The organism is Parafrigoribacterium mesophilum (assembly GCF_039652555.1).
Classification (GTDB): Bacteria; Actinomycetota; Actinomycetes; order Actinomycetales; family Microbacteriaceae; genus Parafrigoribacterium; species Parafrigoribacterium mesophilum.
Map to the genome: position 1 here is coordinate 1,977,306 of NZ_JBDJAF010000001.1, position 115,343 is coordinate 2,092,648.

At 66.7% G+C, this 115,343-nt stretch carries 97 protein-coding genes and 4 tRNA genes (1 of these 101 only partly in view); 53 read left to right on the top strand and 48 right to left on the bottom strand.

The window, feature by feature from the left end; translation table 11 throughout:
• Together ABFX56_RS09460 and ABFX56_RS09465 are read left to right on the top strand one after the other, a co-directional pair.
• Positions 1-146, top strand: a 146-nt coding sequence (locus ABFX56_RS09460) for an aldehyde dehydrogenase family protein (protein ID WP_428834428.1), incomplete at its 5' end; no start/stop codon positions are given.
• Positions 147-153: 7 nt separating this feature from the next.
• The gene (locus tag ABFX56_RS09465) at positions 154-1,800 is read left to right on the top strand and encodes an amidohydrolase (protein ID WP_346232995.1); all 1,647 of its coding nucleotides are present in this window, start codon (positions 154-156) and stop codon (positions 1,798-1,800) included.
• A 115-nt stretch (positions 1,801-1,915) separates the two neighbouring features.
• Here the strand turns inward: ABFX56_RS09465 and ABFX56_RS09470 are convergent, their stop codons facing one another.
• Positions 1,916-2,596 carry a GntR family transcriptional regulator gene (locus ABFX56_RS09470; RefSeq protein WP_346232996.1) on the bottom strand — a complete coding sequence of 227 codons (681 nt, stop codon included), beginning with the start codon at positions 2,594-2,596 and terminating at the stop codon, positions 1,916-1,918.
• 38 nt (positions 2,597-2,634) lie between these two features.
• Positions 2,635-3,174, bottom strand: a complete 540-nt coding sequence (locus ABFX56_RS09475; protein ID WP_346232997.1) for a VOC family protein — start codon at positions 3,172-3,174, stop codon at positions 2,635-2,637.
• Positions 3,175-3,305: 131 nt separating this feature from the next.
• Between ABFX56_RS09475 and ABFX56_RS09480 the strand changes: the two genes are divergently transcribed.
• The gene (locus ABFX56_RS09480) at positions 3,306-5,492 is read left to right on the top strand and encodes an alpha-ketoacid dehydrogenase subunit alpha/beta (RefSeq protein ID WP_346232998.1); all 2,187 of its coding nucleotides are present in this window, start codon (positions 3,306-3,308) and stop codon (positions 5,490-5,492) included.
• Positions 5,492-6,787 (top strand): dihydrolipoamide acetyltransferase family protein, encoded by a 1,296-nt coding sequence (locus ABFX56_RS09485; protein ID WP_346232999.1) that lies wholly within the window; start codon positions 5,492-5,494, stop codon positions 6,785-6,787. Before ABFX56_RS09480 ends, ABFX56_RS09485 begins: the two co-directional genes overlap by 1 nt.
• Positions 6,788-6,825: 38 nt before the next feature.
• On the opposite strand, the gene ABFX56_RS09490 is transcribed toward ABFX56_RS09485, so the two are convergent.
• A complete protein-coding gene (locus tag ABFX56_RS09490; protein WP_346233000.1) occupies positions 6,826-7,809 on the bottom strand; it encodes an alpha/beta hydrolase fold domain-containing protein in 984 nt (327 codons plus the stop codon).
• 255 nt (positions 7,810-8,064) lie between these two features.
• Here ABFX56_RS09490 and ABFX56_RS09495 point away from each other — a divergent pair, with 255 nt between their 5' ends.
• From ABFX56_RS09495 to ABFX56_RS09520, 6 genes are all read left to right on the top strand, one after another.
• Entirely contained in the window at positions 8,065-10,392 is a 2,328-nt protein-coding gene (locus ABFX56_RS09495) for a DEAD/DEAH box helicase (RefSeq protein WP_346233001.1), read from the top strand.
• A gap of 283 nt (positions 10,393-10,675) precedes the next feature.
• Positions 10,676-11,995: a UDP-glucose dehydrogenase family protein gene (locus tag ABFX56_RS09500; RefSeq protein ID WP_346233002.1), complete on the top strand. Its 1,320-nt coding sequence runs from the start codon at positions 10,676-10,678 to the stop codon at positions 11,993-11,995.
• Between the two features lie 198 nt (positions 11,996-12,193).
• Positions 12,194-13,048, top strand: coding sequence for a tryptophan 2,3-dioxygenase (kynA, locus tag ABFX56_RS09505; protein ID WP_346233003.1), 855 nt, complete (start codon positions 12,194-12,196; stop codon positions 13,046-13,048).
• Entirely contained in the window at positions 13,045-14,067 is a 1,023-nt protein-coding gene (locus ABFX56_RS09510; RefSeq protein WP_346233004.1) for an amidohydrolase family protein, read from the top strand. The genes kynA and ABFX56_RS09510 overlap by 4 nt, the downstream gene beginning before the upstream one ends.
• Complete coding sequence (kynU, locus tag ABFX56_RS09515) at positions 14,064-15,278, top strand: kynureninase (protein WP_346233005.1); 1,215 nt, start codon at positions 14,064-14,066, stop codon at positions 15,276-15,278. Before ABFX56_RS09510 ends, kynU begins: the two co-directional genes overlap by 4 nt.
• A gap of 64 nt (positions 15,279-15,342) precedes the next feature.
• Entirely contained in the window at positions 15,343-16,332 is a 990-nt protein-coding gene (locus tag ABFX56_RS09520) for a PaaX family transcriptional regulator (protein ID WP_346233006.1), read from the top strand.
• 79 nt (positions 16,333-16,411) lie between these two features.
• Here ABFX56_RS09520 and ABFX56_RS09525 read toward each other — a convergent pair whose 3' ends face one another.
• From ABFX56_RS09525 to ABFX56_RS09550, 6 genes are all read right to left on the bottom strand, one after another.
• Entirely contained in the window at positions 16,412-16,765 is a 354-nt protein-coding gene (locus ABFX56_RS09525; protein ID WP_346233007.1) for a hypothetical protein, read from the bottom strand.
• Between the two features lie 218 nt (positions 16,766-16,983).
• Positions 16,984-17,976, bottom strand: coding sequence for an EamA family transporter (locus ABFX56_RS09530; RefSeq protein ID WP_346233008.1), 993 nt, complete (start codon positions 17,974-17,976; stop codon positions 16,984-16,986).
• A gap of 119 nt (positions 17,977-18,095) precedes the next feature.
• Complete coding sequence (locus tag ABFX56_RS09535; protein WP_346233009.1) at positions 18,096-19,355, bottom strand: sugar ABC transporter permease; 1,260 nt, start codon at positions 19,353-19,355, stop codon at positions 18,096-18,098.
• On the bottom strand, positions 19,352-20,173 hold the full coding sequence (locus tag ABFX56_RS09540) for an ATP-binding cassette domain-containing protein (RefSeq protein WP_346233010.1): 822 nt from the start codon (positions 20,171-20,173) through the stop codon (positions 19,352-19,354). Before ABFX56_RS09540 ends, ABFX56_RS09535 begins: the two co-directional genes overlap by 4 nt.
• A gap of 121 nt (positions 20,174-20,294) precedes the next feature.
• Positions 20,295-21,404, bottom strand: coding sequence for a sugar ABC transporter substrate-binding protein (locus ABFX56_RS09545; protein WP_346233011.1), 1,110 nt, complete (start codon positions 21,402-21,404; stop codon positions 20,295-20,297).
• 100 nt (positions 21,405-21,504) lie between these two features.
• Positions 21,505-22,683, bottom strand: coding sequence for an ROK family transcriptional regulator (locus ABFX56_RS09550; RefSeq protein ID WP_346233012.1), 1,179 nt, complete (start codon positions 22,681-22,683; stop codon positions 21,505-21,507).
• Between the two features lie 254 nt (positions 22,684-22,937).
• Here ABFX56_RS09550 and ABFX56_RS09555 point away from each other — a divergent pair, with 254 nt between their 5' ends.
• Together ABFX56_RS09555 and ABFX56_RS09560 are read left to right on the top strand one after the other, a co-directional pair.
• A complete protein-coding gene (locus ABFX56_RS09555) occupies positions 22,938-25,010 on the top strand; it encodes an acyl-CoA dehydrogenase family protein (RefSeq protein ID WP_346233013.1) in 2,073 nt (690 codons plus the stop codon).
• 236 nt (positions 25,011-25,246) lie between these two features.
• On the top strand, positions 25,247-25,852 hold the full coding sequence (locus ABFX56_RS09560; protein ID WP_346233014.1) for an acyltransferase: 606 nt from the start codon (positions 25,247-25,249) through the stop codon (positions 25,850-25,852).
• A 23-nt stretch (positions 25,853-25,875) separates the two neighbouring features.
• Here the strand turns inward: ABFX56_RS09560 and lhgO are convergent, their stop codons facing one another.
• Positions 25,876-27,129: an L-2-hydroxyglutarate oxidase gene (gene lhgO, locus ABFX56_RS09565; protein ID WP_346233015.1), complete on the bottom strand. Its 1,254-nt coding sequence runs from the start codon at positions 27,127-27,129 to the stop codon at positions 25,876-25,878.
• 68 nt (positions 27,130-27,197) lie between these two features.
• On the opposite strand from lhgO, the gene recQ reads away from it, so the two are divergent.
• From recQ to ABFX56_RS09605, 8 genes are all read left to right on the top strand, one after another.
• Positions 27,198-29,027 (top strand): DNA helicase RecQ, encoded by a 1,830-nt coding sequence (recQ, locus tag ABFX56_RS09570; protein WP_346233016.1) that lies wholly within the window; start codon positions 27,198-27,200, stop codon positions 29,025-29,027.
• Between the two features lie 176 nt (positions 29,028-29,203).
• Positions 29,204-30,190 (top strand): prolyl aminopeptidase, encoded by a 987-nt coding sequence (pip, locus tag ABFX56_RS09575; RefSeq protein ID WP_346233017.1) that lies wholly within the window; start codon positions 29,204-29,206, stop codon positions 30,188-30,190.
• A 163-nt stretch (positions 30,191-30,353) separates the two neighbouring features.
• Positions 30,354-30,947, top strand: a complete 594-nt coding sequence (locus tag ABFX56_RS09580) for a hypothetical protein (protein ID WP_346233018.1) — start codon at positions 30,354-30,356, stop codon at positions 30,945-30,947.
• Between the two features lie 12 nt (positions 30,948-30,959).
• The gene (locus tag ABFX56_RS09585) at positions 30,960-32,213 is read left to right on the top strand and encodes an MFS transporter (protein ID WP_346233019.1); all 1,254 of its coding nucleotides are present in this window, start codon (positions 30,960-30,962) and stop codon (positions 32,211-32,213) included.
• Entirely contained in the window at positions 32,210-33,226 is a 1,017-nt protein-coding gene (locus ABFX56_RS09590; protein WP_346233020.1) for a hypothetical protein, read from the top strand. Before ABFX56_RS09585 ends, ABFX56_RS09590 begins: the two co-directional genes overlap by 4 nt.
• A gap of 578 nt (positions 33,227-33,804) precedes the next feature.
• Positions 33,805-34,995, top strand: a complete 1,191-nt coding sequence (locus ABFX56_RS09595) for a right-handed parallel beta-helix repeat-containing protein (RefSeq protein WP_346233021.1) — start codon at positions 33,805-33,807, stop codon at positions 34,993-34,995.
• 104 nt (positions 34,996-35,099) lie between these two features.
• Positions 35,100-35,999 carry a glycosyltransferase family 2 protein gene (locus tag ABFX56_RS09600; protein ID WP_346233022.1) on the top strand — a complete coding sequence of 300 codons (900 nt, stop codon included), beginning with the start codon at positions 35,100-35,102 and terminating at the stop codon, positions 35,997-35,999.
• Positions 35,996-36,877 carry a glycosyltransferase gene (locus ABFX56_RS09605; RefSeq protein WP_346233023.1) on the top strand — a complete coding sequence of 294 codons (882 nt, stop codon included), beginning with the start codon at positions 35,996-35,998 and terminating at the stop codon, positions 36,875-36,877. Before ABFX56_RS09600 ends, ABFX56_RS09605 begins: the two co-directional genes overlap by 4 nt.
• A gap of 1 nt (position 36,878) precedes the next feature.
• On the opposite strand, the gene asnB is transcribed toward ABFX56_RS09605, so the two are convergent.
• Positions 36,879-38,753, bottom strand: a complete 1,875-nt coding sequence (asnB, locus tag ABFX56_RS09610) for an asparagine synthase (glutamine-hydrolyzing) (protein WP_346233024.1) — start codon at positions 38,751-38,753, stop codon at positions 36,879-36,881.
• A gap of 95 nt (positions 38,754-38,848) precedes the next feature.
• Between asnB and ABFX56_RS09615 the strand changes: the two genes are divergently transcribed.
• Complete coding sequence (locus tag ABFX56_RS09615; protein ID WP_346233025.1) at positions 38,849-40,216, top strand: glycosyltransferase family 4 protein; 1,368 nt, start codon at positions 38,849-38,851, stop codon at positions 40,214-40,216.
• A 1-nt stretch (position 40,217) separates the two neighbouring features.
• Positions 40,218-41,417, top strand: coding sequence for a glycosyltransferase family 4 protein (locus ABFX56_RS09620; RefSeq protein ID WP_346233026.1), 1,200 nt, complete (start codon positions 40,218-40,220; stop codon positions 41,415-41,417).
• Positions 41,418-41,439: 22 nt separating this feature from the next.
• Here ABFX56_RS09620 and ABFX56_RS09625 read toward each other — a convergent pair whose 3' ends face one another.
• The 15 genes from ABFX56_RS09625 to ABFX56_RS09695 form a co-directional block, all read right to left on the bottom strand.
• Entirely contained in the window at positions 41,440-42,339 is a 900-nt protein-coding gene (locus tag ABFX56_RS09625; RefSeq protein ID WP_346233027.1) for a right-handed parallel beta-helix repeat-containing protein, read from the bottom strand.
• Positions 42,336-44,279: an O-antigen ligase family protein gene (locus ABFX56_RS09630; RefSeq protein WP_346233028.1), complete on the bottom strand. Its 1,944-nt coding sequence runs from the start codon at positions 44,277-44,279 to the stop codon at positions 42,336-42,338. The genes ABFX56_RS09625 and ABFX56_RS09630 overlap by 4 nt, the downstream gene beginning before the upstream one ends.
• Before the next feature lie 67 nt (positions 44,280-44,346).
• Entirely contained in the window at positions 44,347-45,096 is a 750-nt protein-coding gene (locus ABFX56_RS09635) for a YveK family protein (RefSeq protein WP_346233029.1), read from the bottom strand.
• 48 nt (positions 45,097-45,144) lie between these two features.
• A complete protein-coding gene (locus ABFX56_RS09640; RefSeq protein WP_346233030.1) occupies positions 45,145-46,347 on the bottom strand; it encodes a rhamnosyltransferase WsaF family glycosyltransferase in 1,203 nt (400 codons plus the stop codon).
• Between the two features lie 8 nt (positions 46,348-46,355).
• Entirely contained in the window at positions 46,356-47,474 is a 1,119-nt protein-coding gene (locus ABFX56_RS09645) for a glycosyltransferase family 2 protein (RefSeq protein ID WP_346233031.1), read from the bottom strand.
• Entirely contained in the window at positions 47,468-48,580 is a 1,113-nt protein-coding gene (locus ABFX56_RS09650; RefSeq protein WP_346233188.1) for a DegT/DnrJ/EryC1/StrS family aminotransferase, read from the bottom strand. Before ABFX56_RS09650 ends, ABFX56_RS09645 begins: the two co-directional genes overlap by 7 nt.
• Positions 48,581-48,585: 5 nt before the next feature.
• Positions 48,586-50,127 carry a lipopolysaccharide biosynthesis protein gene (locus ABFX56_RS09655; protein ID WP_346233032.1) on the bottom strand — a complete coding sequence of 514 codons (1,542 nt, stop codon included), beginning with the start codon at positions 50,125-50,127 and terminating at the stop codon, positions 48,586-48,588.
• Positions 50,124-51,176: a glycosyltransferase family 2 protein gene (locus ABFX56_RS09660; RefSeq protein WP_346233033.1), complete on the bottom strand. Its 1,053-nt coding sequence runs from the start codon at positions 51,174-51,176 to the stop codon at positions 50,124-50,126. Before ABFX56_RS09660 ends, ABFX56_RS09655 begins: the two co-directional genes overlap by 4 nt.
• The gene (locus ABFX56_RS09665; RefSeq protein ID WP_346233034.1) at positions 51,173-51,817 is read right to left on the bottom strand and encodes a NeuD/PglB/VioB family sugar acetyltransferase; all 645 of its coding nucleotides are present in this window, start codon (positions 51,815-51,817) and stop codon (positions 51,173-51,175) included. The genes ABFX56_RS09660 and ABFX56_RS09665 overlap by 4 nt, the downstream gene beginning before the upstream one ends.
• A complete protein-coding gene (locus ABFX56_RS09670) occupies positions 51,814-52,965 on the bottom strand; it encodes a DegT/DnrJ/EryC1/StrS family aminotransferase (RefSeq protein WP_346233035.1) in 1,152 nt (383 codons plus the stop codon). The genes ABFX56_RS09665 and ABFX56_RS09670 overlap by 4 nt, the downstream gene beginning before the upstream one ends.
• Positions 52,962-53,957, bottom strand: a complete 996-nt coding sequence (locus ABFX56_RS09675; RefSeq protein ID WP_346233036.1) for an NAD-dependent epimerase/dehydratase family protein — start codon at positions 53,955-53,957, stop codon at positions 52,962-52,964. The genes ABFX56_RS09670 and ABFX56_RS09675 overlap by 4 nt, the downstream gene beginning before the upstream one ends.
• Positions 53,954-55,015: a Gfo/Idh/MocA family protein gene (locus tag ABFX56_RS09680; protein ID WP_346233037.1), complete on the bottom strand. Its 1,062-nt coding sequence runs from the start codon at positions 55,013-55,015 to the stop codon at positions 53,954-53,956. The genes ABFX56_RS09675 and ABFX56_RS09680 overlap by 4 nt, the downstream gene beginning before the upstream one ends.
• A gap of 27 nt (positions 55,016-55,042) precedes the next feature.
• Positions 55,043-57,475: a N,N-dimethylformamidase beta subunit family domain-containing protein gene (locus ABFX56_RS09685; protein WP_346233038.1), complete on the bottom strand. Its 2,433-nt coding sequence runs from the start codon at positions 57,473-57,475 to the stop codon at positions 55,043-55,045.
• A 30-nt stretch (positions 57,476-57,505) separates the two neighbouring features.
• Positions 57,506-62,584 (bottom strand): DUF4082 domain-containing protein, encoded by a 5,079-nt coding sequence (locus ABFX56_RS09690; protein WP_346233039.1) that lies wholly within the window; start codon positions 62,582-62,584, stop codon positions 57,506-57,508.
• A gap of 259 nt (positions 62,585-62,843) precedes the next feature.
• The gene (locus ABFX56_RS09695) at positions 62,844-64,373 is read right to left on the bottom strand and encodes a sugar transferase (RefSeq protein WP_346233040.1); all 1,530 of its coding nucleotides are present in this window, start codon (positions 64,371-64,373) and stop codon (positions 62,844-62,846) included.
• A gap of 417 nt (positions 64,374-64,790) precedes the next feature.
• Here ABFX56_RS09695 and ypfJ point away from each other — a divergent pair, with 417 nt between their 5' ends.
• Both ypfJ and ABFX56_RS09705 read left to right on the top strand, forming a co-directional pair.
• Positions 64,791-65,660 carry a KPN_02809 family neutral zinc metallopeptidase gene (gene ypfJ / locus ABFX56_RS09700; RefSeq protein ID WP_346233041.1) on the top strand — a complete coding sequence of 290 codons (870 nt, stop codon included), beginning with the start codon at positions 64,791-64,793 and terminating at the stop codon, positions 65,658-65,660.
• A gap of 32 nt (positions 65,661-65,692) precedes the next feature.
• Positions 65,693-66,034, top strand: coding sequence for a cupredoxin domain-containing protein (locus ABFX56_RS09705; protein WP_346233042.1), 342 nt, complete (start codon positions 65,693-65,695; stop codon positions 66,032-66,034).
• Positions 66,035-66,091: 57 nt separating this feature from the next.
• On the opposite strand, the gene ABFX56_RS09710 is transcribed toward ABFX56_RS09705, so the two are convergent.
• The 3 genes from ABFX56_RS09710 to ABFX56_RS09720 all read right to left on the bottom strand — a co-directional run bounded on the left by ABFX56_RS09710 (position 66,092) and on the right by ABFX56_RS09720 (position 66,384).
• Positions 66,092-66,164 (bottom strand) — tRNA-Phe (locus ABFX56_RS09710).
• Positions 66,165-66,203: 39 nt separating this feature from the next.
• Positions 66,204-66,277, bottom strand: a tRNA-Asp gene (locus ABFX56_RS09715).
• 31 nt (positions 66,278-66,308) lie between these two features.
• Positions 66,309-66,384, bottom strand: a tRNA-Glu gene (locus ABFX56_RS09720).
• A 279-nt stretch (positions 66,385-66,663) separates the two neighbouring features.
• Between ABFX56_RS09720 and ABFX56_RS09725 the strand changes: the two genes are divergently transcribed.
• A complete protein-coding gene (locus ABFX56_RS09725; RefSeq protein WP_346233043.1) occupies positions 66,664-67,947 on the top strand; it encodes a peptidoglycan DD-metalloendopeptidase family protein in 1,284 nt (427 codons plus the stop codon).
• Positions 67,948-68,058: 111 nt separating this feature from the next.
• Here the strand turns inward: ABFX56_RS09725 and ppa are convergent, their stop codons facing one another.
• On the bottom strand, positions 68,059-68,550 hold the full coding sequence (gene ppa, locus ABFX56_RS09730; RefSeq protein WP_346233044.1) for an inorganic diphosphatase: 492 nt from the start codon (positions 68,548-68,550) through the stop codon (positions 68,059-68,061).
• A gap of 48 nt (positions 68,551-68,598) precedes the next feature.
• Between ppa and tilS the strand changes: the two genes are divergently transcribed.
• From tilS to ABFX56_RS09805, 15 genes are all read left to right on the top strand, one after another.
• Entirely contained in the window at positions 68,599-69,672 is a 1,074-nt protein-coding gene (gene tilS, locus ABFX56_RS09735; protein WP_346233045.1) for a tRNA lysidine(34) synthetase TilS, read from the top strand.
• Complete coding sequence (hpt, locus tag ABFX56_RS09740) at positions 69,669-70,226, top strand: hypoxanthine phosphoribosyltransferase (protein WP_346233046.1); 558 nt, start codon at positions 69,669-69,671, stop codon at positions 70,224-70,226. The genes tilS and hpt overlap by 4 nt, the downstream gene beginning before the upstream one ends.
• A gap of 102 nt (positions 70,227-70,328) precedes the next feature.
• Entirely contained in the window at positions 70,329-72,323 is a 1,995-nt protein-coding gene (gene ftsH / locus ABFX56_RS09745) for an ATP-dependent zinc metalloprotease FtsH (RefSeq protein ID WP_346233047.1), read from the top strand.
• A 40-nt stretch (positions 72,324-72,363) separates the two neighbouring features.
• Positions 72,364-72,993, top strand: coding sequence for a GTP cyclohydrolase I FolE (gene folE / locus ABFX56_RS09750; protein WP_346233189.1), 630 nt, complete (start codon positions 72,364-72,366; stop codon positions 72,991-72,993).
• Positions 72,994-73,045: 52 nt separating this feature from the next.
• Positions 73,046-73,945, top strand: a complete 900-nt coding sequence (gene folP, locus ABFX56_RS09755) for a dihydropteroate synthase (RefSeq protein ID WP_346233048.1) — start codon at positions 73,046-73,048, stop codon at positions 73,943-73,945.
• A complete protein-coding gene (gene folB, locus ABFX56_RS09760; protein ID WP_346233049.1) occupies positions 73,942-74,325 on the top strand; it encodes a dihydroneopterin aldolase in 384 nt (127 codons plus the stop codon). Before folP ends, folB begins: the two co-directional genes overlap by 4 nt.
• The gene (folK, locus tag ABFX56_RS09765) at positions 74,322-74,858 is read left to right on the top strand and encodes a 2-amino-4-hydroxy-6-hydroxymethyldihydropteridine diphosphokinase (RefSeq protein ID WP_346233050.1); all 537 of its coding nucleotides are present in this window, start codon (positions 74,322-74,324) and stop codon (positions 74,856-74,858) included. Before folB ends, folK begins: the two co-directional genes overlap by 4 nt.
• Complete coding sequence (locus tag ABFX56_RS09770; protein ID WP_346233051.1) at positions 74,855-75,343, top strand: DUF3180 domain-containing protein; 489 nt, start codon at positions 74,855-74,857, stop codon at positions 75,341-75,343. Before folK ends, ABFX56_RS09770 begins: the two co-directional genes overlap by 4 nt.
• Positions 75,344-75,366: 23 nt before the next feature.
• Complete coding sequence (locus ABFX56_RS09775) at positions 75,367-75,849, top strand: PH domain-containing protein (protein WP_346233052.1); 483 nt, start codon at positions 75,367-75,369, stop codon at positions 75,847-75,849.
• On the top strand, positions 75,846-77,423 hold the full coding sequence (locus ABFX56_RS09780) for a PH domain-containing protein (protein ID WP_346233053.1): 1,578 nt from the start codon (positions 75,846-75,848) through the stop codon (positions 77,421-77,423). The genes ABFX56_RS09775 and ABFX56_RS09780 overlap by 4 nt, the downstream gene beginning before the upstream one ends.
• Positions 77,420-78,151, top strand: a complete 732-nt coding sequence (locus ABFX56_RS09785; RefSeq protein WP_346233054.1) for a Rossmann-like and DUF2520 domain-containing protein — start codon at positions 77,420-77,422, stop codon at positions 78,149-78,151. The genes ABFX56_RS09780 and ABFX56_RS09785 overlap by 4 nt, the downstream gene beginning before the upstream one ends.
• The gene (gene panC / locus ABFX56_RS09790) at positions 78,148-79,059 is read left to right on the top strand and encodes a pantoate--beta-alanine ligase (RefSeq protein WP_346233055.1); all 912 of its coding nucleotides are present in this window, start codon (positions 78,148-78,150) and stop codon (positions 79,057-79,059) included. Before ABFX56_RS09785 ends, panC begins: the two co-directional genes overlap by 4 nt.
• Positions 79,060-79,250: 191 nt before the next feature.
• Entirely contained in the window at positions 79,251-80,768 is a 1,518-nt protein-coding gene (gene lysS / locus ABFX56_RS09795) for a lysine--tRNA ligase (protein WP_346233056.1), read from the top strand.
• A gap of 7 nt (positions 80,769-80,775) precedes the next feature.
• Entirely contained in the window at positions 80,776-80,901 is a 126-nt protein-coding gene (locus tag ABFX56_RS09800) for a hypothetical protein (protein WP_346233057.1), read from the top strand.
• 33 nt (positions 80,902-80,934) lie between these two features.
• Complete coding sequence (locus ABFX56_RS09805; protein ID WP_346233058.1) at positions 80,935-81,105, top strand: hypothetical protein; 171 nt, start codon at positions 80,935-80,937, stop codon at positions 81,103-81,105.
• Positions 81,106-81,160: 55 nt separating this feature from the next.
• Here ABFX56_RS09805 and ABFX56_RS09810 read toward each other — a convergent pair whose 3' ends face one another.
• A complete protein-coding gene (locus tag ABFX56_RS09810; protein WP_346233059.1) occupies positions 81,161-82,150 on the bottom strand; it encodes a pirin family protein in 990 nt (329 codons plus the stop codon).
• A gap of 189 nt (positions 82,151-82,339) precedes the next feature.
• On the opposite strand from ABFX56_RS09810, the gene ABFX56_RS09815 reads away from it, so the two are divergent.
• From ABFX56_RS09815 to ABFX56_RS09830, 4 genes are all read left to right on the top strand, one after another.
• The gene (locus tag ABFX56_RS09815; protein ID WP_346233060.1) at positions 82,340-82,957 is read left to right on the top strand and encodes a HutD/Ves family protein; all 618 of its coding nucleotides are present in this window, start codon (positions 82,340-82,342) and stop codon (positions 82,955-82,957) included.
• 232 nt (positions 82,958-83,189) lie between these two features.
• Positions 83,190-85,682 carry an ATP-dependent Clp protease ATP-binding subunit gene (locus ABFX56_RS09820; protein WP_346233061.1) on the top strand — a complete coding sequence of 831 codons (2,493 nt, stop codon included), beginning with the start codon at positions 83,190-83,192 and terminating at the stop codon, positions 85,680-85,682.
• A gap of 196 nt (positions 85,683-85,878) precedes the next feature.
• A complete protein-coding gene (locus ABFX56_RS09825) occupies positions 85,879-86,388 on the top strand; it encodes an amino-acid N-acetyltransferase (protein ID WP_346233062.1) in 510 nt (169 codons plus the stop codon).
• Positions 86,389-86,460: 72 nt separating this feature from the next.
• The gene (locus tag ABFX56_RS09830; protein WP_346233063.1) at positions 86,461-87,072 is read left to right on the top strand and encodes a hypothetical protein; all 612 of its coding nucleotides are present in this window, start codon (positions 86,461-86,463) and stop codon (positions 87,070-87,072) included.
• On the opposite strand, the gene radA is transcribed toward ABFX56_RS09830, so the two are convergent.
• Positions 87,069-88,451, bottom strand: coding sequence for a DNA repair protein RadA (gene radA, locus ABFX56_RS09835; protein ID WP_346233064.1), 1,383 nt, complete (start codon positions 88,449-88,451; stop codon positions 87,069-87,071). The genes ABFX56_RS09830 and radA overlap by 4 nt on opposite strands.
• A 49-nt stretch (positions 88,452-88,500) precedes the next feature.
• The gene (locus ABFX56_RS09840) at positions 88,501-89,259 is read right to left on the bottom strand and encodes an SGNH/GDSL hydrolase family protein (RefSeq protein WP_346233065.1); all 759 of its coding nucleotides are present in this window, start codon (positions 89,257-89,259) and stop codon (positions 88,501-88,503) included.
• A 99-nt stretch (positions 89,260-89,358) separates the two neighbouring features.
• On the opposite strand from ABFX56_RS09840, the gene ABFX56_RS09845 reads away from it, so the two are divergent.
• Together ABFX56_RS09845 and ABFX56_RS09850 are read left to right on the top strand one after the other, a co-directional pair.
• Positions 89,359-89,448: transfer RNA gene (locus ABFX56_RS09845), tRNA-Ser, on the top strand.
• A gap of 50 nt (positions 89,449-89,498) precedes the next feature.
• On the top strand, positions 89,499-90,521 hold the full coding sequence (locus tag ABFX56_RS09850) for a nitronate monooxygenase (RefSeq protein WP_346233066.1): 1,023 nt from the start codon (positions 89,499-89,501) through the stop codon (positions 90,519-90,521).
• A gap of 103 nt (positions 90,522-90,624) precedes the next feature.
• Here the strand turns inward: ABFX56_RS09850 and ABFX56_RS09855 are convergent, their stop codons facing one another.
• The 10 genes from ABFX56_RS09855 to ABFX56_RS09900 form a co-directional block, all read right to left on the bottom strand.
• Positions 90,625-91,272 carry a 4-carboxy-4-hydroxy-2-oxoadipate aldolase/oxaloacetate decarboxylase gene (locus ABFX56_RS09855; RefSeq protein ID WP_346233067.1) on the bottom strand — a complete coding sequence of 216 codons (648 nt, stop codon included), beginning with the start codon at positions 91,270-91,272 and terminating at the stop codon, positions 90,625-90,627.
• The gene (locus tag ABFX56_RS09860; RefSeq protein WP_346233068.1) at positions 91,269-91,985 is read right to left on the bottom strand and encodes a PIG-L deacetylase family protein; all 717 of its coding nucleotides are present in this window, start codon (positions 91,983-91,985) and stop codon (positions 91,269-91,271) included. The genes ABFX56_RS09855 and ABFX56_RS09860 overlap by 4 nt, the downstream gene beginning before the upstream one ends.
• Positions 91,982-92,923, bottom strand: a complete 942-nt coding sequence (locus tag ABFX56_RS09865; protein WP_346233069.1) for a DUF6282 family protein — start codon at positions 92,921-92,923, stop codon at positions 91,982-91,984. Before ABFX56_RS09865 ends, ABFX56_RS09860 begins: the two co-directional genes overlap by 4 nt.
• A 52-nt stretch (positions 92,924-92,975) precedes the next feature.
• Entirely contained in the window at positions 92,976-93,716 is a 741-nt protein-coding gene (locus tag ABFX56_RS09870; RefSeq protein WP_346233070.1) for a GntR family transcriptional regulator, read from the bottom strand.
• Positions 93,713-94,486, bottom strand: a complete 774-nt coding sequence (locus ABFX56_RS09875; protein ID WP_346233071.1) for a DUF1932 domain-containing protein — start codon at positions 94,484-94,486, stop codon at positions 93,713-93,715. Before ABFX56_RS09875 ends, ABFX56_RS09870 begins: the two co-directional genes overlap by 4 nt.
• A 211-nt stretch (positions 94,487-94,697) precedes the next feature.
• Positions 94,698-95,327: a DedA family protein gene (locus tag ABFX56_RS09880; RefSeq protein ID WP_346233072.1), complete on the bottom strand. Its 630-nt coding sequence runs from the start codon at positions 95,325-95,327 to the stop codon at positions 94,698-94,700.
• 67 nt (positions 95,328-95,394) lie between these two features.
• On the bottom strand, positions 95,395-96,171 hold the full coding sequence (locus ABFX56_RS09885; RefSeq protein WP_346233073.1) for a hypothetical protein: 777 nt from the start codon (positions 96,169-96,171) through the stop codon (positions 95,395-95,397).
• A gap of 87 nt (positions 96,172-96,258) precedes the next feature.
• The gene (locus ABFX56_RS09890) at positions 96,259-97,026 is read right to left on the bottom strand and encodes an Fpg/Nei family DNA glycosylase (protein WP_346233074.1); all 768 of its coding nucleotides are present in this window, start codon (positions 97,024-97,026) and stop codon (positions 96,259-96,261) included.
• A gap of 9 nt (positions 97,027-97,035) precedes the next feature.
• Positions 97,036-101,934 carry an Lhr family ATP-dependent helicase gene (locus ABFX56_RS09895; protein WP_346233075.1) on the bottom strand — a complete coding sequence of 1,633 codons (4,899 nt, stop codon included), beginning with the start codon at positions 101,932-101,934 and terminating at the stop codon, positions 97,036-97,038.
• 63 nt (positions 101,935-101,997) lie between these two features.
• Complete coding sequence (locus tag ABFX56_RS09900; RefSeq protein ID WP_346233076.1) at positions 101,998-102,624, bottom strand: alpha/beta hydrolase; 627 nt, start codon at positions 102,622-102,624, stop codon at positions 101,998-102,000.
• Between the two features lie 155 nt (positions 102,625-102,779).
• On the opposite strand from ABFX56_RS09900, the gene ABFX56_RS09905 reads away from it, so the two are divergent.
• Entirely contained in the window at positions 102,780-103,322 is a 543-nt protein-coding gene (locus ABFX56_RS09905) for an NUDIX hydrolase family protein (protein ID WP_346233077.1), read from the top strand.
• A gap of 90 nt (positions 103,323-103,412) precedes the next feature.
• Here ABFX56_RS09905 and ABFX56_RS09910 read toward each other — a convergent pair whose 3' ends face one another.
• Positions 103,413-104,900, bottom strand: coding sequence for an SDR family NAD(P)-dependent oxidoreductase (locus tag ABFX56_RS09910; RefSeq protein WP_346233078.1), 1,488 nt, complete (start codon positions 104,898-104,900; stop codon positions 103,413-103,415).
• An 88-nt stretch (positions 104,901-104,988) separates the two neighbouring features.
• On the opposite strand from ABFX56_RS09910, the gene ABFX56_RS09915 reads away from it, so the two are divergent.
• On the top strand, positions 104,989-105,606 hold the full coding sequence (locus tag ABFX56_RS09915) for a GyrI-like domain-containing protein (RefSeq protein ID WP_346233079.1): 618 nt from the start codon (positions 104,989-104,991) through the stop codon (positions 105,604-105,606).
• A gap of 93 nt (positions 105,607-105,699) precedes the next feature.
• On the opposite strand, the gene ABFX56_RS09920 is transcribed toward ABFX56_RS09915, so the two are convergent.
• Positions 105,700-107,178 carry a DEAD/DEAH box helicase gene (locus tag ABFX56_RS09920; protein WP_346233080.1) on the bottom strand — a complete coding sequence of 493 codons (1,479 nt, stop codon included), beginning with the start codon at positions 107,176-107,178 and terminating at the stop codon, positions 105,700-105,702.
• Positions 107,179-107,544: 366 nt separating this feature from the next.
• On the opposite strand from ABFX56_RS09920, the gene ABFX56_RS09925 reads away from it, so the two are divergent.
• The 3 genes from ABFX56_RS09925 (at position 107,545) to ABFX56_RS09935 (ending at position 109,826) form a co-directional block, all read left to right on the top strand.
• Positions 107,545-108,189 carry a 2-phosphosulfolactate phosphatase gene (locus ABFX56_RS09925; protein ID WP_346233081.1) on the top strand — a complete coding sequence of 215 codons (645 nt, stop codon included), beginning with the start codon at positions 107,545-107,547 and terminating at the stop codon, positions 108,187-108,189.
• Positions 108,190-108,371: 182 nt separating this feature from the next.
• Complete coding sequence (locus tag ABFX56_RS09930) at positions 108,372-108,686, top strand: DUF427 domain-containing protein (RefSeq protein WP_346233082.1); 315 nt, start codon at positions 108,372-108,374, stop codon at positions 108,684-108,686.
• Between the two features lie 159 nt (positions 108,687-108,845).
• A complete protein-coding gene (locus ABFX56_RS09935; protein WP_346233083.1) occupies positions 108,846-109,826 on the top strand; it encodes an ABC transporter substrate-binding protein in 981 nt (326 codons plus the stop codon).
• A 157-nt stretch (positions 109,827-109,983) separates the two neighbouring features.
• On the opposite strand, the gene ABFX56_RS09940 is transcribed toward ABFX56_RS09935, so the two are convergent.
• From ABFX56_RS09940 to ABFX56_RS09950, 3 genes are all read right to left on the bottom strand, one after another.
• Positions 109,984-111,132, bottom strand: a complete 1,149-nt coding sequence (locus ABFX56_RS09940) for an FAD-dependent oxidoreductase (protein WP_346233084.1) — start codon at positions 111,130-111,132, stop codon at positions 109,984-109,986.
• 37 nt (positions 111,133-111,169) lie between these two features.
• Entirely contained in the window at positions 111,170-112,261 is a 1,092-nt protein-coding gene (locus tag ABFX56_RS09945) for an amidohydrolase family protein (RefSeq protein ID WP_346233085.1), read from the bottom strand.
• Between the two features lie 109 nt (positions 112,262-112,370).
• Positions 112,371-113,153 (bottom strand): IclR family transcriptional regulator, encoded by a 783-nt coding sequence (locus tag ABFX56_RS09950; protein ID WP_346233086.1) that lies wholly within the window; start codon positions 113,151-113,153, stop codon positions 112,371-112,373.
• Positions 113,154-113,514: 361 nt separating this feature from the next.
• On the opposite strand from ABFX56_RS09950, the gene ABFX56_RS09955 reads away from it, so the two are divergent.
• Together ABFX56_RS09955 and ABFX56_RS09960 are read left to right on the top strand one after the other, a co-directional pair.
• On the top strand, positions 113,515-114,504 hold the full coding sequence (locus tag ABFX56_RS09955) for an ABC transporter substrate-binding protein (protein ID WP_346233087.1): 990 nt from the start codon (positions 113,515-113,517) through the stop codon (positions 114,502-114,504).
• 133 nt (positions 114,505-114,637) lie between these two features.
• Positions 114,638-115,343, top strand: the 5' portion of a protein-coding gene (locus ABFX56_RS09960; protein ID WP_346233088.1) for an ABC transporter permease. The gene runs 98 nt beyond the window's last position; 706 of the gene's 804 nt are visible here — the first part of the coding sequence; its start codon is at positions 114,638-114,640; its stop codon lies off the right edge, out of view.

Sequence of the window (115,343 nt, forward strand, 5' to 3'; positions counted from 1 at the left end):
CCGGCATGGTCGGACTCAACCGCGGCGTGGTGTCGGACCCGAGTGCACCGTTCGGCGGGGTCAAGCAGAGCGGGTTGGGCCGCGAGGGCGGCCACGAGGGCGTGCTCGAGTTCACCGAGTCGCAGTACATCGCACTGAGCTGGTGAGCTCCGTATGACAGACGACGCGGTGGCGGGCGATGAGGTCACTCTGCTGGTGAACGGCCGCATATGGCAGGGTCTGGATCTAGACCACGACGAGCGGCAGGAGGCCATCGCCGTCGGCGGCGGCCGGGTGCTCGCGGTCGGTGCCACCCGGGAGCTCACCGACCGGTACCCGCACGAGCGCACCATCGACCTGGCCGGCCGCACCGTCATCCCCGGCCTGATCGACGCGCACAACCACGCGGCCCGCGGCGGCGCCACCTGGGACGCCGAACTGCACTGGGCCGGGCTGAACTCCCGAGACCAGGCGCTCGAGAGCATCCGCAAGGCCGCCGCGGCGACCTCACCGGGGGAGTGGATCACCGCGATCGGCGGCTGGCACCAGACCCAGTTCGCCGGCACCTGGCTGCCCAGCCGGTCAGAGCTCGACCGCGCCGCCCCGAACAACCCGGTGTACGTGCAGTCGCTGTACGAGGTGGGAATCGCCAACACCGCGGCGATGGCCTCCGTCGGGCTGGACGCAGCGGTGCAGACCCTGCCGCAGGGCACCGTCGAGGTCGACGCCGGTGGCGCCCCCACCGGAGTGGTCTGGGGTCTGCCCGCCTACAACCTGTTCCTTGCCGCGGTCGGCACCCCCGACCTTCAGCAGGAGATCTCGGGAACGCGCGCGATGGTGCGCGACTATGCGGCGCTCGGCCTGACCGGCGTGTGCGACCCCGGCGGATTCGGTATGAGCCAAGACCGGTACGCGGCCGTGCGCGAACTCGCGCGCAGCGGTCGCCTCGACCTGCGGATGCGGCTGTATGCCTCGGCCACCACGCCCGGCAGCGAAATCAGCCAGGTGAACGACTGGCTCGACGTGGTGGCCGCCGACACCGGCGATGACTGGCTCTCGATGGTCGGCATCGGCGAGGTCGTGCACTTCGGCTGCCACGACTTCGAGGGCCTGGACGACTTCGCGATCTCCGCGCCGGCTCGCGAGAACCTGTTCCAGATCAGTTCCGCCGTCGCCGCGCGTGGCTTGCCGATGCACATCCATGCCGTCATGGACGACAGCATCAGCGCGATCCTGGATTGCTGGGAACGGGTCGACGCGATCACTCCGATCGGGGCGCTGCGGTTCTCGTTCGCGCACGCTGACCGCATCGGTGCGCGCAACCTTCGCCGAGCGAAGGCCCTCGGGATCGGGATCGTCACGGATGCGCGCCTGGCCTTCCGCTCTGCCGCCTCCCAGCAGGTGTGGGGGACCGACGTGCTGTGCACCGTGCCGCCGGTGTGCGATGACGTGGCCGCCGGCATCACGCTCGGGGTCGGCTCGGATGCGACGCGGGCGTCCTCGCACAATCCGTGGCTGACGCTGTGGTGGCTTGTGGCCGGACGCTCCATGGACGGCACCTCCCAGCGCGACGATGCCCAACTGCTCAGCCGGGCCCGTGCACTGTCGGCGCACACCGAGGGCAGCGCCTGGTTCTCGTTCGAGGAGAAGGAACGCGGCCGCCTGCAGCCGGGGTGGGCATCCGACCTCACCGTGCTCAGCGACGACTACTTCACGGTGCCTGTCGACGACATCCTGGGCCTGCACTCCGAGCTGACCATGGTGGGCGATCGCATCTCGTACTCGTCGGGACTACTGGCCGACCCCACACCCGCCCGCTGACCCGTTTCAAGGAGTTTCTGTCTTCGGCACCCAGATTTACTGCCGAAACGGGTCTGGGTAACAGTTTTTCCGTGAAACGGGTTCATCGGGGTCGGGTGGTCTGGCTGTAGGAGGGCTAGAGCGGAGCGCCGTCGCCTTGGAAGATCTCCGGATGCCGGACCAGCTCGAGCCGGGTGCGGCGGATGTGGCCGAATTGCACCCGCTCCGCCTCGTCCAGGTCACCGCGCGCGATCGCATCCACCAGCAGATGGTGTTCGTGATGGATGGCATGGTTCGCCCGGACGTCGACGAGCTGGGCGAAGGCGCGCCGGTAGTGCTGGGTGGTGTTCCACAGCCGGCGAACGATGTCACCGAGCAGTGCGGTATTCGCGGCGGAGAACGAGAGCAGGTGGAACTCACGGTCCAGCCGCAGGAACGTCTCAATGTCGGGGGTGTGCTCCATGCTGGTGGCGAGCTCCTCGAGCCGGTCCACGGCGCCGCCCGGGAGGCCGGGAATGCTTTCGGCCAGCAGCAGCGGTTCGAGCCGCTCACGGATGCGGTACAGCTCGGAGCATTCGGCAAGGCTCAGTTTTGCGACCCACGCCCCGGTGTTGGCGACCAGCGTGACCAGGCCGTCGGATTCGAGGATGCGCAGCGCCTCCCGCACCGGAAGCCGGCTCGCGCCGAACCGCTCGGCGATGTCCTCCTGACGCAGGCGCTCGCCGGGACGCAGCGCACCGTGCAGGATCTCCTCGCGCAGACTTCCGGCGATGCGGTGGCTGGCAACGCTGTGTTCGGCCGGTGGTACAGCGCTCATGGGTGTCCTCGCGTTCGGTACGTTGTCGGCCTGGGTGGTCAGTCGAGCGGGGCGGCAGGATGCCACAGCTTCACCGCGGCATCCTTCTCGTAGGCCTTGCCATTCGGATAGCTGACCAGCTCGAACTGCATCCCCCACGGACTGAGGAAATACAGCCAGCGCTGTCCTTCGCTCGCAGCACTACTGTAAGTGGGTTCGCCCAGCATCCGGATGCCGTGCTGCCTCAGGTGCTCGATCGCCGCGTCCATGTCATCGACGTAAAAGGCCAGGTGGTGGCCGCCGAGGTCGCTGTTCTTGGGCTGCGGGGCCTGACCGTCGGCCGCCTCGTACTCGAACACCTCGAAGTTCGGGCCGTGGCCGCAGCGGAAGAAGGTGAGCCGGCGCATCACCGTGCGGGGGTGCACGTTCAGGTGCTCCCGCATCCAGTCGTCGCCGTCGTCGTGGTGCTCGAACGGGCCAAGCGAATAGACGATCTCGCAGCCGATCACGTCGACGAAGAACCGCTCGGCCGCAGCCAAGTCGGGCACCGTGAAGCCGATGTGCTCCGTTCCCGCTAGTCCGGGTAGACCTTTACGCACGATTCAGCCTCCAATGGATCCACACTGACGTCAACAATTGGCCGTATCGCCATTATATCGGGCGGGCTATGATTGTAATGGATCCATTACTGGCGGTTTTGGGTCCGCATAATTTTGCGGGAGAAGGATCAATGACGAACCAGAAAGCACTCGCTCCGGCCGTTCCCTGGGTGCAGTTGACCACCACGCCGGCGGACTGGAAGCGGGCGGACCCCGCTCTACTCGCCACGATGCTCGGGCAGCTGCATCTGATCCGAGCGTTCGAGGAGTCGGTGCTGGAGCTCGCCGGCGAGGGCCTCGTGCACGGTCCGGCGCACTCCAGCATCGGCCAGGAGGGCGGAGCGGTCGGCTCCATCGTCGGCCTGTCCTCACGCGACGGCGTCAACGGCTCGCACCGCGGCCACCACCAGTTTCTGGCGAAGGCAATCACGCACGTCTCCGGCGGCCGGCTCGACCTCACCGCGCTGGTCAGCAATGACCTGCAGGCCGTGCTGCAGCGCACCCTCGCTGAAATCCTCGGCCTCGACCAGGGTTTCTCGCACGGCCGCGGCGGCTCCATGCACCTGCAGTGGCTGGAAGCCGGAGCGCTCGGAACCAACGCGATCGTCGGCGGCGGCGTGCCGCTGGCGGCGGGCAACGCCTGGGCTCAAAAGCACGCCGGCACTGCGGATGTGACGGTGACCTACTTCGGTGACGGTGCCACGAACATCGGTTCCGTGCTGGAGACCATGAATCTTGCGTCCGCCTGGAAGCTGCCGCTGGTCTTCTTCATCGAGAACAACCTGTACGCGGTGTCCACTCACGTCGATGAGGCCACCGGGGAGCATCGACTCTCCGGGCGCGGCATCGGTTTCGGCATCCCGTCCTGGCGGGTCGACGGGATGGACCCGCTGGCCGTGCACCTGGCCATGCAGCAGGCCGAGAAGTCGGCCCGCGCCGGCGGCGGTCCCGCCGTCGTCGAAGCGGAGGTTTACCGGTTCTTCCACCAGAACGGCTCCTACCCGGGCAGCGCGTTCGGCTACCGCAGCAAGGACGAGGAAGCCGCCTGGATCGCGCGGGATCCGGTGACCAGGGTGGCGCGGGAGATGATCGCGCTGGGGCTGATCGATGACGCCGGCGTGGCCGCCGTGCGCGAGCAGGCCCAGGCGGCGATGACGGCCGCGGTGAGCCAGCTGCTGGAGGCCGATCCCCAGGCGGCGGGCAAGCGGCGCATCCGCCCTGAGCTCTGGCCGGATCCCGGCTTCGTCAACGTGGGTGTACGCGGCGACGCCAGCGAGCTGACCGGTGCCAGAACGCTGGATCCGATGAGCTATACGGGGCAGTGGGAGAGCAAGAAGTTCGTGGAGTCGATCGCGGCGGTGTTGGATCGCCGGATGGGGCAGGACGAGCGGATCGTGGTCCTCGGCGAGGACGTGCACAAGCTCAACGGCGGCACGAACGGCGCCACCAAGGGGCTGGCGAAGAAGTTCCCCGGCCGTATCCTGGGCACCCCGATCAGCGAGAACGCGTTCGCCGGACTCGGCGGCGGCATGGCGCTGGATGGCCGGTTCCGCCCGGTGGTCGAGTTCATGTATCCGGATTTCTTGTGGGTGGCCGCCGACCAGGTGTTCAACCAGATCGGCAAGGCCCGGCACATGTACGGCGGCGGCAACGCGGTGCCGCTGGTGTTGCGCACCAAGGTGGCGATGGGCTCAGGATACGGCTCGCAGCACCTGATGGACCCGGCGGGGATTTTCGCCACCAGCCCTGGCTGGCGCATCGTCGCACCCTCCACCGCCGCCGACTACATCGGCCTGATGAACACGGCGCTGGCGTTGAACGATCCGGTGCTGGTGATCGAGCACGTCGACCTCTACAACGAGCCGGGACAGGTGCCGGCCGGGGACCTGGACTACCAGCTCCCCTTCGGCACGGCGGCGCTGCGCCGCAAGGGCGCGGATGTCACAGTGATCAGCTATCTGTCGTTGGTCGTGAAGTGCCTGGATGCGGTCGAACAGGCCGGCGCGGACGCCGACGTGATCGACCTGCGCTGGCTGGATCGGGCATCCATCGACTGGGAGACGATCGGGGCGAGCATCCGCAAGACCAACGCGGTGCTGCTGGTCGAGCAGGGTGCGCTCGGCACCTCGTACGGCACCTGGTTGGCCGATGAGATACAGCGCCGGTTCTTCGACTGGCTCGACCAGCCGGTGCAGCGGGTCACCGGTGGGGAGGCGTCCCCCAGCATCTCGAAGGTACTAGAGCACGCCGCGATCGCGGGTACGGATGACATCGTTGCCGCGCTTCGGGAGCTTGAGCGCGGGATGGGAGGCCGCTGATGACCACCGTCGTGCGGATGCCGGAGGTGATGGCCAACGCCACCGAGGCCGCCCTGCAGGGCTGGCTGGTCGGGGTGGGCGACGCGGTGAGCGTCGGGCAGCCGCTGGCCGAGGTGGAGACCGAGAAGGCCATGGTGGAGTACAACGCCGAGGTCGACGGTACCCTGCTGCGCGTGCTCATCGAGCCGGGCAGCACCGTGGACGTAGGCACCCCGATCGCGGTGATCGGCGCTGCGGGAACGGCCGACGCCGAGGTCGACCGGGTGCTCGCCGCCAGCGGGGTTGACGCGGGCACTTCGGGCGCGGCCTCTGCCGCGAGCGCCGCTCCCGATACTGCAGCCACGGCCACTGCGGCATCCGCGCAATCGGCAGAGCCGGCTGCCCCCGCATCGGCGCCCCAGCCGACGGCATCCGGCAGGGAGCAAGGGCGACTGTTCGCCAGTCCGCTGGTACGGCGGCTGGCAAGGGAACGCGGACTGGACCTCTCGACAATGGTAGGCACCGGGCCCGGTGGGCGCATCGTGCGGCGCGACCTCGAGATGCTGCCGGCCGCGCGGCCGACATCGGCACCCGAAGCGTTTTCGTCCGGGGCGTCCGCAACGTCGGATGTCGCGAGTGGATACGTGGAGATCCCTCACTCCGGCATGCGGCGAGCCATCGCGCGACGCCTGGTGGAGAGCAAGTCGACCATTCCCCATTTTTACCTGGTGGCCGAGTGCCGCGTCGACGAGTTGTTGGCGCTACGGCGGCGCATCAACGAGTCCTCACCGGTGAAGATCTCGGTGAACGATTTCGTTGTGAAGGCGGTCGCCGCGGCCATGGTCGATGTCCCTGACGCGAACGTCACCTGGACCGACGCGGCCCTGCGTCGCTGGTCGAGTGTGGACATTGCGATCGCCGTGGCAACGGATGGCGGACTGCTCACGCCGGTTCTGCGCGGTGTCGAGCGGCGCACGCTGTCCGACATCAGCACGGCGATCGCGGAACTGGCGGCTCGTGCCCGGGCGGGCCGGTTGCGCCAGGACGAGTTGGAGGGCGGCAGCTTCTCGGTCACGAACCTCGGTATGTACGGAACCGGCGAGTTCTCGGCGATCATCAATCCGCCGCAGTCCGGCATCCTCGCCATCGGAGCGGCGAAGCAGCAGCCGGTCGTGCAGGATGGCGAACTGGCGGTCGCCACGGTGATGACGTGCACCCTGTCGGCGGACCACCGGGCTATCGACGGTGCCCTGGCCGCGCGTTGGCTCGCGGCCTTCACCGCTCGGATCGAGAATCCGCTGGGCATGCTGGTTTAGCTGGGGGTGCTGGTTAACCGCATGCTGGTCTGGTGCCGTCAGCCGGTGGCGAGGGCCCCGGAGGCGTTCGAGACCTGCTGGTCGGCGTCGTCCAGCGTGGCGTGGAAGAACGCCGCGATCTCGGCGCGCAGGGAATCGTCCAGCATGGCTACCGCGTGCAGTGTGCCCGGTTTGGTGACGAACGTGGTGTGCACACCGTGTTGGCGCAGTGCCGTCACCAGTTCTTCGCTCTGTTGCAGTGGGATGTACTCGTGCAGGGAGTGTGCGATGAAGAAGGGCGGATCCGTCGCATCCACCTGGTACACCGGCGACGCCGCCCGGGCCGCGGGGCAGGATGCGTAGCTCGCGCAGCCAAGGTACGCCAGCTGAACAGCCTGGAAGTCGGTGGTCGCCACTCCGGCGGCGGTGAGGTCGACCGGTCCGCTGAGGTCGGCCACCGCGGCGACGCGCGAGCCGACGTCCCAGGGGCCGGATCCCTCGGTGCCGAGCAGCGCCACGAGATTTCCGCCGGCGGATCCGCCGATCGCTCCGATCCGGCTCGGATCGATCCCGAAACGCGCCACCTGCGCCGGCTCGCGCAGCCACCGCACGGCAGCCCGCACATCCACGATCTGCGCCGGGAAGCGGGCCGCCGGCACCAGGCGATAGTTCACCGACACCGTGACAAAGCCCTCGGATGCCAGCCAACGGCAGATGCCGACCCAGCTCTGGTTCGCCTTGTCGCCGCCCTTCCAACTGCCCCCGTGCACCCCGATGATGGCCGGACGGTGCGTGCCGGCGGCATCCGAGGGGAGGCACACGTCGAGCAGCAGGTCCTGTCCTCCGGCCGTTCCGTAACTGAGGTTGCTCACCGTTTTGACATCCGGATACACCAGCGCGTGCTGCTGCGCCGGGGCGGCGGCGGCCTTGACCGGTGCGGGCGGCGGGCCGGATGCGCACGCGCCGAGTACCAGGACGACACCGGCCGCGAGCATGCAGACGAGAGCGCGGACGCGCATGGTCTCTCGGGCCGGCCACAGCATGATTGCCTCACTTTAGTGTGAAACGGCGCCCGATAGGGTAACGTTGTTCAGTCGGCTCTAGACATCGCGCACGATCGCGAATGGGTTTGTAAGTCTTTCGGGCCGGTTCCTCGAGGTGCATCCACATGCACCGGCGTTGCTGAGGAAAATCACGTATGTGAAACGGTCCTGGCCAGAGACTGCCCGGGTTCCTTACAGCGGTGCGGCCACGTTGGTCGTGCGCTGCCATGCACTAAGAACAACCCGGAAAGATCCATGCCCTCCTTCAATAAGCCTGTCACCGGCCGCACCCATAAAAAGAGCGACCCGCGCGACTCACGCACCACTGCCGCGGGCAGCCGCAGTCCGGGACACCGCGGCTACCGTCCGGAGTCCGGCACCCCGGTCAAGAAGCGCTGGAGTGCGGATGACCGTGCCAAGCGCGCCGAAACCTCCCGCTCCGCGGGAAACGACTCCCGGCCCGACTGGCGCCCTTACGGCGACCGGCCGCAGCGCAGTGAGCGTCCCGCCTATGGCGACCGTTCGCACGGCGACCGCCCGTCGCACGGTGAGCGCGCCGGACGCACCGAGCGTCCGTCCTATGGTGACCGTGCGAACCGCACCGAGCGCCCTTCTTACGGTGACCGTGCGAACCGCAGCGAGCGTCCGAGCTATCACGACCGCGCCCCGCGGACCGACCGCCCATCCTACGGCGACCGTGGCACCCGCACCGAGCGTCCCAGCTATGGCGATCGTGCTAGTCGTCCCGAGCGTCCCTCGTATAACGATCGTGCTCCGCGGACCGACCGGCCAAGCTACGGTGACCGCACGGCGCGCACCGAGCGACCGAGCTACAACTCCGGCGCTGCGCGCACCGAGCGCCCCTCGTACGGCGACCGGGCAGGCCGGAGTGACCGCCCGAGCTACAGCGACCATGCAGGCCGTGCGGAACGTCCGTCCTACGGCGATCGGACGAATCGCAGCGAGCGTCCCGCTACCGGCGACCGTGCCGCGCGCACGGAACGCTCCTCGTACAGCGCCCGACCGCCGCGGACCGACCGCCCGAGCTATGGCGACCGCCCGGCACGGTCGTTCAACGACCGGGCCCCGCGCACGGACCGGCCGTCGTACGGTGACCGTCCAGCCCGCACGGATCGCGCCAGTTACGGCGAGCGCACCGAGCATCCGTCCTACGGCGATCGTGCCGCGCGCACGGCACGCCCGACACGCGACAGCCGTCCGGCCCGCTCGTACGGCGACCGCCCGGACCGCAGCGACCGTCCGGCCCGCTCGTACGACCGCCCGGATCACGCCGACCGCGCCCCGCGCCGCGAATCCGACTTCTACCCGAACCGCGACCACAAGGCGGCTTTCGCGCCGCACGAGGACGTTGTGCTCGAGCGCCTCGAAGCCCAAGTGCTCACCGCGATCGAGGCCGACGGTCGCACCTTTCCCGAGCTCGGCATCGGCGACAACATCACCCGCCAACTCGCTGCCATGGGCGCGGCCCTGCCGTTCCCGATCCAGGCTGCGACCATCCCCGACGTGCTCGCCGGCAAGGATGTCCTCGGCCGTGGCAAGACCGGATCCGGCAAGACCATCGCGTTCGGCGCACCGCTCGTCGAGCGGCTCATGGAGAACAACGGTGCCAAGGATCGCAAGCAGGGCCGCAAGCCCCGCGCGCTGATCCTCGCCCCCACCCGTGAGCTCGCCATGCAGATCGACCGCACCGTTCAGCCCATCGCCCGCAGCGTCGGACTGTTCACCGTCACGATCGTCGGCGGCGTGCCGCAGTACCGTCAGGTGTCGGCGCTGCAGCGCGGCGTGGACATCGTGATCGCCACCCCGGGCCGGGTCGAGGACCTCATCGAGCAGGGCAGACTGGACCTCAGCGAGGTCTTCGTCACCGTCATCGACGAGGCCGACCACATGTGCGACCTCGGCTTCCTCGAGCCGGTCGAGCGCATCCTCAGTGCAACGAAGACCGGCGGCCAGAAGCTGCTGTTCTCCGCCACCCTGGACCGCGCCGTCGCCAAGCTCGTCAAGGACTACCTGGTCGACCCGGCAGTGCACGAGGTGGCCGGCGAGGACCAGGAGCACTCCACGATCGACCACCGCGTGCTGCTGATCGAGCAGCGCGACAAGGGCCAGATCATCGAGAAACTCGCCTCCGGCGAGCATCGCACGCTCATCTTCGCCCGCACCCGCGCGTTCGCCGAGCAACTGGCGGATCGCCTCGAGGATGCCGGCATTCCCGCGACCAGCCTGCACGGCGACCTCAACCAGTCCCGCCGCACCCGCAACCTCGCGCTGCTCACCAGCGGACGCGTCAACGTGCTGGTGGCCACGGATGTCGCCGCCCGCGGCATCCACGTCGACGACATCACCCTCGTGATTCAGGCGGATGCGCCGGACGAGTACAAGTCCTACCTGCACCGCTCCGGCCGCACCGGCCGCGCCGGCAAGAAGGGCACCGTCGTCACGCTGGTTCCGAAGTCGCGTCGCCGCCGGATGGACGAGCTGCTCGTGCGCGCCGAGATCACGGCCCGCATCGAGCCGGCCCGTCCCGGCGACGCCCTGTTGGACGAGCTGGCCGCCCTCTAGCTCCACCCTTCATCCCGTTTCGCCATCCCGTTTCAAGGAGTTTCTGTCCCCAGCCGGCCTCTGCATCGGCAACCAGCGGTCCCCGGCACAGAAACTCCGTGAAACGGGATTAAGGATGCGCGGAAACCGCGAGTTCGGGGCCGCGGCAGGCACTGCCGTCGTCGAGCCGGACTGGCCAAGAAAGTCGTCGAGCCGGACTGGCCAAGAAAAAACCGCAGCACCCTCCTGCGGTTGAACATGACGCCGTATCATGTCACCACCGACTTCTCGGGAAGGCGACATCATGCGAATCTCTGTCATAGGGTGCGGCTATCTCGGCGCAGTGCACGCAGCATCCATGGCGGAATTAGGGCACGACGTCGTCGGCATTGACGTCGACCGGCGGAAGGTGGATGCGCTCTCGGCCGGCCGGGCTCCGGTGTTCGAGCCCGGGCTGCCCGAGATCCTGAGTTCCGCGATCGCGTCCGGACACCTGCGGTTCAGCACCGAACTTTCGGATGCGGCGGGCGCTCGCGTGCACTTCATTGCGGTCGGCACTCCGCAAAAGAAGGGCGAGGGCGCGGCCGATCTGAGCTTCGTCGACGCGGCGATCGCGGGACTTCTGCCCTCCCTCTCGGTCGGCGACCTCGTGGTGGGCAAGTCCACGGTGCCCGTCGGAACCGCGGCACGGTTGGCGGCCGCGGTGGAGAGCACCGGCGCGATGCTCGCCTGGAACCCGGAATTCCTGAGGGAAGGCTTCGCCGTGAAAGACACGATCGCGCCGGACCGCCTGGTGTACGGAGTCGACGCGTCCCTCGCCCCCGGTCCCGGCAGACCGCATCCGGCGGTTGAGCTGTTGAACGAGGTGTATGCGCAGGCGCTGGAGGCCGGCACCCCGCTTGTGGTCACCGACTACGCGACGGCGGAGCTGGTAAAGGCCGCCGCCAACGCGTTCCTGGCGACCAAAATCTCCTTCATCAACGCCATGGCCGAGATCGCCGAGGTCACCGGTGCCGACGTCACCCAGCTTGCGGATGCTGTCGGGTTCGACCCGCGGATCGGCCGGCGTTTTCTCAACGCCGGGATCGGCTTCGGCGGCGGCTGCCTGCCCAAAGACATCCGGGGATTTGTTGCGCGTGCCGAGGAGCTCGGGCGAGGCGAGTCCGTCGCGTTTCTCAAGGAAGTGGATGCCATCAATTTGCGTCGGCGGCAGCGAGTCGTCGACCTCGTGGTGGAGTGCCTGGCGGACGAGCCGCACGAAAAGAAGGTTGCCGTGCTCGGCCTTGCGTTCAAGCCGGACTCGGACGACATCCGCGATTCTCCCGCGCTGGATGTCGCCGTGCAGCTCAATGGGCTCGGCGCCGACGTCTTCGCCACCGACCCACAGGCCATCGAGAACTCGCGCCGACTGCATCCGCAACTGCACTTCGTCAGCGACGTCACCGATGCGTTGCGCGGCGCAGACGCCGTGGTGCTGGTGACCGAGTGGAGCCAGTACAAGAACCTCGACCCGGTCGAACTGCGCAGCCTGGTCAACACCCCCGTCATCATCGACGGGCGCAACTGTCTGGATCCGGTCGCCTGGCGTGCGGCCGGCTGGACCTATGTCGGCCTCGGCCGCTAGCCACAGTCCTCGCCGCATCCCCCAGCCGCATCTCCTGCCCTCGCCGCACCGCAACCCGTTTCACGGAGTTTCTGTTCCGGAAACCCCTGGGCACCGGCAACCAGGGGCACCCAAGTCAAAAACTCCGTGAAACGGGTTTAGGAACCGGACTATTACGAGATGTTGGCGACCGTCGCAAAAGTGTAATAGGGTGTCGGCATGCCAGATACCTCCACGGGTGAACGTGCCATTGAAGCGGACATCGTCACCGACTTCAGCAAGCGGATGAGCTACGGCTCGTACCTGCACCTGGACACGCTGCTCAGCGCCCAGGTTCCGGTGAGCACGCCCGAGCACCACGACGAGCTGCTGTTCATCATCCAGCACCAGACCAGCGAACTCTGGCTCAAGCTCGTGCTGCACGAGCTGCTCGCCGCCCGCGACATGCTCGCCCGCGACCAGTTGCAGCCCGCGCTGAAAGCGCTCGCCAGGGTCAAGCACATCCAGCGCAGCCTCACCGAGCAGTGGTCCGTGCTCGCGACGCTGACGCCCACCGAGTACGCCCAGTTTCGCGGCTACCTGGGCAACGCCTCCGGCTTCCAGTCCTGGCAGTACCGCGCCGTCGAGTTCTTGCTCGGCAACAAGAACGCCGGGATGCTCAAGGTCTTCGAATCGAACCCGGATGCCTATGAGCTGATCTCCTCGGTGCTCAACACCCCAAGCATCTACGATGAATTCCTGCGTTTTCTCAGCCGCGCCGGGTTCGCCGTGCCGACCTCGGTACTGGAACGGGACGTCACGAAGGGATACGAATTCCGTCCCGAGCTGGTAGACACCTTCCGCGAAATCTATGAGAACCCGACCCAGCACTGGCAGGCCTACGAGACGTGCGAGGAACTCGTCGACCTGGAGGACAACTTCCAACTCTGGCGGTTCCGGCACATGAAGACGGTGGCGCGCATCATCGGCATGAAACGGGGTACCGGCGGATCCACCGGCGTCGGGTTCCTGCAGAAAGCCCTCGACCTCACGTTCTTCCCGGAGTTGTACGCGGTGCGGACCGAGATCCGGTGACCCCAGGCGCCGGCCCGACGTTCGTGGTCACCGTCGACGAGTGCTGGGCCGGGCTTTGGCTCGGCGCCACCAGACTCGCCGTCGACGCCGATGGCATCCGGCGCGCCGCGGATGCTGACCCCGCCCCAAGCGGGCACCTCGCCGGGACGGTGCTCCCCGGCTTCACCGACGCACACGTGCACATGGGACTCATCGATGGATCCGCCTTGCTCCGAGCCGGCATCGCCACCGTGGACGATCTGGGCTGGGATCCCGCCGTCGCGCAACGCTGGACAGCCGACCCGGCACTGCCCACGGTGCGCTTCGCCGGCGCCTTCCTCACCGCTCCTGGCGGTTATCCGGCCGGCCGGGCCTGGGCTCCGCCGCAGTCAGTCGTTGAGGTGCACTCGCCGCAGGCGGCCGCCACCGCGGTGGACACCCAGTTGGCCGCCGGTGCCAGCTTCATCAAGGTAGCCCTGAACTCCGAGTCGGGCCCCGTGCTCGACGACCCGACGCTGGCCGCCCTGGTGGCGCAGGCCCACGCGGCCGGCACCACGGTGGTCGCGCACGCCGAGGGCGTCGGGCAGGCCGAACGTGCCTTCGCCGCCGGGGTGGACCGGCTCGCACACACACCCTGGTCCGAGCGTCTCTCCGACGAGTTGCTGAAGCGGATGGCGGGCGCCATGGCCTGGATCAGCACCCTCGACATCCACGGCTGGGGACATTACGGCGAGCACTTTGCCACCGCCCAAGACAACCTTCGCCGGTTCCACCGGTTCGGCGGCAGGGTTGTCTATGGCACCGACCTTGGCAACGGCGCCTTGCCGCTCGGCGTCAATCTGCGCGAACTGCGGGCGCTGCGCGGTGCCGGCCTCGCCGGCGACGCGCTCGTGCGCAGCCTCGCAGGGAGCGGCACCATCTCCGGCGCCCGCGTCAGCTTCATCCCCGGACGGCGGCAGGCGGACGTCCCGGCGTGGCTGTCTGAGGCAACCGTACTGACCGCCGCCGACCTTTCCCTCTCGACCCAAGGAGCACAATGACCGATTCGACGCTGGAGGCGGCGCGCGCCCTGGATGCGACCGACCCGCTGCGCGACCACCGCGACCGGTTCGTCTCGCAGGCGGATGTCGTCGCCTACCTCGACGGCAACTCGCTCGGCCGGCCGCTGGCCGCCAGCGCCGACCGGCTGGCCCGGTTCGCCACCGACGCCTGGGGTGCCCGGCTCATCCGCGGCTGGGACGAGGAGTGGTACCAGCTTCCGCTCTCCCTGGGCGACACGCTCGGCGAGGTGGTGCTCGGCGCGGCGCCCGGGCAGACGTTCGTCGGCGACTCGACCACCGTCATCTTGTACAAGCTGATGCGCGCCGCCCTGGATGCCCGGCCAGGCCGCGACGAGATCGTGGTGGACACCGGCAACTTCCCCACTGACCGGTTCCTGCTGCAGGGCATCGCCGAAGAGCGCGGCGTGACCCTCACCTGGATCACCCCCGATCCGGATGCCGGCGTCACCGCCGCGAAGGTCGCCGCCGCTGTCGGACCGCGCACCGCCCTCGTGGTGCTCAGTCACGTGGACTACCGGTCCGGCTACCTCGCCGACGCCCCGGCGATCACCCGCGCCGGGCACGACGCCGGCGCCCTCGTGCTGTTCGACCTGTGCCACTCGGTCGGCGTCGTCCCGCTCGAGCTGGATGCCTGGGGCGTCGACCTCGCCGCCGGCTGTACCTACAAATACCTGAACGGCGGCCCCGGCGCCCCCGCGTTCGGCTACGTGCGCGCCGAGCACCAGGACTCCTTCCAGCAGCCGATCTGGGGCTGGATGGGCAGCAGCGACCCGTTCGCGATGGGTCCGGAGTACGAGCCGCACCCGGGCATCCGCCGCTTCATCAGCGGCACCCCGCCGGTGATCGGCATGCTGCCCATGCGGGACATGCTCGCGCTCATCGAGAAGGTGGGCCTCGCCGCCGTGCGCGAGAAGTCGGTGCGGATCACCGAGTACGCGATCGGGCTGACCGATGCGGTGCTCGCCCCGCTCGGCGTCGTCCTCGCCTCCCCGCGGGACGCCGCCCGCCGCGGGAGCCACGTCACCATCACTCACGAGAAATTCCGCGAGGTGAACACGGCACTGTGGAAACGTGGCATCATCCCGGACTTCCGCTCCCCAAACGGCATCCGGCTCGGCCTCTCCCCGCTGTCGACCAGCTTCGAGGAGCTGTGGCACGGGGTGGACGCGATCCGCGAGGAGCTCGGGTGACACGTCGGTCCCTGAGGAGGTCGCTCTGCGACCGTCTCGAAGGGCTCGAAGGGAGCACTGAACATTGATCCTCGACGACTTCGACGCCCGTCCCGGCAGCGCGACCTCGCTGCTGCGCACGATCATCGGCGTCTGCCTGCGCCGGGTCGGCGGCTGGATCTCGATCGCCGACCTGATCCGCCTGATGGACGCCGTCGGCGTGACCGCGGCACACACTCGCACGGCGGTGTCCCGCGTAAAGTCCAAGGGGATTCTCGTCTCCAGCACGATCGACGGCCGGCCCGGTTACGCCCTGAATCCGGATGCCGTCCCGATGCTCGAGCGGGGAGATCGCCGCATCTTCACGTTCCGGCAGATGGCCGACGGCGACCCGTGGTGCCTGCTCTCGTTCTCCATCCCCGAAGCGCAGCGCGACGTGCGCCACCAACTCCGCAAACGCCTCGGTTGGATCGGATGCGGCGTTGTCGCGACCGGCCTGTGGATCTGCCCGGCCTTCCTCGCCGACGAGGTCGAGGAGATCGTGGCCGACCTCGGCTTGAGCGAGCGGGCCACCCTCTTCATCGCCGACATCCCCCGCATGACCGGGACAATGGCGGATGCCGCCGGCCGCTGGTGGGATCTCGACAGCCTGGCAGCCCTGCACCGGGCCTTCCTGGAGTCGCAGTCGGAGCCCGGGGAGTCGGTCCCTGAGGAGCGAGCTCTGCGACTGTCTCGAAGGGTGGTCCCTGAGGAGCGAGCTCTGCGAGTGTCTCGAAGGGTGGTCCCTGAGGAGCGAGCTCTGCGAGTGTCTCGAAGGGTGGTCCCTGAGGAGCGAGCTCTGCGAGTGTCTCGAAGGGCCGGTGCGTCAACCAGCGAGGATCCCCGCGCCTCCTTCTCCCGCTTCATCCGCGCTCTCGACCAGTGGCGCATCCTGCCCTACCTCGATCCCGGCCTACCCCCGGGCGCGCTTCCGGATGACTGGCCCGGCTTCGACAGCCTCGCCCTCTTCGAGCGCATCAACGCGGAGCACGCGGAGGGTGCCCACGAGTTCCTCGGAGCGCTCCACGAGAGCTGACTGTTCGTCACTTGCGTCTTGTTGTCCTTCCTGAGGGCCGGGAACGACAACAACTGGCAACTCACCGTCGGCTGACTGGCTACAACTCGAACGGCCCCGGTGCGGCGACGACTTCGTTGATGTTGTCGACTTCCTGGTTCCGGAACGGGCGGGCCCGAACCGTGCGCTGGTCGGCCGTCTGGCGCACCAGGGCGTCCACCGCATCCTGATCCACGAGTTCCGGACGCTTCGAGGACGTCGTCACGCTCATGAGCTCGATGCCGGAGCCGACCAGAATCTGCGCGTGGCCGTACTCGCCGTGGTCGTTGACTACGGGGATGTCGACGACGTCGAGCATCTGTCGGTTGCCGAGTGTTCGCGCGTAGTCGAGCACGGCATCCGCCAGCGCATTCCCGGTGAGAACGGAGCCTCCGGCGTGGTGCAGTCGTTTCACGCCGCTCGCCCCCGAGTCCGGGTACCGGTTGGGTGCAGTCGATTCGCCATGATGGAGCCCCTCTGTACATGCCTTCGGTGATCGCTCACGCCGGGGTCTGGGGCGACGGCGCCTACGATACGCCTCGTGCGTCGATGTCGCCTGAAAATCACCGGGTGTGATGCAGCGAGGTCAGGCGGGGCCCAGCGAACCACGGCGGATCGGAAACGGCGGCCACGCTATTGCGCGAGAGCGAGCATGCTGGCCGCCCCGATCGCCAGGACCAGACCGGCGAGCTGCACCGGAGCGATGCGCTCCCTCAGGACGATTGCCGCGAGCAGGATGGTGCCTGCCGGATACAGCGCCGTGAGCACTGACATCACGGTGAGTTCGCCCATGCGCAGCCCGATCAGCAACAGGATGTTGGCGAACGCGTCGAGCCCGCCGCACAGGAGTGCGATAACCAGTCCGTTGCGCCACGGGTTCGCCCGCCGGGTGGCTCCCGTGGCCGTACCGCTGACTGGGCCGGCCTGCCGAAGCGTCGAGACCGTCCGCACGGTGCCACCGTCACCCTGCGCGCCGGCCAACCGCGGGCCCACTTCGACCAGATCGACCGTTCTCGCCGCCGTCCGTCGCCTCGCCACCAGATAGAGGACACCGATGACCAGCAGCATGATGGCGGCGTTGACGGCGCGGTTGGCGATCAGGGGAACAAGGCCGGAGTCATCCGGAGTCAAGTCGATGAGGATCAGGAAGATGCCGATCATCGTCCCTGAACCCACCGCCATGGACAGCGCCTTCGCGGACGGCCGCACCGCACCCTTCTCGGGAATGAACCCGACCAGCACGATGGCGATCAGCGCCAACCCGATCGCGACATACCCGAGCAGCGGAAGGCGCTCGCCGCGCAGCAACCCCGCCGCCATCGGGACGATTGCAGACACCACGGCCGTCGTGGGCGACAGGATGCTCATGGGGCCGATCGCAAGGCATCCGTACAGCAGCGAGATGGCCAACGCGCCGGTGACGCCCGAGAGCCCGCCGAGCAGCAGTGCACTCCACGACCAGGTCTGGGTAAACAGCGGTAGCGCGGCAAGAAGCACAACCAAGCCGGATGCCGCCACGATGGCGGTTACCCGCAGCGCGCTGATGCGCTTCGAGGCCAAGCCACCGAGGAAGTCGGCCGCTCCGAACATGAGCGCGCCCACCAACCCGATGGCGACGATGAGCACGGTGGATCCTTCTAGGTGGGGGCGGTCCTATCCATCCTGTCATGCAGCTGTTTGTCGTTGGCTGGCGAGCTGTTGTTCCCGGGAAGGTGCACGAGGCGCCAGTGAGCCCAGCAGCGGCCCTACGCCTGCCCATGGCTGGCGCGGGAACGCCGCGACAGCGAGTCGATGATGACGGCGACCAGGAGCACGGCTCCGGTGACCATGTAGCGGACCGGTGACCCCAGGTTCAAGAGGGTCAGGCCGTTGGAGATGGACTGGATGACCAGGATGCCCAGCAGGGCGGAATACGCACTGCCGCGTCCGCCGAACAGGCTGGTCCCGCCGATGACGGCGGCCGCGATAGCGAGCAGGTTGACATCGCCGCCCCCGCTGGACAGGCTCGCCGAGGTAAGGCGTGCCGAGGCGAACAGGCCGCCGACCGCCGCGAACGTCGTGCCCAACACGAGCACCGAGATGAAGATGTTGTTGACCTTGATGCCGGCCCGGCGGGCCGCTTCGACGTTGCCGCCCACCGCGTAGACCGCGCGACCCCAGCGGGTGCGCACCAAAAAGAAGTTGGTGACGACGACGAGCACGACGAACATCAGGAACATGACTCCGACGCCGCGGTCAGTGGCGAGGTAGGCTACCGAGCCAAGCAGCAGCAGCACCAGCAGCACGGCCTTGAGCAACATCACGGACACCGATCCCGAGGACAAGCCGGCTTTCGCGCGACGGCGGGCGCGGAACCAGTCCGAACCGAACAGCCCGATGGCCGCGAGGGCAGCCAAGGTATAACCCACCCACGGCGGTAGGAACCACGATTGCGCGAATTGCACGATCCAGGAGTCGTACGGCAGGTTGATCGAGCCGTTCGGCCCGAGCACCTGCAATTGCAGGCCGAGGAACGCGAGTAGGCCAGCCAGCGTGATCACGAAGGTCGGCACCCCGAACCTGGTGAACAGCAGCCCGTAGATGAGACCGATCAGTGCACCGGCGGCGATGGCCACCACGATGGCGAGCCAGATCGGCCAGCCGAGTTGCGTCATCCCGACGCCGAGAATGGCGGCAGCCAGGCCGCTGATCGAGCCGATGGAAAGGTCGATCTGGGCGACAAGCAGCACGAGCACGACGCCGATGGCGATCGTGCCGGTGGCCGCGCACTGCAAGGTGAGATTGACCAGGTTGTTCGCTGACAGGAAGTTGGGATTGAGGAACTGGAAAATCGCCCAGATGAGGACCAGGCCGATGACCACCGGGAGCGAACCCAGGTCACCGCCGCGCACTCGGGTGCGGAAGTCCAGGATGGCTCCGCTGATTCCCTCGCGATGGGTGACCCGCTCATCGAGGGTGTCGGCCAGGCCTTTGAACGAAGTCTCGGGGGTGGGCGTTGTGGTCATGAGTTCTGGTCCTCTGAAACCGTGTGGGCGCTTGCTCGGCGGGTAACCGCGTTGTCGGTCGCGCCGGTGATGGCAGAAATGATCTCTTCGTAGCTGACCTCCGGCACGCGGAAGTCGCCGTTGTTGCGTCCGAGCCGGAGCACCACGACGCGGTCGGCGACGGCCTGCACGTCCGCCATGTTGTGGCTGATCAGGATGACGCCGAGGCCACGTTCGCGAAGCCGCTCGATGAGGTTGAGCACTTCCGCGGTCTGTGCCACCCCGAGGGCGGCCGTGGGCTCGTCGAGAATAACGATCGCCGGTTCGCCGATCAGCGAGCGGGCAATGGCGACGGTCTGCCGCTGCCCGCCGGAGAGGGATGCGACGGCGATGCGTACCGAGGGGATCTTCGCCGACAATTGGCGCAACAATGCCCAGGAGTGTTTCTCCATCTCCTCCTCGTCGAGGGTGAAGTCGCCAACCTCGTGGCCGAGGAAGAGGTTCGACACCACATCGAGGTTGTCGCACAGGGACAGGTCCTGGAACACCGTCGCGATGCCCAGGTCGCGGGCAGCGGAGGGACTCGGAATCGAAACGCGCTTGCCCTCGAAGGTGATGTCCCCGGAGTCTGCGCCGTGCACGCCGGCAAGGATCTTGACCAGGGTGGATTTTCCTGCGCCGTTGTCGCCGACGATGGCGACCACCTCGCCAGGGTAGACATCGAGGTCGACGTCCGTGAGTGCCTGAACGGCGCCGAAGCGCTTCGATATTCTTCGCAGCGACAGGACCGGTTCCCTGGCGGGTGGCTTTTGTCGCGTCGAGGTGTCTTCGAGCGTCACGATTTCTCCTTTGAATCGGCGGATATGCGAGTCGGCTGACATCCGCGTTCGCATGTGAGCGAAAGTACACCCGGCCGGGACGCTCCTGCGAGCGGCTCCGGCCGGGTGTGTGTGGGGTTCGTTACTTGATGCCGGCCTTCTCGCAGGCGGCCGCGTAGTCTCCGGTGCAGACCTCGGAGGCCTTGTAGAAGCCATCCGCGATTACCGTGTCTTGGATGTTGTCCGCGGTCACCGCAACGGGGGTCAGCAGGAAGGACTGGATGTCGGCGCCGCCCTTGGTCTTCACCGTGGTGTCGCCATCGGCCTTGTCACCCTTGGTCAGGTTGACCGCCAGTTCTGCGGCCTTCTCGGCTTCCGGCTTGAGCGCCTTGTAGACGGTCATGAACTGGTCGCCGGCGAGGATCCGCTGGATGCCCGCCAGTTCGGCGTCCTGTCCGGTCACGGGAGGAAGCGGGCTGACGTTCGCGGCCTTGAGCGATGCGATCGCGCCGGCACCGGTACCGTCATTGGCCGCGTACACGCCCTTGATCTGGTCCTTGAATTGGGTGATCTGGCCGGCGACCCAATCCTGGGCCTTGGCGCCGTCCCATCCGGGTGTGTCGTACTCTGCGAGGATCTTGTATCCGCTCGCGTCGATGATCTTGTGCGCACCAGCTTTGAACTGAGAGGCGTTGTTGTCGGTGGGCGATCCGTTCACCATGAGGATGCCGCCGTCGCCCGGTGCGACGCCCAACTTCTTCAACTGGTCCACCAGCGCGGTGCCCTGGAGTTCGCCGACCTTTTCGTTGTCGAATGAGATGTAGTAGTCGAGGTCAGCGCTGTTGATGAGGCGGTCATAGGAGATGACCGGGATCTTCTTGCTGTTCGCGTTGGCGACGATGGCCGCCGCCGCCTCACCGTCGAACGGGTCGAGCACCAGTACGTCGACACCCTGGGTGATCATGGACTCGGCCTGCTGCTGCTGCTTGGCCGCGTCGCCGTCGGCGTTGGAATAGAGCACCTTGCAGTCGGCGCAGAGTTCCTTGACCTTTGCCTCAAAGTACGGCTTGTCAGCACTTTCGTACCGCGCCGTGACCGAGTCCGGCAAGAGCAGGCCGATCGTGGCGTGCGACGCATCGGCGGTATTGGCGCTGCTGGCGTTGTCGGCGCCATTGGCACATCCGGCGAGGGTGGCGGCTGTGAGCAGGAGTGCGGCTGAAGTGGCTACCGCTCTCATGGTGGCGATCTTCATTGAAAAACCTCCGATTGATTCCGCCTTAGATGGCGGCTGGAATGAGCATGACATTCCAGAACCTTGGCGTCAAGTCTTGAACGCAAGGATTTGCGACGGGTTAGGCGGCGGTTTCGGTGCCGATCGCGACTTGGTCGATTGCGTACGCGACGGCACCGAGGGTCGCCGCGCGCGGTCCGAGCTGGGCCTGCACGATGTCCGGCATCGATTGCTCGTCCACGATGATGGCGCGTTCGGTCGCGTGCCGGAGGGGACCGAGCAGCAATTCGCCTGCCCTCGCCAACTCTCCACCGATCACCAGGCGCTCCGGATCCAGCAGGTTGCACAGGTTCGCTGCCGCCACGCCGATGTGTTTGCCGACATCGCCGATCGCCCGGATGCACGTGTCGTCGCCGCCCATCGCTCGCAGCACGACGTCGTTCAGTTTGAGGGCGCCGAGGGTGGGTTTGAGCGACTCCAAGAGGGCGCTCCCTCCGGCGATCGCCTCCAGGCATCCGCGGTTCCCGCAACGGCACAGGGTGCCGTTCTCACGCACCGTAGTGTGGCCGAACTCGCCGGCCACGCCGTTGTGCCCGCGGAACACCTGTCCGTTGATGACGATGCCCGCGCCGATGCCGTCGCCGACGTCGATGTAGATGGCGTTGCGTTTGCCGCGCGCGGCGCCGAGCCGTAGTTCGCCGAGGGCGGCGAGGTTGGCGGCGTTGTCCACGTAGACCGGGCGCTTCAGGCGGCGTTGCATCACCTCGGCTACCGGAATGCCGTCCCAACCGCGCAGGATGCCGCTGCGGGCCGTGGTGCCGGTGGCCCGGTTCAGCGGCGCCGGCAGCGCAATGGCCACGGCGAGCACTTCGCTCATGTTCGCCTGCACCGAATCGAGCATGTCAGCGATGAGCAGCATGGTGCGGTCCAGCTCGTTGTCGGCCCGGTGGTCGTGCGCGAGTGGCATGTGGTGCTCCGCGACGACCGTGTGGGCGACGTCCGCCAGGGCGACCCGCATGTGGCGCAGCGAGAAGTGCACGCCGACGACCAGACCGAGGGCGTGCGCCAGGGTGACGTTCTGAGCCCGCCTGCCGCTCTGGGTGGTGGGGGAGGTGTGCAGCACCCCGGTGCCGGACAGCTCCTTGACGATGTTGGACACCGTCGCCGCCGAAAGGCCGGTGATGCCGGCGAGCTCAACCTGGGTCAACCCACCGTGACGTTTGATGGCGTCGACGATTCTCGCTCGGTTGGCTTCACGAAGTGAAGTCTGAGAGCCCGGAGTCCGCCGTTGGGTTGCCACGACAACACGATACAGGGCGCGACCTGATTGGCGAAGAAGGGCAGGCTATCGCCCGACGCGGCTCGGACGCCGCGTGCCGCTGGGGCGGGGCGGTTGTGCAGTGCGCACGGACATTGCCAAGAGGAGTTGTAGGAACCCTCAGCAACCGAGGCGGAAGTCGGAGGTGGTTTGGTGGCCGGGCACTGATGATTTCACCGCTGTCGTACGCCTGCCTAACGTGGAATCACGAGCAGTTGTCGCCAGATTGGAGTGCCATGTTTGACAGTGCAGCACCTGTGAAAACCGCCGATCCGGCCGAAGGTGTCGCGACCGACGCGGCCGCATCCGTCGACGTCGCAAGCCTGGGCAGGCAGCTCATGGGCACCTGGGCCGACATCCGTGCCGCGGCGCGCGAATTCGCCGGAAACCCACAGTTGCACCGCAAGGACGGGCTCTCCCTCACCGAGCAGCGCGAACGCACGATGCGTCAGCTGGCTCTGCTCGCGGAGCACGGAGCGGTCAAACGCGCCTTCCCCAAAGCCTTCGGCGGCCAGGGCGACAACGGCGGCAACATCACCTCGTTCGAAGAACTCGTCTCGGCCGATCCGTCGCTGCAAATCAAGGCGGGCGTGCATTGGGGTCTCTTCGGCTCGGCGGTGCTGCAGCTGGGTACTTCGTACCATCACGAGAAGTTCCTGCCCGGCATCATCGACCTCACCGTGCCCGGCGCGTTCGCGATGACCGAGGTGGGGCACGGCTCGGATGTCGCGAGCATCGCCACGACGGCCACCTACGACCCGCAGGCGCACGAGTTCGTTATCCACACCCCGTTCCGCGGCGCGTGGAAGGAGTTCATCGGCAACGCGGCTCTGCACGGCAAGGCCGCCGTGGTGTTCGCCCAGCTCATCTCGCAGGGCGTGAACCACGGCGTGCACGCGCTGTATGTGCCGATCCGCGACGACGACGGCGAGTTTCTGCCCGGCATCGGCGGTACCGACGACGGTCTCAAAGGCGGACTCAACGGGGTCGACAACGGCCGGCTGCACTTCGACAACGTGCGGGTGCCACGCACGAACCTGCTCAACAAGTACGGCGACGTGGCCGAGGACGGCAGCTACAGTTCGCCGATCGCGAGCCCCGGCCGCCGGTTCTTCACCATGCTCGGCACGCTGGTGCAGGGACGGGTGTCGCTGGACGGTGCTGCCACCGCGGCATCCGCCATCGGGCTGACCATCGCGATTACCTACGCCAATCAGCGTCGCCAGTTCACGGCCGGTAGCGACACCGACGAGGAGGTGCTGCTGGACTATCAGCGACACCAGCGTCGGCTGATCCCGTTGCTGGCGACCACCTATGCGCAGACCTTCGCGCACGACGAGCTGCTGGTGAAATTCGACGGCGTGTTCAGCGGTGCGGCCGACACCGACGACGACCGGCAAGACCTGGAAACGCTCGCCGCGGCGCTGAAGCCGCTGTCCACCTGGCACGCCCTTGACGCGCTGCAGGAGTCCCGGGAGGCCTGCGGCGGCGCAGGGTTCATGGCCGAGAACAGGCTGGTCGGGCTGCGCGCGGACCTCGACGTGTACGTCACATTCGAGGGCGACAACAACGTGCTGCTGCAGCTGGTCGCCAAACGCCTGCTCACCGACTACAGCTCGAAATTCAAGAAGGCGGATGCCGGCGCGCTCGCCCGCTACGTCGTGGTGCAGGCCGCCGACCGCGCTTACCACGGCACCGGGCTGCGCACCCTGGCGCAGACGGTGCGCGACTTCGGCTCCACCGCCCGCTCCGTGCACGAGCTGCGGGACACCGATGTGCAGCGCGAGCTGCTCACCGACCGCGTCGAGACGATGATCGCCGGCATCGGGCAGCGGCTGCGCCCGGCGTCGAAACTTGCCAAGGCGGATGCCGCGGCGCTGTTCAACTCGCAGCAGAACGAACTGATCGAGGCGGCCCGTGCGCACGCCGAGCTGCTGCAGTGGGAGGCGTTCACCCGCGCACTGGAGCGGGTCGAGGACCCGGGCACCAAGACGGTGCTGTCCTGGCTGCACGACGTGTTCGGGCTGGGCCTCATCGAGAAGCACCTGGCCTGGTACCTCATGCACGGGCGGATTTCGCCGCAGCGCGCGCAGGCCGTCGGCGCCTATCTCGACCGCCTGATTGCCCGGGTACGTCCGCACGCGCAGGACCTGGTGGATGCCTTCGGCTACGGCCCCGAGCACCTGCGGGCGACCATCGCCTCCGGGATCGAGGCTGACCGGCAGGAGGAGGCGCGCGAGTATTACCAGGCGCTGCGCGCATCCGGCACCATGCCCGTCGTGGAGAAGTCGCCCAAAAAGAAGAAGTAGCACCCCACCCCACCCCACCCACACCCCCGCCCACCCCGCCCACACGCACCCACCCGTGAGACCCGTTTCAAGGAAGATCTGTCATCAAGTGGCCCTGGTACTGGCATCCGGGCGGGCGTTCGACAGGAACTCCGTGAGACGGGCTGCGCGAGCCGAGTCCACGCTGGAGCCTTGCCGGGGAAGAGCCGAATCGCGTTCCCCGGCAACACCCCTGTCCGGCTCAGTAGATTGGCTTCATGACTGACGCAAACATCCATCCCACCGCTGATGTCGCCGGCTCCGCCTCTATCGGTGCCGGGTCGAAGGTCTGGCAGTACTCCCACGTGCGCGAGGATGCCCGGATCGGCCAGAACTGCGTCATCGGACGTGGCGTCTATGTCGGTCCGGCCGTGCAGCTTGGCGACAACTGCAAGGTCCAGAACTATGCGCTGCTATACGAACCGGCGCAGCTCGGCGACGGAGTGTTCGTGGGACCCGCGGTTGTGTTCACGAACGACCAGTTCCCGCGCGCGGTCAATCCGGACGGCACCCTGAAGTCCGGTGAGGACTGGGATGCGGTGGGGGTGACGGTGCTGGAGGGTGCGGCAATCGGCGCCGGTAGCGTGTGCATTGCACCCGTGACAATCGGTCGCTGGTCGCTGGTGGGCGCCGGTTCAACGGTGGTAAAGAACGTGCCGGACTTCGCTCTCGTGGTCGGCTCACCGGCGCGGCGAATCGGCTGGGTCGGCAGAAGCGGGCGCCGGCTCGCGGAAGAATCCCCGGGCGTCTGGGTCTGCCCGGTCACCGGTCAGCATTATCGCCAGCTCGGTATCGACGAGCTGCAGGAACTCACGGGCGAGTAGGAGCCCAGGCGACACCGGAGCCGTTATGACAGGTGCTTCTCCAGCCTGTCGACCACCTCGCGCGCCAGCGCCAACGAGGACGTCGCGGCGGGAGATGGTGCGTTTCGCAGATGCGTGGCTCCTGGCGTCTCGGAGATGACAAAGTCGTCGACCAGCGTTCCGTCGCGGCCCACCGCCTGGGCACGCACCCCGGCCTGCCCGACCGATTCGAGTTTCATCCGCCGTAGCGCCGGAACATACACACTGCACGCTCGCACGAAGTCCCTTCGACTGACCGCCATATGGATCTCGTTGACTGCCGTCCTCCAGAAGCGACCGCCCACTCGCCAGGTGCCGGGCCACAGGAAGGTGGATGCCAGATCCCGCAACCGCACGGTCCGGACGTTGTAGGCGTCCTTGGCGCCGACCACCATTGCGGTGGGTCCGAGCAAGACATCGCCGTTGACCTGCTTGGTGATGTGGACTCCCAGAAATGGGAGCGCGGGATCCGGGACCGGATAGACCAGGCCGCGCACAACCGGCGGGTGATCGCGCTGCAGCCGCAGATAAGCGCCTCGGAACGGGACGATTCGTGGATCGGCCGGCGCGCCGGCATCCTCGGCAAGACGATCGGACCACAGGCCGGCGCACGCGATAGCCCAGCGTGCGCCCGTGGAGCCGCCATCGTGGGTGAGCACCGTGGTGTGGCCATACCTGTGCAGGGAGGACACGCGGCAGCCCAGTTTGAACTCCGCTCCCAGTGACCGAAGTTCCGCCTCAAGACTCCTCGCCACGTCCCGGTAGTCGACGATTCCCGTGTTGGGCGAGTACAGGGCTGAAACACCGCGGCACTCCGGTTCGATCTGGACGATTTCGTCGGCGGACACCCGACGCAATCCTGGTACTCCGTTGGCGCGCCCGCGCGCTTCGAGAACGTCGAGTTGCGGCAGTTCAGACTCGGTCGTGGCGACGATGAGCTTGCCGCAGCGCTCGTGCGCAATCCCCTGTTGGGCACAGTAGGCGTACATGAGCCGAGCCCCCTCGACGCAGAGCCGTGCCTTCAGCGAGCCGGGTGTGTAGTAGATCCCGCTGTGGATGACTCCGGAGTTGTGGCCCGTCTGGTGTGCGGCGACGAATTTTTCCCGGTCGAAGATGACCACTCGGAAGTCCGGGCGGCGCAGCAGAATCTCCCGGGCAACGGCAAGACCGACGATTCCGGCGCCGACCACGGCAATGTCATAGAGCTGCCCCGTCAGCGGCGCGTCGGCGCTGCCGCCAACGGAAGGAACTTTCGACATTTGTAGGAGCATCCTATGCACATCGCGGGATCAGGCATAGGGTCGGCGGCAGCTCATACAGTAGAGGCATGACCCGCGCCCTCGACGTGCTCCACCGCGTCTTCGGCTACGACAGCTTCCGCGGCCGCCAGGCCGAGATCATCGAGCAGATAGTCGCAGGCGGCGACGCCCTGGTGCTGATGCCCACCGGCGGCGGCAAATCACTGTGCTACCAAATCCCCTCGCTCGTGCGCCCGGGCACCGGCGTCGTCATCTCCCCGCTCATCGCCCTCATGCAGGATCAGGTGGATGCGCTGAACCTCCTGGGCGTGCGCGCCGCGTTCCTCAATTCGACGCAGGACGCCGCCGAGCGCCGCCGGTTGGAATCCGCCTTTCTTGCCGGCGAACTCGACCTGTTGTACCTCGCGCCAGAGCGCCTGCGCGTCGAGGCGACGACGGCGCTGTTGGACCGCGGCACCATCGCACTGTTCGCCATCGATGAAGCCCACTGTGTGTCGCAGTGGGGTCACGACTTCCGACCCGACTACCTGCAACTGTCGATGCTGCACGAGCGCTGGCCGGCCGTGCCGCGCATCGCGCTCACCGCCACCGCGACCGCCGCCACCCACGCCGAGATCGCACTGCGGCTCAAGCTCGAGAACGCGAAGCACTTCGTGGCGAGTTTCGACCGGCCGAACATCCAGTACCGCATCGTCCCTAAGAACGACCCCAAGGCCCAGCTGCTGCAGTTGTTGCGTGCAGAACATCCGGGTGACTCCGGCATCGTCTACTGCCTGTCGCGGGCGTCAGTGGAGAAGACGGCAGAGTACCTGGTCGACCACGGCGTCCCGGCGCTGCCGTACCACGCCGGCCTCGACTCGCGCACCCGGGCGGCCAACCAATCCCGGTTCCTGCGCGAGGACGGCGTGGTCATGGTCGCCACGATCGCGTTCGGGATGGGCATCGACAAACCGGATGTGCGCTTCGTCGCCCACCTCGACCTGCCCAAGTCCGTCGAAGGCTACTACCAGGAGACCGGCCGCGCCGGCCGCGATGGCCTACCCGCCACGGCGTGGCTTGCGTACGGATTGCAGGATGTCGTGCAGCAGCGCCGCATGATCGACCAGTCCGAGGGCGACGCCGCGCATCGGCGCCAGTTGAGCGCCCACCTGGATGCGATGCTCGCGTTGTGCGAGACACTGCAGTGCCGACGCGTCCAGCTGCTCCGCTACTTCGGCGAGGAGTCGGCGCCGTGCGGCAATTGCGACACCTGCCTGAACCCACCGGAGGGCTGGGACGGCACCATCGCCGCCCAGAAACTGTTGTCCACCGTGGTTCGACTGCAACGCCAGTTCGGGCAGAAGTTCGGCGCAGGGCAGATCATCGACATCCTGCTGGGTAGACAGACCGCCCGCGTCGAGCAGTTCGGACACGACGCGCTCAGCACGTTCGGGCTCGGCACGGAGCTGCGCGACACCGAGTGGCGGGGGGTCGTGCGGCAGCTGCTCGCTCAGGGACTGCTTGCCGTTCACGCGTCAGGCCAAGGCTCATATCCCACGCTGGTGATCACCGAGGGCAGCGCCGGGGTGCTGAACGGATCGCATCCGGTGCGGTTGCGCCGTGAGCCCGAACGCAGCAAGGCGTCTCGGCCGAAGTCCACCAAATCCAGCGCGGCTGCCGACCTGCCCGCCGGTGCGCGCGAACTCTTCGAGGTGCTCCGTGCCTGGCGTGCCGGTCAGGCGAAGGAGCAGGGCCTGCCGGCGTACGTGATCTTCCACGACGCGACGCTGCGCGAGGTCGCCGTGCGGCGTCCCGTCTCGCTCGAAGACCTGGGCCGGATCACCGGCGTCGGCGACAGCAAACTCGCGAAATACGGCGAGCAAGTGCTGGCGGCGCTCGCCACCCACGCCGCAGTCTGACCGCATCCGGCAAGCCCTGACCGCATCCGGGCAGTCCTGACCGCATCCGGCCCTGCCTGCCTTAATCCCGTCTCACGGAGTTCTTGTCTTCAACAGCCCCGGATGCCGGTAAACCCGGCTGGTGAGGACAGAAACTCCTTGAAACGGGCGGCACAGGCGGCGCGTACGCTCGGAGCATGCGCGCACTGTATCCCGAGATCGAGCCGTTCGAGTCCGGGATGCTTAACGTGGGCGACGGCCAGCGGCTCTACTGGGAGGTGTGCGGCAACCCGGACGGCAAACCCGCCGTGTTCCTGCACGGCGGTCCCGGCGCCGCCTGCACCGCGGACCACCGGCGGCTGTTCGACCCAGCCCGATACCGCATCATCCTGTTCGACCAACGCGGATGCGGCCGGAGCCTCCCGCACGCCAGCACACCGGGCGCAGACCTGAGCACCAACACGACCTGGCACCTGGTCGGCGACCTGGAGCGGCTCCGAGAGCACCTCGCGATCGACCGCTGGCAGGTATTCGGCGGTTCCTGGGGCAGTACGCTCGCGCTCGCCTATGCCGAGACGTATCCAGAGCGCGTAAGCGAGCTCGTGCTGCGCGGCATCTTCACCCTGCGCAGAAGTGAGCTCGACTGGTTCTACGAAGGCGGTGCCAGCGCCCTGTTCCCCGACACCTGGGAAGGCTTCCTCGCTCCGGTCCCCCGGGACGAGCGCGGCGCACTCATCGCCGCGTACTCGAGGCTGCTTGCCGACCCCGACCCGGCGGTGCACGGCCCGGCCGCCGTGGCCTGGGCGACCTGGGAGGCCTCCGGCATCACCCTGTTACCCCATCCAGCCGTGGTCAGCCGCTTCGCAGAACCCACCTTCGCGCTGGCGTTCGCGCGCATCGAGAACCACTACTTCATGAACGCCGGCTGGCTCGAGGAAGGCCAGTTGATCCGCGACGCGGTCAGGCTGAAGGGCATCCCCGGCGCCATCGTCCAGGGCCGTTACGACGTGTGCACCCCCGCGACCACCGCCTGGGATTTGCACCGGGCTTGGCCGGACGCCGAGTTCGACCTGGTGCCGGATGCCGGACACGCCTACAACGAGCCCGGCATCCTTGAGGCACTGCTGAGCGCCACCGACCGATTCGCCACCGACCGATTCGCCACCGACCGATTCGCCGGATAGTACCCGACCTCGGCGCGCCTGAGTAACCGCAGGCGGGGGGCTTGATGGACACCACCGAGCGGATTAGTGTGACGGCAGCCGTCTACCGAGCGCTCTACCCGACACGCGAGGTCACCGAACTCGTCCGTTGGGGGCGCCACCCGACCAGGTGAGAGGTGTCCCCATGAGAGTGAGAGCTGCCGTACTCGCCGCCTTCGCGCTCGCTCTGGTCATTGTCGTCGCAGCCCTGATCGCCGGTCGGATGCCTGGGCAGGGCCGCGACGCCGCAAGCGAAATCACCGCTTCGCAGCCAGAACCGTCGCGGTCGCCGAACGCGGCTGGACAGGGCTTAGAGCAGAACCCATCGCCGACGGCGCCGACGCCGTTTCGTCTGCCAGCTGTTCGGCAACCGGCACCGCTGGTGACTGCACCCTTGCCGAAGGCCGCGACCGCCCGCGGGTCGATCGTGCAAGGTTTCCCGACGGCGGTGATTCCGCTGGCGCCAGGATCCAGCGTCACCTTCAGTTCGGTGTCTCCCGACCGGACTCGGCTGACGGCCGGCTTGGATGCGACCTGCAACCTTTCCCCGGACGAGGTGCTGGGCTACTATCGCACCGCGCTGGCGCCGCTCGGACTGGTGACTACCTCTGTGCCCGCCCTCGCGGGGTCCGTTGCGGAGGCTTTCGTGCGCGGGTCAAGCACCGTGACGGTGAGTGTCACCGCCGTCAGCGGCGGTTCGCGCTACTCCGTGCACGGTGTGCTGGTCGCTGGAAGCTAATGCGGCGGCCGCATGTACATCTCCCTTTCCGATCGCCCCAAGGACGACGAGCAGCCTGTCGGGGCATCGCGAACGGGCCGCCGGGTTTCTTCGGTCGTTGTGACGCTCGGCGTGGTGAGCATGCTGACGGACATTTCTTCCGAGTCGGTAGCTGCTGTGCTTCCGCTCTACATCACGGGTGTGATCGGCCTGTCCACCATCGCCTACGGATTCATCGACGGCCTCTACCAGGGTGTCAGTGCCATCGTGCGGATCGCCGCCGGCTGGGCATCCGATCGTATCGACCGACCGAAGCGGATCGCGTTCCTGGGGTATGCGGTGTCGGCCATCGCTAGGGTCGGGCTGTTGGTGGCCAGCAGTTTCGCCGCGATCACCACGGTCCTCGCGATCGATCGGCTCGGCAAGGGCGTGCGCACGGCGCCGCGAGATGCGCTGGTGGCCGCTTCGTCCCACCCGGCGAACCTGGGCCGGTCGTTCGGCGTCCACCGGATGCTCGACACGATTGGCGCGGCGGTGGGCCCGCTGCTGGCCTTTGTCATTCTGCTCATGATTCCCGAGGGATACTCCACCGTCTTTGTCGTTTCTCTGGCATTCGCGGTGTCGGGCGTTGCGGTGCTGGGACTTTTGGTGCCGAACAAACGTCCACGTGCGGAACGCGCGGCCGCCGGCGCTCCACGCGAGCCGTTCCGGTGGCGGCAACTGAACGAACCTCGGCTGCGCAAGCTACTCGCCGCGGCGTCGCTGCTGGGCCTGCTCACCATCGGTGACGGATTCATATATCTCGTGTTGCAGAGCCGCGGGGCCTTCGCCGCGGAATGGTTCCCGCTGCTGTACGTCGGCACGAACGTCGCCTTTCTCAGCCTCGCCATCCCGCTGGGACGGATGGCGGATCGAGTCGGCCGGCCGCGGATGTTCGTGGCTGGGTATTTGGCTCTTCTGGCCGCATACCTGACCGCCGCAATTCCGGTGACCAGCGTCATCGTTGTTTTGCTGTGCCTTCTGCTGCTTGGCGTGTTCTATGCGGCAACCGATGGCGTCCTCGCGGCGCTCGCAGTACAGTTCGGACCGCCGTCCGGCACGGCAAGTGCCATCGCAGCGGCCCAGACCGTGGTCGCCGGGAGCCGGTTGCTCGCCTCCACCGGCTTCGGCTTTCTCTGGTTCTTCGCCGGACGCCAAGCGTCCGTGCTGATCGTCGCCGGGTCGCTGGCCATCGTTCTGCCGCTCTCCGCGATGCTGTTGCGGACCGGAAAGCGCGTGGCAGCGTGACGCCCCGAGGCCGCTGGCTGGTCCTGGGGGTCATCGCGGCAATGGTGCTGAGCGGGGCTGTCGCGTTCGGCGTGACTGCCTTCCTCGGCTATCAACAGCGGAATGCGGCGTCCAGTTCGGTGGACATCGTGCACGCTTCACCAATGTCCAGCGGACCCCGGGTGGTCTTCCGCAACACTGGTACCGGACAGGGTTACGGCATGGTGGCGTCGGTGCCGCTGGCTGATCCCGGTGGCGCGCGCACCCTCGGCAATCTCGACTGCAACAGGGTCTACGCCACCGATGAGAACTTGTCATGCCTGAGGATCCAGCGTGGTATCGCCACCACGTTTCACGCCGTGCTCTATGACCGGGCGGGGGCCGAGCGGGATTCCTGGGCGCTTCCGGGAATCCCGAGCCGCACCAGGATCTCCGCGGACTCCCATCTGGTGGCCAGCACCGCCTTTGTCACGGGCATGTCATATGCCTCGGTGGGGTTCTCCACCCAAACCGTCATCCGCCGCACCGACGGAAGGAACTACGGAAACCTCGAGGACTTCAAGACCATCATTGATGGTCGCCAGCTCACCGCCGCGGACCGCAATTTCTGGGGCGTCACGTTCGGCGCCGACGACAATACGTTCTACGCCACGGCGGCGTCTGGAGGGCACACCTGGCTGGTGCGCGGTGACCTCGCCGCGCGCACCCTGACATCGGTGCATCCGGATGCCGAATGCCCTTCGCTGTCTCCGGACGGCCTTGACGTGGCTTACAAGAAGAATGTGGCGACCGGCGCCGTTTCGCACTGGGCCATCGCGGTGTTGGATCTGCGAAGCGGACAGGAGCGGGTCCTTGGTGAGTCGCGCAGCGTGGACGATCAGGTGGAGTGGCTGGATGACAGCACCCTCCTCTACGGACTGCCCAGATCCGGAGAGGCTGGTGACAGCGACATCTGGTCGATAGCGGTTGACGCTGGTACCTCGCCCACGCTCTTTATTGAGCATGCCTGGTCGCCGTCGGTGATTCGCAAATGAGCGAACGTTCAGCAACCAACGTTGCCAATCGAAGTACGGCCACCGATATGCAGGACATTCACAGGAAAAACTTTCCTCAGGGGGTGCCGCCGGGGATTTCTGCCGCGTATCCTGCCTCCTGCCGAGTGCGGATTCGAAACTTTGTCAAGTAGATTTCGCCCCGGGCGGCAGGGAATCGCCGTGCGTTTCACCGCTTCTGAGCGTCGGAAGGCTCACTTTTTAAAGCCCTGATCCGAACCGGATAGCCCGTGAGCGGGTCTGGCGGCGGGGACCCGCAGTCCGCCGCGTCGTGCACTGTCCAGGCGGCGGATCTTGGACCGCCCGGGGAGCGAAATCGCTGGCTGTGGGAGCGCTGTCACACGCGTCGTCGAAAACGCGAGCATGGCGCGACATCCGTCGAGATCAAACCGTTATGCAGTCGTAATCTTCGCGTAACAAAGTCTCATCGTTGTTCCGGCCGAACGACCTCCGCTACAGTCGTCAACGTTTGCCGGGCGTGCTGACCGCCGAGTAGCCAGCGCATTGTCGGGCAAACGCGTTGACGGTTGCACGAACCGCAACGGTGAAAGGTTATCATTTTGACGAGAATTTTCTCCTGGCTCATGCATCGCGCCAGACACCGCAGGTCCACCCCCACCACTGCCTTGGTGGCGGCGACCGCCTTGGCGGTTCTGGGCGGCTGTTTTGTCACCGCTCAGGTTCCGACGAACGTGGACGGATCCACAAAGGCCGAACAACAGGCCACGACGAATGCCTCGGCGGCGGATCGTTCGTTCACCGAGGGGGTCCGCGCGGCGTACAAGGCTGATAAGTACAAGCAAAACAGTTCCTGGCGCAACAAAAAGGATTTGACGGCGACTCCGACTCCCGAACCGACTCCGACGCCCGAACCGGCGCCGGCGCCTGAGCCGACTCCGACGCCCACTCCGGCACCGACGCCGGCGCCCAGTCCGACGCCGACTCCGACCCCTGAGCCGGCTCCAACGAACAGCGACTGGCCGACGGCAGCGAATACCGGTGTCCCAGCCGGCGTTGTGCTGAAGCCGTATTCCGGTCCGTTCAACATCACGACTCCCGGCACGGTGATCGATGGATACGACATCAAGGGCGCGTTGACCATCAGCGCGTCGGATGTCACGATCAAGAACTCACGAGTCACCGGTCGGATTGACACGGGCGACCAGAACAAGAATCCCCGCACGCTGATCCAGCGGGTGGAGATCGTCGGTCCGTACGACAGCGCGAGGGACGGCGGCTTTGCTGCGGTGGGCTACACCGGCTTCACCTGCGACGGATGCAACGTGCGCGGTTGGGGCAAGGGGTTCGCTCTGGTCCGCGACGCAGTTGTGAAGAACTCGTGGGTGCACGACATCGTGGTTCACGGCGACCCCGCCAATGGCGGAAGCCACAATGAGACGATCATCAGTCTCGGCGGAAGCAACTTCACCATCACCAACAACCGGTTGGACGCTGGGGACGCTCCGAACGTGTCAGCCTCGCTCGCGTTGTACAGCCAGATGGAAGCGTTCAACAACGTGATGGTCTCCGGCAACCTGTTCGACGGCGGCGGCTACTGCGTCTACGCCGGACTGGCCGGCTCCTATGGGGCGAGTAACACGAAGTTCGTCGAGAACACCTTCGGTACCAAGTACAGCTCGAAGTGTGGAAGCTACGGACCGGCCATCGCGTACTCCGGTGGCAACGGTAACGAGTGGACGGGCAACACCATGCTGGACGGCACGCTGGTGGGAACTCCGGGACGCGGATAACCCACCGTCCGGCTACCAACAAGCCGAAGCGGTGTCAGAGGACGTGCTCCTCTGGCACCGCTTCGTGCATTGTCAGGATGGTGCAGCCTTTGTAGTGTGAACGCATGATCGACTGTGCGGTGATCGTTGTGGCGTATCGAAGCGCGGACGATCTGCCCGCGCTACTGGCGTCGATGCCCGCCGCGGCGGGACCCCTCAGTTGGTGTGTAGTGATCGTCGACAACTACGGTCAGGATCATCTCGACCGGGTCATCGAGCGTGACCCGAGGGTGAGCGTTATTTCGGCTGGCGACAATCTGGGTTATTCCGGTGGCATCAACCTGGGCGTGCGGCACGCACCGGAATCTCGGTTCACGGTGTTTCTCAATCCGGATCTCATTCTGGATCCCGGCGCCTTGGCCGCGCTCGCCGACGCCTGCTCCGACGACACGGTCGGCGCATCCGTGCCGCTCGTGGTGGACGACAAGGGCACCCGCCAGCGTTCCCTGCGCAACGAGCCGACGCTTTTCCGCGCGCTGGGCGAGGCGATGTTGGGTGACCACTGGCCGGGCAGGCCGCACTGGTTATCGGAGATGGTGCGGATGCCGTTGCGGTACTCCGCCCAGGCGACGACCGACTGGGCAACCGGGGCAGCGATGATGGTGCGCTCGGAGGTTTTGGCGCAGGTCGGAGCGTGGGATGCGGGCCGTTTCTTCCTGTATTCCGAGGAGACGGACTATTCCCGCCGCCTTCGCGAAGCCGGCTACGCGATTGTCTTTGTCCCGGATGCGGTCGTGCGTCACAGGGGAGCGGGCTCCGGCAGTTCCGCGCAACTCGAAGCGCTCTTGGCGGTGAACAAGCTGAGATACTACCGCAAGTGGCACCCCGCGCTCCCCGTCGCAGCGTTCTTCGTCGTCTCGGTTGTTCATCACCTGTTACGGGTGCGGCGCCCCGGTGCCAGGGCGGCGCTCAGGGCACTGTTGTCGCGGCGTGCCAGGGTCGCATTACCCGGTGGCGGACAGTGACCGCGCCGCTCGGCGCCGTGGTCATTCCCGCGCACAATGAATCGGCTGTCATCGGCAGGTGCCTCGACGCGCTGCAGCCGGCCATCGACGAGGGGCTTATTCAGGTCATTGTCGCGTGTAACGGCTGCATGGATGACACCGCGTCCGCTGCGCGTGCTCGGCCGGGGGTCGTTGTGGTCGAGCTGGCGACGGCGTCGAAGGCCGCTGCGTTGCGCGCCGGTGACCGGATGGCGGTGCCGGGACCACGGATCTATCTCGACGCCGATGTCGTGATGACCGCCGCCGCGGCGCTCGCGGTGATGGATGCGCTCGGCCGCGGTGATGCGCTGGCAGCCCGACCGCCGATTCACTTCGACACGTCGGGAGCGCGCTGGCTGGTCCGTTCCTGGTACAGCGTGCGGGTCCGACTCCCGTCGATACGCTCGGCACTCTGGGGTGCGGGAACCTACGCCTTGTCGGTGGAAGGTCGGGCCCGATTCGGGGAATTTCCCGACATCGTCTCGGACGACCTGTTCATCGATTCGCTCTTCTCCGAGCGGGAAACGGTGATCGTGGACACCGACCCAGTGGTCGTGCACACCCCTAGGCAGGCAGCCCATCTGCTCGGAATCCTCACCCGCACTTATCGGACCCAAGACGATGTTGAGCGGCAGGGCACCGGCGGCCCGGTCTCCCAAGGACAGCGCGGTCAACTGCGCGATCTCGTCGACCTGGTTGCGCGTCGCCCCCGATTTACCCCCGCCGCCGTGGCTTATGTTGCACTCATCGTTCTCGCGAGGGCCCGCGCCAAGTTGGGCGGCAAATCGAGGCAGTGGGAGCGGGACGAGAGTTCCCGAAAAGTCGCGAACTCCGGCGGCAACGCACCAGAACTCCGCTGAGTCAGGGCGTGGACGGCACACTGCGATGCGCGCCGAAAAACGTTTCGTGCCACACCTCAAGGGACATCAGCGTGAAAATGCGGTTCTCCTCGTTGAATTTGCCGCTTTCGTGCCGCTCAAGTAGTTTGCGAATCTCGGCGCGGTCGAGGGTAGCTCCGACGAAGGAGCCCGATCCGGTAAGCCGGTCCCACATCGAATCCCGAAGGTCACCCCGGAACCAGGAGTCCAGTGGGACGCGGAAGCCGACCTTGCGGCGGTCCACGATCTCGTCTGGCAGATAGCGGCGTGCAACCTCCTTGAGCACCCACTTCGTCGTGCCGCCTCGAACCTTGAGTTCCGAAGGGAGTCGAAAGGCGAGTTCGACAAGCCGATGGTCGAGGAACGGTGGTCGCAACTCCAGCGAGGCGGCCATGGACATCCGGTCGCCGCGCTCGAGCAGATTGTCTGGGAGCCAACTCCAGAGGTCGGTGAGCAGCATCCCGCGGATCGCGTCCTCGCGCCGCACATCGGGTCCGCGCGTTTCCCTTGTCGGCACGCCGGCGAGCAACGACCCGCGCTCGCGGCCGGTGAACGGCGCGAACCAACTGCGGTACTGCTCCTGACGGTCACGTTCACCGGCGGCACGAAGCGCTATCCTGAGCCGGCCCAGGCGCCCAGGCAGGTGGTCCTCCACGGCATTCACGGCGCCAGAACGCAGTCGCCACGGCAGATGAGAGGCTAACTGCACCGCTCGTGCCGCGCGGTACTTGGGGTACCCGGCGAACAGTTCATCGCCGCCCTCTCCCGACAAGACAACTCGTACGTGCGCTCGTGCTGCCTGTGCCAGGCGGAACACCGCGATGTCGGCAGGTTCCGACATCGGGGCATCCCGGTGCCAGGTGAGCGTCGTCCACAGGGATTCGAAGTCGTCGGCGTTCACCGCGACCTCGTGGTGGTCGGTGCCGACGTGCTCGCTCACCCTGCGGGCCCAGTGCAGTTCATCGTTTCGTGGGTCGCCGAATCCGGCCGCGAAGGTCTGAACGGGATGGTCCTGCTTCAGCGCCGCAATCTTTGCCACAATCAAACTGCTGTCGATGCCGCCGCTGAGGTATGCGCCTACCGGCACGTCGGCGACGAGCGCAGCGTCCACCGCCTCGGTGACCATACTGTCCACTGCGTCGATGGCCTCTCCGGCGCTCCAACGGCCGGCTGGGTCGGCCGGTGGCGGCTCCCAGTAGCGCAGAATGCGCACGGCGCCGTCGGTGCTCACTTCGGCCCGATGTCCGGCCGGCAGCTTCATGACGCCCTCGAAGAGCGTGTGCGGTGCCGGCACCGACCGGGCGTAAAGGTACCCATCCAGGCTGGCCAGGTCAACCTGCGGCCTGCGGGCCGAGCCGGCGATGACGGCCTTGGCTTCCGAGGCGAACACCAATTCACTCGCCGTCAGCGAGTAGTACAGCGGCAGCACGCCGACCCGATCACGCACCAGATGTACCGTGCCGGTGATTCGGTCAACGAGTGCGAACGCGAACTGGCCCACCAGCCGGTCGATGAAGGCCATGCCGTGCACCGCGATCCCCGCAAGGATCACCTCGGTATCGCCGTTCGTGCGGAACGGATAATCCAACTCCGCACGCAATTGCCGATAGTTGAAAATTTCGCCGTTGAAGACGATCGTCCATCGCTGGCCCACGGAGTGCATCGGCTGGTGAGACCCGGCGAGGTCGATGATGGACAGTCTGGCGTGGCCGAGCCCGATCCCGGGGCCCTGCCAGAACCCGCTGTCGTCGGGGCCTCGATGGCTCACGCACGTTGCCATCGATTCCAGGATTTCACGCGGCACGGACTCGCCGGAGAAGCGGCGGATCCCAACGATCCCACACACGAGATTCAGCATACGTCGACACGAGCAACTATCGACTGGGAACTACCTGAGGCGTATGTTGTGCAAGGCAAGCACCCACCGCTACCCGAAGCGCGAGGAGCAACACCATGGAACATAAGAAACACCGCGGCATTCGCGTGCTCATCATCGTGCAGAACCTTCCGGTGCCGCTGGATCGTCGGGTCTGGCTGGAGTGTCAGGCCCTCACCGCGCAGGGGTACTCCGTCAGCGTGATCTGTCCGAAGGGACCGGGCGATCCGCCGTACCGGCAACTGGACGGAGTCGGGATCTATCAGTACACGCCGGCTCCCGAAGCAAAGGGACTGCTCGGGTTCGTCGTTGAATTCGCCTATTCCTGGATACGTACCGCTGTGCTGTCGATACGGGTGCGCAGGCAACGCGGTTTTGACGTCATCCAGGCGTGCAATCCGCCGGATACCTATTGGTTGCTGGCGTTGTTATGGCGCGCGTGCGGTGTGCGCTTCGTGTTCGATCACCACGACCTGAATCCGGAACTGTTCATCTCCCGCTTCGGCCAGCCTCGCACGCTGGGGGCACGCATCCAGTACCGGGGTCTGCTGTGGCTGGAGCGCAGGACGTATCAGGTGGCCGACCGGGCGATCGCCACGAACGGTTCGTACAAGCACATCGCGGTGACCAGGGGCAATCTCGCCCCCGAGCTGGTCACGGTGGTGCGAAGCGGACCGGATACCAGGGCGATGCGGCCCATCTATCCGCCGACCGGGATCAGGGAAGGTGCCGAATTTCTGCTCGCTTATCTGGGGATCATGGGACCGCAAGACGGCGTCGACAAGGTTTTGGAAGTCGTCGACGAACTCGTGCATCGACGCGGCCGCACCGGAGTGAAGGCAGTCCTGATGGGGTTCGGGGACTGTCTAGAGGACCTTCGCGCCCAATCGAGCGAACTCAGTCTCGACGATCACGTGATCTTCACCGGTCGAGTCGGTGCGGCGAAAATCGCCGAATACCTGAGCGCGGCAGACCTGGGTGTGTGCCCGGATCTGAAGACACCACTCAATGACCTGTCCACGATGAACAAGACCATGGAGTACATGGCCTACGCCTTGCCGTCCGTGGCCTTCGACCTCACCGAAACGAGGGTCTCCGGTGGTGACACCGCGGTGTACGTCCCGTCAGGAGACATCGGCGCGTTCGCGGATGCGGTGGAAGCGCTGATGGACGATCCGGCCCGCCGGGTCGCGCTGGGGCGTGCCGCGCGCGAGCGGGTGTCCACCGAACTGGACTGGCAACCGCAGGCTCAGGCGTATGTCGGGGTGTACGACGACCTTTTCCAGATCACTCCGGACGAGGGCAGACGTAGTCGATGGCCTGCCGTTTCCCGCCCCGCCGAGGACTACCAGCGCGAGGGCGTGCGCTACGTCGACCTGGAGGATGCCGATGCGTTCGATGCGTTCATCGCGCAGCGGTCGCCGACATCCGGTGCGGGTGGCTAGCGTGCCGGATCAGCTCGCACTGCCGAGGGTGCTGTACAGCTTCCCGCATCCGCTGGATCGGCCAGGAATAGCGCAGACTGCCCTGCAGCAAGTACTCGGACTTGAGCGCCTCGGTCTGGACATCACGGTGATCTGCACCTCGGTGGGAAGCGCTACTCTGCCGGCGCGCCTGGCGGTGCATCAGACCATGGTCGTTGCTGGGCGCCGTGTCCCACACCGGGCGATCGGTGTGCAGCGGGCATACGACTATCACGATTTCCGGGTGGCACGCTGGCTGAGCAGACATCCCCGGCAGGTGGATCTGTTGCACGCATGGCCCAGGGGATGTCTTCGGAGCCTCGGCGCCGCCCGGACGGCGGGAATTGCCGCGGTGCGTGAATCCCCCAACCCGCACACGGGTAGCGTGATGCGCGCCTCGGCGGCCGCCGCGGCCGATGCCGGCGTGCCGTTGCCACCGAACCATTCACATGCCGCGAATCCCGCGGTCCTCGCGAAGGAGGAAGCCGAGTACAGTGCGGCGACCGCGGTGCTCGTGCCGTCCGACTATGCGCAGAGGGAATTCCTTGCCGAGGGCTTCCCCGCCGATCGCCTCTTGCAACACCGCTACGGCTGCGATCTTCGCCGATTCCCGGCGCGCACCGCCGTGCGACAACACCGGCCGTTCCGGGCGGTGTTCCTGGGCCGAGGGGATCCCACGAAGGGATTGCACGTCGCACTGCGGGCATGGGCCTTGGCCGATCTACCCGAGGCGGAATTCCTGATCGCCGGGGAAGTTCTTCCTGATTATGCCCGGGCTATCTCGGGGCAGCTCGCGCTTCCGGGGGTGCGCACGGTCGGCTTCATCGATGACGTTTCGCGCTTTCTCTTAGAAGCTGACGTGCTGATCCTGCCTAGTTGGACGGAGGGTAGCGCTCTGGTCACCATCGAAGCTCAGGCAAGTGGATGCGTGCCGCTGGTCAGCGAAGCGAGTGGCGCGCTAGGACACGCTGGCGTCGACTTCCTCGTTCATCCGGTGGGAGCGGCAGACGTAATCGCCGCACAGTTGCGTCAACTGGCCGGCGATCCGGCGGGTCTTGCTGCATTGTCAGCCCGTGCCACGTCGCGCCGCGACTTCCTGTCCTGGGATGCCGCGGCACAGTCATTGCTGGGCTGCTACCGAACTGCCATCGCCATGGTCGCACGGCCCACGGCGACGGCGTAGCCAACGGCCCGTACTTCAGCGATTATGGTGCTGCCACGGCAGAACCGTCCTGGAAGACGTTGCCTTTCCAAAGATTGCCGTGACCGGGCTCGAACGCGGTCGCCGGTCCATATCCACCGCAGTGGGGGCCGTACCGCGAGCCGAACACGTTGTCAACGAATCTCGTGTTGCTGGCCCGATGAGAGGTCGAATCGCCGGCGTAGACGCAGTAGCCACCGCCGTTGAACAGGTTCCCTTGCACCAGAACGTTACTGATGGGCGCCAGTTGGCCGTACAGGGCGAGGCTGGCCGAAACGTTGGGAGCGTCCCCGGCGTCCAGGCGGTTGTTCACGATCGTGAAATTGTTGCCCCCGAGGCTGATGATCGCCTCGTTGTGACTGCCACCGTCGGCGGGATCACCGTGGACGATGATGTCGTGTACCCAGGAGTTCTTGATGACGACATCCGCGACGAGGGCGAAGCCCTTGCCCCACCCGCGAACACGGCACCCATCGCAGGTGAACCCGGTATAGCCAACGGCCGCATATCCACCGTCGTCGATCTTGTCGTAAGGCCCGACGATGTCCACTCGTTGAATCATCGTGCCGGGGTATGCGTTCTGGTCACCGGTGTCGATGCGTCCGTTGATCCGAGAGTTCCGGATGGTGACGTGGGGTGCTCGCACGTGAAGCACGCCGTCGATCGCGTAGCCATCGAGCACCGTTCCGGACCGTGTGATCGTCATTGGCCCGGTGTAACGCTTCAACGTCACCGATTTCGGAACGCCGGTCGTGGCGGCAGTGGGCAACTCGCCGGTTGTCGTTACCGGGGCGGGGGAGCTGGGTGGATGCGGAGCCGGTCCACCGCCGGTGCATCCGGTCACGAGAACAATAGTTGCGGCAGCCGTGAGTACCGTGGCGGCGGCGCGGACCCATCCGTTCATGGTGATCGATCCGGTTTTCGAGACACCGGCAGGGGGTCCAGTCGCATGGCGGTGATGCTGCGCAGCCCGATGCTCAGCAGCAACGCGCCTAGGCCGGCCAAGGCGGCCACTCCCAGCAAAGCGGCCGGCTTGTGAACGGGGGTCTCGAAAACCTCGATGTCGGCGAAAGTGTATGGCCGCACCGTCAACCCGCTCGGTATCTCTTGATTCGACTGCAGCTCGCCAACCTCAGAGGTCAGCTTCGATCGGACGAGGTCGGCGTTCTGCCGGGCGGCGTCCGGGGTACCTGCCCTGGCAGCGAACCACATGAGGTCGCCGTAGCCCATTACGTCTGTCACGGGAGCCAGGCTGCCGGTGCCGACGGCCACGGAGTAGTCGTTGACCGCCGCGGACGCCAGGGCGGCCCGCGTCTGGCGGCTGTCCATGACATAACGCACGACGTCGGACAGCCCTGGCGCTTCGAGCTTCTGGTCGTACACGTTGGCGTCACCCGATTGCAGCACGCGGAGTACCACCGACCCCTTGGCTTCGAACTCGCCGCGTGCCGACAGCGTGGCGGCGCCGCCGATGGCGACGATGGCAAGTGCCCAGATCGCCACGATCGTCCTTGCCTTGCGGTTCAGAAGCACGGTGGGGCCGGTCGGCGACGCCTGCTGCGGGATCGCAACGGCCCGGGAGATTCGCCACACGCCCGCGGCGGCGCCCAGTAACAGACACATCATGCCGAAGGCCATTTGGAAGCCGAACTCGTCAAAGGTGAAGGCCAGCAGGAGCGCTGTCGTGATCCCGGCCGCTATGCTCAGCGCTTGCGACCGAAGGTAACGTGTCCGGACCGTCAGAGCCGCCCGCACGGAGAGAACGATCGGAGCCAAAAAGAACAGCAATAGAGCAGCGAGCCCGATCAGCCCGGACTCCACAATGGTGGCCAGGAACTGGTTGTCCAAGGTCCGATAGATGCCCGGGATGAACGTGCTGAGTCCCCGACCGATCCACGGCGACTGAGAAAAGAACTGCGCAACCGCCTCGTAATCGCCGACCCGTCCCGTGATGGAGATGTCTTGGGAGGCTGAGGTGAACAGGCTTCGAATAGTGCCCAACATCCCCGGCACCAACAATCGAAAGGCAAGGCCGGCGAACGGCAGCAGAATCAGGAACAGCAGCCGCTGTCGTTTCCGGGCGATGCCGAACGCGAAGAGCGCCCCGACGATCAGCGCGACAGCGCCCGACCTGGACACTGTCAAGGGCAGGGCGATGAGGCAGACGAGGAATTGGGTCCACCACCACCAGCGACGCCGTGTCGCATTCACCGCGAGGTGAGCGGCGACAGGCAATGCCATTCCCACGACTGCGGCGAACTCGATGGAGTGGGTTGCGGTGGCGGCGACGCGGGTGAATCCCGATCGTTCATACAAACCAACAAGGTCGTCATTGGCGACAAGACCGGGGATGTGAAACAGGTCCACGAAGTTCACACCGCTGATGAACTGGATCACCCCCATGGTCGCCAGGAGGAATGCCGCAAGCACAACGAATCGGAGCAAGGCATCCAGTCGTGCTCTGGTGCGCATGCTGTCGGCGGCGAACAAAATAACCCCGGCGCCCGACATGAGGCTGAGTAGTCCGCGCAGGGAGGAGGCCAATTCCGGGGCACTGAGCGGCCGCAACATCGCCGCGCAGAAACTGAGCAACATGGCGAACGAGAAAAGTCCCACGACCCAGTGCATCGGTGTGTGTCCGAGATCGCCTCGCGGATTGGCCGTGCGACCAATGGCCCACAGGATGAAGATGACACAGCCGAAGATGGTGGCGGGCGTTCCTGCTGCGCCCAGGCCGGGCACGATATAGATCGACGGCGAGAACACGAGCAGTGCCAGGTAGATCTGGAAGACGATCAACGGATCGCGTGCGTGATCCCGCCGCCAACTGGTGTACGCGGTCATTCCAGCGCCCGGCGCGCGAGTGCTTCCAGGCGCAACTCTGGCAGGCGCAAAAGGCGCGTTCGGCACGTTACACTCGAGTTTCGCTCGCGCGGTCGTGCATCACGGGCGTGGCGGATGTCGCTGCCGGGTCGCCGAATTTTCCCACGAGCTGTTCCACCTGCCGCTCGGCGTCCGCCTCACTGCTCGATTCCGCCCGCTCGCGCTCTTTCAGGCTCCGAGAGGAACGGCGGCGCTCTCTCAGCCCGATGCCGCCGAAGAGCACTAGCCCGGCTACCAGGAACGCCAGGACCGCATTTCTCACCGGTTCGACGAACCCCAATTCCGGTTCCGGGTCGCGGGTGATCTCTTTCATAGTCACCCATTGCGAACGCGGTGCACCGGCCTGCTGCTGCAGCTTTGCCAGCCTCTGGCCCAACTCCGTTTCCAGCGAGCCGAGCGTCGACTCGGCCGTGCTCAGTTGGCTGTCCGTCACGGTGACCACCATCAGCGGAGCGGCGACGGAGGTGTCCCGCCCGGCGGTGTACTCCAGGTTCGGGTGGCCGGCGGTGTACTTGCGCACAGTCTCACCGTTCATCACCGATACTGCGAGCACATCCACCGTGCCCGACACTCCGTTTCCGAGCTGCAACAGCGGGTTGCCGGCCGCTCCCGTTTCCGCGTCGCGCACCGGAGACAGAAACAAGTAGCTGGAGGAGACCGTGTAGCTGATCGGCGTGAAGAAGAACGCGGCGCCTGCACACAGCAGGGACACCACCAGACCAGGAATCAGTACCCACCGCCAGCGCGACAGAAACCCCCAGATGGTGTGCAATGTCATTGTCTCTCCTCCGGGTCGGGAAATTCCTCGGAAACTATGAGAATCGGGTCAGCGTGCACATTCGTCCTGTATCGCGCGCAGGACGCTCGCTTGCGCGGGTGCCCACGATAACCCGTTGACGCTGCCTCGCAAGGTGTCGGGTCCCACCGCCCGCTGATGATCCACCGCGCGGCTCAGCGCATCGGCCAAGGCGTGAGGGGTGGCTCGAGACCAGGCCACGTTCGGGTTGTTCAAGTCTGCTCTGGTTCCCTCGTAATCGTTGACCACCGGCACGACCCCAGCGGCCAGCAACTCCGTCGCTATGAGGGAGATGTTCGTGAATGAGAGAGCCAAGCCGGCTGCACACTCGTTGTAAAGCGAATTCAGCGCCGAGGGTGCCAAGTGGGCATGCACTGTTGCCGGGAAAGGAAGCTTCCGCGCCTCGATACCGAAGGTGTGAATGCGGATGTCCGGTCTTTCCCGGTGGAAAAGCTCCAGGGCGAACACCCCCATCTCATAGCCCCGTCTGGACACGCCCGGCTTCGCGTAGAAGACAACACCGTCGCGAGGAGCCCGATTGGTGACCTGGTACTTCTGAGTGTCGCACCCGAACGGCGCCACCGTGCACCGCGTGCCGAATCGATCGCGCAGTTCCTGGGCCACCATGTTCCCTACCGTGATGGTGGGAAACCCGAATCGGTAGGTGTCTTCGGCGAGTTCGTAGGCTGAGCCGCGTGGGTAAAAATACGGCTCGAAGTCCTGCACCAGGTAGAACCTCTTCCCGGGTACCGTGTCGTGCTTCGCCAGCACGTGCGCGGTCACCCACGCGGTGGCGACGTAAGCGTCCATGCCGGACAGGCCGTCGCGCACCGCGCGCACCTCGGCTCGTATGGCCGGCCACCAGGTGCGGATGATCTTCTCGTACTGTGCTGCCCCTCCACCCTGACCGTCATAGACATACAGAACGCAACGATGGCCGGCTGATTCGAGCGCCTGGACGAAGCGGAAAATCGTTGTGTGTCCGCCGGACGCCGGCCCGGGCGCCGTGATCACCCAGCCGACGGACAACGGCTGACCCGACGGTGTGGCGGTCGCAGGTGGGGCCGAAGTGATGGTCGCGGAGTCGACAATATCCTCGGAGCGGAGGTACAGCGGTTCTATGTTGCCGCCCCAGTGTGCGGATGCCCGCCGTGTCACTCGTTCTGCGACGCCGGGTAATCCTTCGGCCCGGAGCACGCGGAGCAATTTGCCAGCATCGGTCATGATGGTCATCGGCAATCTCACATTCCCTTCGAACGCCATCGCGGCCGGCCCAACTCGCGCGAGAGCCGATAGGCCGCGGCCTGCGCGATGAGGTATGGAGACAGTCGCGATCGTGCGGGCCCCAGTCGCAGCGCTTCGCGAACCACGCCGGTGAAGCGCAGGCCGGCAAGGTCGATCCCCAGGTTGTCAGCGAACTCGAGGTACCGGTCTGTTTCCGGTGTGCCGCCGCGGCCCTTGGCGTACGCCGAACTGGCCCGGGCCATTGCCTCGTTGGCCAACGCACCAAGGGCCAGGCCGAGCAGTCGCGCGTTGTCGTCAGGGTCGCCTCTGCCATCGGTGAAGAGCATTTCGAACGCCGCCGCCCGCTCATGCAAGTCGGTCATCACATCGACCTGTCGTGCCGAGCGGCTGTCGGCGTGTTCGCGATGCCAGGCTTGATCGCTGCCGCCGACCCAGCCGACGTCGGCCTCCCGAGCGAGTCGGAACCACATTTCCATGTCGTGGGTATGAGCCAGCGACCGTTGACCGCCGACGAGATCGACGATGTTCTTGCGCATCACGACCTCGGGTGATGTGATGCAGTTCACCCCGAGGCGGCAGCGCAGCTCGAGCCACTCGGCGCCGGAATACACGTCCCATCGTGTCGCGCGATCCCGGTGGCGCGGAAGCCTTCGGGAGGCGAAATGCAGTGGATGGCCGTAGACCAGGCCAACGGCGGGGTAACGCTCGGCCAGGGCGGTCGCCCGGGCGACCGAGCCTGGGGTCAGCAGGTCGTCTGCGTCGAGCCGGATCAGGTATTCGCCATCAGCGGCTGCCAGGCCATCATTGAAGCTGGCGACCGGTCCTCCGTTTCTGGGGCGGGCAATCAGGCGCACCCGGCCATCTCGCGCGGCCAGACGCGTCGCCACTTCGGCGGATCCGTCGGTGGATGCGTCATCGACGATGAGAACCTCGACTTGAACGCCGTCCTGCGCGAGCGCGCTGTCCACCGCCGCGGGCAGGAAGCGCGCGTAGTTGTAGCACGGAACGATGACCGTGACGGCAGGCGGCCGTGCCGGATGTTGGGACACCGCCGATCCGGTGACGACGTCCAACGTCTGGGGAATGGTCGACTCCGCTGGGTTGAGAGTCAGCATGCGGCCAACGCCTCCGAAAGCGATTCCACTACCCGGTCCTGATGTGCCCTGGATATTCCGGGATAGATCGGCAGCGACAGGATCTCGGCGGACAGCCGTTCCGCCATCGGAAAGGTGCCGGCGCCGATACCGAGGTGCGTGAACGCGGGAAGCCGGTGAAGCGGTGCTGGGTAATGCACCGCTGCGCCGATGCCCGCATCACGCAGCATCGCCATCACTCGGTCCCGCTGGGGTACCCGGACCACATACAGGTGGAAGACGTGCTCGTTTCCTTCCGCTGTGCGCGGAGCGATGACGTCCGGCACTTCTTCCAGCAACTGCGTGTAGTACGCCGCGGCGTCGCGCCTGGCCTGATTCCACCGGTCCAGGCGGCTCAGTTTCGCCGACAACACGACCGCTTGCAGGGTGTCAAGGCGAGAATTGGTGCCGAGTTCCAGGTGCTCGTAACGCCGGGTGCCGCCGTGGTTACGCAGCCGGCGGAGGCGGTCGGCGATCGTGCTCGAGTTAGTCAGCACTGCACCGCCGTCGCCGTAGGCGCCGAGATTCTTCCCCGGGTAGAAGCTGGTTCCGGCGACGTCGCCGAGGCCTCCAGCCCGCTGACCCTGCTGCCGGGCACCCTGTGATTGGGCGGCATCCTCCACCAGCAGAATGTCCGGCCCGGCAACCTCTCGAAGCGATTGGGCAGGGGCGACTTGTCCGTACAGATCGACTCCGATGATCGCTTTCGTGCGCGGACTCAGCGCTTCGCTCACACCGGCAGGGTCGATGAGGTAGTTCTCGTCGCAGTCTACGAGCCGGATGATGCCGCCAGCTCGCACGACCGCTTCGGCCGTGGCGACGAAGGTGTTAGTGGGGGCGATCACCTCGTCACCGCTCCGGATGCCGCCTGCTCGAAGTGCCAGTTCCAGTGCGTCGGTTCCGCTGCCGACGCCGACCACGTGTTCGACACCGCAGAACTGGGCGAACTGTGCTTCGAAGGAATCGACTTCCTGCCCCAGGATGAAGTTGCCCGCGGCGAGGACGCGCTCGAAACCGGCGCGCACTTCCTCGGCGATCTCCTCGTGCTGGATGCTCAAATCCACCAATGGAATGTCCTGTGTTGTCATCGTGCTCACGACTGCTCCTCCTTAACCGAACTTTGTTCCCGATGCGAACCTGTCGTCTGAACCGAATTTGCCGCGCGGATCCGCCTGGTTGCCCACCGATAAATGAGTGCCAGATACACGGCACCGCCGCTGAGCCCGCCGAGTAAGAATTGCCACAGGGCAGCATCCGATTGTGTCGAGACGAGCAGTACTGCCGCAGACGCTGGAATCATCGCGGCAATGGGTGGCCAGCACGCCCTGGCGAGGCCGGCCAGCTCGATTCCAGTGCGGTGGAGGGCGATGAGGTAGGCGGGCAGTACGAAGACCACGGCTACCGCCAGGTGCACCCATCCGGCTCCGACGATGCCCAGCCATCCGGTGGCGGCGATGAGCGCTGGCACCAGTGCGGCTACCCAGATCACCTGTGTCCACAACACCGATCGGGATGCACCGCGCGCCAGCAGATACGCCGCGAAGAGGTCGAAAAGGGCCCGCAGTGCGCCGAACATGCCCAGGGCGGCGAGCACCTGCGCAGCCGGCAGCCACTTCGGCCCGTACACGACAACGATGATCGGAGCGCTCAGCAGGGCGAGGAACGCCCCGGCAGGCAGAGTCGCAGCCCAGGCCAGGGCCGTGGTATCGGCCAGAACGGTGTGCTTGTTCTTGCCGACCGATCGCGCGAACAGAGGAAGTGAAATGGACCGGACGACCTGCCCGATGGCGCTCATCGGCCAGCTGGAGATGTTGAACGCGAGAACGTAGAACCCGAGCGCCGTGGGCCCGGCAATACGGGAGATCACGACGTTGTCGACGTTGAGAAGTGCCCACGAGATCAAGTTCGCGCCGGCAATGGGTAGACCGAACGCGAGCACCTGTCTCACCAGAGACCGGTCGAAGCCGAACTTCGGGCGCACCCTGGCAAAGACGAACTGGAGCAGCAGTGTCAGGGACTGCGCCACGACGCGACCGATCGCCAACCCGATCACACCCCAGCCGAGCAGAACCAAGCCGATGGTGATCGAAGTGCCGACCACGAAATCCGCCACCGAAATGGCAAAAAGCTGCTTTTGCGCGAAGCGACGTTGCAGCATGGCGTACGGCACAACGCCGGCTCCGCCCAACACCAGTGTGATGGCGAGCACCGCGATGGTCCCTGCCGCATCCGGGCTACCGAGAGAGTCCGCCAATGCCTGACAGGTGACCATCATCCCTGCCGTGAGCAGGACCCCGACGGTGATTCCGAGTGTCGCCACCGTTGGTGCCTTGCGCTCGGGATTCTCCGACCGGATCAGGTCGGCACTGAGCCCCAGATCCGCGATCGTCATCAGAATGGTCTGCACAGTCAGAGCGACGGCGTAGATTCCGAATTCCTCGGGGCTGAGTAGCCGAGCGAGGACGATACCGACGGCCAGCGAACTCACCCGCAAAACGAGGTTGCTCAGGCTACTCCAGGCGATGGCGCGCCGCACGTCGCGCGCGAGCGTGCCGACGATCGGCTGCCGCTGATCGCGCGCTGGGGTTCCTGGTGAGCTCGCCGGTCTATCGGAGTGCAGCGCGTTTCTTTTCATGTGCCGAACCGCCGCCAGCGCCGCCACCGCAATGCGCCCCTCACCGAGGTCAACTCCCCCTCCACGTACCGTCTGGCGCGGCCGACCGGACGGTTCTGCCGACGCCGGTATTGGCGGTAGAGCGAGGTTTTCAAGATCCGCGGCCACGTCTCCACAGCCAGCTCGGCGAAGTCTCCTGCGTGCTCAACGGCCGCCCGCCCCGGCTGGGACAGGACGGCCCGCGCCTCGCGCATCGCCTCGAACGCGATTGCCCGCAGCGCCCGCTCGCGCAACTTCTCCGGCGCAGACAGTTCGGCCCCCTCCCTGGAGAAGAACTCTCGGAAGGTATCCCGACGGGCGCGCGTTTCGGTGAGCAGTCCCTGAAAGTCGTTCAGATGCATGTTGGCGTCGTGGACACGGTAAAAGCCCTGCGGCGGTCCGTTCACCCGGCCGACGCTGCCCAGGGTCGCTGCGCGCATCCACAGCTCCATGTCTGCCGTCTGCGGCAGGTTCGCCCGGTAACCGACGAGATCATCCATGACCGAACGCCGCAGCACCGCTTCCGGATTGACGATGATGTTGGCGCCGCGCCGGCACATTTGTCCGATCCAGGTTTCACCGTCCCACACCGACCAGTAGCTGAAGTTACCGTGTACCTCGGGCGGCTCGTCGCTGAAGTCGGGGGCGAAGCCATAGACGAGCCCGACGTCGCTACGGTGCTCCATGAGCGCACAGGCCCGCCCCAGACTCCCCGGCGCCAGTAGGTCGTCGGCGGACAGCAGCACCACGTAGTCACCCGATACGCGGCGCAGACCGTCGTTGTACGTGGCGATGTGTCCGAGGTTTCCCGGGTGCTGGATCAGCGTGATACGAGGGTCCGCAGCGGCGAGCGATTGGGCGACGGCAGCACTGGTGTCCGTCGAGGCGTCGTCCACGATGATGATCTGAAGGTCAACATCGTCTTGATCCAGGACGCTACGCACGGCACCGGGCAGGTACCGTCCGTAGTTGTAGCAGGGAATCACCACGGAGACGGTAGGTCTGGTCGTCAGGGGCTTGGCCGGCATCATGGCGACCCTCCTGGCCGGGCGACGGCGAGGGCGTCGGCGGGCACGCCGGCCCAGGTTTCGTCGTTCGGAACGTCGTGCAGCACGACAGAGCCCATCCCGATGACCGCGCCGGCGCCGACGCGCACCGACTGACGCACGGAGGCATTCATGCCCAGGTAGCTCGCTTCGCCGAGCACCACACCACCCCCCAGGCAGACGCCGGAAGCCACCGTGGCGAAGTCCTTCAGGACGTTGTCATGGGTCAGGGTCACGTTGGGCATGACCACCGCGTGTTTGCCCACTGTCACATCGGTGGTCAGGACGGTGCCGGCCAGGAGAATGCTCCCCACGCCCACCGAGCAGGACCCGGGAATGTGCACCGATGCATCCACGAGCGTTCCGAACCGCTGCTCGCCCACACCCAGCGCGAGCAATCGCCGTACGACCGAGCGTCTGGCGGATCCGGACCCGACACACACCAGCAGATCCGCGTCGAGTTCCGCTGCGAGTCGGGTGCCGCCGAGGACATCGACACCGGCGACCCGGCTGCCGTGAAGGTGTGCGTCGTCGTCGAGAACGCCGATGACGCGGTAAGCGTGCTGCACCGCATCGGCCACCTCCCTGGCCAGACCGCTGGCGCCCAGTAGGAGCAGTTCTCTCATGCCGCACCTCGTCGGGTTGCGCTGGTGCGCAGTGCACCGGTCACCCGCGATTGTTCTGCGGCGGTCATCTGGTGGTACAGCGGAAGAATGAGCGTGTTCTCACTGAGCCGCTCGGTGACCGGCAGCGCGGCGGCGGCCTTGTCCCGGCCGCGGTAGGCCGGCTCGAGGTGCGCGGCCATGATGCCCCGCCGCGCCGAGATGTCGGCCTCGGCGAGGGCTGCGAGTACGCCGTCACGGCTGCGTGCGCACGCCGGAAGCACCTCCACCCAATAGGACTGGAAGTTGCTGGTACCCCAGGCCGGGTCGGTCACCGGGCGTAGGCCATCGATCGTTTTCAGCTCCTCCGCGTAGCGCGCGGCGAGCTCCCGGCGGCGTTCGACCAGCGCGGGAAGTTTGCTCAGTTGCACGAGCCCGATGGCTGCCTGCAGGTCGGTCATCCTGTAGTTGAATCCCACTTCCAGGTACTGCTCGGCCGGGGCCAGCACCTCCACCTGTCGTGCGGCGGCCGACACGCTCATCGAATGCTCGCGCAGTCGACGCGCCCGAGCCGCCCATTCCTGGTTGGGGGTGGTGAGCATCCCACCTTCACCGGTCGTCAGCAGTTTTCGGGGATGAAAGGACCATGCGGTAATGTCCGCGCCTCGCCCCACCGGATGCCCGCGATAGGTGGAGCCTGCACCACAAGCGGCGTCCTCGATCACGACGATGCCGCGCGGGTCGCAGAGCTTCCGGATCGGCTCCAGGTTCACCGGCTCGCCACCTTGGTCCACCACGATCACCGCCCGGGTTCGATCGGTGATGGCCCGCTCCACCGTCTCCGCCGTCACGTTGCCGGTGACGAGGTCGACGTCGGCGAACACCGGGCGGGCGCCGACATAGGTGGGGGCGTTGGCCGTGGCGATGAACGAGAACGACGGCACGATCACTTCATCGCCCGGTTCGATGCCGCAGACGATGACGGCAAGGTGCAGCGCCGTCGTGCAACTGGAGGTCGCCACCGCGTAGTCGGAGTGCATGGCGCGCGCGAACGCGTCCTCGAAGCGAGCAACTCGGGGCCCCTGGGCCACCCACCCCGATTCGATCACCTCGGTGACGGCCTGGATTTCTTCTTCGCCAAGCCACGGTTTCATGACGTTGATGCGGTTCATGGGATCGTCACACTCCTCCCGGCCGCGATTTCCTCGCGCAGGGGACGCCACCACTCGACAAGGTCCCGCAGGCCGTCCTCGAGAGACACCTGCGCCTCGAAGCCGAGATCTCGGCGTGCTGCCGAAGTGTCGGCGAGCCGGCGGACCACCCCGTTGACCGGCCGCTCGGGCCCGTGCTCGACGGTGAGGTCTGAACCCATTACTCTGAGCAGACATTCCGCGAGCTCCAGCAGGCTGGTCTCTTGCCCGCGCGCGATGTTGTAAACGCCGTCCCGGATGCCGCTGTCGGCCGCGAGCAGGTTGGCCCTGGCGATGTCGCTGGTGAACACGAAATCCATCGTTTGTCGCCCGTCGCCGAAGATGATCGGTGGCAGCCCGTCGGCAATCCGCTCCATCCACCGCACGAGAACCTCCGTGTACGCTCCGTGCACATCCATCCGTGGTCCGTAGACGTTGAAGTACCGCAGGATCACATAGTCGATGCCGTTCATGGCGCGGAAGCTGCGCAACATCCCCTCGTTGAAGGACTTCGCTGCGCCGTAGAACGTGTCGTTGTTGAAGTGATGGTGCCGTTCCGGAGTGGGAAAGGACTCGGCAGTGCCGTAGACCGAAGCGCTGGAGGCCGTAATCAGCTTGTCCACGTGAGCGTCAGCTGCCGCTTCGAACACATTGAACGTGCCATCGACCAGCACCTCGAGGGCGAGCCGGGGATCCTCGGCGCACTGCGTGATCCGGATCGCCGCTTCGTGGAAGACGAGGTCTTTTCCGCGTGTGCTGTCCTGCACGAGCGCACGGTCGCGGATATCGCCATCGATGAACGTCACCCGGCCCGAAGCCAGCGCGGCGTCCAGATTGGCGGCGCGGCCGCGCACGAGGTTGTCCAGCACGTCGATGTGGGTCGCACCGGCGTCCAGCAGTTGGTCGACGATGGTGGATCCGATGGTCCCGGCCCCTCCGGTGACCAGTACGTCGGCTCCCGTCAGTTCGCTCATCGGTGCATCTCCAGTTCCACGGGGTTTTCCAGCTGAGCCGGCGTTCCTGCCGCCTCGAGGCTGCGTGATGCGGCCTCCAGCACGGACAGCACCCGCATTCCGGAAATGCCGTCGGTGCGTGAGGGAAGTCCCTGCCGGATGCTCGACGCGAATTCACTCGCCATGGCGGACAGCGCTTCGTGTTCCGGCAGTGCGGGTGACCAGGTGTCACCAAGTCGATAGGAAATCGTTGAGGCTGCGCGATCGGCACCGGTCAGCGACTGGCTGTGCAGGTCCACCCCCCGGTCGTACACGCTGACCCGCTGCTGCGGATTCAGATCGTCCCAGACCAGAGTCTGTTTCGTCCCGCCGATGACCAGCTGCCGGATCTTGATCGGGCTCAGCCAATTCACGTGCACGTGGGCGATCGCGCCGTGCTCCAACGGGATGGTGAGGTAGCCGACGCAGGCTTTGCCCGCACCGAGTGGGTCTGCCCCCTGGGCGGAGACGCTCAGGGGCCGCAATCCGCCGGGGAGAACGAAGTCGATGATGGACAGGTCGTGCGGGGCCAAGTCCCAGAACACGTCGACATCTGGCTGAACCAGGCCGAGATTGATCCGCACCGAGTCGAAGAACAAGATCTCGCCGAGTGCTCCGTCCTGGATCAGTTCGCGGATCCTGAGAGCAGCCGGTGTGTAGCAGTAGGTGTGGTCAGCCATGAGGACGAGGTCGTTGGCCTGCGCCTCCTGGAGCATTTCCAGTCCGGAGGTGGTGCTGTCGGCTAGGGGCTTCTCCACCACCACGTGCTTGCCCGCCCGAAGCGCTGCCAGCGCAATGCCGTGGTGGGTGCGAGCGGGAGTGGCGATGGCAACGGCGTCCAAGGAATCATCGGCGAGCAGCGCGTCAAGGTCAGTGATCACCGGAACTCCGCCGATCTGCGCGGACAGCCGGTCGGCGCGCTGACGGTCAAGGTCGCAGATCGCGCTCAACTCGAAGTCGGAACTGCCCCGAAAATTTCTCGCCAGGTTCGGACCCCAATAACCGGCACCGACCACTGCGATCTTCAACTTGTCCGTCATCTGTTTTGTCTCCGTTCTCGATCGGGCTCAGTCGGCGCGGAAAACCGCGTCCACAAAGTAGTTGCTCTGCTGATAGGTGGATCGGGGGAAGGAGCCTGGGGTGAAGCTGAACACCCCGGCCGGCGCCGCGCCATAACCGCCCGCGACGCGGAGTGGGCCGGCGTCGCGGCCGCGGTACATCCAATACAAGTCCGTGGCGGCGTAATGGCCCTGCGGTGCGGAATATGAGACGACGTAGGTCGTGTCAGCGGCCACGCTGACCGGGGATGGGAATCTCGCGCTCTGCCAGCCAGTGTCGGATTCACCCGAAAAGTCCACCTGTGCCAACAGCTTTCCCGAGGCACTCCAGAGCGAGCCGGTGTGTACTCCGTCGTTTCCTGGGCCCTTGAAGAACCGCACCCCGGTGACGACGCCGCGCTGAGTCGGACTGAAACGCAGTCCGAGTTCCACCGGAGTCGGGTCGGAGACGGCGGGGGTGGGCGCGGGTTGGGCGCCGAAGACGCTGAACGGACCGGTGACGTTCAGCGTCAGCGATTCAGGGTTGGCCGAGAAGTTGCCGCTGTCGTCGATGGCCCGGGCCTGAACGCTTCGCGCACCGATGCCTTCCTGGAAGTACTTGTATTCCCAATCGGCGGTTCCGGCGGCCGCGTGCCAGGTCGTCCCACCATCCGTGGACAGCTCCACTCCGGCGACCTGTCCTTCGGCATCGGAAGCCGTGCCTGTGACGGTGACCTCGGACCCGTTCGTGACGGTGGTGCCGGTCGTGGGCGTATTGATGGTTGTGGTGGGCGCAGTATCGTCAGTGCTGGCGCCGGAGCGGGTCAGCGAATCGGTCAGTGACGCGGGCTGTGCTCCCATGTCGGCCAGCAGGTTGACCTGAGCCTGCTGCATGTTGGGATCGGCTGGCGCGCCGTCCCCGTCGTGTTCCGAGTCAAGTCCCCAGGTCCACTGCACGCTGCCTGCCGAGAAGACGAGCGCACCGCTGGCGGCCCGATAGAGCGTCAGGTGATGGGTCGTGACCCCGGGAACTACGTCCTTGCTGCTTTCGTATCCCGGTACCGTCGCATCCGCCTGCCCGGTGGTCGTGGACAGGTGAATCAGGCCGTTCGGCCTGAATCCGTTGTCCAGATCTTCGTCTGACTCGTATCCGATGGTGTGCTCGGCCAGCTTTCGACTGGTTCCCGGGGCGAGGCTGGCCAGCGGGGTGTTGCGCCACACCCGAAGCTTTCCCTCCTCGGCCGAGACGGTCACGGGGAGGTCGCCCTGGTCGACCATGTAAATGGTTCCGGTGAGTGCGTTTTCGGGCAGCCCCGCGCCTTGGGATTGCGGAGCGTAGCGCCCGTCGCGCCAACTTCCGGTCCATTCCGGGGACGGATCGATCTTCGCGTCGTTCCAGCTCTCCTTGTAACACACCAGAGTGCGGTATGGGGTGGCGCTGGAATCCGCAGACGGTTCATATCGGGTATGCCAGTACATTTCGTTGCCGGAAAGAAACTGCAGGTTCACTCCGGCATCCCTGGCGGCGGTGACGTTCTTGCGTTGTTGCGCGGACCAGTACTCGTCGTGGCCCACCGACAGGAAGACTCGGTGGTTGAGGAGGTTGGCGCCGAATCGGTCGGTGTCCACGGCGCTGAAATAGGAAACGTCGTACCCGTTCTTCTCCAAGAACCGCACCAGCGGGTACTGGTTGTCGAAGTAAAAGCTGCGTTCGTTCACCCCGTTGCGTGTGGCAAGGGGCCGGTTGTAGCTGATCTTGTACGCCCGATCGTGGGCGGCGCCCTGGTAGAAGTCCGACCCGCCGTAGCTGTTGTAGGCCTGCCAGGTGGTGTCCGAGGTTTGGAAGAGGATGTCGGCATGGCTGGACATGTCCCTGACCACGAACATGATGTGGCTTTGGCCACCGGTGTCCGTGCGGGTGAGCAGGGCGAAATAGACTCCGGACACCGCGTCGGGTGGCACGTCCCAGGACGCCGACACCGACCAGTTGCCGCAGTCATAGATCTCGGTGGTGGTGTTCGTGATGCACGGAGGTTGCGTTTGCGGGAGGGTGGCCGACGGTGTGACTCGCGCCACCTTGCGCGCCCCGAGTCCCTGGTACCAGCCGGATCGGTACACATCGATGGTGTATTTCGTGGCCGTCGTGTCGATCTTGAAATCGATGCGACTGCCGATGTCGGCGCTGATGTCTGTGGCGAAACCTTGGATCGACGGATCTCCGGCGCCGTTGATGTCCCACACCGATGCCGGTTGTCCCGGTTTGCTGTTCTCGCAGGTGATCGCGTTGCCGGAGGGGCCGCAGGCATCGGAACTCGGCGAGGCGGATGTGGCGGCCCATCGGCTGGAATTGACCGCGTCCCGGGCACTGTTGATGGTGGTGATGATCCCCACCAAAGCCAGAGCGAGCAGGATCGGAAGCGCGAAGGCTATCGCGATCTTGGACGATCTACCGCGCCAATCCACTGCCGGTCCCCCTTCCCCATGGCGAGTTGGTCATTTAGCCGGCACAAAGAAAACATCGACCCAGTAATTGTGGGAAACCACGTTGCTCGGGTACGCGGTTCCGTACAGGTACACGCCGCCGTTGGCTGGCGTGGACAGGGCGCCGTTCACCACGGGACTCGCCAGTCCGCCCGCGGTGACCGCATACCAGCCGACCGAGCTGTGATAGCTGGCCCGGTATTCCACACCGGGTTGAATCTGGACCGGGGTGCTGAACGTCGCGGACTGCCAGCCCGATGCGGTTTCGCCGGTGAAGGTCACTGTGGCGAGGAGCGACCCGGTGCTCGACCAGAGGTAGCCCTGATGGGTGCCCGTGTTCTGGGTGCCCTTGTAGAAGCGGATTCCGGTGATCGTTCCCGCACTGGAACTGGAGAAACGAACGCCGACCTGAACCGCGTTGGGATCGTCCCAGGCCGGGTTGGCCGGAACGGCGCCGGCTGAGAAGATCGTCTGAGCGCTGACGGTTGGCGGTTCCGCGGCGGTCGTGAACGACCAGGAGCCTCCGGACAGTGTTGTGCCTGCGATCGACACCGTCGCGGTGTACTGGGTTGACCAGCCCAGTGGCTGTGCCGGTGTGAAGCGCACCACCCGGGCGCTGGAGTCGTACGCCACGGTGCCGGCGACCTGGCCGGATGCGCTTCTCAGCACCAACGTCGGTGTGCCTGATGAGCTGTCTCCCGACAGTTGGGCGCTGATGGACAGCGTTGGGTCAACAGCCGTTGCGCCTGCGGCAGGAGTCGTCGACGTGACGGTTACTGGTGCCGGGGCCGTGGCCGCCGTCGTGAATGTCCAGGTGCCGCCGCTCAACGCGGTTCCCGAAACCGAAACGGTCGCCGAGTATTGGGTGGATGCTGCAAGTGCCGCCGCCGGCGCGAACGTGACGACTCGAGAGGTGCTGTTGTAGCTGGATGTGCCAGACACGACTGTGCCGGCCGAGGACACCGCCAGGGTGGGCGTCGCGCTGGGCGTTCCGGAAAGCTGAGCCGAGATGCCCGTGGTGGGGGACACCCCGGTGGCTCCTGCGGCCGGAGTCGTTGATGTAACAGTCACGGCGGGCGGTGGTGTGGTTCCCGAGGCGGTGCTGACTACCACGTCGACGAAATAGTTGGACGCCTGCCAGGTGGACGTTGGGAACCCGCCGGAGGAGGCGTAGGTGTACCGCCCGTTCGCCGAGCTGCCCGCGGTCAGTGGCCCGCTTGAGCGCGCAGTGGCGAAAAAGTTCGTGGTGTACGAGTAGTGCCCGGCGGGAGCGAAGTACGACACGATGTAGGTTTGGCCGGGGGTCAGGGCGACCGGCGTGGCGAACGTGGCGCTCTGCCAGCCGCTGGCCGTCTCCTGGGTGAAGGTCGCGGTCGCCAGCCGCTGACCGGCCGAGGACCACAGCGAGCCGGTGTGCGTGCCGGTGTTCCCGGAACCCTTGAAGAACTTGACGCCGGTGGCCGAGCCGGATACCGACGTGCTGAACGACATGCCGAGCTCTACCGGGTTGGGATCATCGCCAGCGGACGTCACCTCCGGGGTGAGTCCGGTCAGCAGGCTGTACTCGGTGACCGCCGGTGCGCTGGCCGCCGTCGTGAAAGACCACGTCTGCGTGGGCAGAGCGGTGCCCGAGCTGGAGGTTACGTTGCTCACCGTCATATCGATCTTCGTGCTGGTCGGGAACGGCTGCGTCGGGACGAAGGTGATCGTCGAGCGGTCGGTGGAAAGGCTCGTGGACCCGGCGATCGCGGTGCCTGCTGCGCTGGCGGTCATCCGGTATCCGTCGGCCACCGCCGTCGACAGGGTAATGCTCACCGGGGCGGAAGGGCTCACGCCGGTTGCGCCTGCGGACGGAGTCCGGCTCACCACCGTGATCGCGGTCGTCGATGGCTGGAAGACCAGGTCGACGGAGTAGTTCGTGGCCACTTGGGTGTTCGGGTAGCCGTTGGCGTAGCTGTATGACCCGCCGTTCGCTGGGACGGAGAGCGGTCCCCTGGTGTAGGGGCCAGAGAAAGTCCCGAGTGTCGCCGAGTATTTGCCAACCGTGGTCCGGTACGACGCCGTGTATTCCACTCCGGCCGAGATGGCGACGGGAGTCGCGAAGTTGACCGTCTGCCACCCGGAGGCGCTCTCAGCGGCAAAGGTCGCTGAGGCGAGCAAGGCTCCCGACCCGCTCCACAGCGATCCGACATGCGTTCCTGTGTTGTTCGGGCCCTTGTAGAACTTCACCGCGGTGACAGTGCCAGCGGTTTGGGCCGTGAAACGTACCCCCAGAGTGACCGCTGAGCTGTCGCTGTCCTCCAAGATGCTGGGGGTCGCGCTGGCATCGAACAAGCTGCATGGGCACACTCCCTCGGGGTTTGAGGCTGGCGCCGTCGTGAACGACCAGGATTGGCCGGCCGTGATCTGGCCCCCCGAGGTGTCCGTAGCCGATATCGTCACGGTGTACGTGGTCGCGGTGCGCAGTGCGGCCGATGGGGTGAAGGTCGCGGTGCGGGTGTTGCTGTCGTATGCCGTGGTCCCTGATACCGCAGTGCCCTGTGCATCTTTGACGGCGAACGCCAGGGAGGACGCGGTGATCGCCTTCGACATCACCGCACTGATCACCGTGGTGGTCGCCGCGCTCGAGGAGCCAGGCTGTGGCGACTGGTTTATCGCGGTGAGCGGTGCGTTGTCGGAGTCGGTGAACACGGCATCGACGTAGTAGTTGCCCTGGTGGTAACTCTGGGTCGGGAAGACGCCGACATTGCCATAGACGCCGGCTGGCTGCGTTCCGAAGCCTCCTGCCACCTTCAGCGGCCCAGCGTCCCTACCGCGGTACGACCAGTAATAGTCCGCCGCTGAATAGTGTCCGCCAGGGGTCGAGTAGGACACGACATAGGTTTGTCCGGCCGTCACAGCCACGGCCGAGGTGAAGCTTGCGGTTTGCCAGCCGCTGGCCGATTCGCCGCTGAAAGTCACGGTGGCCAGACGAGTCCCCGCGCTGTCCCAGAGCGAACCGGTGTGTGTTCCGGTGTTGGCTGTGCTCTTGAAGAAACGCACACCGCCCACAAATCCATTCGTCGTTGGCGTGAAACGCAGACCGAGTTCGAGAGCGGTCGGGTCGCCGGCGTCCGCTGTGGTGGGTTGTTCTACGCCGAACACACTGTACGGACCGGCCACCGTGACGCTTCGCGACACCGGCGTGGGAGCGTAGTTCCCGCTGTCGTCAATGGCACGAACCTGCACCGATGCTGTGCCGTAGCCCTGCTGCACGTAGCGGTAGGACCAAGTCGTCGTACCGGTCGCGGCGTGCCACGTCGCTCCAGAGTCGGTGGAGACTTCCACACCGGCAACCTGTCCGCCGGCGTCGGTGGCCGTGCCGCTCACCGTCACGCTGGATCCGTTGGGGACCGTGGCGCCGGCGGCAGGCGTGCTGATGCTGGCCACCGGGGCTGTATGGTCTGTGCTGGGCGAGGCGAGCACCAGGGGCGATGCCAGCGAAACCGGTTGCGCGCCCATGTCCGCCAGTAGATTGACCTGGGCCTGTTGCATCCGCGGGTCTGCGGCTGCTCCATTGCCGTCGTGGTCCTGATCCAGTCCCCAACTCCACTGGATGCTGCCAGCAGAGAACACCAGTGCTCCACTGGCAGCGCGATAGAGGGTCACATGGTGTGTGGTCGTCCCCGGCTGGACGACGTTTCCGAAGTCCTGCAAATACTGCGGCACAGCGCCCGTCGTTGTGGAGAGGCGGATCAGCCCGTCTGGGCGGAATCCGTTGTCAACGTCCTCGTCGGATTCATAGCCAACCGTGTGCGGCGCCAGCACCGCACTCGACCCGGTGGCCAGCGACGCGAGCGACGTATTGCGCCACAGGCGCATCTTCCCCTCTGTCGCGGAAACGGTGACAGCAAGGTCGCTGAAGTTGGACATGTATTGCGTTCCGGTGAGCCCGTTCTCCGGATTTCCTGCGCCGTTGGCGGGAGAAGCAAAGCGGGGGTCCCGCCACGTTCCCGTCCACTCGGCGCTCGGGTCGATCTTGGAATTGCTCCAGGTCTCCTTGTAGCAAACGAGCGTGCGGTACGGGGTGGCGCTGGGATCGACGGAGTTCTCGTAGCGAGTGTGCCAATACACCTCGTTACCGGAGAGGAACTGCAGATTCACCCCGGCGTCCCTGGCCGCCTCGACGTTGGATCGTTGCCCAGCCGACCAGTATTCATCGTGGCCGACGGAGAGAAAGACCTTGTGGTTGACCAGCGTGGACCCGAAGCGGTCGGTGTCGACACCGCTGAAATAGCTGACGTCATACCCGTTCTTCTCCAGGAACCGTACGGCCGGGTACTCGTTGCTGAAGTAGAAGTCGTGGTTGGTCGATCCACCGCGCGTTGCGAACGGGCGGTTGTAGCTGATCTTGTACGCTCGGCCGTTCGCGGCACCTTGATAGAAATCCGAACCGCCGTAGCTGTTGTAGGCCTCCCAGGTCGGGTCGGACGTTTGGAAGAGAACCTGGGAGTGGCTGGTCACATCTCGCACGATGAAGGTGATGTGGCTTCGTCCGCCCGTGTCCGTGCGCGTGAGCAGCGCGAAGTAGACGCCAGACACCGCGGTGGCCGGCACGTTCCACGACGCCGAGACCGCCCAGGTGCCACAGTCGTACAACTCCGTTGTGGCATCCGAGATGCATTGCGGCTGGGACTGGGGAAGTGTTGCAGACGGAGCGACGCTGGCGACTTTGCGGGCGCCGAGGCCTTGGTACCAGCCGGTGCGGTAGATGTCGATCGTGTAGTTGCGGGCATCGGTGTCTACTTTGAAATCGATGCGATTGCCCACGTTGACGCTGATGTCGGTCGCGAAACCTTGAATCGAGGGGTCTCCCGCGCCTGAAATGTCCCATACCGAATCTGGTGTGCCTGGCTGGCTGTTTTCGCAGGTGATCTGGTTGCCGCCTGAGCCACACGGCTCGGCGGCGCTGGCCGGCGTCGTGGTAACGGCTACCAGGACGCTGGATACCAGCACGAGGGAAAGGCCGAAGGACGCCAACCGCCTGGCGCGCCGCCGCAGGGGCGTCGCAGGATTCTGGGATCGCCCCACTGCGAGATCGGCTAGAGACATCTACTTCTCCGTTCACTCGCCCGTCGCTGATGGCGCAGTCCAACTTCTTTGGACAGGAAGGCGGGGCGTGTCACTTCGCCGGACGTTCGCCGGGGGGTGTGCGGGGAGCCGAAGTCTCCTCCGTGCCCGACGATTTCCCGAATTTGTCTGACGTTGTGGGGCAGCGCGGAAGTTCCGCCTCCCATCGCACACATCAGCGACGGGTCCGTGGCCCCCACGCACCGCGTGGGGGAGTGCAGTTCCGGTAACGAGCGCGGCATCAGTACGCTCCCACCGGGTGAGTGAGCACCTTGAGGGTGCGCCAGAGGATGACGAGGTCGCCGATGAGGGACCAGTTCTCCACGTAGTAGAGGTCCAGTCGCACGCTTTCCTGCCAACTGAGGTCCGAGCGTCCGTTGACCTGCCACATGCCGGTCAGTCCCGGCTTGATGTAGAGCCGCCGGCCCATCGGCTCTTCATAGTCGTCGACCTCGCTCGGCAGCGGAGGGCGCGGACCGACGAGGCTCATGTCGCCCTTGAGGATGTTCCAGAGTTGCGGCAGTTCGTCCAGGGAGTATTTGCGCAGGGTGCGTCCGACCCGGGTCACCCGGGGATCGTCTTTGATCTTGAACAACACTCCGGCGCCCTCGTTGCGCTCACGCAGTGCCGCCAGGTCCTGCGTCGCGGTCTGGCACATGGACCGGAACTTCAGCATGGTGAAGGTGCGACCATCCCGGCCGACGCGCTCCTGGCGAAAGAACACTCCACCCGGGCTGTCGCAGGCGATGAGGATCGAAAGTACGGCGCAGAGCGGCAACACGATGGCAATGCCGATGGCTGACACGATGACGTCGAGCACTCTCTTGAGCACGTGCTTGCCGCCATCGAAGGCCGGGATTTCCACGTGGATCAGCGGCAGCCCCTCGACTGGCCGGAAGTGGATGCGCGGGCCGGCGACATCCACTAGTCGTGACGCGAGAATGAGCTCCGTGGCGGTTCCTTCGAGTTGCCAGGCCAACGAGCGGATGAAATTACCCTCCTCGCTCGGATGGCTGGCGACGATCACCGCGTCGGCGCCGAGCGCCGCGGTGACTTCCGCCACGTTGCGCAGCCCGTAGCACGTCGGAATACCTGGCAGGTTGTCGCTGGCGTCCCCGGTGCGGTGTTCGTCCAGCACGGTGCCGACGACCTTGTAGGCGGCTCCGGAGTTCTTCTCGATGGCTCGCACCACATAGCCGACGTCGCGCCGCTTGCCGGCGACGACCACCTGGGACAGGAAGTGCCCAAAGCGGCGCTGCCGGATCAGCCATTTGCGCCACAGCAGACGGCTCCCCACCAGCGCAGCGGCGCCTAGAGGGAAGGAAACGACGAGGTAGTGCCGTGCCGTATCGATCTCAAGGATCATGAACGCCATCGCGAGCAGGCCGAATGTGACGAAGCTGGCACTGACCACTTGCTTGTATTCGTTCAGGCCCACGCCGACCACACGGAGGTCCCTGGTGTGGAAGGCTGCCAGTGCCGCATTCCAGGTGAGCAGCACGCACGCGCAGACCATCCAGAACGGCGGGTTCATTTGTGCGCTGGACGGTGTCATTCCAGCCAGGCGGCCGAGGAGTGCGATGAGCAATGCCGCGAAGATGATGGCCGTGTCGGTGATGAGCAGGCCGGACCGGTACCGTTTCGCCCAGGCCAGACCGCACTCCGGACGCGTATCGGACACGAGTGCTCGCTCGTCCGTTTCTACGATGCGCAGTCGAGGTCGAAGGCTGAACCCTGCGACGCGCCCAGCCTCGGTTTCAAGTTCACTCATGTCGACACCCAAGCGCGCGATGAAGCCCCGTGCGGCAGCAAGGATGCGGTCTGTCTGCTCGGGTCGCACGGGGCTCGTTCATCGGCACATTCCTGTATTTCGGGGGGTTACAGGGACGGCTCTTCTCCAGAACGGTGATCGTTGAAGAAGATCCAGGTCCGGGAAGATCAGTGATGACAGATCTACCTGGTAATCACGCCGGGGGGGCCGACGTAGTTCGGGTTCCCCTCGGGAGGAGGGGTTTAACGGGGTCGAGGCTACACGCCGCTTTTTTTAATGCGATGCCCCCAGTTCGGGGGGTATGCCGGAGTGTCGGGTTGTGCTTTTAAGGGGGAACCACTAAAGGCATATTCCCAGGTCGTGCACAAGTTGTTCACAGATTGATCGTGCAACGCGCGGCGGGGTTACCGTGGCGGCATGACGTTCAATCCCAACGCCAAGATCAACGGCAGCAAGGTGAGCAGGCGTGGTCGCAACACCGGCTTGGCGGTCGGCGGCGGTGGCGTCGGCGTGCTGCTTCTGGTTTTGCTCGGTCCGCTGCTCGGTGTTGACCTCAGTGGGCTGTTGGGTGGTGCGGGGGTGAGCGATTCATCGGTACCGGGTGCAGCCGAAAGCCTGCAGCAGTGCCACACCGGAGCGGACGCCAACGAGAATCTCGACTGCCGGATGGCGGGAGCTGCGTCGTCGATCGACGCATACTGGGCACAATCAGCCGTCCCGGGCTATCACTCACCCCAGTTCCGGTTGTTCACACAGTCCACGACGACAGGGTGCGGAGTGGCCACCAGTGCGACCGGGCCGTTCTACTGCCCCGGTGACCAGTCGATCTACCTCGACACCGGGTTCTTCGACGAGTTGCGCACCCGGTTTGGTGCCTCCGGTGGTCCGCTTGCGCAAATGTACGTGGTCGCTCACGAATGGGGGCACCACATCCAGAACATTTCGGGCATCATGGACGGCTTGGATCTACGCGACACCGGGCCGGCATCCGACTCGGTCAGGCTCGAGTTGCAGGCGGATTGCTTTGCCGGAGCGTGGGCCGGCTCCGCCTCGACCGTTCCCGATGAGAGCGGCACGCCATTCTTGGAACCGATCACGCGGCGGCAGGTTGCCGATGCGTTGGATGCCGCCTCCGCGATCGGTGATGACCGCATCCAGCAGAAATCGAACGGCCAGGTCAACTCGGAGTCGTGGACTCATGGCTCCAGCGCGCAGCGTCAGCAGTGGTTCGAGACCGGCTTCACCGACGGCTCCGATGCCTGCACCACGTTCGACGGTCGTCCGTGAAGACGATGAGGAGGAAGGCATAACATGGGGTGGTGACGCGCTCTGGCCTCGTCCTCGCCATGGCGGGATGCCTCATCCTGTCTGGCTGTAGCGGGACATCATCCGGCCCAGACGGCACCCCCGACCCCGCCGTCACCGTATATATAACCGATTTTGCATATACCGTACCTGGTGCCGTGGCGCCGGGGGCGACACTCACCGTCGTCAATTCGGATGCCGATGCTCACACGGTGACGTCGGACGCAGTCGGAGACTTCGACGTCACCGTCGCGGGAAAGAGCCAGGCCACGTTCACCGCCCCGATGAAGCCGGGAAGCTACCCGTTCTACTGTGCGTTCCACCGATATATGAGAGCGACTCTGGTCGTACGTTGATGCTGGTCGTTAACGAGAAGAAGCCACCCTCATGTAGAAGCTAGAGGGCGGCTCCAGTGGCTCCGACCGGCATCGATCCGGTGACCTTTCGATCTTCAATCGAACGCTCTACCAACTGAGCTACAGAGCCAATAAGGCACGCGCACTGGCGAGAGTAACGCGTGCCTTGCGACCCTGACCGGACTTGAACCGGCGACCTCCGCCGTGACAGGGCGGCGCGCTAACCAACTGCGCTACAGGGCCTAGCTATTAAAACTGCTTCGTACAGACTATCTGGTGACCCCAACGGGATTCGAACCCGTGCTGCCGCCGTGAAAGGGCGGTGTCCTAGGCCACTAAACGATGGGGCCGTGAAGTACAACAACCTTCATAGCTACCAGCGTACAAGCATACGGGTGGGAATGCCTTTTGCCAAACGGAACGGCTATCGCTGAAAAACCGGCCACACTCCGAGCAAATGAACACGGGAACCGGGCTCGTGCCGATAGGTTCAAGTGGTCGTTGAGACTTTCCATGCTGGGCATTTCGTCCAACTCTTGTTAGTGTGACTGATGTTGTCAGTGTTACTGGCGTGAAGTTGGGGGAGCCTCCTTTATCGGAGCTGGGGATTAATGCGCCTTACAAGAACAATGCGGCCACGAACAGCGCGGCTGCGCGCAAGCAGGCTGCTCGCCGTGCTCGCCATCATCGGCATGGTGGCCACGGTCTCCGTTGTGGCCTCGAACGACTCCGCGTGGGCCAAGGACTATCCGAGCTGGGCCGACGTGCTCGCAGCTCGCAACAACGAGGCCGCCAAGCAGGTTGAGATCGGCCGCGTGAAGGCGCTCATCAAGCAGAACGAAGAAGCCGTCGCCAGCACGCAGGCCATTGCCCAGCAGAAGGGCGAAGAGTTCCAGAAGGCGCAGCAGGCGTACGACGAGGCCGCGTACAAGGCAGAACAACTGCAGCAGCAAGCGGATGCGGCCAAGGCGACGGCGGCAGAATCTCAAAAACGTGCCGGGCAGATGGCGGCGCGACTCGCGCGTGTCGGCGGCAACGACGTGTCCACGACGCTCTTTTTCAACGGTGACAAGGCATCCGACCTGTTGTCCACGTTGGGCATGGCGAGCAAGATCACCGACCAGTCGGAGGGCGTCTACGCCAAGGCGGTGCAGGACCAGAACAACGCCCAGTCACGCACCGACCAGGCCAACGTCGCCAAGGAAGCCCTCAAGGCTCTGGCCGCGGCCGCCGAGCAGGCGATGGTGGAGGCGCAAGCCGCGGTGGATGCCGCTGCAGCGGCTCTGAAGGAACAACAGGACAAAGACGCGACCTTGCAGGCGCAGCTGGCGACGTTGACATCCAACAAGATCCACACCGAAGCCGAGTACGGCGAGGGCGTTCGAGTGCGCGAGGCCGCTGCCGCGGCGTTGCGGAAGAAGCAGGCGGAAGAGGCGGCTGCGGCGGCTGCAGCGGCCGCGGCAGCCGGAGGCGGTGGCGGCGGTGTCGGTGGCCAAATCAACGGCGCCTGGGCGCGCCCGGCCGGCGGGTACATCAGCAGCAACTACGGTAGCCGCGTCTCCCCCTGCGCGGGATGCTCGTCCTTCCACGAAGGCGTCGACCTTGCAGCCGGATGCGGTGCTCCGATTTATGCTGCCCACGCCGGCACTGTCGCCTATGCCGGCGGCTATGGCGGCTACGGCAACTACATCCGCATCGACCACGGCGGCGGCATCGCCACCGCCTACGGCCACATCGTCAATGGTGGCACCCTGGTGCGTTCCGGCCAGCACGTCGGGGTCGGCCAGCTCATCGCGCGAGTGGGTAGCACTGGCAACTCCACTGGCTGTCACCTGCACTTTGAGGTGCGGATCAACGGCACCGCCACGAACCCGGTCACCTTCATGAGCGCGCGCGGCATCACGCTCGGTTAGAGGCGTTGACCGATACCTTTCCGGTCGAGATGAGCCGCCGCGGCGGCCGATGTCGACCGGAAGGCTATCGCTCGGTACGACGAGGGTGCAGACGACGGTGCAAGGGTGCGGCTAGTGGCCCTCGGCGCTGAGCTTGTCGAAACCCGCCTGAACGATCGTCTCCGCGTCGGCGGCGGATCCCCAGCCCTCGGTCTTGACCCACTTGCCCGGCTCGAGGTCTTTGTAGTGCTCGAAAAAGTGCTCGATTTCTTTGCGGGTCTGCTCCGGAACATCCTCGACCTGCTGGATGTGCGCCCACCGCGGGTCCTTCGCGGGCACGGCGATGATCTTCGAGTCGATGCCGGCTTCGTCGCGCATGTTGAACACGCCTACGGGACGCACGGACACGCCGACGCCGGGGAACAGCGGGAATTCGAGGAGTACCAGCACGTCGACCGGATCGCCGTCCAGACCCAGGGTGTTTTCGATGTACCCGTAGTCCGCGGGATAGACGAAGCTCGTGAACAACACCCGGTCCAGGTAGACGCGACCGGTTTCGTGATCCACCTCGTACTTGTTGCGACTGCCCCGGGGGATCTCGATGACGACGTCATAGCTGGCCATGGACAGTTGCTCCTTAGTCTTTCGCGTGTGCGGTAATAACGTTACTGGATGAGCACACGCCCCCGATTGACGCCCGCGATCGCCGACGTTCGCCGCGCGGTGCGGGTCAGCTTGACCGAGACGCTCGCCGGGCACGGCTCCCACGATGATCCCCTCGTGCTGGTGGCACTGAGCGGCGGGCCGGACTCCCTTGCGCTCGCCGCCGCCACCGCGTTCGAGGCGCCCCGGGCAGGGATGCGGGCCGGAGCGGTGATCGTAGACCACGGCCTGCAGGCCGGTTCCGCCGCGGTAGCTGCCGCCGTGGCCGCGCGGGCGAGTGAGCTGGGCCTGGTTCCGGTGCTCGTGCGCCGGGTCGCCGTCGGCCGGGAGGGCGGCCTCGAGGCGGCCGCGCGCGTGGCGCGCTATGCGGCGTTGGCCGAGGCTGCGCAGCACACCGGCGCGGTCAGCGTGCTGCTAGGACATACACTGGACGACCAGGCCGAGACCGTGCTGCTCGGGCTTGCCAGGGGAAGCGGCGCGACTAGCCTCCACGGAATGAGCCCGGTGTCGCCGTTCCCGGGTGCCCACGACGCGGATGCCGTTCTGGGCGAGTACCGTCGGCCGCTCCTTCGCATCCGCAGGGCCACGACCGCGCAGTTTTGCGCTGACTCGGGCCTCCAGCCCTGGCACGACCCCCAGAACGACGACGCCGAGTTCGCCAGAGTGCGCGTGCGCCAGCGGCTGCTGCCGACACTGGAACGCGACATCGGCCCCGGCGTCGCCGAGGCGCTCGCGCGCACGGCGGAACAATTGCGTGAAGACGCCTGCGCCCTGGACGACCTGGCCAAGGAACTGATCGACGATCTCGTGGACCACGCGGAGGCGGGGCTCTCGCTCAGCGTGCGGGGCCTCGCCGCGAACCCGGCGGCACTCCGGCAGCGCATCATCCGCCTGGCCGCCTCGGCAGAGTTCGGGGTGTCACTCAGCCGCACGCAGACCCTTGAGGTGGCGCGGTTGGTCACCCACTGGCACGGGCAGGGCCCGGTGCATCTGCCTGGCATTAGAGTAGGACGGCGGGGCGGCCTGCTGATTTTCACTTCCGCGCCGGCCGACCCTACGAGAAAGAACTCCCCGCGGAAATGAAGCTCAGCGAAATCGCCGAAGATCTGACCGAAGTACTGATCACCGAGGACGAGATCGTGGCGAAGATCGCCGAGCTCGCCCGCAGGGTCGAGGCAGACTACGCCGGAGAGCCGCTGCTGCTGGTGGGCGTGCTCAAGGGCGCCGTCATGGTCATGGCCGACCTTGCCCGCGAACTCACCCTTCCCATCACGATGGACTGGATGGCGGTGTCGTCCTACGGCTCGGGTACCCAGTCCTCCGGCGTGGTGCGCATCTTGAAAGACCTGGATGCCGACATCACTGGGCGTCGGGTGCTGATCGTCGAGGACATCATCGACTCCGGCCTGACGCTGTCGTGGCTGCTGGCCAACCTGCAGAGCCGCGGGGCGAAGTCGGTGGAGATCCTGGCTCTGCTGCGCAAACCGAACGCCGCCAAGGTGGACGTCACGGTCAAATATGTGGGCTTTGAGATCCCGAACAAGTTCGTGGTCGGCTATGGCCTCGACTACGCCGAGCACTACCGCAACCTGCGCGGCATCGGCGTGCTGGCGCCGCACGTGTACGAGAACCGCTAGGCACATTAAGCCCTCGGCAAACATACAGAAGCCGTTCGGCGCGGCTCGGGTAGCCTTACACCAAAGTTTTTCACCAGAAAGGTGTCGGGTCAGGCCCCCACTATGGACTTCAAGCGTTTTCTCCGCGGCCCGCTGATCTACATCGCGCTCGCCGTCATCGTCGTGTCGGTGGGCTTCAGCCTGCTGAGCACGTCGGGATTCAAGCAGATCACCACCCAAGAGGGGTTCCAGGCGCTGTCCAGCGGCGAGGTCGCCTCGGCGAAGATCGTCGACGGAGAGAAGCGCGTCGACCTCACCCTGAAATCAGCCGGCAAAGACGGCAAGCAGGTGCAGTTCTACTACGCCACCCCGCGCGGAGCCGACGTCGTCGCCGCGATCGACAAGTCCGACGCCAAGTACAACGACGAGGTGGACAACGGCAACTGGCTGACCTCCATGCTCGGTCTGATCATCCCGTTCATCTTCATCGGTCTCATCTTCTGGTTCCTGCTGTCCAGCATGCAGGGTGGCGGCAACAAGGTGATGCAGTTCGGCAAGTCCAAGGCCAAGCTGGTCTCCAAGGAAAGCCCGAAAGTCACGTTCGCGGATGTCGCCGGGGCTGACGAGGCGATCGAAGAACTCGAAGAGATCAAGGACTTCCTCAAGGAACCGGCGAAGTTCCAGGCCGTCGGCGCCCGCATCCCGAAGGGCGTGCTGCTCTACGGCCCTCCCGGAACCGGTAAGACGCTGCTCGCGCGTGCCGTGGCCGGCGAGGCGAACGTGCCGTTCTACTCGATCTCCGGCTCGGACTTCGTGGAGATGTTCGTCGGCGTGGGCGCGAGTCGGGTGCGGGACCTCTTCCAGCAGGCCAAGGAGAATTCCCCGGCCATCATCTTCGTCGATGAGATCGATGCGGTGGGCCGACACCGCGGGTCCGGCATGGGCGGCGGGCACGACGAGCGCGAACAGACCCTCAACCAGCTGCTCGTGGAGATGGACGGCTTCGACGTCAAGACCAACGTCATCCTCATTGCCGCGACCAACCGTCCTGACATTCTCGACCCGGCGTTGCTGCGCCCCGGCCGCTTCGACCGCCAGATCGGCGTCGACGCTCCGGACCTCAACGGTCGCAAGATGATCCTCGAGGTGCACGGCAAGGGCAAACCGCTCGCTGCCGGGGTGGACCTTGAGGTGGTCGCCCGCAAGACCCCGGGATTCACCGGTGCCGACCTGGCGAACGTGCTCAACGAGGCGGCGCTGCTCACGGCGCGTTCCAACGCCCAGCTGATCGATAACCGCGCTCTCGACGAGGCCATCGACCGGGTGATGGCCGGACCGCAACGCCGCAGCCGTGTGATGCGCGACAAGGAGAAGCTGATCACGGCGTACCACGAGGGTGGTCATGCGCTCGTGGCCACGGCGATGCGCAACACCGACCCGGTGACCAAGATCACGATCCTCCCGCGCGGACGGGCACTCGGCTACACCATGGTGTTGCCGCTCGAGGATCGGTATTCCGTCAGCCGTAACGAGTTGCTCGACCAGATGGCCTACGCGATGGGCGGCCGGGTGGCGGAGGAGATCGTATTCCACGACCCGACCACCGGCGCATCCAACGACATCGAGAAGGCCACGCAGACGGCACAGAAGATGGTCACCGAATACGGCATGAGCGCGAGCATCGGCTCGGTGAAGCTCGGCTCCGGCGCGGGCGACATCTTCCTCGGCCGGGACATGGGCAGCCAGCGAGACTACTCGGAGCGGCTGTCCGAGCAGGTTGACGCCGAGGTGCGCACCCTGATCGAGACGGCGCACGACGAGGCCTGGCAGGTGCTCAACGAGAACCGGGACATCCTGGACAACCTCGCGACGGCGCTGCTGGAGAAGGAGACCCTCGACCACGTCGAGCTCGCTGAGATCTTCAGGGACGTCAAGAAGCTTCCCGAGCGTCCGCAGTGGCTCTCCAGCGACAAGCGGCCCGTGTCGAACCGGCCACCGGTGCTTGTGCCGGACAAGGCTCCGATCGATGCCGGCGCCGTTGACGGCGGGGTGGATTCCTCGCCGACCAAGCCAAAGCGTGCGCCACGCCGCAAGGCTCCCGACATCGCGACCGCGTAACCTGCCTGTGGTCGAGCCAGAACCTCCCGCCACCGACGTCGTGAGGGGTGCACCCGCGCCCGGCGCGGCCACTGCGGGCACACCCGGAGTTGACCGGGCGCGTATCGCCGCCGCCGTCGTGGAAATCCTCGCTGCCATCGGCGAAGACCCGGGGCGAGCCGGCCTCGCCAGCACGCCGCAGCGTGTCGCCGATGCGTACGCCGAATTCTTCAGCGGCCTTCGGGTCGACCCGGTGACGCACCTCACCGACGGCGTGCCGGTGGACGGCCGCCTCGGAGAACTCGTGCTGATGCGCGACATCGAGTTCCGCTCCGTCTGCGAGCACCATCTCCTGCCGTTCAGCGGTGTCGCCCACCTCGCCTACGTTCCCCGCGAGCGGGTGGTCGGCCTTGGCCGGCTCGCGCGCGTGGTGGACACTCTGGCAGCGCGGCCTCAGCTGCAGGAACACCTCACCGAGCAGGTCGCCGATACCCTGCAGGAGGGTCTTGACCCGCTCGGCGTGCTAGTCGTCCTCGACGCGATTCACGCCTGTGTGAGCGCCCGCGGCACGCGGCAATCGCACAGCTCGACGGTGACGATGGCCAGCCGCGGTAGCCTGTCCGACCCCGACGCGCGCAACGGGGTTCTAGCATTACTCGGGGAAGCACGTTCGGTGCGTGCCCAGAAGTGAGCGGTGTGAAGGCGAACGACGAGCACGCGGCGAGGCAGTGGGGAACGGGGCGATGACCGACCCTTGGGTGGAGCCGCTTCGACGGGTGCGCAACGCGGCTCGGATGCGCTCCCGCGCCAATCATGCACGACCGCAGGTTCCCATCATCATGGGGATCCTCAACGTCACGCCTGATTCGTTCAGCGACGGCGGTCGTTACGCCGACCACGAGGTCGCCCTGCAGCACGCCAGCGAGATGATTTCAGCTGGCGCGGACATCATCGACGTCGGTGGCGAGTCCACCAGACCGGGCGCACCTCGGCTGGATGTGGCCGAGGAGCAGCGCCGCGCCATGCCCATCGTGCGGGAGTTGATCAATCGTGGGATACCGGTGAGCATTGACACCATGAACTCAGCGACGGCGCAGGTTGCCGTGGATGCCGGTGTGGTGCTCGTCAACGACGTGTCGGGTGGGCTGGCCGATCCTGGTATGGCGACCGTCATCGGCGAGAGCGGCGTGCGATACGTCGCCATGCATTGGCGCGGGCCGAGCGCCACCATGCAGGCCAACGCGGTGTACGCCAATGTGGTGCGCGACGTACGCGATGAACTGCGCGCCCGCGTCGACGACCTCCGCAATCACGGGGTGCAGCAGGGTCAGCTCGTGCTGGACCCCGGAATCGGCTTCGCCAAGAACGCTCGACAGAACTGGGAGGTGCTCGGCCACCTCCGCGAATTCGAGACGCTCGGCTACCCGATCCTGGTGGGCGCGTCGCGCAAGAGCTTTCTCGGCCCGCTGCTGCCGGAAGGTGCCTCGGCCGCCGATCGGGACCGGCCCACCGCCGTGATCAGTGCCCTGGCCGCCGAGGCGGGCGTCTGGGGAGTGCGGGTGCACGACGTCGCCGGGACCAAGGCGGCGCTGGATGTGTGGGACGCGTGGAGCGAGGGCGCGGCCACAGGGCTACGCGAATGAACGGCGACCGAATCACGCTCACCGGCCTCCGCGCGTTCGGCCACCACGGTGTGTTCGACGACGAACGGGCCAACGGTCAGGAGTTCGTGCTCGACGTCACCATCTTCGTCGACTTCGCGGCGGCGGCCGCCGGCGACGACCTGGAGGCGACCGTGCACTACGGCGTGGTCTCGGAACAAATCGTCGCCGCCGTGGAACGCGACCCGGTTGACCTGATCGAAACCCTTGCCGAGCGGGTTGCCGCGGTTGTGCTCGGACACCCGGCGGCCTCCGCGGTGCAGGTGACCGTCCACAAGCCGCACGCGCCGATCACCGTTCCGTTCGACGATGTCGCCGTGACCATCACCAGAAGCCGGCTACCGACACGGGGCCGGCCATGACGCGGATGCGGGTGGTGCTGCCCGCCGTGATCGCCCTCGGCAGCAACCAGGGCGACCGCGAGGGCACGCTCCGTTCCGCCGTGCGCGACATCGACGCGATCGACGGTGTGCGGGTGATCGCCGCATCCGGTCTGGTCGGCTCGTCCGCCCTGAAACTCGACGGTGTCGACGAGAGCGCGCCCGGCTATCTCAACGCCGTGGTCCTCGTGACCAGCGCGCTGTCCCCGGAGGAACTGCTGGGCAAACTGCAGGACATCGAGAACGCGCATGGCAGGGTGCGCCTGGAACGCTGGGGGGACCGCACCCTGGATCTCGACCTGATCGACTTCGCCGGCCTGCGCCGCGACAGTGCGGACCTGATCCTGCCGCATCCGCGGGCCTGGGAGCGCTCGTTCGTGCTCGCACCGTGGGCGCAGGTCGACCCGCATGCCAGGATCGCCGGACGCGGCCTGGTGACCGACCTGCTGGCCCGGGCCACCGACACGGTGTGGCCGGTCGACGGCGCGCCCCTGTTGCCGGAGTCCCGCGCATGAGCCGCACCAAGGTCTCGACGATCATCCTGCTGTTCGCGGCGGGAGCGGTCGGCGCCGCATTCCTGGAAAGCGCGCTCGCCGCAGCGGGACGGCCGATTCTCATTCCGCCGTTCACGTTGCCCGCAGCGTTGGTGGCGATCGGAGTGATCATCGTGCTGCTCGCGCTGCCCATCCGCCGCAAGGTGAAAGGCACCCGCAAGGCCCCGATCGACCCGTTCTACGCCACGAGGGTGGCCATGCTCGCCAAAGCATCCTCGATCAGCGGGGCGTTTCTGTTCGGCGCCGGCGGCGGAGTCATCATCTACCTCACCACGCGCTCCGTGACCCCGACCGCCGGATCGATCGGCATGGCCATCGGCACGGCCGTGGGGGCCGGTATCCTGCTCACCGCCGGACTGGTCGCCGAGCACATGTGCACCATTCCGCCGGTGAAAGGCGACGACGAATCCGGGCCGGGCAACGAGCCGGCGCCGCTGAAGTCGTGAGCGGCGCAGTGGGAGAGAACGCCATGAGCACCAGACTCGAATTGCCGCAAACCACGTGGCGGCGAGTTTCCCCCAAGCTGATGTGGGCCGAACTGCTCGGCACGTTCTTCGGTGCCGTGGTCTTCCTCGCGCTTACCATCCCGCTGCACCTGCTCAAGCTGCCGTTCGCGCTCGCGGTCAGCATCGCCGTCGCTGCCATCGGGGTGATCACGCTCGTGCTCGTTCCGCGGCGGGTGCGGTCGATCGGCTACCAGTTGCGCGACGACGACCTGCTGTTCCGACGCGGCATCATGTTCCTCCGATTCGTGGCCGTGCCGTACGGGCGGATGCAGCTGGTCGACATCAACCGAGGACCGGTCGATCGATTCCTGGGCTTGAGCGAGCTGCGCTTCGTCACCGCCGCCGCCTCGACCGGCGTCACGATCCCCGGGCTGGAGGCCGCCGAGGCCGACGCGTTGCGCGACCGGCTCGTCGCCCTTGCGGAGAGTCGGCGGGCGGGGCTGTGAACCTGGCGGACGGCCAGTGGCACCGGCTGCATCCCGCGTCTCCACTGCTGAAGGGCGGGTTGGCGCTCGTCGCGATCCTGGGCGTGCTGCTCGCCAACCTACGTGAGCGGTTGTTCGACATGTTCGTGCCCGGCCTGCCGGCACAGGGCGACCCGGTCGACTACATCATCGACAACGGTTTTCTCGGGGTGGCGCTGCTGGTCGTCGCGGCGGTGCTCGTCGTTCTTATCGCGGGTTTCTACGCCTCCTGGCGGATGCATTCGTTCCGGATCACCGAGGAGGCGGTCGAGGTACGCAGCGGCATCCTGTTCCGCACCAACCGCAAGGCGAGGCTCGATCGCATCCAAGGCATCAACATCGTGCGGCCGTTCTTCGCCAGGCTGTTCGGAGCCGCGAAGGTGGAGATCAGTCAGGCCGGCCAGGATGCGAACGTGCAGCTGTCCTACCTCGGTTCGAGGGCGGCGGATGGCGTGCGTCGGGAGATCCTGCGGCTGGCCTCCGGTGCCCGCGTCACGGCGCCCGGCGTGCTTACGCCGGGTCCGCCCGGGCAGTCGACGCTGGACCGCCGGGTGGAGGAGTTCTTCGGACCCGATCCGGAGCTGGGGTCCACCCCGGCGGAGTCGATCGTCACCATCCATCTGGGCAGGCTGTTCGGCTCGCTCGTGCTGCACGGTTCAACGGTCTTTCTTGTGCTCGCCGGCATCGGCATCACGGTCTGGGTGGTCAGCTCTGGCCAACTGTACGGCCTGTTTCTTGTGCTGCCCGGCGCAATCGGGTTCGGCAGTTTCTACGTCCGCCGGTTCACCAAGACACTGGGGTACACCATCGCCGCCACTGGCGACGGGGTGCGCGTGGGCTTCGGCCTGCTCTCGACCACCAGCGAGACCCTGCCGCCGGGGCGTATCCACTCGGTGCGGGTGAGCCAGCCGCTGCTCTGGCGGCCGATGGGTTGGTGGGAGGTGAGCGTCAACCGCGCAAGCCACTCGAACACCAAGGGCGCTGCGGGCCAGTCCAATGCGACCATCCTCCCCGTCGGTAACCGCAGTGAAGTCATCCGCGTGCTCGAGTTGCTGCTGCCCGACCTCGCAGGAGCGGCCCCCAGCCTCGGTCGGCACAGCAGCGCCGGTGAAAGCCCGGCGGGCGCGTCGGCTGTGACGGGCGCACCCGAGATGACACCGTTGCTGAGGGCCGGCCTGACCTCGCCGGGTGGCGACGACGGGTTCGTGAATTCCCCTCAGCGTGCCGTGTGGCTGCGGCCGTTCGCCTGGCGACGCAACGGGTTCGCGATGGCCCGCGGTTGCCTGCTGCTGCGCAGGGGCGGCATCTGGCGGCAACTGGTGATCGTTCCTCAGGCTCGGCTGCAGAGTGTCTCACTGCGGCAGGGTCCGGTGTTGCGGATGCTGCGGTTGGCCGCGGTGCATCTGCACACGGTCTCCGGACCGATCGCGGCGACGCTGGGTGCGGTTGATGCCGTGGTCGGCGTGGAGTTCTTCACCGACGCGGCGCGCGCCGCCATCGTCTCCGCGGCGCGGGACACGTCCCACCGCTGGCGCTCGGGCGAGGTGTCGGCGTGAGCGCTGCGCGCGCCGCCGGCCGGCTCGGCGTCGGCATTATCGGTGCCGGTCGGGTCGGTCCCGTACTCGGTGCGGCGCTGGCCGGAGCCGGACACGCCGTCGTGGGAATCTCGGCGGTGTCTCAGGCCAGTCGCGACAGAGCCGAAGCGATGTTGCCTGGTGTGCCGATCCTCGACATACCGGATGTGATCAGACGCGCCGAACTGGTGGTGCTCGCCGTTCCGGATGGCGAGCTGTCCGCCTTGGTGGCCGGGCTTGCGGCGGTCGGCGTGTGGCAGCCCGGCCAGCTCGTGCTGCACACCGCTCCGGGGCTGGGCGTGTCCGTGCTCGCACCGGCGAGCGCAGCGGGCGTCATCCCGTTGGCGTTGCATCCGGCCATGTCGTTCACCGGCACCAGCATCGACCTGGGCAGGCTGCGGCAGGCGTATTGCGCGGTGACGGCGCCGACTCCCGTGCAGCCGATCGGGATGGCGTTGGCGGTGGAGATGGGAGCCGAGCCGGTGCTCATCGAGGAAGCCGATCGCGCAGCGTACGGGGAAGCGGTCGCCACGGCGACGACCTTCTCCCACTCCATCGTCGTGCAGGCGGCCGGACTGCTGGAAGGCATCGGAGTCGTCTCCCCCGGGGCGGTCCTGGCGCCGCTGGTGCGCTCCGCCGTGGAGATCGCGCTCGCCAGCGCGACCACGCCGGCCGATACCATCGATCTGGCCGAACTGGAGGACGAATGACCGCTGCACCGCAGGTTGTCGACACCATCGCGCAGCTGAGAGCCGGGATCGCCCAGGCGCGAGCCGACGGAGCACGCGTCGCGTTGGTGCCCACGATGGGCGCTCTGCACGCCGGACACCTCGCACTCGTGGAGCGGGCCGCCCAGGTGGCCGACCACACGATCGTGTCCATTTTCGTCAACCCGCTGCAGTTCGGGCCCGGCGAGGACCTGGACCGATACCCGCGGATGCTGGAGGCCGACCTGGCCACGCTGGCGCCGCTGCCCGTGGCTGCCGTGTTCGCACCGGCGGTCGCCGAGTTGTATCCGCCCGAGCTGTATCAGACCGGGCCGCATCCGGCCGGGCCGCATCCGTCCCAAGGCGGGGGTACCCGGGTGACCGCCGGGCACGTCGCGACCCTCTTCGAGGGCGCCACCCGGCCCGGCCACTTCGACGGAGTGCTCACCGTAGTGAGCAAGCTGCTCAACATCGTGCAGCCCGACGTCGTACTGTTCGGCCAGAAGGATGCGCAGCAGGTGTTCCTGGTGAAGCGCATGGTGGCCGACCTCAACGTGCCGGTCTGGGTGGAGGTGGTGCCCATCGTGCGCGAGGACGGCGGGCTGGCGCTGTCCAGCCGCAACCGGTACCTGTCCGGGCAGCAGAAGCAGGCAGCGATGGCGCTCTCGGCCTCGTTGGCCGCTGCCGCGGCATCCGCCGGTTGTGGAGTGGCGGCGGCCCTCGCTGCGGCACAGGCGGTGCTCGACGCCGAACCGTCCGTGCGGCTGGACTACTTCGCCATGGTGGACCCGGCCACGTTCTTACCCGTGGCCGGCGACCGCCACGGGCCGGCGCTCGCGGTCCTTGCCGCCTACGTTGGCACCACCCGATTGATCGACAACCGCCTCGTCAGCCTCGGCGCTCCGGCCTGACCAACCGCCAGCCCCACCCGAGTAGCCCCGCGCGAGGACGCCGCCCGACGGGTGGCGAGCGATACCTTTTCGGACGAGATCCCCCGCCGCGGCAGCCGATCTCGTCCGGAACCGCATCGCTCGCCGGAAGGGGTGCCCGGAATGCCGGGCCGGGACCCCCGGTAAACTGGCTGCAACCAGTCAGGAGAGCGATGACCGACCCCGCGCAGGCCCGCCAAGGGGCCGCAGTTGCCGAACCCTCGGACGAGGAGCTCAGCGAGCAGACGGCGGTGCGCCTGGCCAAGCGCGAGCGCCTGATCGAGTCTGGCGTCGGCGCCTATCCGGTGTCACTGCCGATCACCGACACGATCCCGGCGGTGCGCGAACGCTTCGGCGACCTGGGAATCGACGCGACGACCGGGGTGACCGTGGGCCTTGCCGGGCGGATCGTGCACCTGCGCAACACCGGCAAGCTGTGCTTCGCGTCACTGCAGTCCGGCGACGGATCCCGCATCCAGGCCATGGTGTCGCTCGCGGTCGTCGGAGAGGAGTCCCTGGCGCTCTGGAAGGAACTCGTCGACCTCGGCGACCACCTGTTCGTCTCCGGCGAGGTCGTCACCAGCCGCCGCGGCGAACTGTCGGTCATGGTGACGCAGTGGCAGATCGCCGCCAAAGCGCTGCGACCGCTGCCCAACCTGCACACCGAGCTCAGCGAGGAAACCAGGGTGCGGCAACGCTACCTGGACCTCATCGCCCGGGAGGCCGCCCGCAGCACGGTGCGCGCCAGGGCCGCGACGGTGTCCTCGCTGCGCACGACATTCACCGCGCACGGCTACCTCGAGGTAGAAACGCCGATGCTGCAGACGATGCACGGCGGCGCATCCGCCCGCCCGTTCGTCACCCACAGCAACGCGTTCGACACCGACCTGTACCTGCGGATCGCGCCGGAGCTGTTCCTCAAGCGCGCGGTGGTCGGCGGGATCGAGCGGGTGTTCGAGATCAACCGCAACTTCCGTAACGAGGGCGCCGACTCCACCCACTCGCCAGAGTTCGCGATGCTCGAGGCCTACCAGGCCTACGGCGACTACCACCAGATGGCTGACCTCACCCGCGAGATGGTGCAGAACGCGGCCCTGGCGGTATCGGGGTCGCACCGGGTCACCTGGGCCGACGGTACCGAGTACGACCTGGGCGGGGACTGGGACTGGATGTCGATGTACGAGTCGCTCAGCGAGGCATCCGGCATCTCGATCACGGCGCAAACGCCTGCGGAGGAACTGCAGAAGATCGCCGACGGCTTGGGCCTCGAAGTGCACCTGCCCACCCACGGCAAACTCGTCGAGGAGCTGTGGGAGCACTTCGTGAAGCCGTCGCTGGTGCGGCCGACGTTCGTCGCCGACTTCCCGGTCGACACGTCCCCGCTGGTGCGGGCGCACCGCAGTATCCCCGGTCTGGTAGAGAAGTGGGACCTGTACATCCGCGGGTTCGAACTGGCCACCGGGTACTCCGAGCTGGTCGACCCGGTCGTGCAGCGCGAGCGGTTCGTCGAGCAGGCCAAGCTCGGAGCCAAGGGCGACACCGAGGCGATGCGACTGGACGAGGAGTTCCTGCGGGCACTGGAGTACGGGATGCCGCCGTGCGGTGGCATGGGCATGGGCATCGACCGGTTGCTGATGGCGCTGACCGGCCTCGGTATCCGTGAGACCATCCTGTTCCCGCTGGTGAAGTGAGGCAGCGATGAGCGACCCGGACGATAACCGTAAGAAGATCGCCACCGGCCGGATCGTGGTCTGGATCGTGGTGGGTGGAATCGGTCTCTACCTGATCGTGAGCGGTCTGATCGGGATCTTCACCAAGGGTTAGCCAGCGATCAGGTTCGCCGCGTATCCTGAGTCGGTGGAGAATTTCTGGGTGAATGCGGCGTGGTCGGTGACGCCGACCATCCTCATCGGGCTCATTTTCTGGCTCGTGCTGCGCACGATCCTGCATGCCGACCGCACCGAGCGCAAGGTGTACGCGCAGATCGAGGCCGAGGAGCGCGCGAAGCTAGCTGGCCCCAAGCCCTAGCCTCTGCTCGGGCAATGTCGCGTGCGGCTGGTTGGCGCATGAACTGCCGGTTCGGTCAGCCCCGCGGGCGTAGCCGCACGTTCGGGAGGGTTGGCGCTGGCAGCGGGCGTCCGTCGTAGCCGCGCACCGTGTTGAAGCGACCGTTTTCCGAGCCGCCGCCGACGACATCCGTCTGCCATTGCGTGCGGTAGCCGACGACTTCCTCGTGGGTGCGGCCGATGAAGTTCCACCACATCACGATCTGCTCCCCGAACGGCGCACCGCCCAGCAGCAGGATGCGTGCGGGTCCCTCCCCGGACCGGATCGAGAGGGTGGTGGAGCCGGGTGCGCGGTAGCCCAGGTGCCCGCCCGGGATGAGTACACCGTCGACGTCGACCTCCCCGGTGTCCACGAGAATGCCGTGCTCGAAGCCGGAATCGACCGGGATCGAAAGCGCGGTGCCCGCCGGCAGGTCGAACTGCGCGCCGACGATCGGGGTGAAGGCTGTGGCGGTCGAGACATGTCCGAGCAGACTGCCCAGGAACACGCTCACACTCGCGCCGTGGAATTCGAAGACGGGTGGGATGAAGCGTTCAAAGAATGGTGCGCCATGCCGGGCGGCATCCGGTAGCGCGGTCCACAACTGAACGCCGTGCAGCACAGTCGTAGTGGGCGTGGACACCTCCGAGTGCTGGATGCCGCCTCCCGCCGTCATCAGGTTGAGCTCGCCGGGGCGCACCGTGGCGTGGGCCCCCGAGGAGTCGCGGTGCTCGATCTCGCCGGCGAACAGCCAGCTCACCGTCTGCAATCCGGTGTGCGGATGTGGCGGCACCACCATCCCGCCGGTCGCCGCCACGTCGTCGGGTCCGTAGTGGTCGATGAAGCACCAGGCGCCGATCAGCGACCTCGAGCGCTGCGGCAGCGTGCGTCGTACCGTCATCGCGCGCGGACCGCCCAGCGGTACCATCCTCGGTTCCAGCAGTTGTATTGGGGCTTCCACGACTCCGGTTGCGGTCGCCGATGCGGCGCAGACCAACTCCGGTGGATCCTTCTCGAGGTTGCTCATGGATGCATGCTAACCCGCCCCTCCCGTCTCCATCCCATCTCAAGGAGTTTCTGTATCCAGGGCCCCCGGATGCCGGGCAGCGGGCTGCTCGGCGACAGAAACTCCGTGAGACGGGCTGGTGGGACGGCTGGTGGGACGGACTGGTGGGTGGGAGGGGGGAGGTGTTGGGCGCGGTGGGAAGATGGTGGCATGGAGTACGGAGTGCGGCACCTGCGGTTCGCGCAGTACCGGGTCACCCCGTGGCAGAACGGCAAGGGCGTGACCCGCGAAATCGCCGCCTCTGCGACGTCCGTCGGTTCCGACGCTGCGCCCGATTGGCGCATCAGCATGGCGACGGTCACCGAAGACGCGCCGTTCTCCCGGTTTCCGGGGCTAGTGCGCACCCTCGGCGTGGTGGCCGGCGCGGGAATCGAGCTGACCATTGCCGGGAACTCCCGGCCGATCCACGTCGGTGACGCGCCGGCGGTCTTCCCCGGGGACGTGCCGGCCTCGGCGCGTCCGCTGGACGGCCCGGTGTTCGACCTCAACCTCATGGTGAACCCGGCCCGAATCATGGGTCGGATGTCCGGCATTCCGGCCGGCACCCACGACCTCGCGGGGCTGTCCTGGTTCGTGGTCGCGCTGGTGGACGGCCTTGAGCTGCGCATCAACGATCGGCAACCGCTCGCCCTGCCACGGCTGGACACCGCCAAGCTGGACCTACGGGCCGGCCCGCTCGCCCGGCTCACGCTGAGCCGATCCGTCGCGGATGCGGCGGGCGCGGCATCCGGAGCGCCGGTCGCGTACCTGCTTAGCATCTCCCATTGACCGTCCTGCAGATGCAGCGCGAACCCAGCCGGGGGGTTGCGGGCGCGTGTCCGACGCATCCGCCGTGCGCGCGGTGGCCCGAACGCACCCACGCCGGACGAGGTTTTGTCAGGCAGATGCGCCCCCAGAACTGGGTCACGCCCAGGGCGAACAGGGGCACTATTCCGGGGCAGCGCTGGTTACTCTCTTTGTAACGGCATCGAACCAGCCCGGTGCCGGAGGAGTTAACGAGATGTTTGAAAGATTCACCGACCGAGCACGTCGCGTCGTTGTCTTGGCCCAAGAAGAGGCCAAGATGCTCAACCACAACTACATCGGCACCGAGCACATCCTGCTCGGGCTGATCCACGAGGGTGAAGGCGTCGCCGCGAAGTCTCTCGAGTCGCTCGACATCTCCCTGGATGCGGTGCGCGAGCAGGTGCAGGACATCATCGGTCAGGGCCAGCAGCAACCGACCGGGCACATCCCGTTCACACCGCGCGCTAAGAAGGTGCTCGAGTTGTCGCTGCGCGAGGCGCTGCAACTCGGTCACAACTACATCGGCACCGAGCACATCCTGCTCGGCCTCATTCGGGAGGGCGAGGGCGTCGCCGCCCAGGTGCTCGTCAAGCTAGGAGCCGACCTCAATCGGGTCCGTCAGACGGTCATCCAACTGCTCTCCGGGTACCAGGGGAAGGAGCAGGTCGCCGTGGGTGGCGAACAGCAGCAGAGCGGCGCTCAGGCGGGCTCTCAAATTCTGGACCAATTCGGCCGTAACCTCACTCAAGCCGCCCGTGACGGCAAACTCGACCCGGTGATCGGGCGCGAGAAAGAGATGGAGCGGGTCATGCAGATCCTCTCCCGCCGCTCCAAGAACAACCCGGTGCTGATCGGCGAGCCCGGCGTCGGCAAGACCGCCGTCGTTGAGGGCCTCGCCCAGGCGATCGTGCGCGGCGACGTGCCCGAGACTCTGAAGGACAAACAGCTCTACACGCTTGACCTCGGCTCCCTGATCGCCGGCAGCCGCTACCGCGGTGACTTCGAAGAGCGCCTGAAGAAGGTGACCAAGGAGATCCGCACCCGCGGGGACATCATCACGTTCATCGACGAGATCCACACCCTGGTCGGGGCGGGTGCCGCCGAGGGCGCGATCGACGCCGCCAGCATCCTCAAGCCGTTGCTGGCCCGCGGTGAGTTGCAGACCATCGGCGCGACTACCCTGGACGAGTACCGCAAGCACTTCGAGAAGGATGCCGCGCTTGAGCGCCGCTTCCAGCCGGTGCAGGTGCACGAGCCCACGCTGCCGCACACCATCAACATCCTCAAGGGTCTGCGCGACCGCTACGAGTCCTTCCACAAGGTCTCGATCACGGATGGCGCGATCGTCGCGGCCGCGAACCTCGCCGACCGCTACGTGTCCGACCGCTTCCTGCCCGACAAGGCCATCGACCTGATCGACGAGGCCGGCGCCCGCCTGCGCCTCTCGATCCTGTCCGCCCCGCCGGAGCTGCGGGAATTCGACGACAAGATCGCTGCCGTACGCGGCAAAAAGGAAGCCGCGATCGAAGCCCAAGACTTCGAGAAGGCCGCCTCCCTGCGTGACGAGGAGAAAGGCCTGCTCGGCGAGCGCTTGCGCCTGGAGAAGAAGTGGCGCAGCGGTGAGACCGGGACAACGGGCGTCGTCGATGAGGGAATCATCGCCGAAGTGCTCGCCGCGGCCACCGGCATCCCGGTCTTCAAGCTCACCGAGGAGGAGACCAGCCGTCTCGTCTTCATGGAGAAGGCGCTGCACATGCGCGTGATCGGTCAGGAGGAGGCCATCCAGGCGCTGTCCAAGACCATCCGCCGCACCCGCGCCGGCCTGAAGGACCCGAAGCGGCCCTCCGGTTCGTTCATCTTCGCCGGCCCCACCGGCGTCGGCAAGACCGAGCTGGCCAAGGCGCTGGCGGAGTTCCTGTTCGATGACGAGGATGCCCTGATCGCCCTGGACATGAGCGAGTACGGCGAGAAGCACACCGTTTCCCGCCTGTTCGGCGCCCCTCCCGGATTCGTCGGCTTCGAAGAGGGCGGCCAGCTTACCGAGAAGGTGCGTCGCAAGCCGTTCTCCGTGCTGCTGTTCGACGAGATCGAGAAGGCGCACCCGGATATCTTCAACTCGCTGCTCCAGATTCTGGAGGAAGGCCGATTGACCGATGGCCAGGGTCGCGTCGTCGACTTCAAGAACACCGTGATCATCATGACCACCAACCTCGGTACCAAGGACATCACCGGCGGCCCGGTGGGCTTCCAGATCGAGGGTGACACCGCCACAGGCTACGACCGGATGCGCGGCAAGGTGGTCGAAGAGCTCAAGAAGCACTTCAAGCCGGAGTTCCTGAACCGGGTTGACGAGACGATCGTGTTCCCCCAGCTCAGTCAGGAAGAGTTGCTGCAAATCGTGGATCTGTTCATCAAGCGTCTGGGAAACCGGATGCTGGACCGCGACATGACCGTGGACCTCACCGTGCCCGCCAAGGAGCAGCTGGTCAAGGTTGGTTTCGACCCGACGCTGGGAGCCCGGCCGCTGCGCCGTGCCATCCAGCGCGAGGTGGAGGACCGACTCAGCGAGCGCATCCTGCAGGGAGAGCTGGTGGCCGGCGACCACGTGCACGTCGACTTCAAGGACGGCGAATTCGTGTTCACCACCAGCCGGCAGCCCGGCCGGGAGGAGATCGACGCGCTCGCGGCCGTCGAGACCGGCAACTAGTCGACAGCACATCCCGGGCACGCTCCGGTGGCATCCGGAAGCCGGCACGGTTCACCCCGTGCCGGCTTCCGTGCACCGGCGCTCGGCGCACCCCGCCCGGTCGTGGTGAACCCGTTTCACGGAGATTTTGCAGTCAGTAAGCTGGAATCGCCTACTTCCCAGTCGCGGAAGCAGATTCTCCTTGAGATGGGACTGGATGACAGAGAGCGGTTTTACCGTGCGTCCCGCGCGCACGAGCGATGTCGGGCCGATTCGGCAGCTGGTGGAGCCGCTCGTCCAGCGGCGCATCCTGCTCGGTAAAGACGCGGTCGTGTTCTACGAGGCGATTCAGGAGTTCCGGGTCGCGGTCGACGCGTCCGGCAACACGATCGGCTGCGGCGCCCTCCACGTGATGTGGGAGGACCTGGCCGAGGTGCGCACGCTGGCGGTAGTGCCGCAGTGGCTGCGCAAGGGCGTCGGCCACAAACTGCTCACCACGCTCGAATCCGACGCCACCGAGCTCGGGCTGAGCAGGCTGTTCTGCCTCACCTTCGAGACCGAGTTCTTTCAGCGGCACGGATTCTTCCCCATGGGGGAGAAGAGCGTTGAGCCGGATGTCTACTCCGAGATGCTGCGATCGCCCGACGAGGGCGTCGCGGAGTTCCTCGACCTGGCCCGGGTGAAGCCGAACACGCTCGGCAACACACGGATGCTCAAGCTGCTGTAGCTGCAGCATCCGCCGCCGCACACGCCGCCGAATCGGCGCCGGATCGTGCTGCTTCGCACCTACTCTTATGGCATGTCGACGTTTCGGAATCCCGTCGGCCCCCAGCCCAGCGGCGTTTACTGGCGGCGGCGATTGATGGTGGGCCTCGGCGTGCTCGCCGTGATCGTCATCATCGTGATGATCATCACCCGCCCGGGCAGCGGCGACGCGGCGGTGAAGGACCCCGGAGCGAGCGTAAGCCCCTCGCCGACGAAGTCGGCCGCCGCCGCCCAGAAAGAAGGCGACCCCTGCGTGCCGGCCAGCATCAAGCTGGAGCCGGTGACCGACAAGGGCGTCTACAACGCGGGTGAAAACCCGCTGATCAGCATGAAGATCACCAACACGTCCACCGTCGCCTGCACCATGAACGCCGGGTCGACGCTGCAGCAACTGCGGATCACCAGCGGCAGCGAACTGATCTGGTCGTCGAAGGACTGCCAGAAAGACCCGGTGGACGTGCCGGTGATCCTGCAGCCGAACACGCCGCAATCCACGGCGCCGATCCCCTGGGATCGCACCCGCTCGTCCGCCGGCACCTGTGACGCGGAGCGCAACAAGGTCAAAGCCGGCGGCGCCAGCTACCATCTCAGCGTGCTGCTCGGCGAACTGAAGTCCGCCGGAACGGTGCAGTTCATCCTGAACTAGGCGCCGCGTTCCAGGTCGGGGAGGTACTCCTCCACGACACCGACCAGGCGGGACGGCACCGCCGCGAACGCGGCACGCACCGCATCGCCCAACCGGCCGATTCTCGCATCCAGCACCGTGGTGTAGCCCAGCCGGCGAGCCTCAGCCAGGCGTTGCTTGGCGTTCGAGACGGGCCGGATCTCCCCAGCCAGGCTGACCTCCCCCACCACTGCGAGGGTGTGACTGAGCGCGGTGTCGGTCAGTGCGCTGGCCAGGGCCAGCGCGATCGCGAGGTCCGCGCCGGGTTCGGTGAGCCGGATGCCGCCGACCGTCGACACATACACGTCGCAGCTGGAGAATTCCAGCTTCAGCCGCCGCTCCATCACCGCGAGCAGCATCGCCACCCGGGAGGAGTCGACCCCGTTCACGACCCGGCGCGGTTGCGACTGGGAGGACTTGGCGACGAGCGCCTGCACTTCGACAGGCAGCGCGCGCCGCCCCTCGACCGCGACCGTGACACAGGTGCCGCTCACCGGTCCTCGGCCATGGCTGAGAAACAGCCCGCTCGGGTCTTCCACCTCGATGATGCCGTCTCCGGTCATCTCGAAGCAGCCCACCTCATCCGTGGGGCCGAAGCGGTTCTTCTGGGCACGGATGAACCGCAGGTTGGTCTGCCGGTCGCCCTCGAAGTGGCAGACCACGTCCACCAGGTGCTCGAGCAGGCGGGGGCCGGCGATCGAGCCGTCCTTGGTCACGTGGCCGACGAGCAGGATCGGCAGGTTGCGGTCCTTGGAGACTCGGATGAGCGTCGCCGCCACCTCCCTCACCTGCGCGGGCCCGCCGGCCAGCCCGTCGGTCAGCGACGAGGACACGGTCTGCACCGAGTCCACGATGACCAGGTGTGGTTGGGTTTGGTCGATCTGGCCCAGGATGGTGGCCAGATCGGTCTCCGCGGCGAGGAACAGGCTCGGGTGCAGCGCGTTCGTGCGTTCCGCGCGCAGTCGCACCTGGTTGACTGATTCCTCCGCGCTCACGTAGAGCACCCGCATCCCGCTCTCCGCGGCGCGGGAGGCCACCTCCAGCAGCAGCGTCGACTTGCCGACCCCCGGCTCACCGCTGAGCAGGATGGTGGCGCCTGGCACGATGCCGCCGCCGAGCACGCGGTCGAACTCCTGGATGCCGCTAGGCCAGTGCGCGACACTCTCCGCGCTGATCTCGGTGATGGGACGCGCCGCCCGGGCATCGCTCACCCGGCTGGCGGTGACGTGCGGGCTCGGCGCGGCCTGGTCGAGTGCATCCAGCACCGTGCCCCAGCTCTGGCATTCGCCGCAGCGGCCGGCCCATTTGGGTGTCGTCCATCCGCATTCGGTGCATCGGTAATTGCTGGTGGAACGGGCCATGGGGCCAGCCTAATCGGCAGCACCGACGCAGCCTCCGGCTACACGCCCGCTAGCGGCGTAGCATCCGGTCGAGCGCCTTGGGGAGGAGAGGAAGGAACGCGGATGCCCAGGTGCTGTAGCCGCGGTCGTTCGGGTGGAAGAAGTCCACCGACACGTCCCGCAGCGCGGTGCGCGAGACGCCGCGGCGTTTCGTGGCGTCGTGCAGCGGCACCAGGGTGAGCGAGTGGTCCGCCACGACCTGGTGCACGATGGTGTTGGCGATCGCCACGTTCCGTTCCCGCTCGCCTAGGTAGAAGCTGGGCAGGTCCGCCACGAGTGCATTCGGCGGCAACGCTGCGCACAGTTGCTCGAACTCGCGGGCGAATCGCTTCCGGTCGAACTCCGCGATGTCGTTCGCACCCACCGACACCGTGATGACGTCCGCTTCCAGGCCGTGAAGCTGGGGCACCTGCTTCGCCAGCACGTCTCGCAGCCGCGCGCCGGCCTGGCTGAGGTTGATCACCCGCACGCTCTGACCGGAACTGGCGCGCAAGTGCTTGGCGATCAGCCCGACGTAGCTGCGGCCCGGCCGGCTCGCACCGATGCCTTGAGCCGCGGAGTCGCCCATCGCCACATAGAGCAGGTCGCCGGTGCCTGTGCGCTGGTCTTTCCACCATTTCGCGTTGATCTGGTGCGTGCTCAGCAGGTGGGTTTCGCCGTGATGGCGGCGCCGCTCGACGAGCCACACGATCACCGCTCCGCCCACCACTACGAGGGCGATGCCGGAGATCACCGCCAGCAGCACGGCATCACGAAAGTCGACAAGCACGCGTCACAGTATCTCGCCCACCTTGCCGTTACCTGGGGCGCAGCCGGTAGGGCCGCGCTCGAAGCAAACCAGGCCCGATCGTGTACTAAACTCGTCCGCGGTACCGTGTCCGAGTGGCCGAAGGTGCAACTCTCGAAAAGTTGTGTGGGTGAAAGCCCACCGTGGGTTCAAATCCCACCGGTACCGCCATTCCTGCCGTCGTGCTGCCATGCGCGCCCGCGGCGTCGTAACGTGGAGGCGTGTTCACCTTCACCGACTTGCGCATCCGAATTCTCGCCGCACCTATGGCCGGCGGTCCGTCCACGCCGGCGCTGGTACGCGCCGCCGCGTCGGTGGGAGCGTTCGGCTTCCTCGCCGCCGGCAGCAAGAGCGTGGATGCCTTGGCCGCCCAGGTCGCTGAGGCGTTGACCACCGTGGACGGCCCGTTCGGCGTGAACCTGTTCGTCCCCGGGACGGTGCGCGGCAATCCAGCCCAGGTGCAGGCTTACCGTGCCGAGCTCGAGGCCGATGCGGCGCGCTACGACGTGCCACTGCCGCAGCCGGCCGCGGACACCACGGACCACTGGGCCGACAAGATCGAATACCTGCTCGCGCATCCGGTGCCCGTGGTGTCTTTCACGTTCGGCACCCCGCCGGCCGATGTCGTCGAACGGATGCACGCGGTCGGCACCCACGTCAGCGTCATGGTGACCGATCCGGACGAGGCCGCCGCCGCTGAGGCCTCCGGTGCCGACAGCCTCGTGGTGCAGGGTCCGGATGCCGGCGGCCACCGCGGCACGCACGCGGTCGACAAGTCACCGGATACCCGCGACCTAGACCAGTTGCTCGCGGACGTGCAGTCGGTCAGCGCGCTCCCGCTCGTCGCGGCCGGCGGCATCGGCACGGCCGAGCGGGTCGTCGAGCTACTGGCCCGCGGTGCGGTGGCGGCGCAGGTGGGAACCGCGCTGCTCCTGACCCCGGAGTGCGGAGCCTCCGCCGTGCACAAGGAGGCGCTGCGCTCGGGGGCGTATCCCGGCACGACGCTCACCCGGGCATTCTCGGGTCGGCTCGCCCGCGGACTGACGAACCGGTTCATCATGGACCACGACGACACCGCCCCGGCCGCGTACCCCGAGGTCAACCAGCTCACCCGGCCGCTGCGCGCCGCCGCGGCGGCCGCCGGCGACCCGGGCGGCGTCTCGCTGTGGGCCGGCACCGGATTCCGCGACATTCGCGAAGCGCCGGCCGCCGACGTCATCGTGGGGCTGTGGGCCCGCGGCTGACGGCCATCATCACACGTTCCGGTGGTCGAGCCCTGTCGCGGTGGTCGAGCCCCGTCGAGACCCGCGTACGGGCGATTTCGACGGGGCTCGAATTATCGGACGCTCATCCCTGGGATTCCAGCTCGGCCTCCCGGGCACGCAGCCCGTGCATGTCGTAGCTGAGCTCGCCGGCCTTCAGCCGAACTCGCATGGCGGCCTCCTTGTCGCGACGTGCCCGGGCCGCAGCAAGCGAGGCATCTACCTCGTCGCGGGCCACGACCACCGCGCCGTCGGCATCCAAGATGATGATGTCGCCCGGCTCGATGCTGGCGCCTCCCACGGTGACCGGCACGTCGACGTGGCCGGGATCGGCCTTGACGGCACCGCGGACACGGATCCATCTCGCCCACACCGGCAGGCCGAGTTCGGTGACCTCCTCGAAGTCGCGGATCGAGGCATTCACCAGCACCCCGGCCGCCCCGTGCACCTGCGCCTGGGTCAGCAGCAGGTCGCCGACGAGCGCGACCGGCTGCGGCTCCGGCATCGTGAGCACCAGCACGTCGCCGGGGGTCAGGTGCGACATCACGGCGTGCACCGCCCAGTTGTCGCCCTGAGCGCAGGAGGCGATCCGGGCCGGCCCGGCCACCCGGGAACCGGGCTGCAGCTGGGTGAACTGGATGTCGATCAACCCACGCCGGCCCTGCGCCTCGTAGACGGTGGCGGTGCCGAGCTCGGCGAGTTCCTCCAGGATGTCCTGGCTGACCCCGCTCACAGCGCGTCCACCACGTTCGGCACGATCCGTTGGAACGCCTCGGCGTACTTGATCTCGGCGTTGCCGGTGACCTTGCGGGCATGGTTGGCGCGCTGTTCCGCACGCTGACCGTAGTATTCGCGCAGGTAGACCTGCGCGGCCATCGCCGCCATCGCCTCGTTCTTCGAGTCGATGACGCTGGTGATGTCCACGTACACCTGAGGCATGAACCCGCTCAGCTCCGGCTGGTGCGGCTCGAAGACCAGGAATTCGGATGGCTTGGCGGTACGGAAGCCACTGGCGACCCCGGCACCGGAGGTCAGCAGACGCGCCCGCGCCACGGTCTGGTACGCGACGGGGTGGTCCGGGTTGAACGGGTCCTTGTCCGGGTGGGTGATCACCACGTTCGGGGCGAAGTCCCGCATCAGCTCGGCCAGCCGGTCGACACGCTCCGGCCCCACCTCGAGCGGGTAGTCACCGAAGTCGAAGCCCTGGAACGACGCACCGACCGCGTTGGCGGCCTTCTCGGCCTCGCCGTGTCTGATCCGCTTGACGTTCTCCTCCGTCTGACCGGGCTCCTTCCACAGCGCGCCGGATTCGCCGCGCTCGCCGTAGGAGAGCGCGACGACGATGGCCTCCCCGCCAGCGCTGGTGTGCTTGGCGATGGTGCCGGCGGCGCGCCAGACGAAGTCCGCGCTGTGAGCGCCGACCACGAGCATCCTGCGGGCGCTCATGCTGCCCGTCCCGGAATGTTCGCCGGTGCCGCCATTCGGCGGGTGTTCAGTACTGCCATTACGTGGATCTCCTCATCGGTAAAGCCGGCTCGGAGGAGTTGGTCGGCCAGTAAGGCCAGCCCGTCCTCGACCGGCGGGTTGAACGGTTGGCCCAGATCGCTCGACAAGATCGAGTATTCCGGGCCGACCGCGCGAATGTGGTCAAACAGCTCCTCCCACGTCACCTTGCCGGTGTACGGCGTGGTGAAGCACCGTTCAAGCAGTGCGCCGCGCCCAGCGAGGCGCTGCTGCACGTCGACTGGCAACTGCTGGGAGGTGAACTCCGGATGCGTGACGACGATACGACGGATGCCGGCGTCGAGCCCTGCGTCGACGACCGCGACGATCTCGGGCTGGCTGAGGTGCCCGGTGGCGAGCACCATGTCGTGCGCGGCGATCACATCGAGCACGTCGCGCACTTCCGGAAGAACGCCGCCCTGGTCGTCGAGCACGGCGATCGCAGGAGCCATGATTCCCTTCGCGGCGAGGTCATCCTGCAACTGCGCCCACATCGGCGGGGTGGCGCCCTCAGGCATCTTGGCCCGGCTCCCGCGTTGGTTCAGGCTGTCCACGGTGGGGAACCAGATGGTATTCGCCCCCTGCCGACCGGCGATCTCGACGGCGACCGGGTTCATTCCGCCCACCGATCCGTTGAGCGTCACCGCTCCGAGCACATCTACCCCGGGGACGACCCCGCGCACGACTTCGGCGCGTTCGGCCGTGGACACATAGTGCGACTTCAGCACGAACCCGGCCATGCCGACTTCCGCGAACCGCCTGGCCAATGACACGTCGTCGATCCGGCGGGGCATCACATCCGGTGCGATGTGGACGTGGGTGTCGTAGGCGCCGAGGACCAGGGCGCGGGCGTGGTCACTCGGTACTGGGTGGTCGGTCATCGTGCCTCCCAGGCAGGTGAATGTGGCTGTGTTGAATGTGGCCGTGTGCTGGTCATGCGGCGCTCGGGCCCGTCGCCACCTGGGACGTGTGCTGGGAGCGCGCCCCCGTGGTGTCTTTCAACGTCTCGGCGACGTGCGAAAGGTGGATGCGCATGGCCGTTCCGGCGCGCTCCGGGTCGTGCGCGGCGATCGCTTCGACGATTTCGGTGTGTTCGGCGATGGAATTCTTGGCGCGGCCGACCACAAGTACGGTGCGGTACTGGAAGCGCACCAATTGTGCCCTCAACTCGGCGATGAGTCGGGCCGCGGTCTGGTTGCGCGAGATCGCGGTCACCGTGGCGTGCAGCTTCGAATTGGTGTCGGAGTAGGTGAGCAGGTCCCCGGAATCCAGGTAGCCGCGCATTTCGACCAGAAGATTGCGCATGAAGCGGATGTCGTCATCCGTCGCGTGGAGAGCGGCTCCTTGTGCCGCCAGCGATTCCAGCGCCGCGCGGGTTTGGATGATCTCGAACGCCTCGGACTCGGACACCATTCGCACCCGGGCTCCTCGATTGAGCTCCCGTATGACGAGCCCCTCGTTCTCCAGCTGGGCGAGGATGATGCGCACCGCCGCGCGCGACACGCCGAGCGAGTCGATCAGATCCGACTCGACGAGACGCTCGTTCGGCATGACACGCCCCCGCACGATGTCGGCGTGCAGCCGCTGATAGCCGTCCTTGGTGGAGGACTTGCGCTTCGGCGCGGCGGTGTGCTGCTGACGAGGTGGCAGCTGGTCGTCGGTGAGGGCAGTCATGATCGGCCTTCGGCCAGGCTCGAAAGCCACTTCAGCGCGCCCTCGGTCATCCAACTCGGGCTGCCGAGCTGCTTTACGTACTCCAGGGCATCCGCGATCTCGTGGGTGCGGCGTACCGCGTGAGTGTGGCTGCCAGTGAAGAGCCGCTCGACCAGCGCATGACCGTCCGGGCCGAGCTCTGCCGCCATCTGGTCGCGAATCCAGGCTTCGTTGCCCGCCGCGTCTCCGGCAGCGATGGTCTCCAGCACGAGGCCGGCCAGACCTTTCATGAACACGCTGCGCAGCAGCTTCCGGCTGGCCGCGGTTCCCGCCGCACCCGGGATCACCTCGATGGGGACCTCGAACGGCTTCAGCAGGTCCGCGGTCCGCTGGGCGCCGGTCCCGCTGGTCATCAACGGGGTCTTACTGCCGGCCCGGTTGACCGGGGCGAGCACCGCGACGTCGGCGAACTGGATGCCGGCGTCCGCGGCCTTCTGCGCGAGGCTCGTCTTCACCGCGGGAGAAGCCGTGTTGAAGTCGGCGTAGACGGTGGAACCGCCCAGGTAGGGGATCACGGCGTCGGCGACCGGGGTGGATGCCGAGGCCCCCACCAGGCTGATCACGAGGTCGGCCGCGTCCACGGCGGTGACGATGTCATCAAACTGCGGGATCGAGCCGTCCGAAATAGTGACGTAGGGGTCGTAGCCGCGCACGACGGCTCCTGACTCCAGAAGCCCCGTGGCGTAAAGCTTGCCCGCCTCGCCTAATCCCACGACGGTGACAGTGGTCACGCGACCTCCTCGGTCAACAGCATTGTTGAAAATCGAGTGTACAGGATTATTAACAATCCGGCCCCCTCATGCCCTTTCATTATTCAGGAGGCTGTGTGACGGGTGAGGTGTACGAGGCAAACGTGACCACGTCCGGCAACTCCTGCCACGTCCGTCACACGACGTCCTGAATAATGAAAGGGCACGGATGGTGGGTGCCGGGTGCCGGAGGCTACAGGGCGGTGCGGTTGCGACGCCAGCTCACGACGCCGGCGATGATCGACGCGAGAATGAACGCTCCGCCGACCAAATAGGCCGAAGACTTGACGCTCGGGATGGTGGCGGCGAAGTAGCCGGTGACCGTGATCAGCACGCCCCACGCGAGCGCGCCGACGAGGTTCGCCGCCAGGAACCGGTAGTAGTTCATCCGGGCGATGCCGGCGATCGCCGGCACGAAGACACGCCCCCACGGGATGAAGCGGGCCACCACCACCGCCCACCAGCCCAGGTCGTCGTAGAACTTCTCCGATTTGGCGACGGCCGACGCGATCCAACCGCCCTTCCGGCGGTCGAGGTACGGGCGGCCGTAGTGACGTCCGAGGACGAAGCCGAGCTGGTCCCCAAGAAACGCCGCCACACCGACCCCGACGGCCAGCACCCAGATATCGACGCCGTCGGCCCTGGCGGCGATCAGTCCGGCGGCGAACAGCAGGGAATCGCCGGTGATGAACGGGATGAACACTCCGACGAAGAGCCCGGTGCCGGAGAATACAAGACCCCAGACGATGAGATAGAAGACAATCGGGCCGAACGTCGTGAGCCAGTCGGACGCCTGACCGTCTAGCGCGGCGAGTGGAAGCATCCGGCTCTCCTGACTGCGTGAGTGTGTCGAGCAGGTCTCGGGCGGTGGTCGGGGCGCCCTGGTCCGGTTAGGGCTCCGGCCTGTACACGCCCCTGTTGGTCTGCGATCGGGCGGCCTGGGCCGCGGAACGCTCAGCGAGACGGTGCCGCACGTCCGCTTCTGCCGCCTCGATGACCGCGGCGTCAAGCGGGGCGTTGGTGTGCTCGTTGGTGCCGTGGTACTTCTCGATGTACGCATCCAGTGCCGGGCCTGACTCCCACGAGGTGATCAGGCTGTACCGGGGCTGCGGTCCCGGATGCCAGGTGGCATGCCAGAAGCGCTGCGTGTCGATGACGACCTGTGCGCCGGCCGGCAGCGCGATGCGGATCTCGGTGCTCGGGTCGAAGCGACTCTCGCGCAGCACGAAGTACGAGCCGGCGTCATCCGTGAGGTTGAAGAACCCGCGGACGATCCAGCCGCTGCCGTCGGGGTTCAGTCGGTTGTTGTCGTCCTGGTGCAGGTTGTAGAGGGCGTCCGCGTACTGGTTGGGCTGCAGCTCGATGACCCGGCAGCGTCCGACGTTGGCGCCGGGCTCCTGCGCGCGGCGGGCTAGTTGTGGTGCCTTGGCTACCTGCGCGTCGATCCACACGCCGTCCTTGTCGGCACGGGGCGGCTGGTGGTTCCAGAATCCGTTGACGTCCATTTCACCGTCGGCGCTGGTGAGCGGCGCGAAGCGGGTGTCCCCGGATGATTTCCAATCGACATACTCGAGGTCGAGCCATTCCCTGGGGTCGGCGTCCTGATGGTACCGGTCCAGGATCACGAAGCCCTTCTCGGCGAGGAGTGCTGATGTGGTGTAGCTCATGTGAGCCCTTTCGGTGACGGAATGGCAAGCTCAACTTAGGCAACCCTAACACCGGGAATACCATCGCTCTAAGACCCAGGGCCCCGGTTACTGCTGGCAGTGCGGGCACCAGTAGGTGTCCCGCGGCGGCTCGCCGACGCTGCCGTGCCGGATAGTGGTGCCACAGCGCAGGCAGGGTTGCCCCGCGCGGCCGTACACCCAGGCCGTGTCGCCCCGCAGTTTGCCCGTGGTGGTGCGTGCGGTGCGACTCTTGTTGGCGTTGATCAGCCGGTGAGCGAGGTCGATCAGCCGTTCCGGCTCGTTCACTTGGCCGACCGGCCGGGTCGGCAGCACCCCGCGCAGGAAGCACAGTTCGTTGCGGTAGACGTTGCCCAAACCGGCCATCACTCTCTGATCGAGCAGGGCGGCGCCCACCGGCGCATCCGGTGCCGCCAGCAGCTGCTCCAGCGCGAGTCGCGCGTTCCAGTCCGACCCGAGCAGATCCGGGCCCAGGTGCCCGACCACGCTGTCCTCGGCGTGCCGCGGCACCACTTCGACAATGCCCAGTTGGAAACCGACCGTCTGCCATTCCGTATTCGCCAGGATGATGCGGGCCTGCCATTCCGGGCGCCTCCACCGGGTGTCGGGTCGGTAGATGTGCCACGAGCCCTCCATCTTCAGGTGCGTGTGAATGGTGAAGTCTCCCACTCGAGTGAGCAGATGTTTGCCGCGGCTGATTACCTCGTCCACGCGCTCGCCGGTCAGATCCACCGTGGCGAATGCGGGCACCCGGATGTCGCAGCGCACGAGCGTGCGCCCGGCTAGCACCGCGTTCAGGTTCTGGGCGGTGAGGTAGACGTTGTCCCCTTCAGGCACGGATGCGCCTCACGCCCTCAGCCGCAGACCCTGCGGGGTGGTGCTGAATCCGGCCCGCATCAGCGCATCGCCGAGCGCGGTGCCGATGATGAAGACGCCGTCGACGCGTTCGACGCGCAGGTTGCCGCCCGAGCTCAGCACCACCGCGGCCAGCGCGTCGGCGGCGACCGGCAGCACCTCGTCGCCGAGACCGAAGGTGAGCACGCTCTTACCGCCGCGCTCGACGTAGAAGGCAAGTGCTCCGTCGACGAGGACCACCAGCGCGCCGGCCTTGCGTCCTGGGCGGTGGCCGCGCTTGTCCGGTGCGCCGTCGACCGAGTCGCTGGCGTGCGGGTCCGCGTTCGTTTTGGTGGCGGGGGGCCAGGGCAATGCCGCGCCGTACGGGTTCGCCGGGTCGGTGGCCGCCAGCGCCAGCGCCGCCGGCGGTTCGGTCGAATCCACCTCGCGGGTGAAACTTCTGAGCCGGTCCACGGTGGCGCCGGTCGCGAACTGGGCGGCACCGAGACCCTCGATGAAGTAGCCGCGCCGGGCCCTGCCGCTCTCCTCGAACCGGCTCAGCACCCGGTACACCTGGGCGAACCCGCCGGGAATCCCTTCGCCCGCCACTGCTCCACGGGTGACCACGCCGTGCCGAGCCAGCAGCGCCTCGGCGGTCGCAAGAGCGCGCACCGTCGCATCCGGTTCCACAGCCGGAAGCAGCGACCAGCGGCCTCCGGCGCTCGGCCGGCCGGACTGACGCGGCAGGCCGGCCCGGGCCCGGGCCCGGCCGCGGAACGTGCGCGAGTGCGGCGCGGCACGACCGCGGCTGCCCAGGTGCGCACGCAACGGCGCCAGCGTGTCGTTGGTGATCCGGCCGGCCCACACCAGATCCCACAGGGCACTCAGCAGGGCACTGTCGTCGGTGCTGCCGATCGCGGCTCCGAGTTGCCGGAAGAAGTAGGCCCCGCCTCCCGCCAACGCCGCGAGCACGTCCCGCTCGAGCGCGGGGTCGGCGAGGACACTGTCGGCGAGGGATCCGGATGCCGCGTGGTCGGGATCCGAAACCGCGAGGGTGAGCGGCGCGTTCTCGGCCAGATGCAGGCTGATCCAGCCGTCGTTGCCGGGCAGCGACCCGTTGCCGGACCAGAGCACCTCACCGGTGGTGGTGAGTTGATCGAGCATCGCGGGAGAGTAGTCGCGCACGCGTGCGGGCAGGATCAGGCTTTCCCATGCCGAGGCCGGCAGCGGCACGCCTGCGAGTTGGTCGACGACGTGGGCCACGCCATCCAGTCCCTTGAGATAGGTGCTGTGCGGCCCGCCAACATTGTGCCAGGCGGGCAGGAAGCGGCCCAGAGTGGCGGCGTCAACCGGCTCCACCTCGTGACGCAGTGCCGCCAGTGATCTGCTGCGTAGGCGGCGCAGCACTTCCACGTCGCACCACTCGCTGCCGGAGGCGCCTGGCCGGAATTCGCCCTCGACTACCCGCCGCTCGCCGGCGAGGCGCCGGAGCGTGTCGAGCACGACGGCGGTGCCGAGCCCGAACCGTGCCGCGACAGCGGAGACCGTGAACGGACCGTGGGTGCGCGCGTAACGGCCGACGAGGTCGCCGAGCGGGTCGGTGACCGGCTCGACGAAGGCGGTCGGGATGCCGATCGGCAGCGGGGTGCCGAGGGCGTCGCGCAACCGGGAGGCGTCTTCGATGCCGGCCCAGCGGCCTTCGCCGGCGATCGTGGTGGCGAAGACCCGATTGGCGTGGGCGAGCCGCTCGAGCGGGGAGTCGGGGGGCTCCCTTCGAGACGCGTGCTCGTTCCTCGCGCGCTCCTCAGGGAGCGACGTGTGCTCGTTCCTCGCGCGCTCCTCAGGGAGCGACGCGGATTCGCTCCCTGAGGAAGGCGCTCTAGCGCCTGTCTCGAAGGGCTCGAAGGGAGCCCGGTCAGCAGGAAACACCCCCGGCACCGTGCGCTGCGCGATCTCGGCGGTGGTCAGCGGTCCGAGCAGCCGCAGCAGGTCGACGATCCCCTCGGCGTCTCGCGCCCGCCGGTCCGGGGCCAGGCGCTGCAGTTCCAGCTCGGTCTGCTCGATCACCGCCTCGTCCAGCAGCTCCCGCAGTTCCGCGCGGCCCAGCAACTCGGCCAGCAACGTGGGGTCCAGCGACAGCGCGGCGGCCCGCCGTTCCGCCAGTGGCGAGTCGCCCTCGTACATGAACGCGGCAACGTAGCCGAACAGCAGGGACCGCGCGAACGGTGACGCCTGCTCGGTCTCGACCTCTACGACACGGATGCGCCGGCTCTCGATTTCGCGCGCCAATTCGGTCAGCGCGGGCAGGTCGTAGACATCCTGCAGCACCTCGCGCACCGTCTCCAGCACGATCGGAAAGCTCGGGTACTTCGCGGCGACCGCGAGCAGCTGCGCGGAGCGTTGCCGTTGCTGCCAGAGCGGCGACCGTCGCCCCGGGTTGTAGCGGGGCAGCAGCAGCGCCCGCGCCGCGCATTCCCGGAACCGGGAGGCGAACAGCGCGGAGCCGCCGACCTCCTCGGTGACGATGTCGCGCAGCTCGTCGGAGGGGAACAGGAACAGGTCGGCGCCGGGTGGTTCGGCATCCGTGTCCGGGATGCGCAGCACCACCCCGTCGTCGCTGGCCATGGCGGAGCCGTCCGTGCCGTATTTTTCCCGGATGCGCGCGCCGATCGCCAGCGCCCACGGCGCGTGCACACGCATGCCGTACGGGGAATGCATGACGACGCGCCAGTCGCCGAGTTCGTCGCGGAAGCGCTCAACGACCAGGGTGCGGTCAGTGGGAACGTGACCGGTCGCCTTCCGCTGGTCCTCGACGAAGGCGAGCAGGTTGTTCACCGCCAGATCGTCCAGGCCGCCGACGGCGGCGCGGGCGCGAGCGTCCTCCTCCGACGAGGAAGCAACCTCCCGGATGTACGAACCGATCGCGCGGCCGAGTTCCGCCGGGCGGCCGATGCCGTCGCCCTTCCAGAACGGTACCCGGCCCGGCTGCCCGAACGCCGGAGTGACCAGGACCCGGTCGTGAGTGATGTCTTGGATGCGCCAACTGGTCGCCCCGAGTGCGAACACGTCACCGACCCGGGATTCGTAGACCATCTCCTCGTCGAGTTCACCGACCCGGCCGCCGCCGCGCGAGCCGGCCTCCGCCCCCACCATGAACACCCCGAACAGCCCGCGGTCGGGGATCGTGCCGCCCGAGGTGACGGCGAGCCGCTGCGCGCCGGGCCGACCGGTGAGCGTGCCCTTGACCCGATCCCAGACGATGCGGGGGCGCAGTTCGGCGAACTCATCCGACGGGTACCGCCCGCTGAGCAAATCGAGCGTCGCGTCGAAGGCACTGCGCGGCAGGCTCGCGAACGGGGCACTGCGGCGCACCGTGTCGAACCACTCCTCGACGGCCACGGCATCCAGGGCGACGGCCGCCACGGTGTGCTGGGCGAGCACGTCGAGCGGGTTCGCAGGGATCGACATCGCCTCGATCAGTCCGGCGGACATCCGCTCGGACACGACCGCGGTGTGGATGAGGTCGGCGCGGTGCTTGGGAAACAGGATGCCGCGCGAGATCTCGCCCACCTGATGGCCGGCGCGGCCGACACGTTGCAGGCCGCCGGCGACGGACGGTGGCGACTCCACCTGGATGACCAGGTCCACCGCGCCCATGTCGATGCCGAGCTCCAGCGAGGAGGTGGCGACGACGCAGCGCAACCGACCGGACTTGAGGTCGTCCTCAATCATCGCCCGCTGGTCCTTGGAGACCGAGCCGTGGTGCGCGCGGGCCAGGAGCGGGTCCGCGCCGGTGGTGGACCCCGACTGACCCATGAGCTGGGCGGGGGCCGGTTCCCCCTTCGAGCCGGAATCGGTACCGGTGATCAAGTCTTTTCCGGTGGTCGAGCTTGTCGAGACCCCGGCCATTACCCGGCTCTCTACGGTTTCGATGGCTTCGACAGGCTCAACCACCGGGGAGGGTACGCCCAGCGCAGCTTCGGCTTCCGTCAGCCGTTCGGAGTAGATCTCGTTCAGCCGGGCCGTCAGTCGCTCCGCCAGCCGACGCGAGTTGGCGAACACGATGGTGGAGCGGTTCTCCAGGATGCGGTCGACGATCTGCTCCTCGACGTGCGGCCAGATCGACGCCTGCGGCTGGCCGGTCGCCGCTGAGCCCTCCTGTCGTGGCGCCGAACCGACCTCGGTCATGTCTTCGACCGGTACGACGACGCTGAGATCGAACGTCTTCGCGGCGGGCGGGGCGACGATCGTGACCGGTGCGGCGCCCCCCAGGAACCGGGCCACCTCCTGTGGCGGGCGTACCGTCGCGGACAGCCCGATCCGTTGCGCCGGCCGCTCCAGCAGTGCATCCAATCGCTCGAGGGACACCGCGAGGTGTGCGCCGCGCTTGGTCGAGGCGACCGCGTGGATCTCGTCGACAATCACCGTCTCCACCCCACGCAGGGTGTCACGGGCCGCCGAGGTGAGCATGAGGTACAGCGACTCTGGCGTGGTGATGAGAATGTCCGGTGGCCGGCGCAGCAGCATCCGGCGGTCGGAGGCGACGGTGTCGCCCGAGCGCACGCCGACCGTGATCACCGGGGTCGGCAGGCCAAGCCGCTTCGCGGTCTGCGTCACGCCGACCAACGGCGACCGCAGGTTGCGTTCGACATCGACGGCGAGTGCCTTGAGTGGCGAGATGTACAGCACTCGGGTGGTGCGCGGCTCGGCGGCCGGTTCGGTGGCGAGCCGGTCGATGGACCACAGGAACGCGGCGAGGGTCTTGCCAGACCCGGTCGGGGCCACCACGAGGGTGTGGGAACCGGCCGCGATGGCGCTCCAGGCGCCGGCTTGGGCGTCCGTGGGTGCCGCGAACGCGCCGAGGAACCACTGGCGGGTCGCCGGGGAGAAGTTCTCGAGCGCATCGCTCATCCGTCTATCTTCCCCCGCACATCCGACAATGGCATCGGATTCGAGCGCTGCGGCCGGCGGCGGTCAGTCCAGATGCTTGCGGATGAAGCTGCCGGCATCCGACAGCTCCTGCTCCGAGATCGCGTGGGCGACGTCCTCGTAGATGTTCGCGGTGAGGGAGGAGTGCTGAGGCAGCCAGGCCTCGGTGAACTCGATCGCGCGCACGGGGATCACCTCGTCGAGGGTGCCGCGTCCCCAGAACACCGGTGGTTTGCGGGCGGTCAGCGTCTCGTCCCCGGGAAGATCCCCCGGTAGCGCGAACCCGGACAGCTGCACCGCGTAGGCGAACCGCTCCGGCGCGTGCCGTAGCAACTGCAGTGCCATGGCGCCGCCCTGTGAGAAGCCGAGCAGGCCGACGGATGTCGACTGCACCGTGTCGAGCCAGGCCAGCACCGCGCGCGCCGACTCGTTGGCTGCCTCGAATTGCTCTGGCACGGTGGCGTTGTCAGGAATGGGGAACCAGGCGAAGCCGGTTTCCAGGGTGATCGGCGCGCGCAGTGACGCGATCACCGGGCCCAGCGGCATCAGGGGAGACAGCCCGAACAGGTCGCTTTCGTGCGACAGGTAACCGTGCATGAGCACCAGGAGCGGCCGGCCGGCGCGCTCGCGTTCCGGGGCGGACCAGCGCACGGCATCCTGGTTGATCTCCATCGAGGTGTTTCCGATCTGTCGGCTCTGTCGGCTTTTTTGGTGGGCCCGAAAAGCTGCGCCACGCTCATCACCGTAGCCGTAGTCCGGCGACCCGCCAACCAGCGCGACGCGGCGGATGGCCGCCGCGTCACCACTGCCATGGGCAACAATGGAGCATGAGTTCCGTAGGTACCCCCGATCCGAATCCCGGCTGGCTCTCCGACGACGAGTTGGCGCACGTGCGCAGGCGCATACCGATCCTCTACGTCGAGGCGGTCCCGGTGCGGGTGGATGGCGTGGGCCAGGTGACCGAAGTTGGCGTGCTCTTACGTGCCAACGCGGCGGGCGAGATGACCAGAACCGTGGTGTCCGGCCGGGTGATGTACGGGGAGACGCTGCGCTCTGCACTGTTTAGGCACCTGGAAAAGGACCTCGGCCCGATGGCGTTCCCGCTGCTGCCGGCGAGCCCCGTCCCGTTCTCGGTCGCCGAGTACTTTCCGCTGCCGGGCATCGGCACCTTCTCCGACGACCGGCAGCACGCCGTGTCGCTGGCCTACGTGGTGCCGGTCACCGGCACCTGCGAGCCGCGCCAGGACGCGCTCGAACTCACCTGGATGACCCCGCGGGAGGCATCCTCGGACTCGATCGCGGCGGAAATGGAGGGCGGTCGCGGCACCCTGCTGCGGGCCGCACTCGCATCCGTCGGCCAGCTGCTGTAACCGCGCTGGCTCATTTGTTGCCGTTCCGGCTAGTTGTGTCCGTTGCGCCGGGCACAACTAGCCGGAACGGGAACAGTTGCAGGGGTGCGGCTACCAGGCGGCGGGCTTGTAGTCCTTGAGGAAGACGCCGTACAGGTCTTCGCCGGCCTCGCCGCGCACGATCGGGTCGTAGACTCGGGCGGCGCCGTCCACGAGGTCCAGCGGCGCGTGGAACCCTTCCTGGGCCAGGCGCACCTTGGTCGGGTGCGGGCGCTCGTCGGTGATCCATCCGGTGTCCACCGCGGTCATCAGGATGCCGTCGTTCTGCAGCATTTCGCCGGCGCTGGTGCGGGTGAGCATGTTCAGCGCGGCCTTGGCCATGTTGGTGTGCGGATGCCCTGGGCCCTTGTACCTCCGGCCGAACTGGCCCTCCATCGCCGACACATTCACCACGTACTTGCGGCGCGCGTTCGAGGCGGCCATGGATGCCCGCAGCCGGCTGATCAGCAGGAACGGCGCCGTGGTGTTGGCCAGCTGGACCTCGAGCATCTCCAGCGGTTCGACGCCTTCCACGGTCTGGGTCCAGCTGTTCACCTCGTGCAGGTCCGGCAGCAGACCGCCGGCGTCGATCGCCGTGCCCGCCGCCAGGTGCGCCAGGGACGAGGACCCGGCCGCTAGGGCCCGTGCGGTGAGCTCCGCCGGTGCCAGAGCGGTGGGCGTGGCCGGCGGATGCGACGCCACCGACGCCGCCAATGCGAGCGGATGCGCGTCGCTGGTGCGGCCGAGCACGACCAGCTCCGGCAGCGGCCCGTCCGGCAGCGGTGCCAGCTCAGCCTCGACCAGTTGCGAATACGCGCCCGCCGACCTGCGCACCGTCTGCGCGGCATTGTTGATCAGGATGTCGAGCGGCCCCTGCGCCGCCACCGACTCGGCGAGCGCGATCACCTGGGCCGGATCGCGCAGGTCGATGCCCACGATGCGCAGCCGGTGCAGCCAGTCTGCGGCATCCGGCAGCCCGGCGAACCGGCGGGCGGCATCGCGGGGGAACCGCGTGGTGATCGTGGTGTGCGCGCCATCGCGCAGCAACCGCAGCGCTATGTACATGCCGATCTTCGCGCGGCCGCCGGTGAGCAGCGCGCGCTTGCCGGTCAGGTCGGTGCGGGCGTCGCGTTTGGCATGGCTGAACGCGGCGCAATCCGGGCAGAGCTGATGGTAGAACGCGTCCACGAGCGTGTACTGCTGCTTGCAGACGTAGCAGGCGCGGGATTTGCGCAGTGTGCCGGCGGTGGCGGTGCTCGCCGAGGTGGACAGCGGGACACCGCGGGTTTCATCGTCGATGCGGTCCGGGGCGCCGGTGGCGGTGGCCGCCACGACGGCGCGGTCGGCCTCGGCGATGCCGGCCCGCTTCTCGAGGCGCCGGTTGCGCTTGACGGCCTTGAACATCCGCGCCGTCGCCCGCCGCACGGCGACGAAGTCCGGATGCTGCTCGTCCATCGCATCCATCGACCGCAGTACGCGCAGCACGGTGTCGAGGTCGGCGGGGTCGATACCGGTCCCGTCCGGCGCGGTAGGAGCGCCGCCGCGCCGCTGTGAATTCACCAGGCAATTCTAAACGAGGCCGGTCAGACACACGCTGGGAGCCCGCCCGCGTCTGGCGAACCTCCCGGGCGCGGGGTTGACTGGATACGTGACAATCTTCGATTTCCGCACGGAGAACGAGGAACTCTACTCACCGTCGCCGCAGGAGTTCAGCGAGGTGGACGTGCCGATGTTCTCCTATCTCATGGTCGACGGCGACGAGGAGTCGGCCGGGGCTGTGAGTCGCGGCGATGCGGTCGGCGCGCTGCTGGCCGCCTCGGATGCCGCCAGACAGCTGAGCGTGGCGGAGCTGGGTCGCGACTATGTCGTCGGGCCGCTGGAGGGGCTCTGGTACGCAGAGCATCTGGTGCCGTTCACCCAGGTGCCCAAGAGCGAATGGCTGTGGACGATGATGATTCGCCAGCCGGAGTGGCTGCCGCCGGAGTTGCTGGAGGCCGCCGTGGCGAAGGCCCACGACGCGGCACCGCACGCCGCCGGCGCCCTCAGGCACGCGCGGCTGCTCGAGGGCCGCTCGGTGCAGATCCTGCATATCGGCCCGTACAGCGCCGAAGGCGCGATCATCACTCGGATGCACGGCCGCTATCTGCCGCAACACCGGCTCGTGGAAAACGGTCGGCACCACGAGATCTACCTGAGCAGCCCGCGCGCCACCGCGCCGGAGAAGCTGCGGACCGTGTTGCGGCAACCGGTGCGGCCCGCCGACTAGCGGCATCCGGGCCGTGCCCGCCGGGCGTCGGCACACCCGGCACAACAGGATTCGGAGGCCGGTCCTCAAGCAGCGTTTACGGCATCGAGCGGGTCAGCCCTGTGCGCGCCGCCCGGAACGACGCTCGCCGCCCACCGATGTCGAGGTGCTGTAGGTGCGCGGCGCGTTGGCCTGACGTCCGGCGCGGGGCGGATGCGACGCGCTGCGCTGGCTGGAACCGCGGCCCGCCGGCTGGCCGGCCCGGGCGGTATCCGTGGCGGGACGGCCGGAACGATCGTGGCGGGGTGCTGCACCTGCGCCGCGGTTGCCGTGCTTGCGCTGCGCGTTGGCACCCTGGGAGCGTCCGCGTCCGGGGCCCTGCGGCTGCACGGCGGCCCGCGGCTGCGGCTTCACGTACGCGGCGATCTCGCCGACCAGTGCGACGACCGACGCGGAGGTGGCGGTGACGTGCTCGGGAACGGCGGTGATCTGCGCCTTGCGCAGCATGGCGGCGGTGTCCCGGCGCTGGGTGGGCAGCACGACCACGGCGACGTCGCCGGCGGATCCGGCACGGGCGGTGCGGCCGCTGCGGTGCAGGTAGGCCTTGTGCTCGGCCGGCGGGTCGACGTGCACTACCAGTTCGATGTGCTCGATGTCGATGCCGCGGGCGGCGACATCCGTGGCCACCATGACGCGCGCGTCCCCGGCCGCGAACGTCGCGAGGTTGCGGTCGCGCTGCGACTGCGACAGGTTGCCGTGCAGGTCGACGGCCGGGATGCCGGCGTCGGTCAGCTGTTTGGCCAGCTTTTTGGCGTGGTGCTTGGTGCGCATGAACAGGATGCGGCGGCCGGTGCCCGAGGCGAGCATCTGCACGAGGTCTTTCTTGGCCTCCAGCGAGTCGACCTCGAAGATGTGGTGGGTCATCGCCTCGACGTGCGAGTTGACGTCGTCGACCGAGTGGTGCACCTCGTTGTGGAGGAACTTCTTGACGATCTTGTCCACGCCGTTGTCCAGGGTGGCGGAGAACAGCAGGCGCTGGCCGGTGCCCGGCGTCTTGTCCAGGATGCGCGTGACGATGGGGAGGAAGCCGAGGTCGGCCATGTGGTCGGCCTCGTCCAGCACCGTGATCTCGACGGCATCCAGGGCGACGAAGCGCTGCTGCATGAGGTCTTCGAGGCGGCCGGGGCAGGCCACGACGATGTCGACACCGGCCTTCAGCGCGGCGACCTGCCGCTGCTGGGAGACGCCGCCGAAGATCGTGGTGATCTTCAGGCCATACGCCTCGGCGAGCGGGGCGATGGTCGCGGTGATCTGGGTGGCCAGCTCCCGGGTGGGGGCGAGCACGAGGCCCAGCGGCCGGCCGGCGCGGCGCTGACCGCCGGCGAGCTTGCCGCCCAGGCGCGCCACCATCGGAATGGCGAAGGCGAGGGTCTTGCCGCTGCCGGTCTTGCCGCGGCCGAGCACGTCGCGGCCGCTGAGGGTGTCCGGCAGGGTGTCCGCCTGGATCGGGAACGGGGAGGTGATGCCGCCCTTGGTGAGGGCGGAGATCAGTGGTGCGGGCACGCCGAGCGTGCCGAAGGATGTTTCAGACATATGAGATGCGTGGTGCCTTTCGGGCATCGGATACCGCCGGGCACGATGCATTGCACAGCACCGGCGGTGGTTGGCGAAGGTGGCGATGGCCACATCCGTTCGCCGCAGAAATTGTCTACGAGCCCCGACACGGGGCGAGAAGAGTAAGTCCTTCGATCACGCACGTGAGCACGTCATCGAGAACAAGCGTTCAACGACGCAGGGAACCCGACAAGCGGATTCGCAAGTACCCTCAGCATAGCAGCCACCCGCTGCTGGCCCGTTTCAAGGAGTTTTTGCACCTGGGGACCGGATTGGTCGGCAACTAGGCTACGGATGACAGATTCTCCGTGAAACGGGGTGGGAGGGGCCGGTTAGGCTGGGCGAGTGGAAGACCCGCATTCTCAGTACCGGTACCAGGTGCGGTTCGAGTGGGGTGCTGCCGGGGCCGCCGCGATCGGGCACGGCGTGGACGTGGTGGTCTGGGTTGACGTTCTCGACATCGATCAGGTTCCAGATGCCACGAACCCCGCGCCGCGCGCTGCGAATCAGGCTCCGGATGCCGCCCGCCCGGATGCCGATCCGGTCGGCACCGATCCGCTCGGCACCGATCCGCTCGGCGGCGCCCTGCCGCACGCTGCGGTGGTGGCCGGCGGCTTCCGCAACCGTGGGGCTATTGCGCGGTGGGTGCTGGACCAGCAGGCGGCGAAGGGGGATCGGTTCACCGTTGCGGTGATCGCCGCGGGAGGCGTGCGCACCGACGGTACGCCCAGGTTCACCGTTGAAGACCTGCTCGCCGCGGGCGCCGTGGTCGACGCGCTGGCCGGTGCCGGCATCGACTACTGTTCCCCGGAGGCGGCCGCCGCGTGTGCGGCGTTCACCTCGCTGGCCCGGGCCACCGCGCACCTGGTGAGTGCCTCGGGGAGCGGGCAACAACTGATCGACCTGGGCCGTAGAAGCGACGTCGACCTCGCGAGTGAGATCGACGCGTCGCAGAGTGTCACGGTTCTGCGCGACCCGCTTCGGCCCTGATGCACCGCTATCCGGAATGGCCTGCGGGTGTCCGGCGTTGCACGTTCTGTGGGGAATCATGCGGGGTGAATCATGCGGGGTGACTGCACGCCATGGCGGCGACTGGCATCCGGGATGCCATCGAGCCAAATGACACATGCATGATGACGCATAGATAACGACATCAACACGAGGAGAGTGCGATGAAGGCAGTTCTGGGTGACACGGTGATCGCGGAAGCGGCGAAGGATGATCTGATTTCGATCGAGGGCAACTGGTATTTCCCGCCGGACAGCGTGAAGTCCGAGTTCTTGATGGAAAGCGACACCCCGTACACCTGCCCGTGGAAGGGCGTCTGCCAGTACTTCAGCGTGACCGACCCGTCCGCCGACGGACGAGTACTGCAGGATCAGGCGTGGAGCTATCCGTCGCCGATGCCCAGTTCGTTCCGGCGTGTCGGCAAGGACTATAGCGGCTACGTGGCCTTCTGGAAGAACATCAAGGTCGTCGACAGCTAGGTCGGTGTTGTCGTGAAGTATTGACGCGTTCCGCATGGGCAGTTCATAATCCAGGACAGGCTTCTTGATTATCAGGCTGCCTGTTCTTTGCTGAATGAAGTGCCACCGCCGCGGTACGCGACATGGAGGTCGCAGACTGCGCACGAAAGGGGTTGCAGAATGCGACGTATTATCAAGCTTGGAATGGCGACGATGCTGGTCGGTGCTCTTGCCGGATGCAGCGCCGGGCCGGCCGGGGACAACAGCGGGACCGCGTCCGAGAAACCAGCCGAACTGACCGATGTCTCGGTGAGTATCGTGCCGTTCTCCCCGGACGCCGTGTTGTTCTACGCCATGGAGAATGGAATCTTCGAAAAGCACGGCCTCAAGGTCACGACACACAATGCGGCATCGCCCATCGAAGTGTCGGCGGCCCTGGTCAGCGGAACCGAGCAATTCGGCTTCATCACCACGCCGGTGTTGATCAACGCTGCACTGGCCGGCACCAGCCTGAAGTGCGTGTCACCGGTCGCCGGCCAGGTTCCGGACAAAGATGAAGAGAGCGGCCTGGTCGCCTCGAAGGCCAGCGGCATCACGTCGCTGGAAGGGTTCGCCAACAAGAAGGTCGCCACCGTTCAGTTGGGCAGCATCAATCGCCTCGGCATGGAGAAGCTGTTCGATGACGCCGGCGTGAAGGGCGTGCAGTACGTGGCGATACCGTTCCCGCAGATGCCACAGGCCTTGGCCGATGGTCGGGTGGACGGCGCCCAGGTCTCATCGCCGTTTCTTGACACGGCGCTGAAGGGTGGGGCCCAGTTGATCATGTATCCGAATTCGGTGGTATGGAAGAACGCCACGATCTACTGCTTCGCCGGTACTGGTACCTACCTCGACAAGAACCCGAAGGTCGCCAAGGCCTTCCAGGATGCCATGAAGGAAGCGATCCTCTACGCGAAAGACCACCAGGACGAGGTGCTGGGCACGCTGGTTGAGCACATGAAGTTGACACCGGAAGTGGCGGCCGCACAGTCGTTGGCCACGAACTTCGTTCCCGAGATCAATGTCGAGTCGATCGACCACATTCAGAAGGAGATGAAGCACTTCGACTGGATCAAATCTACGGTCAGCGTCAGCGACCTGGTCTGGGAGCCGAAGAAGTAACATCGGCCGGCTCCGGGGCTGGATGCGACTGCCCCCGACCCCGGGGCCGGCGACACCCGGTGCTTCACCGGGTGCAACAGGCGCTCGCCCAGGCGATCTACCACGACAATGTGGTCGACCGCTGGGTCTGCACGCGACGGCGTAGTTGATGAGTCCGTTACGCCGGCGACGCCGGCGTGAGGTTCGTCAGAAGCCCGAGGTCGAGGTGGCGCACCCACTTGGCGGTGCTCCGGAAACACCACGGCCGCAGCGGCAGCAGTGCGTTGGGCCAATGGGACTGGGCCTGGCAGTACAACACCGCATTGCGCTGCGTTCGCCTCACCACGGGGCGCACCTCGAGCTCCCACTGATGCAGCAGATGGCGTATGCCTGAATCGGAATCCAGCGCTGCGTCGGTGCGGGCAGACAGCTGTCCCAGGTGGATACCGTCAAGCACCGCCATCGCCGCGCCCTGTCCACGATGCGGCGGCATGGCGTGAGCTGCGTCGCCAAGCAGTGCGACCCGGCCATCCGACCACGAGGAGCACACCAGCTCCGACAGCGCCGAGACCTTGGGTGTTGAGGCGATCACACTGCGGATGATCTCGGCCTGATCCGGGAAACTCGTCATCCATCGGTCGGCGTTGAGGGAACGGCGATCGGCGCTGAGTCCATCGGCAGGACACGACAGATAAACGCCTGAGGCACCGTCCCCCAGCCAGCCGTAGCCCATCCGAAGTGTGCCGTTCCACCGTTCCGTCTTGCTGCCCTGCTCGGTTTCGGGCAGCAGGTAGTCCAGCGCGGTGAGCACTCCATAGTGATCGAGGGATCTGGTCCGCACCGCGATGTCCATGGACCGCCGAATCGCAGAGCCCACCCCATCGGCCCCGACGGCCAAGTCGACGCGGGCCTCGTCCCCGTTCTCAAACACCACGGTGCCATCGGCCCGGGCAGCTTTCACCCCGGATGCGGCGACGATCCTGGCTCCGGCACGCACCGCCGCGTTCAGCAGCGCGCGGTGCAATCCGGCTCGGGACACGTAGTAGTACCGGCCACCGGAAAGGTTGTGCTGGGACGGTGTGTGTGCCCTGCCCCGGGTGTCGGCGTATGAGAACGAGCTCTTGGCATCACCGCCTCGGGTTGCATCCTCGGTGGCGCCGAGGTAATCGAGGGCGAGCAGGAGGTTCTCGCCGAGCACGATGGCGCCACCCGCGGCTTCGGTCAGATCCGGCCGACGTTCGTGGACGGTGACGTGATGTCCGTGCATAGCCAGCGCCGCGGCCGCGGTCAACCCGCCGATTCCGCCGCCCGCGACGATCACCCGCACGCTCTGCCTCCTTCGGTGTCGTGGCGGTGCCCCGGTCTCACCCGATGTCGAGCCGGAAGACGTCCTTGGCAATGGACTCGAAGAAGGCCTTCTTCTCCGAGGCGGAATAGGGCAGGTTGTCTTGAGTGCGAACCTCGTCGAGTTGGTACTGGTACGGATAGTCCATGGCATACATGACGCGATCGGCGCCGACCACCGACCGCGCAAAGCTGATGGCCGGTTCCCACGCCATGCCGGAGGTGGTCAACCAGATGTTGCGCTTGAAGTACTCGCTCGGGGCGAGTTCGAGCGGCTTGATCGCATCGTAGCGCTGAGTGCGCACCTGGCCGGCGTGCATGAAGTCGATGCGGGAGAGCCAGAACGGAAGCGCCTCGCCGAGGTGCCCGACCACGATCTTGAGCCGTGGCAGCCGGTCGAGCAGCCCCGAGGTGATGATGCGCAGCAGGTGCATTCCGGTTTCGACGCCGAATCCGAAGATCGCGCCATCCAGACCGGCTTCGGTCAGTGGCCCGATCATCCGGTTGTTGGGCAGATTTGGATGCAGGTACAGCGGCACATCCAGATCCTGGAGCGCTTCCAAAATCGGGAAATACTTCGGGTTGTCGAGGTACTCGCCGTTGATGTGCGAATTGACGATAAGACCTTTGAGCCCCAACTCCGTGATGGCACGCTGTAGCTCGGCCACGGCCGTCTCCGGTTCGTCGAAGCCGACGGCGGCCAAACCGGAGAACCGCGTCGGATGCCGGCGGCACGCCTCGGCAATGCGATCGTTCGCGATCGTCGCGATCCGCCTGGCGTCGTCCACCCCCAGTACCTGGGTCCCCGGCGAGGTGAGTGAGAGCACCTGGTGGTCGATGCCCGCGGCATCCATGTCGGCCAGGCGGCGCTCGCCGAGATCCTGGATGCGTTCGACGATGCTCCGCGGCCAGGGGTTGGTGTTGTTGAGCAGGTAGTTCTCGAAGACGTTGAAGCCGATGTTCTCGTTCGTGCCCGCGGCGAGCTGTTCTCGGTAGAGCGCGAACATTTCCGGTGGCGCGTACGCTTCCTCGGTGGCGATGCGCAGATATCCTTGAGCGCCCCCGGTGGACAACGCTGATTCTTCGGGCAGCACGGACTCTTCGGATGGCACGGATTGTCTCCTGACTGGTGAGGCTCGACTCGTGCCACCCACAGTTATCGACGGAGCACAGCGAACGCAACAATCGCGGGAGATTTTCCGTGGGGAGGAATGCCCGGCGCTAGAGGAGGTCCGCGCCGATGGCCTCGGCGGTCTCCCGCAATGCTTGAACGCGCACGGCGATATCCGCCGGCGGCAGCATCCGGCTGGTCGGAGTCGACACTGCTAGGGCCGCAATGGGATGGCCGGATCTGTCCCGGATGGCCACTGCTACCGCCCACAGTCCGACCTGGCTCTCGCCGATGTTGAGCCCGTAACCGCGTTTGCGCACGATGGCCAGTTCGCTCTCCAGCTTGCCGAGGTCGGTCACCGTGTTGTCGGTCAGTTTGCGCAGACCGTGTGGATAGAGCAATTTCAGCTGCTCCGGAGGCAGATTGGCGAGGAGGACCTTGCCTCCCGAGGTGGCGTAGGCGGGCAGCAGGGTGCCGGTGCGCGGGGAGACCCGCACCATTTGGTCGCCCTCGACGCCGTCGATGAATCGGCAGCCGTCGTCCTCCAGAGCGATCAGGTTCACCGTTTCGTGCAGCAGTCGCGCGAGCCGCTCCATGTGGCTGCGCGCCCTGCGGCGCACGTCCAATTCCTTGATCGACGCCAGCGCGATCTCGACGAGCACCCGGCCGGCGCGGTAGGTCTTGCTGCCGCGGTCCTGCACGACGAAGCCCCGCCAGGCCAGCGTGGAGAGGATGCGATGCGCCGTGGAGGGCGCTACATCCAGTTCGGCGGCAACGTCCCGAACCCGAAGCTCGCTGCGTTCGTGGAGGAGCAGCAACAGCTGCAACGCGTTGTCGACCGACCCGATCAGGTAGGCCGGCGGCTCGGTCCGAGAGTCGCTTCCATTCTGCATAGTAGAACGTTCTCACGTTTCCTTGCCGGAGGGTGGGATTAAGTGGTTAGCATCAGCAACCGGGTTTGAACCGCTTGCCGCGTGGAAAATCCGGATGCTGGCCGTGCTGTCCCCCATTCACCTCCAGGGAGACAGCGCCCGAGAGGATGACCGGAGCAGTGCGCAATGATGCGACAGTGGCTTTCCCGATGGATCCTCCCGCACGTTCGGGGAAGGAGCTGAAGACACGCTCCCGATGAGGAGTCTGGAACCCACGAGCTGGTTTCCCCACGGCGGCCTGAACCGCCTGCACACGTACACACCCAGTCGCAGCAACAGCCGAGACCGCGAGCGTCCGGCTGCATGGAGAGGACTAAAGAGTATGCAAAAGATCATCAAGCTTGGCCTGGTCGGGATGCTGGTAGGCGCCCTTGCCGCCTGCAGCACCGGCCCCACGGCCGGCGACACCGACACGAAAACCGACTCGAAAACGGATGCGCCGATCAGTATGACCGATGTGACGGTGGGCATCGTGCCGTTCTCGCCGAATGCCATCCTGTTCCACGCCATGGACAGCGGCATCTTCGAGAAGCACGGACTCAAGGTGACCACGCAGCCGGCAGCGTCGCCGATCGAAGTTTCGGCGGCCATGGTGAGCGGGACCCAGCAGTTCGGTTTTATCACCACGCCGGTGTTGATCAATGCGGCTATTGCCGGCACGAGCCTGAAGTGCGTGTCGCCGATTGACGGCGAACTCAGCTCCGAGCGCGATGCCAGTGCCCTGGTCGCGTCCAAGGAGAGCGGGATCACCACTCTGGCGGGCTTCGCCGGCAAGAAGTTCGCCGTTGTGCAATTGGGCAGTATCAACCGGCTCGGCGCGCAGAAGCTGTTCGACGACGCGGGAGTCAAGGACGTCGAGTATGTCGCCATCCCGTTCCCGCAGATGCCGCAAGCCCTGGCCGACGGTCGGGTATCCGGCGCGGTGATCACGTCGCCGTTCTCCGGCACCGCCATTGCCGCCGGCGCCAAGGTGATTGCCCACCCGAGCTCCGACACCTGGCCGAACGGCACGATTTACTGCTACGCCGGCACGGGGGATTACCTCGACAAGAACCCCAAGGTTGCCAAGGCCTTCCAGGATGCGATGAAGGAATCCATCCTGTATACGAAGGATCACGAGGCCGAGGTGCTCAAGACGTTGGTCGAGCACCTGAAGCTGACTCCGGAGGTGGCGGCGAAGCAGGTGATCCCGAGCAACTACGTGCCGGAGCTCAACATCAAGTCGATCGACAGCATCCAGGCCGAGATGAAGCGACAGGGCTGGATCAAGGCCACCGTCGACGTCAATGACCTGGTCTGGACCGCGAAGTAGTTCCAACCCACCGGAATTTCCGGGTGTCCGAGGCGGCGGCTTCGGACATCCGGAAAATCGGCGGTAACGCACGAATGGGGTGAGAGTGACGAAGGATCCATCCACTGATTCCCGCGCGAAAAGGCCACTGCCTATGGGCCGCTGGGGCACGAGCCCGCTCTTCAAGCTGTCCACTCAGGTGGCTGTCTTCGTCTGCGCCATCGTGCTCTGGGAATTGGCGAGCCTGACCGGGCTCTTATCGCGCGACTCCTTCCCGTCGGCCATCGACATCGGAGCCAAGCTGTGGGAGCTTATCCAGTCCTCCTACCTCTGGACCGCGGTCGGGTTGACCTTCCAGGGCTGGGCGATGGGTGTCGCCGCCGGCTCAGTGTTGGCGATCCTCGTCGGCACGCTGCTGGGTCGGAGCCGGTTCGCTTACGCCAGCGTCATCCCGGTCGTCGAATTCCTGAAGACGGTGCCGACGATCGCGATCCTTCCGCTGGTCATTGTCGTGTTGGGGCCGACGATGCAAATGAAGGTGTTCCTCGTGACCTGGGGGATTTTCTGGGCGCTCACCATCCAGGTCATCTACGGGGTGCGGGCAGTGGACCCGGTCGTGCGCGATAACGCTCGGATTCTGCACTTGCGAGGCTGGCGACTGTTCACGACGGTGACGCTGCCCAGCGCAGCGCCGTATGTCGCCACCGGTATGAGGGTGGCCGCGGCCGTCGGGCTGATTCTCGCCGTCATCGCCGAAATGATCGGCGGCGCCGCGGGACTCGGACTGAACATCCTCGTCGCTGTCAACGCCGGGCCCACCGAACTTCCCGCCATGTACGTCTACATCTTGATGACCGGGC

Excerpts from the sequence above, each read along its gene's own strand:
- ABFX56_RS09880 (WP_346233072.1), bottom strand. The coding sequence starts at position 95,327 with ATGCTTCCACTCGCCGCGCTAGACGGTCAGGCGTCCGACTGGCTCACG.
- ABFX56_RS09645 (WP_346233031.1), bottom strand. The coding sequence starts at position 47,474 with ATGCTGACTCTCAACCCAGCGGAGTCGACCATTCCCCAGACGTTGGAC.
- ABFX56_RS09865 (WP_346233069.1), bottom strand. The coding sequence starts at position 92,923 with ATGACCGACCACCCAGTACCGAGTGACCACGCCCGCGCCCTGGTCCTC.
- ABFX56_RS09535 (WP_346233009.1), bottom strand. The coding sequence starts at position 19,355 with ATGACCACAACGCCCACCCCCGAGACTTCGTTCAAAGGCCTGGCCGAC.
- ABFX56_RS09935 (WP_346233083.1), top strand. The coding sequence starts at position 108,846 with ATGCGACGTATTATCAAGCTTGGAATGGCGACGATGCTGGTCGGTGCT.
- ABFX56_RS09470 (WP_346232996.1), bottom strand. The coding sequence starts at position 2,596 with ATGAGCGCTGTACCACCGGCCGAACACAGCGTTGCCAGCCACCGCATC.
- folK (WP_346233050.1), top strand. The coding sequence starts at position 74,322 with ATGACGCGGATGCGGGTGGTGCTGCCCGCCGTGATCGCCCTCGGCAGC.
- ABFX56_RS09640 (WP_346233030.1), bottom strand. The coding sequence starts at position 46,347 with ATGACCATCATGACCGATGCTGGCAAATTGCTCCGCGTGCTCCGGGCC.
- ABFX56_RS09820 (WP_346233061.1), top strand. The coding sequence starts at position 83,190 with ATGTTTGAAAGATTCACCGACCGAGCACGTCGCGTCGTTGTCTTGGCC.
- ABFX56_RS09585 (WP_346233019.1), top strand. The coding sequence starts at position 30,960 with ATGTACATCTCCCTTTCCGATCGCCCCAAGGACGACGAGCAGCCTGTC.
- ABFX56_RS09800 (WP_346233057.1), top strand. The coding sequence starts at position 80,776 with ATGAGCGACCCGGACGATAACCGTAAGAAGATCGCCACCGGCCGGATC.
- ABFX56_RS09665 (WP_346233034.1), bottom strand. The coding sequence starts at position 51,817 with ATGAGAGAACTGCTCCTACTGGGCGCCAGCGGTCTGGCCAGGGAGGTG.
- ABFX56_RS09490 (WP_346233000.1), bottom strand. The coding sequence starts at position 7,809 with ATGCTGTGGCCGGCCCGAGAGACCATGCGCGTCCGCGCTCTCGTCTGC.
- ABFX56_RS09955 (WP_346233087.1), top strand. The coding sequence starts at position 113,515 with ATGCAAAAGATCATCAAGCTTGGCCTGGTCGGGATGCTGGTAGGCGCC.
- ABFX56_RS09920 (WP_346233080.1), bottom strand. The coding sequence starts at position 107,178 with ATGTCTGAAACATCCTTCGGCACGCTCGGCGTGCCCGCACCACTGATC.
- kynU (WP_346233005.1), top strand. The coding sequence starts at position 14,064 with ATGACCGATTCGACGCTGGAGGCGGCGCGCGCCCTGGATGCGACCGAC.
- ABFX56_RS09885 (WP_346233073.1), bottom strand. The coding sequence starts at position 96,171 with ATGAGCTACACCACATCAGCACTCCTCGCCGAGAAGGGCTTCGTGATC.
- ppa (WP_346233044.1), bottom strand. The coding sequence starts at position 68,550 with ATGGCCAGCTATGACGTCGTCATCGAGATCCCCCGGGGCAGTCGCAAC.
- ABFX56_RS09675 (WP_346233036.1), bottom strand. The coding sequence starts at position 53,957 with ATGAGCGAACTGACGGGAGCCGACGTACTGGTCACCGGAGGGGCCGGG.
- lhgO (WP_346233015.1), bottom strand. The coding sequence starts at position 27,129 with ATGTCGAAAGTTCCTTCCGTTGGCGGCAGCGCCGACGCGCCGCTGACG.
- ABFX56_RS09670 (WP_346233035.1), bottom strand. The coding sequence starts at position 52,965 with ATGAACCGCATCAACGTCATGAAACCGTGGCTTGGCGAAGAAGAAATC.
- ABFX56_RS09810 (WP_346233059.1), bottom strand. The coding sequence starts at position 82,150 with ATGAGCAACCTCGAGAAGGATCCACCGGAGTTGGTCTGCGCCGCATCG.
- ABFX56_RS09600 (WP_346233022.1), top strand. The coding sequence starts at position 35,100 with ATGATCGACTGTGCGGTGATCGTTGTGGCGTATCGAAGCGCGGACGAT.
- ABFX56_RS09905 (WP_346233077.1), top strand. The coding sequence starts at position 102,780 with ATGAGTTCCGTAGGTACCCCCGATCCGAATCCCGGCTGGCTCTCCGAC.
- ABFX56_RS09500 (WP_346233002.1), top strand. The coding sequence starts at position 10,676 with ATGCGAATCTCTGTCATAGGGTGCGGCTATCTCGGCGCAGTGCACGCA.
- ypfJ (WP_346233041.1), top strand. The coding sequence starts at position 64,791 with ATGACGTTCAATCCCAACGCCAAGATCAACGGCAGCAAGGTGAGCAGG.
- ABFX56_RS09555 (WP_346233013.1), top strand. The coding sequence starts at position 22,938 with ATGTTTGACAGTGCAGCACCTGTGAAAACCGCCGATCCGGCCGAAGGT.
- ABFX56_RS09900 (WP_346233076.1), bottom strand. The coding sequence starts at position 102,624 with ATGGAGATCAACCAGGATGCCGTGCGCTGGTCCGCCCCGGAACGCGAG.
- ABFX56_RS09650 (WP_346233188.1), bottom strand. The coding sequence starts at position 48,580 with ATGACAACACAGGACATTCCATTGGTGGATTTGAGCATCCAGCACGAG.
- lysS (WP_346233056.1), top strand. The coding sequence starts at position 79,251 with ATGACCGACCCCGCGCAGGCCCGCCAAGGGGCCGCAGTTGCCGAACCC.
- ABFX56_RS09655 (WP_346233032.1), bottom strand. The coding sequence starts at position 50,127 with ATGAAAAGAAACGCGCTGCACTCCGATAGACCGGCGAGCTCACCAGGA.
- pip (WP_346233017.1), top strand. The coding sequence starts at position 29,204 with ATGCGCGCACTGTATCCCGAGATCGAGCCGTTCGAGTCCGGGATGCTT.
- ABFX56_RS09660 (WP_346233033.1), bottom strand. The coding sequence starts at position 51,176 with ATGATGCCGGCCAAGCCCCTGACGACCAGACCTACCGTCTCCGTGGTG.
- ABFX56_RS09930 (WP_346233082.1), top strand. The coding sequence starts at position 108,372 with ATGAAGGCAGTTCTGGGTGACACGGTGATCGCGGAAGCGGCGAAGGAT.
- recQ (WP_346233016.1), top strand. The coding sequence starts at position 27,198 with ATGACCCGCGCCCTCGACGTGCTCCACCGCGTCTTCGGCTACGACAGC.
- ABFX56_RS09770 (WP_346233051.1), top strand. The coding sequence starts at position 74,855 with ATGAGCCGCACCAAGGTCTCGACGATCATCCTGCTGTTCGCGGCGGGA.
- ABFX56_RS09580 (WP_346233018.1), top strand. The coding sequence starts at position 30,354 with ATGAGAGTGAGAGCTGCCGTACTCGCCGCCTTCGCGCTCGCTCTGGTC.
- ABFX56_RS09830 (WP_346233063.1), top strand. The coding sequence starts at position 86,461 with ATGTCGACGTTTCGGAATCCCGTCGGCCCCCAGCCCAGCGGCGTTTAC.
- ABFX56_RS09495 (WP_346233001.1), top strand. The coding sequence starts at position 8,065 with ATGCCCTCCTTCAATAAGCCTGTCACCGGCCGCACCCATAAAAAGAGC.
- ABFX56_RS09815 (WP_346233060.1), top strand. The coding sequence starts at position 82,340 with ATGGAGTACGGAGTGCGGCACCTGCGGTTCGCGCAGTACCGGGTCACC.
- ABFX56_RS09680 (WP_346233037.1), bottom strand. The coding sequence starts at position 55,015 with ATGACGGACAAGTTGAAGATCGCAGTGGTCGGTGCCGGTTATTGGGGT.
- ABFX56_RS09485 (WP_346232999.1), top strand. The coding sequence starts at position 5,492 with ATGACCACCGTCGTGCGGATGCCGGAGGTGATGGCCAACGCCACCGAG.
- ABFX56_RS09695 (WP_346233040.1), bottom strand. The coding sequence starts at position 64,373 with ATGAGTGAACTTGAAACCGAGGCTGGGCGCGTCGCAGGGTTCAGCCTT.
- ABFX56_RS09465 (WP_346232995.1), top strand. The coding sequence starts at position 154 with ATGACAGACGACGCGGTGGCGGGCGATGAGGTCACTCTGCTGGTGAAC.
- ABFX56_RS09825 (WP_346233062.1), top strand. The coding sequence starts at position 85,879 with ATGACAGAGAGCGGTTTTACCGTGCGTCCCGCGCGCACGAGCGATGTC.
- ABFX56_RS09480 (WP_346232998.1), top strand. The coding sequence starts at position 3,306 with ATGACGAACCAGAAAGCACTCGCTCCGGCCGTTCCCTGGGTGCAGTTG.
- panC (WP_346233055.1), top strand. The coding sequence starts at position 78,148 with ATGACCGCTGCACCGCAGGTTGTCGACACCATCGCGCAGCTGAGAGCC.
- ABFX56_RS09635 (WP_346233029.1), bottom strand. The coding sequence starts at position 45,096 with ATGACATTGCACACCATCTGGGGGTTTCTGTCGCGCTGGCGGTGGGTA.
- ABFX56_RS09775 (WP_346233052.1), top strand. The coding sequence starts at position 75,367 with ATGAGCACCAGACTCGAATTGCCGCAAACCACGTGGCGGCGAGTTTCC.
- folP (WP_346233048.1), top strand. The coding sequence starts at position 73,046 with ATGACCGACCCTTGGGTGGAGCCGCTTCGACGGGTGCGCAACGCGGCT.
- hpt (WP_346233046.1), top strand. The coding sequence starts at position 69,669 with ATGAAGCTCAGCGAAATCGCCGAAGATCTGACCGAAGTACTGATCACC.
- asnB (WP_346233024.1), bottom strand. The coding sequence starts at position 38,753 with ATGCTGAATCTCGTGTGTGGGATCGTTGGGATCCGCCGCTTCTCCGGC.
- ABFX56_RS09950 (WP_346233086.1), bottom strand. The coding sequence starts at position 113,153 with ATGCAGAATGGAAGCGACTCTCGGACCGAGCCGCCGGCCTACCTGATC.
- ABFX56_RS09615 (WP_346233025.1), top strand. The coding sequence starts at position 38,849 with ATGGAACATAAGAAACACCGCGGCATTCGCGTGCTCATCATCGTGCAG.
- ABFX56_RS09725 (WP_346233043.1), top strand. The coding sequence starts at position 66,664 with ATGCGGCCACGAACAGCGCGGCTGCGCGCAAGCAGGCTGCTCGCCGTG.
- folB (WP_346233049.1), top strand. The coding sequence starts at position 73,942 with ATGAACGGCGACCGAATCACGCTCACCGGCCTCCGCGCGTTCGGCCAC.
- radA (WP_346233064.1), bottom strand. The coding sequence starts at position 88,451 with ATGGCCCGTTCCACCAGCAATTACCGATGCACCGAATGCGGATGGACG.
- ABFX56_RS09625 (WP_346233027.1), bottom strand. The coding sequence starts at position 42,339 with ATGAACGGATGGGTCCGCGCCGCCGCCACGGTACTCACGGCTGCCGCA.
- ABFX56_RS09895 (WP_346233075.1), bottom strand. The coding sequence starts at position 101,934 with ATGAGCGATGCGCTCGAGAACTTCTCCCCGGCGACCCGCCAGTGGTTC.
- kynA (WP_346233003.1), top strand. The coding sequence starts at position 12,194 with ATGCCAGATACCTCCACGGGTGAACGTGCCATTGAAGCGGACATCGTC.
- ABFX56_RS09870 (WP_346233070.1), bottom strand. The coding sequence starts at position 93,716 with ATGACTGCCCTCACCGACGACCAGCTGCCACCTCGTCAGCAGCACACC.
- ABFX56_RS09560 (WP_346233014.1), top strand. The coding sequence starts at position 25,247 with ATGACTGACGCAAACATCCATCCCACCGCTGATGTCGCCGGCTCCGCC.
- ftsH (WP_346233047.1), top strand. The coding sequence starts at position 70,329 with ATGGACTTCAAGCGTTTTCTCCGCGGCCCGCTGATCTACATCGCGCTC.
- ABFX56_RS09630 (WP_346233028.1), bottom strand. The coding sequence starts at position 44,279 with ATGACCGCGTACACCAGTTGGCGGCGGGATCACGCACGCGATCCGTTG.
- tilS (WP_346233045.1), top strand. The coding sequence starts at position 68,599 with ATGAGCACACGCCCCCGATTGACGCCCGCGATCGCCGACGTTCGCCGC.
- ABFX56_RS09545 (WP_346233011.1), bottom strand. The coding sequence starts at position 21,404 with ATGAAGATCGCCACCATGAGAGCGGTAGCCACTTCAGCCGCACTCCTG.
- ABFX56_RS09860 (WP_346233068.1), bottom strand. The coding sequence starts at position 91,985 with ATGAGCGCCCGCAGGATGCTCGTGGTCGGCGCTCACAGCGCGGACTTC.
- ABFX56_RS09690 (WP_346233039.1), bottom strand. The coding sequence starts at position 62,584 with ATGTCTCTAGCCGATCTCGCAGTGGGGCGATCCCAGAATCCTGCGACG.